Raw genomic sequence first — 115,343 nt, forward strand, 5'->3', positions numbered from 1 at the left:
GAAATTGGAGAGCCAACAAATCTTATGCTTTCTTAACAGGGCGTAACTATACCCAAGATCCGACTCCTCGTAAAACAGGCTTCTTCGCCGATTTTTATCCATTATATGTTAAAGATGGAAACCAATGGGTAGTTTCATCATCAAACTCAAAAAAATGGACTTTTGCTTCAGAAGTTACCCAATATAATCCTTATGGTCAGGAATTAGAAAATAAGGATGCTTTAGATCGTTATTCTTCTGCTTTATATGGCTATAATAATCGTTTACCTGTAGCCGTAGCTTCTAATACGAAGTACAGCGAATTGGCATCGGATGGATTTGAAGATTATGACAGTAATCCTGAATGTGACAAAGCTTCTCATTTTGACTATAAGGCGCAATTAAAACAGAATGATATAAGTGTAACCACAATGCAATCTCATACTGGAAGAAAAAGCTTAAGAGTAGCCCCAAATAAAAAAGCAGTGGTAAAAAAACAAGTAATACTTTGTCCACCTGCAACAACAAATGCTCAATAATTCTAGGGAAGAAATAAAAACTATTTAACAAATAACTGGTTCATAAACGAGTCAATTAATAGAAAAAGTATGTCAAAAAGTTTTAGAATAAAGAAATACTGGGTTATTACTTTTGTTATGATATTCTATTCATCAATAACAATAGCAGGTGATCTAAAAGTCACTCGATATAATGATACTGTTTATAAAAACAAAACAAATAAAGTTGAATCTTTAAGATATCAAAATGATTCCCAATTTGTTTCTAGCATAAAAACTAGAACACAAAATACTGTTTTTATACCTCTTTTTAACGAGTTAAAAGAATCTGAAAATTATACTATAAATAAAAGAGTTCCTAAGACTAATGACACTATACAAACAAGAATATTATCTCCTGCAAACAGTGTTACTAAAGTGGATGACAACAAAGTCGTTTTTGAAAATACAATAACATTAAGAACAACAGGTTCAAACATTCAAACTGTTTGCCTAGGACGGGACATTCAATTTATAAATTACGATCTTACAGGTGCCAACAATAGCCTTTCTTATTCTGGATTTCCAGACGGAGTAAGACCAAGTTTTGTAAGTCAAGGTTCACTTTTCATGGGTGGAAGACCTACAGCTGTCGGTACTTATAATTTTACGATAACTTTGTCAGGTCCAAGTGGGCCTTCGGTTACAGCAACAGGAACTATTACAGTAGTTAATGATGGATGTAACGCACCAACTATTACTTTAACATCAGGCAGTTCAAGTAACCGACAAACTATATGTCTAAATACGCCTATTACGCCTATTACATATTCTGCTAGTGCTACAGCTATATATACAAGACTTCCTCCAGGTGTTACTGGGGTACAATCTGGAAGTAATATAACCATTAGCGGAACACCAACTACAACTGGTTTTTGGGACTATATAGTTGGTGTTTCAACTGCTGGTGGAGGTGCTAGTGCTTCAGGTCTAATTGAAGTTTTACCACGTCAAACTGTCAGTCCAGCTTCTTCTTCACCTAAACTTTGCGTTAATACTTTATTGCCCACAATCACACATACAACTGTAAGTGCTACAGGAATAGGAACACCTTCTGGATTACCTGATGGTATTACTGCTTCTTGGACCTCTAACACTATATATATTAATGGGACTCCAAATACCACAGGGGTTTATAATTATTCTATCCCTTTAACTGGCAGTTGTGGATCTGTATATGCAATAGGAACGATAACTGTGGATCCAGGCAGTTTCGTTAGCGCATCACCCTCTCCACGTACTTTCTGTATTAATAGACCAATGGGTATCTCTCATTCAACATTTGGAATAACCTCTATATCTGGATCTCCTTCGGGATTACCATCTGGAGTAAATGTCCAGTTAACAGCAAATAATCTTAATATAACTGGTACGGCAACTGAAAGCGGTGTTTTTAATTATACTATACCTTTAAATGGAAGCTGCTCAACAATATATGCAACAGGATCAATAATTATAAATCCAGATAGTGCTGTAAGTACTGCATCTAATTCACCAATAGTATGTGTTAATACTAATCTTGGGACTATAACACACTCAACAGTAGGAATTACAAATATAGGAACACCTTCAGGATTACCTTCAGGTGTAAATGCCTCATGGGCATCAAATACAGTAACCATCAGCGGAACACCCTCTGCCACTGGTAATTTTAACTACTCCATTCCTTTAATAGGTGATTGTGGAACGGTTTACGCAACAGGAACAATAACTGTCAATCCAGGCAGCTTCGTTAGTTCGTCAAATTCTTCGAGTACTTTCTGCATTAATAGACCAATGGGCGTTGCACATTCAACATTTGGAATAACCTCTATATCTGGATCTCCTTCGGGACTACCATCTGGAGTAAATGTCCAGTTAACAGCTAATAATCTTAATATAACTGGGATGGCAACTGAAACTGGTGTTTTTAATTACTCTATCCCTTTAAGTGGAAGCTGCTCAACAGTATACGCAACAGGAATTATAATTATCAACCCAGACAGTGCTGTAAGTGCTGCATCTGCTTCCCCAACTGTATATGCCAATACAAATCTTACAGCAATTACTCATTCAACCACAGGAATAACAAACATAGCCGGAACTCCTTCAGGGTTACCTTTAGGAGTAAATGCAGTATGGGCTTCCAATATTGTTACCATAAGCGGAACACCTTCTACAACTGGTACGTTTAACTATACTATACCTTTAGCGGGAGATTGTGGAACTGTATATGCAGTAGGAACAATAAATGTTTTATGTGCCCCAATTACAGGGACAATTAAAGTTTTAAAAAACAGATGATTTATTCGGAAAGATACAGCATAACACAAATAAATATGATAAATATTTTTAAAATAAAGGCAGACTGGATCATCGTCTTCGTGATGGTATTACTATCAGCGGTTTCTTTTGCTCAGGCTGATAGCAAAAAAGCAAATAGTTTTAATAAGACCAAGGCAATAAACTTTCTAAAAGAGAGAGGCTTAACTGGAAAACAGATAGATAATGCGTTAAAATTCGAAGACTCAGTTTATCAAAAACGTTATTCGTTAATGAGAAAAAAACAATCTGAACTATTAGAAAGCTATACCTCTCGTAAAAAAATGACTACTTCCAGTTCAAGTTTTGCCCGAACTGCTTCAGTTATGTTAAATCAAGATGAGGATGTTCCTGTAGAAGAGCGAAATGCATTGATGGATTTGTACAACGCGACTCAAAATGAGGGCCCTTGGAATAATAGCAGTAATTGGAATACAGTTGCACCGGTAAGTACGTGGTGGGGAGTTACTGTAGAAAATAATCATGTTACTTCATTAAGTCTACAATCGAATAATCTAAGTGGTCAAATCCCCTCTAGTTTTGCTAATCTTCCAAATTTGAGAGTTTTATCATTAACTAATAATCAATTAACGGGGGGGCTAACCGCTATAGGCGTAAATCATCCTTATATGGAAGTATTATATTTAAGTAATAATAATTTTATAGAGAATGCCTTACCTAATAGCTTTCAAGATTTACAAAGCTTAAAAGTTCTTAGCTTTTCGAACGCGCAGCTTTCTTCAAATTTAGAGGTGCTTGGTTATTTGCCCAATCTAGAATATCTGGATTTAAATAGTAATAAATTTAAAGGCACACTTTCTCCAATTTTGCAAAATCTAACTTCATTGACCTTCATTAATATGGATGAAAATGAAATTGAAGATATTTCTGTTTTAGGAAGTTTAACTTTATTGAAAGATGTATGGTTTAATAATAATAAAATAAGTATTATACCAACAAGTATAGGTAATCTATCTTCACTAGAATCCCTTGGATTATCGTTTAATAATCTTAGTGGAAATGTGCCCCAGTTTTTAACAGGTTTAGAAAATTTGAGTACACTATCTCTAGGCTATAACAAACTTAATGGTACTTTTCCCGATTTAAGGTTCAACCATGAAGGATTATATGGTCAAGGTTTATCTGTACAAGGAAATAATTTCAGATATATTGATTTTATAGATAATATAAATTATTACAATAATAAAGGTTATTACTTTTTTTCATTTTATCCTCAATTAGAAACAGATACAAGAAAAACGCTAAGCAGACAAGATGGTCAAAGTCTAGAACTAACAATGTTTGAGGATAACCGTTATCTGCCAGAAGATACCTATCAATGGTATAAAGATGATGTTAAAATCAAAGGCGCAACAAACCGCACTTATACAATACCAATATTTGATTCTAATTTACACACTGGAATATATTATTGTCTTTCATTTAACGAAAATTTTGATCCCAACAGTAATGTTTTAAATCGAGCTAAAATTTCTGTAAACAAAAACAATTGTACTGAAGAAACTGGCATGATTACGTTGAATCCCAATGATAAATTAATATTAGATAAAATTTTAAACTTTTCTTTTTCTACGACAAATACAAATTTAAAATATAAATGGAAATTGTTAGATTATGAGAATTATTTGATTGATTCACAAACCGGTCCAGTTTTCACAACAATTGTAAATGATACAAAGAGTAAATTAGAGTTAGAAATAACAAATGCTGATGGCTGTAAAACTACATTTACAAAAGAATTAAAATTTGAAAAAGGTACAGGAATAAATAAGTTACAATATCGTGACGGCTACATTCAGGGAAACATCTTCAATATGTGTCTAGGTGACTCTACTGATCTCTCTTTTGATAGATTTAATTTTGAAAGAAACTTATCATACAAATGGGTGTTGATAAATTCTAATGATGAAGTAATAGAATCAAGCACTAATTTGACTTACTCTCCCACATTAAATTCAATTGGCTGGAACAAGGTAAAATTATTCATTACTGATGACTATGGATATACTACTATTCATAGTGTTAGTATGTATGTTACTGTCTGTAATTCTTGTACAGCTACAAATTTAAAATCAGAAGAAATTAAAGGATCATTTAAGAATCTTGTTAAAAATTTATTGCTTCGTTCCTTAAATGGCGAATCAGATCAGCAGATAACAGGCAGTTCTCCTAGCGATCTTCAACAATTAAAACCATATATTATTAATAGTATTGCAGACAAAATTTATAATTACAAGACAACCAGAAATGATGAAAACGAAATAACAAGCTTAGAATTTGCATTTTCTCCGAACAGAGCATATGATGTTTACATTGCAAGTCATCAATATGGTTATTACTTATATGAAGGAGAAGAAGGGGAAGAACCAGAAACCACTATTGATGATGAAAAAATACGTGTAGATATTAGCCAATATACAGACCCTAACGAGTATTTTCAAACTTGCTGGCTTTGTGAATGCCCGTCAACTGTACCTGAAAGTAAAATAGGATGTCCTGAAGGTTCCGCTGTTAGATATGTTAATTTCTGCCCTGTTGAAATAGACGAAAGTTATTGTATCAATGAACCAATTAATCTCGTTTTTGAAACAACTTCTACGAATGTAAATTATAATTGGTATACCATAAAAGAAGGGACTTCTCAACGTCTTAATGAAGTAACAAATACAACTGGCGAATATTCATATATCCCTTCCGTTCCAGGAAAATATACAGTATTTGCAGAAGCTTATGAATCAACAGAATGTAAGTTTGAGTTTCATAAGGAAATAATAGTCAAATCTTGTGAGCCTGAGATATCTTGTACAAAGGATAATCCAAATACAAATACAATCAAAAGTATTTTTACAACATTAGCAAATAAATTAGTAAACCTTCCAGCTGCAACAATAACTAATGGTTATAAATGTGACGAACTTAAAGCTTTAGCTTTTTATATTAAAGATGAAAATCCAGCGATATATAATTTCGTACATGATACTCAACAGGGTTTTATCGCATTTTCTTTTGGAAACCATAGTGATTATGACGTTAAGATAGCCACTCAAGGTAACCGTATTGTTGAGTTTAACTTGGATAAATATGTCTCTAATGAAATCATGACAATATTAAATACACCTGAATCTACAACCATAGAAAGTTATGTAAACCATATTGATTTTTGCTCTGGATTATATTGTGTTAATCATATTGCTATTGTTTTAGATGAATCAGGTTCAATAAGTTTAACTGAAGCTACTAAAATCAAAAAACAGTTAAAAAGATATATACAACAACAAGCAGATGACAATGATAAGTTACAATCTAATATTTATGTATCGTTAACAGGAATGGCAGACAGTGACAATAATGGTTATACGAGAACTGATAATATTTTACCAACAAGATTAACCAATACTGATCCTTCCGTATTAAAAAAATTCAACAATTGGATTGATAATTATCGAAATCGAAGTGGAAGTGGAATTAGTGCTTCTTCAGATTATTGGAAGACAGCACTAGATATTGCATTAAATTCAGTGATAAAACCGAATGTCGTTATGATGATTACAGATGGTTGTGAAACCAGCAATGTAGAAGCACTAAGAGACCAAACTATGGCTAGATTTAGTAATTCAAAAAGTACTCTATTTACAAATACTGACAAACCTCACTTATATGTGATAGGTATAGCTAATGGATTCTATGTCGACAGCAATACTACAACTAGTTCACTAAATCGTAATGAAGATCCAAATTATGTACAGACTTTAACAGCCTTAACTGACGAATCGAGAGTGGTACCTGTACTAAGAACATCATTAAAATATTTATTGAGTTTTGGTCAAACTGAATATCCTAGAGACAAAATCGATGACTTCCGTTTCGATTTTTATGGATATGAAAACTTTGATTCTCTTGGAACATTAGAGAATGCAGCATTTTTATCAGATAACTTAAAATTAAGCGAATTTTCTTGTGGACTTCCAACTGACAAAAACTACTGTTCAGACTGTCTTTCATTTCAGCCAGAACCTAATAAAGAATATTTGCTAAGTGCATGGGTTAAAGAAGAAACTGGTATTCAGCTAAAAACTTATGAAAATGCTGTTGTTAATGTTGTGTTTTTCAGTAATGTCGACACCAATGATATAAGATATAGGATTGGCAGTGTAAGTTTTGCTCCGAAAGGAGACATTATTGATGGCTGGCAAAGAATTACAAGCAAATTTCTAATTCCTGAAGAAACAAAAACTATAGGGATTGAGCTTGAAAATAAAAGCGACGGAATTCCTGTATATTTTGATGATATCCGAATACATCCTCTAGACGGAAGTATAAAAACGTTTGTTTATGATGCCGAAACCTTTAAGCTGATGTCTGAACTTGATGAAAATAATTATTCTACTTTTTATGAATATGATAATGAAGGAGGTTTAGTTCGAATCAAGAAAGAAACTGCAAAAGGAATCAAAACGATTCAAGAAACCCGTTCAGGTAATTTTATTAATAATAACTAGAAAAAAGTTATGTTTCAGAAAATAATACTGCTAATAAGTTTTTTAGCAATTGCTACTATAGGATACAGCCAAAGAGTAAATGATGTTTTAGAAAAAATGGGGAAACAGTACAGCTCTTCTCAGCCGCTTCAATACAACTCGACTTACTCTTTATACACAAGTGCAGAATCTAAGACAATAGAACAAACCTACAAAGGAATGTTTATTAAAAACTCTGATAATGATGTATATATGAAAATTGATCAGACTGAGATACTAAACTCAAAAACTATCAATTTAAAAATTAGTAATTCAGAAAAAGCAATACAAATTGCCGATCCAATTAAAAATTATTTTGGAAATTTTGATATTAAGCCTCTATTGGATTTATGTAAAATTGAGTCCTTTAAAGATTATAAAACGTATTGGGAGATAACATTAACAGCAAAAAATCTTTCGAACCTTCCCTATTCAAAAATAATAATACAGATATCAAGAAAATATTTTTTACAAAAATCTATTTTTTATTACAACACCTCTGTTAATTTTTCAAAAGATTACCGCAATCCAAAATCGTATTATCCAAGATTAGAAGTCATCAATACCAACTTCAATCGAAAAACGGTCAATGAAAATTTATTTAAGACCAAAAATTATTTTACTGCAACTGGTAAAAGTAAATATACACTGGCAGAAAGATTAAAGAGTTACGAAGTTATTGATCAAAGAAACATTTCCAATAAATAAAATCAGATATATGTCTATAAACAAATATTTAATAGCATTTACATTTATTTTTTCTTCCTTTTTCTCATTTGCACAACAGGAAACGCATGTAGAAAATAAAATAGTTGGAAATCAATTGTTAAGTAAAATGCAAAGTCAGGAAGTCTTATCTATTACTGATCCTAAATTTGCAGATATTAAAAAGCAAGATGTTTTTACATCAGTAAATCCAAATATCTCAATCCATTTTGGGTTTAATGATGATAAAGTTAATACTACAGAATATCAGAAAATTTATTCTTGCAAAATAATTCTGAATGTAAATCCGTATGATAACACAGGACAGGAAATTTCTCTTAAAGATCAAACGGGAAATCCGATATCATCTTACGAAGTTACCTTAGATATTAAACATGATAATATTTCAAAAGGACTTAAGTTTGATGACTATGCGGTATACACAATTCCAGGAGTTCATAAAGCAACTGTAAAAATAAAATCTATTTCGTATTATAATGATAACGGAACCATAACTGTTAACAATTCATCAGCCTATTTACAATTAAAATTCAGTACCGATCGTTATTATAATTTGCAATTAAGCAGCACCGAATCTACCAGCGTACTTCCCTTAGAACATAAATTCATTAAATATAATGGAACTACTGGTACTCAAGTTAATAATGTGAGTGATGGTGCAGATGAAATTCTTATCACATGGAGAAATGATACAAAAGCACCAGCATTAGAGTATGAACTAGAATGGACTTGGATAGATAATTTTGCTGTTAATGGAGCTACACTATCGCCAAATCAAATTCTATTGAGCGATCAGGATTTTAAATTAAACAGTACTAGAATTCAGACCAAAGATACCGTTTATAGAATTCCAATTATATATTCAAAAGGATATATCGTTTACAGAGTCCGACCTGTCGGAAGATTTTTAGACAATATCTCTAAAAATTATTATGGCAACTGGACATCAGGATTTGCTGAATCTCATAAATATCTTAGCGATTGGTCGAACTTTTTGGTTATTGATGAAAACCATGAATTAGGAAAGAAAAATTGGCAGTATCAATCTTCTTTTGCCGAAGACGGAAAAAAGAAAGAAGTAGTCAGCTATTTTGATGGTTCATTACGAAATCGTCAAACAGTCACCAAAATAAACTCTAATAACAAAGCTGTTGTTGGTGAGGTCATTTACGATAATCAAGGTCGTCCCGCTATTGAGGTATTACCAACCCCTGTAGAATCATCAGGTATCCGTTTTTACTCCGATTTAAATAAAAATAGCCAGGGTACTGCAATTTATACTCATAATGATTTTGACTGGGAAAAGGAAAATGAAAAACTTTGTGTTCCATCCCCTATTGAAGGAATGTCGAATACAAGTGGAGCAAGTAAATATTATTCTCCCAACAATCTTACACAGAATAATCATCAGGATTTGGTTCCCGATGCTGCTTTACGTCCTTTTTCACAGATTGAATATACTCCTGACAATACAGGACGTATTAAAAGAAAAGGTGGTGTAGGAAATGATCATCAAATTGGATCTGACCACGAAATGAGATATTTCTATGGTTCTCCAGATCAAGAGCAGCTTAATAGACTATTTGGTTATAAAGTAGGGAATGCTATTCATTATAAAAAAAATATCGTTATTGACCCTAACGGACAAATTAGTGTAAGTTATATTGATCCGCAAGGTCGAACAGTTGCAACAGCACTTGCAGGTGATAAAAGAGGAAATTTAATATCTCTGGAGGATGAATTAGATCAAACTCTACATCAACAACTTAGCAAAAACTTAATTACCAAAAATTATAAATTTGCTTCTGGAAATAATAATATAACTAACGATGGTTTTCGTCTAAATGATGCTGTCGAAGTCGTTAAAAAAGGCAGTATTACCTTTAATTATGATTTTACAAAAACAATAGGAAGCTATAATGACAGCTGCTTAACCAATAAGTACTATCCTTTTGTATATGATTGGTCAATAAGCATGACTGATGATTGTGCAAATGAACTGTTACTTGGAATAAATGGAGCAAAGCTGACCGATCAGATTGGAAAAGCTGATACAAACACTTATGCTCCAACTGCATTAAACAGTATTAAAACATTTGAAGGCAAAACACTTACAAAAGACAGCACTTATGATTTTATAAACGAAGGAAATTATAATCTTACCAAAACACTTCAGGTAAACACAGATGCCTTAAATAAATATGCAGATGATTATATTACTGAATTAAAAAACGGAACGACATGTAAACCAGTTCTTACGGAGTTTGAATCACCTGTTTTAGTTACTGATTGTAATGTTACCTGCAGAAGCTGTGAAGAAGCATTAGTTGTATCTAATCTAGAAGGAGATTCTGTTATAGCAAATTACAAAGCAACTCTGCCAACAGATGAAAGTACGTTAGGAGATATAACTCTTAGAGAATCATTTATAAAGCTGGCAGAAACAAAATATGTTGCAGTAAATCTTCCAGATAGTACTCTTTCAGCTGATGAATTAATAAGATATACTGACCATTATAAAGCAGAATTTAAGGCTTTAATAGAAAACTGTCGCGAATTATGCCAGAAACCAATAAACAGTTGCAGTATTAATGAACAGGTTTTATTGGCAGATGTAAGCCCTAATGGTCAATACGGTTCTGTAGCTGGACTTGAAGAAGCTCCAAACGAAAATGATACTACGCCTGCGACGGAACCAGAAGCTGATGGCGACTCTTTAAGTGTTTTTAGTGAAAACAACCAATTATTATATGGCGGTTACAAAGATGAAACGGAGACGGATCCTGATAATCCTGCTGTAAATGTTCCTGTAAAAGTTGCAAAAGCAAATTGGAGACATCCTGTTGGCGGTTACAAAGATGAAAACGGAGAACCATTTTTTATTACCATCGTAAAAAATGAAGATGAAACGTATTCACCTCCTCTAAGATATTTGGAAAATAACGAGTCTGATCCTACTAAGGATGATCCTACAAGTGATGATAAAAATATACGTTTAGTTGCGCCTGAATATTTAGCAAATGTTTCAGACTTTCTGGCTATTTGGCAGTCAAGCTGGGCCAAAGCATTATTGCCTTATCATCCTGAATATCAATATTACCTTTATAATAAAGCTATTTGTGAAAAAACAGTAAATGGCGAAAATTCTGATGGATTCGACGAAAAATTAAGAAATCTTGAATATCTAAATACGGAAACTGGTCTTGTAGAAAACAATGTCTTTTCTACAACTGATGGAATGATATTTAAAATTTTAAATTCATCAGGAACAGTAGATCCATTTTACAATGGTTTACATAATGCTGAAACAGACCAAGAATACAATTATCGTAAGAATATTATGTTGGAAGGTCTAGGAAGTTATTCTTCAGGTTCTCAAAGCGGTAATTTTGATGGGATGACTTTTAAAAACTCTCAAGGAGTTACTGTTAAAATGAATATGCTGCAAACAGCTTATTATTTTGCTGCTTACTCAAACGGAATAACTCCTGTAACGACTTATCAGAATATTTTAAACAAAAGCAACAATAATTTATTATCAGATATTGCGGCTCTGCCAGACAATTATTTAAAACAAAGAATATGGTCAAATTTTAAGAGTTACTATATAGCTCTTAAAGAAAAAACACGTACTGTTTTCTCTCATATTTATGCCAATAAAAAACAAATGAACAATAGTTGTATTGGTGATGAAAAAAATACAGACTCGTATGTTACTTTATTGAAAAAATACACAGCCAATTATGCTGATGTAACACGTTTAATTAATGAAACTTTAGATGCTGCGCCAATAATCCCTTCTGGTACAGATGGCATACTGCCAATCTGCATTGACGAAACCGCACCATATTACCTCACCAAAGTAAAACGTTTTGTTCCTGCTGACCAAACTTATGACTCTGGGCTAAGTGACACAGAAGCTATGGCAAGTGCAAAAGCTACAGCTGATGCAAACCTATTTTTAGAAACAGGTAAATGTCCGTTAGGCTTAGATATGGAAACTTTCTTAAAAGGTTTAACAGATAATACTATTCAACCCAACGGAGTACTTGTTAATACTCCTGCATCAAGTATGCCTTATTTGACGGAAGGTATATTTAAAGCGCAAATAAATCCTAGTTTTGATATTAATGCCTCAACAGCAGTACCAAGAGTTATAGGGAGAGAAGACAGAAATAATTTAAACATTAGTTTTCATCTTTCAGAGAATGCAACAGATAGTATTGCAACTTCAATAGTATTAAAATTTGTAAGTTTTGATCCTTCTAGTCAAAACAACAGCTATAAAGATGCCTGTGGAAACAGTATTGAGAAACCAAGATGGCAAGACATTACAGGTTTCAAAAACTTCCATTATTTATCTTATGAACCTACTACTAAAACATTTAAATTTAGAATTTTAGCAACGATCGTTCGTAAAGGAACAACTCCTCTCTGTATAACACCTGAAGAGGTAATCATTGAAGGATATACCAAAGCTGCAGTCGGAGAATGTCACTTTTCTGGAGGCAGCGGTGTTGGGGAAGTGATTGCTTTTGAAGATAATCAGTGTAATAAAAAAGACCAATTTAGCAAAGCTTTAAGAGATTTAGTATTGAATCTTCAAAAAACCGGAACCAATAACCTAACTACGACACAAATAATTACAAACAATGACCATATTAAATCTGGGTATTTAAAATCTTATTTTGGAATTACTAGTTCAGATGTTGTAAAATGGAATTATGAAGAAGTATCAAGCGAACGATTTTTCTCTATTACTGTAAACGATATTATCCGCATGAAATTAAGTGGCGGAAGCACGAGTACAAGTATTGGACTTATTAAAGATTTATTTATAGCCGATTTAAAAGCAGATGGCAAAAGCAATATTCTTAGAATCGTTACAAGAAGAAATACTGGTATAATTCACAGAACCGATACAAAATCTTGGAGTATCAGTGCTGGAAAAAACAACGCATTATATTTTGCCTGTTGTGCTCCTTGCGGAGAAGACGATTTTGACGGGGACGGCTATGGAGACAAATGCGGTGATCCAGCCGGAATTACAGCGTGTGAACTTAACGCACAAGACGAACTGAACTACGAGGAAAACTTAAAAAATGCTCTAAATGCAATAATAAGCAATCCTCCTAACGGAAACCAAAGTTCTTTTAATAATATTGCTATACGAAACTTTATTTCTGGTTCAAACCTTATACAACATTTTCAAGCGCTGAGAAACTATCAGAGAATCATAAATCCTAATGCCGTTAACTATGTGGTAGATCTTGCAAATTATTCTGCTTATATAGGTCCAGATATGATTTTATTAAAATTCGCTAATAGCAACTATTCTCATGAAGCAGAAATAAAACTTACTATCCCAAACGCAGATCAAATAAAAATCATAAATTTTATTGATTATATAAATGATACTACAGTTAAAGTAAAATATACCACTGCTACGAATCAAACTTATATAGTTCAAAGTAACGTTAAAGTTACAAATGCTATAGCATTAAACGGTATTCAAATGGGATATGCTTCCAGCTTATGTGAGTTTATGTCTGAAGATTTTAGAGCTAAAGGGTGCACAATAAATCCAAATTTAGAAATAACTTTCGAAAATAACTTTAAGGCTGTATTAAATGACTTTATAGATAAATTAAGAAATAACACTCCTGTTTTTAACACTACTTTTCCAGTTGAAAATGATCCGATAATTAAAAAATTTGTTAACGAATCAAAGTTAATCAATGGATTTCAATATTTGAGAACAACGCTATACCCTACATATTTAGCACCCGTAAAAATGAGTCATTATATCCTTAGAGATATAGGTTATTCTTCATACGAGTTAGCATTTTTGGACGAATCAGGTTTTAGCAATTTTAATAAAGGAAATTCTATTGAATTAAGTACAAATATAAGATCACTAACTCAACATATAAAAAAGTTTGATCTAATTAGTAATTATCAAGTAAGAATAACTTTAGATGATGATCAAACCTTTTTAAGTCCAATAATTCTTTATATCTCAAATGGCAGTTCTCAAAGGAGTAATTCACAAATATGTGATCTTTTAAATAATAATAACTTTGTAAATGAATCTGTACAAACTTCAAATTTTAAAGAAAGTTCAACAACTTTATTGAACAATACTTTACAATTTAGTCAACCAACCTGTAACGATATCTGCGTACCTCCAACAGTTTCTCCAGTAGTCTGCGGTGATAAATGGAATGAATTTAAAACAGGCTTGCAGGCGCAAATGCCTACTTATGAAATTCCAAAAAAATTAAGAGATAATGGAGAATTCTTCTGTGAAGCTAATTATGGATATATCAGTACAGACTATCTTGCTTATCTGGTTAAATTTAATGTAAAAACCATTCAAGATCCATTATTTTTAACAATCGCTGATTTTGGAAGTACGAGATTAAAATATGGTAATGACGAAACACCTAATGTAATTAATGCTTATTACGCTTACATTCAGTCACAGAATCCAAACGTTAATCCAGACGTGAGCGATGAAAATACGGTAGAAGTTAAAAACTGGAAACTTTTTGCAGACGAATATGTTACAGAACATAGTATTTGTTCTCCTGCCACAATGGTTCCTTCATTTAGTTTAGAATTACCTGCTAAAGAAGGTGATAAAACGCCTTGCGAGATTTATAAAGAAGCAATAAACAAAACAAATAGCCAGCAAATTACTGATGCCTTTTATGCAGATAAAAAAGAAGAATTTAAACGAAACTATTTAAATGCTGCATTAGAAGGAATAACAGAAAATTTAACACAAAATGCTTCTGACAAGGAGTATCAATATACTTTATATTATTATGATCAGGCTGGTAACCTAGTACAGACAGTACCACCTGAAGGAGTAAAAAGATTATCACCAGCATCGGACACTGCTATTAATAACATAAGAAAAACAAACTCTGAAAAAGAAGATACTGCAGAAGTAAATGGTGTGCCAGTATCACCGCTGCATACTTTACAGACCCAATATCGTTATAATTCTTTAAACCAGTTAGTTTGGCAGCAAACTCCAGATGGTCATGAAACGACTTTTGCCTACGACTTGTTAGGAAGAATTATTGCAAGTCAAAATGCGAAACAAAAATTACAGTCACAATTTAGCTATACTAGATATGATGCATTAGGAAGAATTACCGAAGCAGGTCAATTACATACAAAAACTGGACTTATTTTAACAATTAACAAAAATGGGCGATTGGTAGATGCTCAAGATAATGATATAGAAGTTGATGCGATAAAGAATAACTACCCTTACAACATTGCAGATGCTTCAGAACAAGTAACCAAAACAATTTATGATAATCCTTTACCAGATACACAAAACTGGTTCACTGCCTACGGTTCCGATAATAGTCATAAACGTGTAACGGGAGTACTTTATTTTGATACATTCAGCAGCTCATCGCCTATATCAGGCTATAATAATGGTATATTTTATGACTATGATGTTCACGGAAATGTAAAAGAACTTGTTCATCATGTGAATAATAGCCAAGGGTTAAACCTAATGAACAGTACTACGAAAAAAGTAGTATATGATTATGACCTTATCAGCGGTAATGTAAATAAAGTAACCTATCAGCCAAACAGTGAAAAGGATCAATTTATACATCGTTATGAATATGACGCTGATAATAGAATTCAACAAGTTTATACAAGTAAAGACAATATTATTTGGGAAAAAGAAGCTAACTATTTGTATTATGACCACGGTCCATTGGCGCGTGTAGAAATTGGAGACAAACAAGTTCAAGGTCTCGACTATATCTATACACTCCAAGGCTGGCTAAAAGGTGTGAATTCAGAAAGAATTGGAACAGCATATGATGCTGGAAAAGATGGCTTAAATGTCGCACAGGATGCGTTTGCTTTTGCATTAAACTATTATACGGGTGATTACAAATCACGCTCTGGTACTAAAGATGCAGACATTTTTAGTTACAGCAGTGATCCAAGTCTTGCCAAGCAAAACACCAGCCTTTACAACGGAAATATTAAGGAAATGATAACTTCATTGGTGGACAATACCGGAACACCATTAGCGACTCAATACAATTATTACAAATATGACCAGCTAAACAGGATTAAGGAGATGACTTCTAAATCAATTGCGGGTCTTACACCTTCTAAAAGTTATGAATCTAGTTATAGTTATGATAGAAACGGAAATTTAAAAACCCTTTTCAATACTGCTCCTTTAGCGGGACATGCTGAGCCGGTAGCTATGGATCAGCTTACGTATCATTACAATGCAGGTACAAACCAATTAAGACGTGTTAACGATGCTGTCGATAAAGGTGTATTTACTAACGGTGCACCTGATGATACTTCATTAGACATAGACAATCAGTATGACAAAAATGCCCCATCTAATACAGATTATGAAAATTATGTATACGACAAAATTGGTCAACTAACTCGTGATAAACAAGAAGGAATCGACATTGAATGGCGTGTAGACGGCAAAGTAAAATCGGTTACCAAAAATAATGGCACTATTATTAGTTTTGAATATGATGGTCTAGGTAATAGAATTGCCAAAATCGTTGCTACACCGTCTAAGACAACCACTACATTTTATCAGAGAGATGCACAAGGAAATGTATTGAGTACTTATGAAATGATTAAAACAGGTAATCAAGTAACCTATGATCTTATCGAACAAGACATTTATGGCAGTAGCCGTCTGGGTATAGAAAAAGGGAGAAAATCTATTAGTGCGGCAACTCTTACAGCTGCTTTGCGTAAAAGTTCTGTAAGCAGTAAACTTCTTGCTAGTGTCGAACCAATGGCGACGACAGCAAGCATTACTTCCGAACCAACACCGCAATTTGGTTTAAATGTAAATTTAACCAATTCAAGCGCTTCATGGATTGAAAAACCTGAAAATAGTATTAATCTATTCACAAATGGAGTTCAAAAAACAGAAAAGATTTTTATTTCTGGTCATTTAAGAATCGATCCTAACGATCCTTCAAATAAGACTGGTCTTATTGCGGCACTACATGGAACCAGCAGAACAGGCAATTCATGGCCTGGTGGCGGATCTTATTCTTATATCAGTTCCGTTTTATTATCTGTTCAAAAAAGCGATAGTGGTTATACACCTGTTGTATCACTTATTAAATACAAAAGAAACCATCATAAATACAAAAAAAAGGGTAATACCCGTTATAGCTTCAGAAGTTATCAAACTACCACAACATATAAAATTATTTCTCCAGATATTCCAGAAAATGAATGGGATATTCGTGCAGAAATAAAACAAAGCAAGGGCGCTACAGATAATTATGATGTAACCATTATATTAAATGGAAACGAGTACCAAACCAACGCAGTTGTTTCGCAACAATATAACGGAGAGGAAATTGATAATAAAAGAAGTGGAGATGAAATACTTAAGACAGTATTGCCGCCTAACTCAATAGGACAAGCAGTTACCTCAAATCATCAAACTAGTCCTGTTACGTATAATGCATTAAAAAGTGAAATATGCGATTTTAGTTATACCGTAAATAATGGTCAGGAACCAGAAGATATACTAACAAATGAATACAGTTTCGACGAGCAGACCGAAACTGGAAATGCACTATCGATAAATGGAGCACCAATGGTTCTAAAAAATCTAAAACGTAGTGCTGGATTTTGCGGGACCAAAGATGGAGACCGTGATGGTGACGGCTGGATTGACAAAATTGACAATTGTCCTAATATATTTAACCCTGGTCAAGAAGATGATGATGGTGACGGAGTTGGAAATGTATGCGATAATTGTAAATATCCAAACCCGCTTCAAATTGATAAAGATCAGGACGGAAGAGGCGACGGAGACAACCCTGGAGATCCTGGATGCGATAATTGCCCAGATAAACCTAACTTTGACCAAATTGATTCTGACGGAGATGGTGTTGGTGATGTATGTGATAATTGCCGATTTAAAGCAAACCCGCTTCAGGAAGATGTAAACCAAAACGGAATTGGAGATATTTGTGAAGGAGTGGCACAAGGAGAAGGCGAAAATGCTGTTCTAGGATCACCACTTACCGCCTATCGTTTTGTTGGTGACAAACAGTACGAATTATCGAACCATTTAGGCAACGTGCTTTCTGTAATTAGTGACAGAATATTACTAAAAACTGGTAATCAAGCTTCAAACGAAGTATTAGATACGTATGATTTTACGGGTTGGACAAGTATAGATGATGGCAATCATAACTGGCTTAAGTCTGGTGCTGCAGTAACTGCCGATGGAAATAAGTTGATCATAACAGCCAATCAGCCGGGTACAAGTGTCGTATACAGCATGATGACGAATCCTGGATCGAAATATACAATAAGTTACGATTTAGATTTAATAGCTTCAACAGGAGTTAGAGTCAGAGCTTCGAACTTTTCAACAACAATTACTCAAATGTCTAATAATACATCTGGAAGACAAACTTTCACATTTGTTGCTCAAGGTTATGTTAGCACTATTGATTGGGCTAGGATTAAAGTTAGAGATGATCAAAATGAAATTTTTAGCTTAGACAACGTAACAATTTCAGCTGAATCTACAGAAAATACCGTTGCTTCTACTACCTTTGTTCCAGACGTTCTTAGCTATTCAGATTACTATCCTTTCGGAATGCTGGTGCCGGACCCTAAAAAACCGAAAAGCGAATATCGTTATGGATTCCAAGGTCAGGAGAAAGATGATGAACTTAAAGGTGAAGGGAATTCTTTGAATTATACCTTTAGGATGCATGATCCTAGGGTTGGTAGGTTCTTTGCGGTGGATCCGTTGACTAAACAATATGCTTATAATTCACCCTATGCTTTTAGTGAAAATAGAGTAATTGATTCTAAGGAAGCTGAAGGGTTAGAAAGAATTCATTATATACTTACTTATTCAGATAATAAACCCAATTTAAAAAGGACAAATACAGAGTATACTCATAGTTATTTCTTATTTTGGGAAAAAAAGTATGAGCCTCAAGCTGCAGTGCATTACAATGGAGAAACATATTACTTTTATCGTAGTAATAATCTAAGTCTGGACATTCAAAAAATTAGGGAGTGGAATGGAGGTAATTATAACATGAATCAATTGACCGATTTTTTAAAGAAAAAAGGAAAGGGTTATTTATCACAAGAATCTTCAGAAAAATCGGAAAAGATACATATTTTTCAAAGTACATCAGAATCACTAGTTTGGGGTTATACTGGTGCTGCGAGATATAAAATGGATGCAAGTTTTTATAGCGCAGGAAATAGAAGGGCACCAATACCAATTGAAGAAGAAATTCCGCATTTAAATAATAATTCTTTAGTAAGTACATCTAGCAAAGCAACAGGAATTTCTAAATTAAATATTGAAAGTACCGATGGATTTTTTATGTTAAATGGCACAAATTCTAAAGGTGAACAAATTGAATTTTATGGTTTTGCAGGCAATTCTCATAAAACAAAAAATCTAAAATTAGAAATTGTGATACCTGGTAGCAACGGCACAACAGGGGATCATACATGGAAGAATACATTTACTAAAGAGTTTTTCAAATGGAAATCCGATCTAGTGCAATATGGTAAAGATAATGGATATGAATCAATTAGAATTACAGGACAACGTGCAGATGATAGTTCTTCTGCAAATCCAGGTCATGATGTAGATTTTACTATTAAAATTAAATAAGAATTGAGTTATGTTAGATAATGAATTAATAAGATATATCAAAAGTAACTATTTAAACTTTTTTAATAAAGAAGAAAGGCTTATCTATAATTCCATTTTAAACTCACAAAAATTATCTAAATTGAGTTTAGAAGCTAAGGAAATATTTAGTCAAAATATTGAAGATTTTAGATGTAACAATTTGCAAAAAGAAGAAGAAAATTTATTTTTTGAAAAAGTGATTTTTAGAATTATCTCTGAGGAGAAAGTTTACATTAACAGGTGTCCATATTGTGGAACATTAGCAAGAACTCCTTATGCTGAAAGAGCTAAATGTGGGCATTCTTGGTATAATCCTAATGTTAAAGATAAGTGATAAGTTTTAATTTGGAAAATGCCAAAAATGTGTAGATACTACGCTTTACGAAAAAGTTGTTTTTCTAAATAATTTAATCATATATGTTTTGCTAATGTCCATTGAACCACCTCTTACAGTCTAAAGCAGACAAAAAAGCCACTTCATTATTGAGTGGCTTTTGAATTTTTATAGAGTTGATACGTCTACAAAAAAAAATGGGATTGTCTTATAAAAATTATCTTAGTCATGCTAATGTGAATATTTTGCTTGTAAACATCCTGTATTAAAAAAAAACATCAACTTTAGAGTTGTTACTTTTTAATAACTTTCCAACTTACTATGTACCTTCTCAATTTCCTTATCCATATAAGCTTGTGCATAATGCACATATCGATTAAACGAAGTACTGGCGTGACTATGACCACTAATTTTACGAACCAAATGTTCTGGCATCCCTAAAATTAATAAAGTCGTAATAGCTGTTCTACGCATCATATGAGAGCTCATTTTATCACAAAAGCGATTTTTTGAAGCATCTGTTTTCTTAGTTATTTTTTGAGTTTTGCCTTGTTTCTCTCTTGAAACTTCAATAGGATTAGTGAAACCAGCGAGTTCACCAATATGCTTTAAACTTTTATTGAAATTAAACAAACTAGTATTTCCAAAAAGTGTGACTTTACTATTATTTGTAGTATAACGCAGAAAAATAGTTATGGCATAAGAAGAAAGTTTAATAAAACTAAACGTTTTTGTTTTCTTAGATTTTAATTTTAGATACCAATCTCCATCTATTTTTTCGAAATTTTTATTGGTTAGCAAAAATATATCTGAGTAGCGTAATCCTGTAGAACATCCAAAAACAAAAATGTCTTTTATCCTTTTGTAACTAGGGATTAAAGTTTCCTCAAATTCGTTATCGTGAATTAAGAATTTGAGTTGTTCTGGTGAAAGAACAAATATCTCAATCTCTTCTTTTCGAACATAAAACAAACGCTGAAAATCGCCTGTATTTAAATCTTTGTCATTTTTTAAATAATTAAAGAAGACACGAATCACCTTAATATTAGCTCCCACATAATTATCATGACATCCTTTTTTATATAAAAATTCTGTAAACTTTTGATAGAATTTTTTCCAGTAGCTTTTTTCAGATAACAACTCGCGTTTGTCTAATTTTGAAGCATCACAAATACGTAACTCAAATTTAGTCTCACTTGAAAACTGGATTAAATTGTTCAGCACATATTTATAGTTTTGAATTGAACCTGGTTTTATTTTTTCTCCATTTTTTTTAAGCCGTTTTCCTGTTTCAGTTTCTTTTATGAATTGTTTGAATAAAGGAACAAGAATACTTGTTTTTTTCATTGGTTATAGTTTAATCAATAAAATTTAAATTAGAGCGGAATGAAACAAATTAAATAAAAAAGAAAACCTTATAGCAATTTGAGGTTTTCTTTTTTATTTAATTTGTTTTATAGATTCTCTTTGCATTCTCAATTGATAATGCTAACGCCATTGCGACAATCAATTTCCAGAATGGCATATAAATAAGTTTCGATGGGGGTAATCACATTTTATGAATATTTATGAATATCATCTTAGGGCTTCCTATCAATCTGGCTTTTCAAATCTTTCCAAAGAAAAGGGCCTATGTAAATAATTTCATTAAAGTTTCCCTTTTCAACTTTTAATCTCCATAAACTTAACTCTTTGAATTTTAATTTATTCAAACAATTATCATCCTTATCTTTTATAGCTTTAGATGTATTAATATAATTTGTTCCAATGTAAAACCATCCGCTAATTATTTCGCAATTATTGTCATGTATTTCTACTCCAACTATCCTACCACTATGTATCCAGATAAGAATAGTTATTAGTATTGTGCATATCAATGATTTATTAAACTTTCTTAGAATAAAAAAATGTATCAACATCCCTAAAGTAATTAAAAATGGATATATTCCATTTAATACAAAATATTTTGCAAAAATATAATTACTTCCTCCCCAAAAGAACTCCTTTATATCTGGTATTAAAAATATTGAATTTATAATCGTCATTATCGAAATTATAATTGCAAAGCTTATTCTTACTTTCATATGGGTTACTATTTTTTTGGAACAGACAACGTAGCTCCTGTTGGCATTTGATTATCTTTAAATTCGGCAGGACTAACAATTACATCACCATTTTCAATAAGTGTAGCTGATGACCCTCCATCAAATGCAATAATATTATCATAACCAAGTTCAATCATAAAATTTCGTATACTATCTAAAGTCATCCCTTCTTCTTTATCTTGTTGTGAAGCAATCATCCACTTTTCTGAAGAAGAGTTAAAACCAAGTACCGTTTTTCCATCATCGATACCATTCAAAGAATCCCAACCTCTTGCATATTTTTGAATTAAATTTCCTTTAGAGTCTTTTATTTCTTTATCCCCATATTGCATTCCACTAACATACACAGGCACTCCGCCTCCAAACCCGAATCCTTTACCAACTGGAGTATTCCCAATGCCAGCCGTCCAACTACCTTTTTCTTTTGTAAAAAATGCTCTATCAGATTTTGAAGGTTTTCCAAAAGAGACCTTACCATTAACATTTACCGTCTGTCCTTCAATAATGTAGTCCGAATGTGGTTTTGGAGAATCAACCCAAGGATAAACACCATAATGATTGTAAAAAGATTTATCAATTAAACCAAAGAAATTTAAGTTAATTGAAAAATTATCTCTATCAGGAGTAGCTGTTTTCTTAAGTGCATCAAGCATAGTCTCATTGGACGCTCTCTTTACAATCTTAAAATTCACATTTTCAAGTACAACAAAGTTAACATTTTTAACGGTAACATGCTCAGCTTCTAACCCCTCCAATTCAACAGCATCAATCACCCTATTTTCACTAAATGCATAAGGACTATTCCAGGAATACTCAGCAGCCAACGGGTCAATCCCAAAGAACCTACCAATCCTAGGATCATGCATCCTAAAGGTATAATTCAACGAATTCCCTTCACCTTTAAGTTCATCATCTTTCTCCTGACCTTGGAATCCATAACGATATTCGCTTTTCGGTTTTTTCGGGTCCGGCACAAGCATTCCGAAAGGATAGTAATCTAATCCGTGCTAAAGTCAGTAAATACAAGAACATCTCAATGTTTTTAGATAGGCAAAAAATGCCCTTTAAAGCATTTATTTAGTATTTCAAAGTTACTAAAAAATTACTCTTTTGATATCAAAATCTAATTATAAGAACTGATAATCGTCACTTGCTGTTTAACAAGACAAAGGAACAGTATTCGAAAACCAATATAATATAATATAATATAATGCAATTAACCGAAAAAATAATTAAATATTTAAATAAAAAAACGCAAATGAGGAAACCCGTAAAAAAAATTAAAAAATTAAAAATACATTTGCTCAGTTGAGATATTGATCACGTTTAAATTAAAGTCGCCCCTTTGAAAACATACAAAATACCACGCTATATTTTACTTTTTTTTGCCATTACATTGGTTTCTTTTTCAGACCCATACATGATAAAACGAATCTCTGATAAAAATTTCAGATATGAATTTTATACTACTGAAAAAAAAGTAAATCCAAAAATAAATAAAACCTACAGCTGGTTTAAAGGCGGTCTTATACACGAGGCACAAGGTGGCATAGGCGGCGATCTTTTAAATGACAAATTCGTAAAAATGTATCATAGCAATCAGCTGGCAGAACAGGGCGAATTTAAAAATGGGCTTCGTGTTGGCTTATGGAAAACCTGGTATCAAAATGGTGTTTTGGCAACTACTCAAATTTGGAGCAAAGGAGAACGCAATGGTAAATTCTTCAGATACAATGAGACCGGTTCACTTTTAGAATACGGCAAATATTCGTCTAATTTAAAATCAGGAAGATGGACCAATGCCGAAAGCAAAGAAATCATCACTTATAAAAAAGGTGTTATCGTAAAAGAAAAACAAATCTTTACAAAATCTGAAAAATACAAAGCCAAACAGGACGAAATCAAGCAAGAAAATGCGGTAAAATCTAAAAAAGAATTAGAGGAAACCAACGATGCCTTAAAATTGGCACAATATAAAGCTCAAAAAGAACAGGAAAAAGAAACTGCAAAAGCTATTACCCAAAAAGAAAGAGAAAAAAAGGCTACGGCTAAAAAAGAAGAACAAAAAGCCAAAAAAGAAGCCAAAGAAAAGTCGGCAAACGAGCCTAAACAAGATTCAAAATTAAAAAGCTTCTTTAAAAATCTTTTTAAAAAGAAAGATAAAAGTCCTAAATAATGGTAAAAGCACACAGTCTTCTTTATTCCATTTATGTTTGCCTGGTTGTATCTATAATTTGTGGTGCTATGCTGTACTTTTCAAATTTATACAATCAGCTCAATCTATATTACAATCTACAGGAAGAGCTTTACATCCAGAATCAATCGGTTTTAAATTTTGCTTTGGGCAATAAAATGGTTATTTCCGAAATTGAAAAAGATGAAAAAAGCGGTATCGAAAGCAGTTACATAACCAAATCATACGGGTTACTGTCTCTCGTTTTATCAAAATCTTTCATTGGCAATGATACTGTTGCAGCGGTGCATTTTACAGGAGCAAAAACAATCGATAAAAATGCCGTTTATCTCTCTAACTTTTCAAAATCGTTAATTTATTCTGGCAGAGTAAAATTAGTTGGAGATAATTTTCTGCCGAATACTTTTATCGAAACTTCTTATATCAACAATGCAGTAAATAATCTTATTATCGAAGGAAAAAATACACTTTCAGAACCAAAGCTTCCTGAACTAAATCCAGCTTTTAAAAAAGTTTTTTCAAGTTTAAAAGCTCAAAAGACAAAACTCTCTGAGGTAGAAAAACCATTAGATTCTATTTATTTCAATTCATTTTTTAATGATACAAAAGAAATTGAGATCAAATCAACTCTTTCAAACATCATTATTAAAGGAAATTTTTTGTTAACCTCTCAAGACTCTATTAGAGTTAGAAAAGGTGCTGTTTTGGAAGATGTAATTTTAATAGCACCCAAAATAACTTTTGAAGAGGGCTTTGAAGGTACCGTACAGGCCTTTGCTTTTAAAGGAATTGAACTCGAGGACAAAGTGACATTAAATTATCCATCAGTAATTTGTGTCTTAAACGAAAGCACTCAAGAAGCAAAAATTAAAATCAAAAAAGAATCCTTTATAAATGGAGCTATTGTTTTGGCAGGTAATTCGGATACCTATATTAATAAAAACAGCATCGAAATAGACGAAAAAAGTGTAATATATGGCGATATATACTGCTCAGGAAAACTAATGCTCAAAAGCAATGTTTATGGATCTGTTTATACCAATCGTTTTTTCTTTAAGACAATGGCATCATCTTATGACAATCTAATAAGTGAAATCGAAATAAATACGGCAAAACGTCCAAATTATTATGTCTCAATACCTTTGTTTAATTCTCAAAATACTGTTTATGGTATTATTAAAAAAGTATTGTAAGCTTTCAGCCAATTCGCTGTTAGAATCGGTTATCGCGTTAACTATTATTTCAATATGTTTATATTTTGCTGTTATGATTTTCGCATCTGTTTATACATCAAAAACTTCGGCGAAATTCTATAGCACTCAAAACAAAGTAAATGAGTTTTTTTATTTATCACAGATAAAAAATGATTCTTTATTGAATGATGAAAATGAAAATTTATTTATAGAAGAAGAATCAATTAACGAGAATCTGAAAAAGATTTTAATACAATATAAAGACAGTACACAATTCAAATTTGAAAAAAGCTTTTATGTTCAGAATCCGTATTAAATATTTTTCAGCACCTGCTTTTTCTATTATAGAAGCAGTTGTGGGAATGGCGATAACGGCTATTATCATGGGCATTTTATTTGTAATATTTTCAATTGTGACTGGAAGAATGTTTGATTTTAAGAATCAAAATCAACTGGTTAATGATCTTAACCGTCTAACATACAGTGTAAACAAAGATATTTTTGAAAAAGAGAAAATGACAACTTCAGAAAATGAAATTTATTTTAATGGTTATGCCGGAGAAAAGGTTACTTATCAATTCTTTGACAATGTTATTCTAAGAAATAGCGAAACATTTGTTGATACATTTCAAATCAAGGTAAAAACGATGATTGTAGATACGGTAAAAAGCAAGTCAGAACAACTTGTCTATCAAAAAATCAAACTAAATATAGAATCAAATGAGAAAGAATTGGATTTGCGATTTTATAAAAGAGTATATCCAAACGAATTATTACAAAAGATTAAAAACTAATGAGTTTCGATTTATCTACATATAAAGCGCCAAAAGCAGAAAAAAAGGATTTCAGAATTGAAACGGGTTCTTTTAAGCTTTCAAAAAAACTTTCTGACAAGAAAAAAGAGATTTTCTACAGAGAGCTGGGAATGCTTTTGCGGTCTGGTGTCGATTTTAAAAAAGCGTTAGAAATTCTAAGTAATCAGTCTGAGAATAAATTCGAAAAGGAACTCATAATTGGCATTAAAGAAAAAGTAATTGAAGGAAAAAGCATCTACGAATCGATGCGCGAAACGGAGCAATTTTCTCCTTACGAATACTACAGCATTCAAATTGGAGAAGAAACCCGAAAACTAGAAGAAGTTTTAGGTGAACTGCAGAAATATTTTAACCGAAAAATTCAAATGAAAAGACAGATTGTTTCGGTAATGACTTACCCGACAATTGTGATGCTGGTTACTATTCTGGTTCTTTATTTTATGCTAAATAAAGTGGTTCCGATGTTTAGTTCTGTTTTTAAACAATTTGGAAGCGAATTGCCTAAAAGCACTCAGATTATCTTAAAAATATCGAATCATTCGGGAATGATATTTTCATTTGTAATAGCTTTTATTGTTGGCTTAACAATCCTTCACTTTTTATTAAAGACAAAAGATAGTTACAGATCGTTAACAACGTCAATGCTTTTAAAAATCCCCTATTTTGGAAATTTAATCCGTAAAATATACATATCACGTTTCTGTCAGGCAATGAATTTATTGATTACATCAAAAACTACTTTGATTAATTCCTTAACCCTTACAGGCAAGATGATTAGCTTCTATCCTATCGAAATTGCAATCCAACAGATCAAGGAAGATATTACACGAGGTGCTTCATTAAACGAAAGTTTAAAAAAGCATTATGTTTTTGAAAATAAAATGGTATCGATGGTTGAAGTTGCAGAACAAGTCAATCAGCTTGAAACCATGTTTGAACGACTTACAGAACAATATAATGAAGAAATTAGTCACCAGACCAAAATGATTGGAGTAATACTTGAACCCATGATAATCATTGTAATTGGTGTCATTGTAGGCGTAATTATGGTTTCTATGTATGCGCCAATGTTCGATTTAAGTAAAATTATAAATAAATAAAACATTAAAAAATCATTTTAGTTAAAAAAATCTCCAGATAAATAAGTTAACAAATAAAAACCTCATCATGTTAAAACGCATTAAAAAATGCCACAAAACTTATAAAAAGATGTACGCGAAAGCTTACTCTTTAACAGAAATCTTAATTGTATTATGCATTATTGGAATATTGCTTTTGATGGTACTTCCAAATCAAACCTCTGTTATTGGTCAGGCAAAAGCTATTGAAGCTCAAGCGATGTTAAACCAAGTTTACGGTTTAGAAAAAAGCTATTTCTACAGACATTCAAAATATTCTGGAAACTTAGAAGAAATTGGTTTTGAACAAGAAAAAACAGTAGACGAAGGCGGTCAGGCAGTTTATAGAATTGAAATTATTGATGCAACTAATGATTCTTTCTCAGCAAGAGCAACAGCTACTTCAGATTTAGATGGCGATGGCAGTTTTAATACTTGGGAAATAGACAGTAAAAAAATATTAACTGAAGTAACCAAAGAATAAATTGAAACTAACCTCGATAATCTTGTTGCTTTGCTTGTTATTGGTTTTTATCCAAGATTGGAAATTTCGCAAAATACATATCGTTTTACCGCTTGTAATTTTCATAATTTCTTTCCTTTTAATTCCGATAAAAAAATACGAGTTAGCTGAAATAGTATGCTACAATACCGTTTTTTTCCTAATCACATTAGGATTCCTTACGCTATATATGAGTTTGAAATCTAAGAAATTCCTAAACCCTTTCCTTCACTATTTTGGATTGGGAGACTTACTATTCTATATAGCTGTCAGCCCTTTGTTTTTATTAAAAAACTACATTTTGTTTTTCATTTTATCTCTTGTTTTTGCTATTGTAATGCAATTTGGACTCACAAAAATCATTAAAGAAAACACAGTTCCGTTGGCAGGATTTTCGTCTTTATTTTTATGTATTGTTTTAATGAAAGACTGTTTTCTAACCTTTCAAAAACTGACCTTATTGTAATGATACAAAATATCGAAATATTTCCAGAAATTCAGCACGTTGTATCAAATGACTTGGCTAATCACTATCGCATTATTCCTAAATCAGTTCATGAAAATACGATAGAGGTTTATGTCGACCATTCCAGCAATAAAGAAGATGCGAAAGAAGAACTAGAGCTTTTTTTAGGAAAAAATATTGTTTTTCATTCTGCAGAATCTGCCGAAATCGAGAAAGCATTGTCTATCTACTACAGAAAAGAACGGGCATTGGCTTCAAACAAATCTTTAAATGTTGACAAAGGCGATTTTCTCGAAAATTTACTAGCTGAAGCCAAGTCTTTAAAATGCAGTGATATACATTTTGAAGTTTATGAAAATTCATCTAGAATTCGTTTCAGAATTGACGGACAATTGATTGAACGTTATAAGATTGAACGGGAAAATTATCTTGAATTGGTCAATAAAGTAAAGATTAAAGCTAAACTGAATATTACCGAAAAAAGGCTTCCTCAAGACGGACGAATCACCAATGAATCTTTTGATATCAGGGTTTCTATTTTACCGACTTTATTTGGCGAAAAAATAGTAATGCGTCTCTTAGGGCAGGATGCTTCAAATATTGATTTGAGTAAGCTAGGCTTGCAAAAGGAAGAACTAGAAAAATATCTGGAGGCGATAAAAAAACCAAACGGAATTATTCTAATAAGCGGCCCAACAGGTTCTGGAAAAACAACTACACTTTATGCAACTTTAAGGCTATTGAATGACAGCAGAAGAAACATCGTTACTGTTGAAGATCCAATTGAATATACGCTTAAAGGAATTAATCAAGTACAGCTTAAAGAAGACATTGGTTTAACATTCGCCTCTGCACTAAAATCGTTTTTGCGTCAGGATCCTGATGTAATCATGCTGGGAGAGATTCGTGATTCTGAAACTGCTCTTATGGCTATCCGAGCTTCTTTAACAGGACATTTGGTTTTGTCAACTATCCACACCAATTCAGCCATTGGAACTATTTCGAGATTGATAGACATGGGTGTTCCCTCGTATTTGATTGCTGAAACTCTAAACTTGTCTGTTGCACAAAGACTGATTCGAAAACTTTGCGACAGCTGCAAAAAAGAAACCATAAGCGATCCTAAAGATTTCCCGCTTAATTTCAAATTTCCTTATGAGATTTCATCCTATTATAAACCCGTAGGATGCAATAAATGCTTTCACACAGGATACAAAGGAAGAACGGCAATCTACGAAATCCTAAATATCGACCATATTATTGCAGAATCTATTAAAAACAACACAATTACAAAATTATACAATAATGATTGCAATTATAAATCACTGCCTGAAAAAGCATTTGAGATTCTAGCATCGGGAGAAACATCTCTAGAAGAAATTTATTCAATTTTAATAAACATATAAATAAATGCTTAAACAGATAGTTTTCGCACTAGCTGCGTTATTTTTTTCAAATTTAATTTTCGCCCAGCAAGATCTTACTGAACTGAGCCGAAAATTCAATGATTTTTCAATACAAAAAAAGGGCTTAAATGAGACCATCAAAATTGATGTTTCAGGGCTTACTCTTCATGACTTTATTGCATCAATAGCAGAAGAGCATCAATTGAATGTCGATGTAGATACAGAATTAAACCAGCCAGTTGTTAACAATTTTTTTGATGTGACAGTAAAAGATGTTTTCCTGCATCTTGCTCAAAAATACGATATAGATGTCTCTTTTATAAGCAATATTATTGTCTTTAAAAAAAGAAAAATTATTGCTATAGTAGAAAAAAAACAGCCGAAAATTATAGATGTAACGTACAATCCGCAAAACGATTTCCTATCAGTAAAACTTGAAAACGACACATTGTCTGCTGTGGCAAAAGCTATTATAGATAAATCTGGAAAGAATTTAATTTTGGCTCAAGATATAAAATCAATTAGAGTTTCATCTTATGTATTAAACCGTCCTTTTGATCAGGTTATCGAAATGATGGCCAAGTCAAATGAATTAAGTGCGGTAAAAGATGACAATGGTATTTACTTTTTACAAAAAGGTACAGCCCAAAATTCAAATGCATTAGCAACTACTGCAAAGCCAAAACAGCCAAAAGCAGGTCTAGGTGTCCCAGGATATTACGAGGTTAACATTAATAAAAATGGTTTTCTGCAAGTTAGCGCCTATGTCGCAGATGCATCTGATTTATTGACTGAAGCTGCCGAAAAGCTTCACATAAACTACTTTTTATACAACAAACCTGAAAACGAAAAAACAACTCTTTCTGCTGATAATATAACTTTTGATGATCTTTTGGTCCATATTTTTAAAGGAAAAAAATATACCTACAAAAAACAGGATAATTTTTATCTGATTGGCGAAGAAGCCACTGAAGGATTAAGAATGACAGAAATGATTCAGCTGGAAAACAGATCAATAGAATCTGTGCTTTCTACCCTGCCAAAGGTTTTTTCTGAAAAATTGGAAATAAAGGAATTTATAGAATTAAACGGTTTAATTGTTTCGGGTTCTAGATCCATACTTGAAGAACTGAAAGTTTACATCAAACAAATTGACAAAGTCGTTCCGATGGTTCAGATTGAAGTTATTATTGTCCAATACAATAAATCATATGATATTCAAACTGGAATGAAAGCAGGTTTAGACAAAATAAACAAGGTCCAGACAAGCGGAACACTTTTTCCTAATTCGGATGTAACAGTAAACGGCTCTTCTGTAAATAGTTTAATTGATGCATTTAATGGTTTTGGGCTTTTCACATTAGGAAAAGTTACCGAATCTTTTTATTTAAATCTTAAATTACTAGAAAATAATTCTGCTTTAAAAATAGAATCGACTCCTAAAATTGCCACTATCAGCGGGCATGAAGCTAAATTATCTATTGGTGAAACAAGCTACTATTTTGAACAGAACAATAGATTGATAAATAACAATATCGGAAATGATATTTTGAATTCTGGAACGTGGAAATCTACAGATGCAAATCTTAGCGTTTCTATAAAACCATACGTTTCTACAGATGAAAATGTTACGCTGACAATTGCAGTAGAAAAAAGTTCTTTCTTAGCCAGAGTTGGTGAAGATGCACCTCCGGGAAAAGCAACTCAAAAATTCGAATCTTTAGTTAGAGTTAAAAACAGCGAAATGATTTTATTGGGAGGGCTTGATGAATTGAAAAAAGAAAATTCCGGGACAGGCACACCTTTACTGTCTAGAATTCCAATTGTAAAATGGTTTTTCAGCAGCAGGAAAAAAGGAAAAAGCGATTCTAAACTTCATATTTTTATTAAACCAACTGTTATTTATTAAAAATGGTTGAAACACTATCTAAATTCATAAAAATAAACGACTTAAATGTTGTTGGCGTAATCAAAAAAGAAGGTTACGAAATTTATAATTTGCTTACTGTAAAAAAGAAAGCAAACAAAATTTCTATTGTATCTGCTCAAATATTTGAAACGTTTGAAAAACTAACAAAAAGTATAGATAAAAAACTACCTATCTTAATTCTTATAGATGGCAAAGGTGTTCTTAACAAAGAAATCAATCTCGAAAATGAAGCAGACTTAAACTGGCAGAAAAATATTGATTTTAACACCATTTATTATACTGACATTAAAGGGACCAATTCCAATTTTATAAGTTTTTGCAGAAAAAATATTGTAGAAGAAAGTATCAATCAATTTCAAAAAAATGGCATTCAGATTATTGATGTTTACATTGGCTCATTTATTGGCGCACTGCTTAATAATATACTGAAAAGAGAAGTTCTACATTCAACCGACTTAAAACTTGATTTTAAAAATCATATTCTTTCTGGATTTTCTAAACAAAATGAAACACCAAATAACGTTAGCTATCAGATTGGCGAAGAAACAATATCAAATATTTTTCTTCCTTTGTATGGCTCTGTGATTCATTTTTTTGTAAAGCCAAAAGGTGTTTCTAAGACTATAAATTCTAGTTTAAATAGTGAAGAGCTCATTTACAAGAAAGCATTTAATTTTCTAGGCATCGGAATGCTTGTTGCTTTTCTTTCTGCTTTATTAGCGAGTTACCTTCTAATTCAGTATTATGGTACTAAAAACTCTGAACTCAACCTTCAGACTGTGTATTCCAATCAATCCTATCAGCTTATACTTGATCTAGAAGCACAAAAAGATAAGAAACTCAATCTGTTAAAAGAATCCGGTGTTCTATCGCCTAAGTTTTACTCGTTTTATAGTTATGAGATTATCCGAAGTATTCCAAACGCTATTTCTTTAACCGAATTAAATATTGCTCCTTTAAAAGAAGAATATAAAGAAAATAAAAAAGCTCTGTTTGAAAACAATACGATAATTATTAAAGGTGAAACCTATCAGGAATCATCATTTAATACTTGGCTTGAAAATTTAAAAAAAATGGGGTGGCTGCAACGTTTTGAGATTGTTAGCTTAAAAAAAGATAAAAAGAACAAATCAATTTTTGAAATAAAAATCGTCCTTAAAAATGTTTGAAAACTATTCTTATAAACAAAAATTTTATGCCCTGACCATAATCTTTTTTATGTTATCGATAACAGCATATAAACGATCTTTTCATACGCTGTTTGAGGTTATTTCGGAATATCAAGCACTTTCAAAAAAAGCTGACGATATCAATAAAAAAGCAAAAAACACTGGAACGCTTAAAAATGACGTTGATTATTTAGACAAAATAATTGGAAAAGAAGGCGTAACAAAAGAAATGGTGCAGCAAGGAATTATTGGTTTCGCAACAACAAATTCTAATGTTTCAATAAACGATTTAAAACCCATTCATGATTATCCAGAAACAGATTATCACATTATAACCAACCAATTGGATGTTACTGGCCATACCAACCAACTATTAGAACTGGCATACAATTTTGAGAAAAAATTCAATTACTCAAGAATGGTCAGCCAAAGCTTTTATACAACAAAAAAAAATAATAAATCTGAAGTTTTACATTTAAAAATGATTTTTCAAAACTATGAAAACACTAAATAAAATTATATTTATCAGTCTTTCACTTTTTATGTTCTCATGTGAAGATATTTTGGAAGAAGACATTAGCAACGATATCTTACAAATTATTTCGCCAACAAAAGACGCTCTTATTGAAAGTAACGTTGTTAATTTTAAGTGGAACAGCTTAAAAGGTGCTGATAAATACCGCGTTCAAGTTTTCGAATCTAACGAGACTTTGGTATTAGACTCTTTAACCACCAAGACAAATTTAACTTTGCCTCTAGAAGCAGGAAGTTATATCTGGCGTGTTCGAGCAGAAAATTATGCGTACCAGTCCACGTATTCTTTTCCGTCAAATTTTGCAACAAATATTCCGGATGATCTAACAAACCAACAAGTGATACTGCTGACTCCAGACAATGACAAATATTTGAATTTTACAAATATCACTTTAAATTGGGAACAGCTCGCCAAAGCCACATCTTATAGCGTAAGAGTTGTAAACTCAGCAACTGGTCAGGAAGTTTATACCCAAACGGATGTAACGGATACTTCTCTAACATTAGGTGCTCCAGCACTCGCTGATGGAAATTATGAATGGAGAGTAAAAGCTAAAAATGCTGATACGGAAACAAAACAATATGGCGCAAAAAGATTCAATATTGACAAAACAGTTCCAAATCAGCCAAAAAATTCAGCGCCGGCTGATAATTCAACCCAAACAGTAAATGCTTCAGTAAATTATACCTGGACGATAGCAACCGACAATGGCACAGTAAAATCTCCTATATCGTATGTAGTCGAAATTGCAAGCGATGTAGATTTTACCAATATAATTAAGACATTGAACAGTAACACAACAACTCTTGCATACACATTTTCGAATACTGGGATTTATTATTGGAGAGTAAGAGCGATAGATCTTGCTGGAAACATAGGAACCAATAGTACAGGGTTTAAGGTTACAGTAAATTAATTATGGCCAAGAAAAAAATTAATATTATTCTAATTCTTGTTGTTCTAGGCTTATGGGGAACCGTAGGCTATAGAACTATTAATCGCTATTTTGGAAATAGCGATATCTATTTAAATGCACAAGCACATAGTAGTGAAATTTCTCTAAAGAAAATTAACAAAGATACTTTTGAATTAAAGGAAATTCGACGTGATCCTTTTTTAAATAAACAATTTAATGAAAAACCAGTATTAACATCTACTGTCTCTTATCACGCTCCAGTAAAAAAAACAGTAATACCAGTCCCTGTTCCAAAAATAAAGTACGATATTCCTTGGCCCCAATTGCAATATTTTGGATATTTAAAATCTAATAACCAAGAATTAGTGTTAATAAAAATTGATTCAAAACTACACAAACTTAAATTGAATGATGAAGCAAATGGCTTGATTGTGAAGAAAATATATAAAGATTCAATTGAGGTATCTTTTAATTCTCAAAACAAAATAATACATATAAAGTAGAGTCATTTTTTTTGAGCTTTTATTACGTTACGGTACAATCTATCTAGAAATCAGAAAAGTCCATTTAACAAAAATGGACTTTTCTAGTTTATTTTTAGGTGTGGTTATAGCTTCATCTGTCAAGCTTTTTCTTCTTTTTATGTAATTCCTTCTCCATTCTTTGAATCTTATGCAATGTTAACTCACTAGAAACATCTTATCTGCCAGTCTTTCCTTTAATCCTGCATCTCACGTCCTATAGAAATCTGTTCTTTAATTGTATATTTCTTATTCTGGCTTGCAGACTATACCCCATTTCTTTTAGTTACCCATTCGTTTTCTTATTTGAATTGACTAGAAGACCTGAATTTCTTTCAATACAAAGAAAATGATCCTTGTATCTATCTACAGTTTCCACTGCCTTTGGAAGCAAACCAATCAATCGGACTTCCTGTTCTATGCCTTTCAGTTAAAATTCAGTTTTCCGACAATGACTTTCTAATGTTCGATTGTTTCAAGGTGAAAGATCAATATACGCAAGACCTATATAACATTGAAAGAATAAAAATATCTCTGAAACTCCAAGGCGAACGTTAGAAAATTTATGTTTCTTTAAAAGCAATAATTCAAGACCTGTTAGCAACTTATTCTGCACACGTGTCTTTTTACCATTAAACACTTAAAAGGATCAAAAGTTAAAAGCTCTTTATCTATTGCTGTTAGGGCAATTTTCTTAAAATTAGTAATGTCTTTCAAAACATACATACGTGCCAATATCGTATTCATCTTTTTCACTAAAACCAGCATCTGATCATTATAAAGCTTAATCCCTGAAGGACCATAGTTTTTAATCCAGTTTTTCTTAAAATAAAATTGATCAGCTTTACGCTATTCAGAGATTCCTGTTTTTCTACAAGATAATATGCATGCTTTCTGACTTCAATTTCTAGTTAGTACAAAAAAAGAAATTTAACGGTTTAGAATCTTCCTGGTTTCCTATTGCATGCTCTGTTTTCTGTTTCCAGCAGTTTACATTCTATTTTTCGCTTCGTGAAGTTTTCTCTGGGCACACCATTAACAATAATCCTGATATAAATATATCTTTCACTGGTGCTTTTTGCGGAACTCTTCAAAAAGAAGATAATTCCAAAACTGTTTTCTAACATAATTCAACAATTTAAAAGTTAATAAAGGTCGAATTAGAACATCTATAAATCAAGTCGTCAACAACATTAACCATTTATAAAACAAAGACTTGAACCGTTTTTTGCGGCAGTTTTTTTAAAGGTAAAAATTGCCCCAAATCTTCCACAAAAATACAAGTGGTTTTAGGCGTTTTTGAAAATATGAAAGGGAATAAAAAAACCCGCATTACTGTAGTGATGCGGGTTTTAAGTATTTTAACCGATTTTTCAAATCGGTTTCAGTGATCCCAGAAGGATTCGAACCTTCGACCTACGCATTAGAAGTGCGTTGCTCTATCCAGCTGAGCTATGGAACCAATATAAAGTTTTTTTAATTGTAAAAACTTTCAAAAATCAGTCGGGGTGGCAGGATTCGAACCTGCGGCCTCCTGCTCCCAAAGCAGGCGCGATAACCGGGCTACGCTACACCCCGAGGCAAAATTTAAGCGGAGAGACAGGGACTCGAACCCTGGCGACGGTTACCCGTCGACAGATTAGCAATCTGCTCCATTACCGCTCTGGCACCTCTCCAAGCTCAAGAAACGTGTTCTGTTTTGCGGTGGCAAAGGTATGACAACATTCCATATCTCACAAGTATTTTTTCGCTTTTTTTGATTTTTTTTTCATCTTTTTTTCAAAAGACTTCACAATCAAACAAATAGAATTAACAAAAATTTCATCTTAAATTAAAAATATGCCCATTCAACACAAAATTTGAATTTATTCAAACTAAACAGTAAATTTGCTAGATAACTATTATAAAACAGAACATGAACAAAAGAGTTGTTATCGTTTCTGCCGTTAGAACACCTATCGGAAGTTTCATGGGAGGGTTATCTACTGTACCCGCACCAAAATTAGGAGCTGCTGCTATAAAAGGAGCGCTTTCAAAAATTAATCTTGACCCCAAACTAGTTGATGAAGTTTTCATGGGGAATGTAATTCAGGCAGGTGTTGGACAAGCTCCGGCACGTCAGGCAGCATTATTTGCTGGTTTGTCTGAAGAAGTTGCTGCTACAACAGTAAACAAAGTCTGTGCATCTGGAATGAAAGCTGTAATGTTCGCTGCCCAAGCAATCGCTTGTGGAGATGCCGAAATTGTAGTAGCCGGAGGAATGGAAAGCATGAGTTTGATTCCACACTATGTGCAAATGCGCGCTGGAAACAAATTTGGTCCAGCTACAATGTTGGACGGAATGCAAAAAGATGGTTTGACAGATGCTTACGATAACAACGCAATGGGAGTTTGCGCTGACTTATGTGCATCTGAATACAAAATCAGCCGTGAAGAACAAGACGCTTTCGCGATTCAGTCTTATGAAAGAAGTGCAAAAGCTTGGGACGCAGGAAAATTTGACAACGAAGTTGTTCCTGTAGAAGTACCGCAAAGACGTGGCGAACCAGTTATTTTCTCAAAAGACGAAGAATACACTAACGTAAAATTAGATAAAATCCCTTCACTAAGTGCTGTTTTCACTAAAGACGGAACTGTTACAGCTGCAAACGCGTCAACAATAAATGACGGAGCTGCCGCTTTGGTTTTAATGTCTGAAGAAAAAGCAAATGCTTTAGGATTAAAACCTTTAGCTTACATAAAAGGTTATGCTGACGCTGCGCAAGAACCAAAATGGTTTACAACAAGTCCGGCAAAAGCGCTACCAAAAGCATTAGATAAAGCTGGAATTTCAATTTCAGATGTTGATTATTTCGAATTCAACGAAGCTTTCTCAGTTGTTGGATTAGCCAATGCAAAAATCTTAAATCTTGATAACGATAAAGTAAACGTAAACGGTGGCGCTGTTTCACTAGGACATCCTCTTGGAGCTTCTGGAGCACGTATCATTGTAACTTTACTAAATGTTTTAGAACAAAACAATGCCAAAACCGGAGCTGCTGCAATCTGCAACGGTGGCGGCGGCGCATCTGCAATTGTTATCGAAAGAGCTTAAAACAATATCAATAAAAATCAGGAGTTATACTATATAATTCCTGATTTTCAACTTATAAATTTCCATACATGTTCGGAATCTGCAATCTTGCCATAGTACCCGTTCGAGCTGAAGCTAGTGACAGAAGTGAAATCGTTACACAGCTTTTGTTTGGCGAACACATCGAAATTTTAGAACGCCATAATCAATGGGCTAAAATTCGGATTCAGTTTGACGACTACGAAGGCTGGATCGATTCTAAACAATATCAGGAAATTACCAAAGAGCAATTTGACCTTTTGAGCAAAGAGTCAATTATTTTAAATGCTGATTTGATTGATTATATCACAGCGCCAAATAATCTTTTACTTCCAATTCCGCTGGGAGCTTCGTTGTCATTTTTGAACAACAGCGAAATAAATGTTTCTAATTTTGATTTTGAAGGAACCAAAACAAGCGGTATCAAACCTAAAAGTGCCTTAATAAAAACTGCCTTTATGTATTTGAATGCTCCCTATTTATGGGGCGGAAAAACACCTTTTGGTATTGACTGTTCTGGTTTTACTCAAATGGTTTACAAATTAAACGGTTATAAAATTCACCGTGACGCTTCTCAGCAGGCATTAGAGGGAGACCCTTTAAGTTTTATCGAAGAATGTGAAGCTGGTGACTTGGCTTTCTTTGATAATGATGAGGGAAACATTACCCACGTTGGAATCATTATGGAAAACAATTATATCATTCACGCAAGTGGGAAAGTTCGAATTGATCGTTTGGACCACACTGGAATTTACAATCCAGAATTAAACAAACACACTCATAAACTTCGTGTAATTAAAAAGATTATCTAAGAACTTTATTGCAATTTAACCAATGAATGAAACAATTTATATAGCACTAATTTCAGCTGGTTCAGCATTATTAGGGGCATTAATCCCCACAATTATTTCCTATCTAAATAATAAAGAACAAAATAAATTTGAGCTTAAACGAGATTTACTGAACAATCAAAAAACAGCATATAAAGAACTCATGATAGCTCTACAAAATGTTATCAGCTATCAAGGTAATGAACAATTCAGAGAATTACAAAATGCTTCAATTATCTTATCTATTTACGGAGATAACTTTTCCTCTAATGCAATGAATGACTATTATACACAACTGGTTAGCGCATCACTTGAAAAAAGACCCCATTTAACAAGTGACGAGCATAAAAGTTTTCAAACAGAAATCATCAATGGTATACGAACAAATTTAGGACTTCAAAAATTTGATTCATTTGAAATAATTGGTTTCAGACCTAATTAATAAACATCTTCAATTTTCATTAACTTTCCTAACCCTCCATCTTATATTGTAAATATTTGCAATAATAAGTTAAGTTTCTAAATTGTAAAAAATTAAAAAAACGTAAATTATTTTGTTCATCTTGTATAGACCATACTGGAATTTACAATCCAGAATTAAACAAACACACTCATAAACTTCGCGTAATCAAGAAAATTATCTAACCTTAAAAAAGCAAAAATGACAAAACTTGAATTATCCAAAACAGGCTTTCAGATTAACAATGTAAACATCGAATTCCCAATTGATATCTCAGTTTTAAAACAGGCTTTAGGAGAATCCAGACACCTTAAAAAAAAATACAATCATGTTTATACTTGGGATGACCTTGGTATTTTGGCTTTTTCTAAAGAAGGAGACAAAATAGAAAGTCTCGGACTTGAGTTAGAACTTCGTGAATATGATTTTTGCGCAAAAAACATCCTTAACGGGGAATTTATTTTTGAAGGACAAGAATTATTTCAATACTACGAAAACAATAAAAATCAACTTGTAAAACTCTTTAAAGGCGACAGAAGCGGGGCTTTTATCCTTAGTGGAGTCAGCGTCTGGTTCGATAAAGAAAAAGGCAAAATTACAGGTATCAGCATTTCTGCAGCTGAGGAAAAAGAAAAGAAAGTCAGCGCACCACTCGATTCAGAATTCAAAAATTTTGAACCCTTATGGAAAGAATGGATTTCTGAAATCAATAAAATTGTTTCTGAAAATAATGATTACTACAATCTTGCTGAAGGAATTTCAGAAGAGGATATAAATAATCATTCAGTAATTGAAGATGAAGTAACAATCCCTCCTGCTCTAGTAAATTTCTACAAAGTTCAGAATGTTGATTATGATGCAGTAACTTCGACTTTTCAGATTTTAATCAATAATTGGCCTTACGAATTAATTCCATTTCAAGACATTGCAGAGGAATGGATTTCGATACAAGATTTACAATTTGACGAAGATGATTTACCAGAACAGGAAATTGACTTCGAAAAAATCAATACAGATAATTACGCCAATCCAAAATGGATTCCGTTTGCTACAGGACGAAACGGAGATTATTTACTTTTTGATACTGATCCCGCTTCAAAAGGAAAATATGGGCAAATCATAGAACTCCAAAACGAATCTTGGTCTAGGGATATCGTTGCAGATTCTCTGGAAGAATTAATTCAAAACGAAATCAATAATCTCAAAACCGGCAAAACCGAACATTTTGATTTTATAGTTGGAAAGGAGAATTAAAGCACGCGGATGAAACAGATTCGCTTTGCGAAAACGCGGATTTATACGGATTTACTTTTTTTTCATTCTCTCGCAGATTTAGCAGATTTAAAAAAATTAAATAATAGAAAAAATTAAATCCGCATAATCTGCCAAATCTGCGAGAGAAAATCAACAAAAAACAAAAAGAAATATCTTTTCAAATCAGCTTCAATCATTTTAAATCTGCGTGAAATAAAAAAATCCTATCTAATCCATTTATCCCGGTAGCTATCGGGAGTGGCAAAAGAAATTAGAGAAAATTCGTGAAATTCGTGGCAAAAACCTAAGCACTCAACCGAATCGTCTTCCTAAATTCAGAAGGACTATACCCTTTCTGTTTTCTAAAGAATTTATTGAAATGACTTTCATCCGTAAAACCAAATTCATACGCAATTTCATTGATTCGTTTATCACTGAATTGAAGTCGATGCTCAATCAATTTCGTTTTATAATTACTGATATACTGTTGCATCGTTTCGCTCGCATGTTTCTTAAAATATCGCCCTAAATACGTATTCGAAATTCCGAAATAATCACTTATAGATTCCGCTTTAATCTTTTCAGGATAATAAATATTGTTCTGAATATATTGCAGAATATCCATCGCTTTAGCTTCCGTATTTATTGTCACTTGTTCAGGAAGATATTTCGCAATATTTCTCGCCACTATAATAATCAGCATATTTACTAATTGCTGAATCAATTCCTGATTGTACACATCTTTATCCTGATGTTCTCGGCAGATCGCTTCAATCATCACTTTCACCAAACATTTATCAGGATCATTTTTCAAGATACAACCTGGCTGATGATTCGCATTTTGGAGAATATATTCCAATCGCTGAATATTTTCATTCTGCAGACTCGAATTTTTCAAATAAATATCATTAAACCTCAAAAAGAAGAATTTTGTTTCGGTTTCGATAGTGAAATTATGACAATCCTCAGGCGTCAATAAAAACAAATGCCCTGGATCATACGTAAAAATATTTTTATTGATGCATTGTGAACCAGTACCTTCCAAAATATAAACCAACTCAAAAAAATTATGACGATCTCCAACATCTGGATATTCACTCAGCGTTTCAAAAGAAACCGTAAAAGGCTCATATAAGTTTTCTTTTTTCATAATTCCATTTTATTTGAAGATGCAAATATACCTAAAAAAGACAAATATATACCAAATACCATTCACAAAAACAGTATAATTTTGCCTCATCAATTTAAAACAGAAAAAATCACAATCATGGAATATAGAAAATTAGGCAACTCAGAACTTCAATTATCAGCAATAACATACGGCGCTTTTGCAATTGGCGGAACCATGTGGGGCGGAACAGAAAAGAAAGATTCAATAGAATCTGTTCAAGCTTCTATAGACCAAGGCGTTACGACAATCGACACCGCTCCTTTTTATGGATTTGGTTTAAGCGAAGAAATGATCGGAGAAGCCATAAAACCTTACGATCGTTCTAAAATTCAATTGCTTACAAAATTCGGTTTGGTTTGGGACGGAAGCAACAACGGAAAAGGCGATTTCTTTTTCGACGCCGACGACAACGGCAAAAAAGTTCCGATTTACAAATACTCATCAAAAGAAAACGTCATTAAAGAAGTTGAAGAAAGCTTAAAACGCCTTCAAACTGATTATATTGATTTACTTCAAATTCACTGGCCAGACTCTACTACTCCAATTTCTGAAACTATGGAAGCGGTAGAAAAACTGATCCAGCAAGGAAAAATCAAAGCTTTTGGAGTAAGTAATTATAATGTTGCACAAATTCAGGAAGCACAAAAAACAGTTCAAATCGCTTCCAACCAAGTGGCATACAGCATGCTAAACCGTTCAATCGAATCTGATTTAATCCCATTTACAGTTGCAGAAAACATCGGAATCATTGCTTACAGTCCGATGGAAAGAGGTCTATTAACCGGAAAATATTTCTTAGACAGTAAACTAAAAGAAAACGATCACAGAAACGGTTATTTCGGAAAATTCGATCAGCAACAAGTAAAAACTTTAATCGAAGAATTGAGTTCATTGGCAAACAACAAATACATTTCGATTTCACAATTGGTTCTTCGCTGGACGACTTTACAAAAAGGAATTGCGATAGTTTTAGCTGGAGCCCGAAATGCCGAACAAGCCATCTCAAACGCCAAAGCAATGGATTTTGATCTTTCAGCTTCAGAATTGGACTTTATCAATCAGGCAATTGCTAAAATAAAATAAATTTTTTAAACACATAGAAACATAGTGTTTCGTTGTCGTCAAAGGCGTTTCACTTGCATTAATGCACATAGTCAGCACAATATTGTCATTCCGAGGAACGAGGAATCTCCACGAGAAGCTCGACAAAGATTGGCAATTGACTACGCTAAGTTACTTACGAAGATTCCTCTTTCGTAATGACAAACTTTGAGAACTATGTGTTAGAAACTAGTTTCTTTCAATTCCCTTTTACAGAAAGAAAAATCTATGTTTCTATGTGTTAAAAAAAATCTCAAACAATTAAAATAATTTGGGTGTGTCCCAAGGGCCGGGCTATCCGTTGCAATCTTTTATGCCGAACCCCGGCACAAAAGGATTTCCACTCCTATCCCTCACACATCCGTTTTCAAAAGAAGTAACAGTTAAAGATGAAAAAGATATTTATAATTAACGGCGGACAGAAATTCGCACATTCAGGAGGAAAATTCAACAAAACCGTTCAGGATTGGACAGTTGAATTTCTTTCTAAAAACAACAATTACGAAATAAAAACAACTCACGTAGAAGAAGAAATCGATCTTCAAAAAGAAGTAGAAAAATTCGTTTGGGCAGATTTAATCATCTATCACACACCTGTTTGGTGGTTTCAAATTCCGAATCTTTTCAAAAAATACATCGACGATGTTTTCACACAAGGACACAACAACGGAATCTACAAAAGCGACGGAAGAAGCCGTGTAAATCCAGACATCAATTACGGAACCGGCGGGCTTTTACACGGGCGCAAATACATGCTGACCACAAGCTGGAATGCACCTGCAACTGCTTTTACACTTCCTGGAGAATTCTTCGAAGAAACTTCTGTAGACGACGGCGTAATGTTTGGTTTCCACAAAATGAACAAATTCACAGGAATGGAACGCATCAACGGATTTCATTTTCATGATGTTGAAAAAGGCGCTACACCAGAAAATATCGTTATCTTTAAGGAGAATTACACGAAACATTTAGAAGAAACCTTTAAAAACTTATAATTATGATTTCAATTACTGCCATTTTAAAAAGCAAACCTGAGAACTTAATTGAAGTTCAAAATATGTTGACGCATCTGGTTACCGAAACTAGAAAAGAAGAAGCTTGTATTCGTTACGATTTACACACTTCTGAAAATGTTTTTATTCTTTGGGAGGAATGGAAAGATCAGGTAGGTTTGGATTTACACAACAGCCAATCGTATCTTCAGGATTTCATCAAAAAAACAGAAACGTTAGTTTCGACTCCAATTCAGGTCTACAAAACCGCTCAGATTTTATAATTAAATGAATTGCCGTTGGTTTTAACCAACGGATTAAAAAATATATACAAAGGCTTTAGCCAAAATCATGCAGATTTGGCTAAAGCCTTTTTGATCTTTCAAACCTAAAACCGTTGGTTAAAACCAACGGCAATTCAAAGTTCATTCAAAAATTAGTGTAAATTAGTGTAATTCGTGGCAAACAAAACTTATTTAATTCCTCCAAAAGCTCCGAAACACATATTTTTATGTAAAATTTCGACTTTAGAAAAACCAACTTTTTTCATCAAATCCAATTGGTAATTCATCGATCTTGGCGAATCTTCTTTTTCGATATAATCCAACACTTTTTGGCGATAATCTGCTCCTCCAATTCCTTCCAAATAATCCCCATAACGTTGCCAGGTATAGTCATTCAATAAATCAGTGTCTTGGGTAATTAAATCCGAAATCATTAAACAGCCTCCGGGTTTCAACAATGTAAACAATTTCGTAAAAATAGTTTCCCAATCTTGATCGTCTCGTAAATGGTGCAAAACCGCCCCAGCCAAAATAAAATCGAAATGATTTTCCGGCAAATCTACTTCACGAATATCTCCTTGCTTCACCTTTACTCTTCCCGACGTTTCTGCCGAAATTCTTTCTAAAGCTTTATCCAACATCGGCAAACTCAAATCAACCAAAGTGCAATTTAAATTTGGCACTTTAGAAAGCATTTTTAAGGTATAGTTTCCTGCGCCACAGCCAATATCCAAAACATTTTCAGCATTCGGAACAATTCTTTTGCAAGCTTCTGTTATTAATTCTAATGAAATTGTCGCATCGATTGTAGCAATTTGCCCCGTTTCTAAATTCGCAAACCGTTCGACATCATTGTCAAAACGTTCTCTGATTTCTTCAATAGTTGATTTTTTCATTGTTTTTTTTAGTTTTTCACGCAGATTTAAAATAGATTAAAGCAGATTTAAAATGATTTACCTTTTATTATTTAAACTTCAAATAAAAAAATCTGCCTAGATCAGCTTAAATCTCCCAAATCTGCGTGAAACTTTTTTCTTTTCTTTAATCTCCCGCAGATCAAGCAGATTGAGCGGATCTTTTTGCTATTATATGATCTGGATATTATTATGATTAAATGATTTATCTAAATTAATAATCTGTTTAAATCTGCGAGAGCTTTATTTTCATATTTCAAAACTATCTCTTTTATAAATACTTTAAAAATACTATTTTTATCAATTAATCATACTTTAAAAGTATCATGGAATTACGTCACTTAAAATATTTTCTGGCTGTAGCTGAAGAACTGAACTTTACCAAAGCCTCAGAAAAACTCTTTATTTCTCAACCTCCACTAAGCCGACAAATAGCCGAATTGGAAGAAGAACTGCAGGCCAAACTTTTCATTAGAAATAATAAAAAAGTAGAATTGACGGAAGCTGGAAAATATTTTAAAGAAGAAGTAACGGCAATTTTCCAGAATCTCGAACGTATTTCTGTCAAAACAAAAAAGATTGCAGAGAATGTTTCAGGCGAATTTAGAATCGCTTACATCAGTTCGATTTATTCGGCTGTTATTTCAGATTTGATAAAACATCTGAAAGCGCAGTTTCCTTATGTTAATTTCAAACTTTTTGAGATTTCAACGACCAAACAAATTGACGCTTTAGAAAAAGGAAAAATCGAAATGGGAATCATACGATCACCTATTCATTCGCCTAAAATAAAATCGCATTTATGGTTTAAAGACGGATTTTCATTGGTTTACAATAAAAAGTCAACTCAGATAAAATCAGAAAATGATATTTTAAAACTAAAAGACGAAACTTTTGTGTTCTTTAATAAAGATTATGCCCCACATTATCATGAAGTTTTATTGGAACTTTGTGCTTTTTATGGCTTTACGCCGAAGATTATTCATGAAGCGAATAATATTAATTCAATCGTACAATTAGTCAAAAACGGATTGGGAATTTCGATTGTTCCTTCAAATATTGCAAAAAACAATCACGATTCTGAGATTGGTTTTATCGAATTGAAAAAAGTAAATCTTTTTACAAATGTCTCATTGATTACTTCAAAAGACGATCATTCTGAGATCACGAAATCTGCTGTTGCGTTTTTGTTGCCACAAAGACGCTAAGGTGCAAAGTTTTTTTATTGATTAATCTCGCAAAGTCGCAGAGGCGCAAAGTTTCTCATTTTTTTGTCATTTCGACGTAAGGAGAAATCACACGTGTGATTCGACACAGATTAGAAGCTACTTTGCGGAATTACTAGTGTGATTTCTCCTTACGTCGAAATGACAAACTGAGCGAAAACATCTGCAGAATCTGCTTAAATCTTATAAAATCTGCGTGAAATTAAAACTTTGCGCCTCTGCGACTTTGCGAGGGATACATTCAGAATGCATTGTGGCCATAACAAAAATTCGTTACAATTTAGTACAGAAATCCACATCATAAAAACAGAAGTTTTAAATACCTTAGCAAACTATAATCCCATTCTCAATAAAAAATCAATAAAATGGCTGAGCAATCTTCAATTCAGTGTCCAAACTGCGGAACTCCTATCGATGTAAATGATGTTTTAAAACATCAGTTGGAAGATAGCATCCGTAAAGAATTCCAACAAAAAGCCAATATCCAAAACCGTGAAATAGAGCTTAAAAACGAGCAATTCGAAAAAGCCAAAGCCGAATTTGAAGCGAAGAAAAAACAGGAAAACGAACTTTTTGCTGAACGTTTGGAGCGCGAAAAAAAGACAGCTGAAAAAGAAATTTCAGAAAAACTAAAAGCCAAACTCGAAGAAGAAAACAAAGATCGTTTGTTATTGATGGAAAAAGAACTCTCTGAAAAGTCTGAAAAAATCAGGGAATTGAATAAAATGGAAGGTGAAATCGCCAAATTACAACGCGAAAAACTGGAAATGAAAGAAGCCATTCAAGCCGAAGCCGAAAAACAATTGAACGTACAATTAGGTTTAGAACGCGAAAAAATCAGAAAACAGGAAGACGATAAAAACGAATTAAAATTTAAAGAACTTCAGAAACAGCTGGAAGAACAAAAAAAGCTGACGGAAGAAATGAAACGCAAGCAAGAACAAGGTTCGATGCAATTGCAAGGCGAAGTAATGGAATTAGCGATTGAAGAATGGCTGGCTAACAACTTCCCTCTTGACAGCATTGATGAAGTTAAAAAAGGCGCTAACGGTGCCGATTGTCTTCAAATTGTAAACACAAGAGAGCACCAAAACTGCGGTTCTATTTATTACGAAAGTAAGAGAACAAAAGCATTTCAACCGTCGTGGATTGAGAAATTCAAAAACGATATCAGAACTAAAAGAGCCAATATTGGAGTTCTGGTAACCGAAGTTATGCCAAACGGAATGGACCGAATGGGAATGCGCGACGGAATCTGGATTTGTACGTATGAAGAATTTAAAGGTTTAAGCGCTGTTTTGCGTCAGTCTTTAATTCAAATTAATCAGGCGGTTCAGGCACAGGAAAACAAAGGCGATAAAATGTCGATGTTGTATGATTTCCTGACGAGCAACGAGTTCCGTTTGCAGATTGAAGGAATTGTAGAAGGTTTTACCCAAATGCAAAGCGACTTAGATTCTGAAAAAAGAGCGATGCAAAGAATCTGGAAACAACGCGAAAAACAAATCGAAAAAGTAGTTCATAACACTTTAGGAATGTACGGTTCGATTCGTGGCATTGCTGGAAATGCAGTTCAGAGTGTGAAAGCTTTGGAATTGGATTTTATTGAAGGAGAAGAAGAATCAGAAAATGAAGAACCTAAAGAATTGTTTGAGTAATAATTTTCTACATTACGTTTCTCATTTCGACTGAAAGGAGACCTGAGCGATAGCGAACTGACGAAGTAAATCGCACAAGAAATTCCGCAAAGAATATCGCCAATCTTTGTCGACAAACTAGTGCGATTTCTCCTTCGTCGAAATGACAAACTAGCTGAAAAACTCCCTCAGATTTTGCAGATAAAGCAGATAAAAAATCTATTTAATCTCTGAAATCTGTGGCAGAAAATAAATCTGCTCAATCTGCCAAATCTGCGGGAGAAATAAAAGAAAAATCAATCAACTTTCTTAAAAACAACCAGTTTAGCAGAAGGATTCGACAAAATCAATTGATTGTTCTCAATAGAATACGTCGTTGTGCTTTGCAAAGCTTTCAAAAACTCACCTTCTTTATTTCCCTGCGGACAAGCCATTAAGGTAGAAACTACTTTAGTAAAGCGTAAAAGATCTTTTTCAAAAAAGATTTGTCCCGTTATCGAATTACATCCGCCATATCCCATAAATTTATTTTCAGCCGAATTAATTTCGATTCTAGGCATTTCTTTTTGAAAATCAGTTGCGAATACTTTGTAACCGTTTAATTCTTCCAAAACCCAAATATCATGCAAACGGTAATCGGTTAGATATTTTCCGCATCCGCTTAATTTCTTAGCTTCTAATTCTGAATTATTCTTGATTTCGACTTTTACGCTATAAGGAGAAATCGCACCCGACATAGAATCCTGACAATCCAATTGCTGAATAGAAACGGTCGCTGTTGTTTTTTCGTTACTCAATTTGTACATCTTGACATTAGCATCCATTGCTTTAATAGGCTCTGTATGCGAGAAAGTTATGTTTTCTTTTCCAGGAATAAGAGATGTGAAGACAATTTGATCATTTCCAATTTTAATTCCCCAAAACGGCTCGTTTCCTGTTCCTTTAAAATAATATTGTAAATCTTCTTCTGTAGAAATTCCTGAATTTGTTCCTGCAGTTTCTTTGCTTGCCGTCGTTTTACAGCCTACCATTAAACATGATAATAACAATATTGAAAGTATATTTTTCATAGGATTTTTTGTTTTTGAAATGCTCTTCTTGAGAAAAACAATATAAAATTCTTATGAATTTACGACAATTTTTTGAAAGGCTTATTTAGAATCTTTTCAAATTTAAGAAAACAACGTCTATTAAAAATCATTAAAAACCCGCACTACGTATAAGTTTAAGACAAAATACGTAGTATACACTACCTGTTTATTACTTAAAAAATAAATATATTACGTATTTTCATAAGTATAAATACTTATATTTGCGTAGTAATACTTAATTAAAGAAATCATGATTAGAGTAATAGTAGTTGGAAACGGCATGGTTGGTTATAAATTTTGCGAAAAGTTTGTTGCAAAATCAGGACAGGAAAAGTATCAGGTTACTGTTTTTGGTGAAGAGCCAAGACGAGCCTATGACAGAGTTCACTTAAGTGAATACTTCGGAGGAAAAACAGCAGATGATTTATCATTATCAACAACCGAATGGTACGAACAAAACAATATTATTCTAAACACATCAGAGCTAATTACAGATATTAATCGTGATGTAAAAACAATCCATACACACTTAGGCAAAACACATACGTACGACTACTTAGTTTTAGCAACTGGTTCTTCGGCTTTTGTACCACCAATTGAAGGTGTAGAAAAAGAAGGTGTTTTTGTGTACAGAACTATCGAAGATCTGGACGCGATTATGGCCTACGCCAAAAAAATAAAACAAAAAGGGGCTACAGAAGCTGCTGTTTTAGGCGGAGGACTATTAGGTTTAGAAGCTGCAAAAGCCGTTAGAGATTTAGGATTGAATCCGCATGTAGTGGAATTTGCGCCACGTTTGATGCCGAGACAATTGGATCAAGGTGCGAGCGATATGCTTCAATCAAAAATAGAAGAATTAAACATTGGAATTCATCTTAACAAAACAACGCAATATATTGACGGAAAGGAAAGTATAACGGGAATGATGTTCGCAAACGACGAATTGTTAAAAGTAGACATGTTGGTTATATCTGCCGGAATTAAACCTCGCGACGAACTGGCAAGAGTTTCAGGTCTTGAAGTTGGTGTACGAGGCGGAATTGTGGTAAACAATCAAATGCGAACATCAGATCCTTCAATATTTGCGATTGGCGAAGCGGCACTTTATAACCAAAACATCTACGGACTTGTTGCTCCAGGTTACGAAATGGCCGATGTTGCTGCTGAGCAAATCTTAAATGGTGATAAAACCATGAGAGAAACCATCGATATGTCAACACAATTGAAATTAATTGGTGTTGAAGTGGCGAGTTTTGGTGATCCTTTTATTGAAAATAATGACGTTACGGCTATTATTTATGAAAATAAATTAAGCGGCGTTTACAAAAGAATCAACGTTACAAAAGATTCTAAAAAATTATTGGGTGGCATTTTAGTCGGAGATTCCAGCGATTACGGTTCACTTTTCCAGATTTACATCAACGAAATGGCATTGCCTAAAAATCCAGAAGATTTGATTTTAGGATCTCGAGATGGTTCTGAAGGTTCTTCAATGGGAAGCGTAATGGATTTGCCAGACACTGCTGTAATTTGTTCTTGTGAAAACGTGACAAAAGGTTCTATCTGTTGTAAAATTTTAGATGAAAGCTGTTCTTCACTTTCAGATATTGTAAAAGCTACAAAAGCCACTTCTGGTTGTGGAGGCTGTAAACCAATGGTTTCTGATTTGGTGAAAGCCACTCAAAAATCTTTAGGAAAAGAAGTAAAAGAGGTTATCTGTGAGCATTTCAGTTATACACGTCAAGAATTGTTTGATTTGGTAAAAATCAATAAATATGAGAATTTCTACAATGTTTTGGATCATCACGGCAAAGGAGACGGATGCGAAGTTTGCAAACCAGTTGTCGCTTCTATTTTCTCTAGTATTTATAATGATACGGCTAATAAACACGTAACAACTCAAGATACAAACGATAGATTTTTGGCCAATATTCAAAGAAACGGAACTTATTCAGTTGTTCCTAGAGTTGCCGGAGGAGAAATCACTGCCGAAAAACTCATTGTAATTGGTGAAGTAGCAAAACAATTCGATTTATATACTAAAATCACAGGAGCACAAAGAGTTGATTTATTTGGAGCACATTTAAGTGATTTACCAAAAATCTGGAAAATCTTAATTGAAAATGGTTTTGAAAGCGGCCACGCTTACGGAAAATCGCTTCGTGCCGTCAAAAGCTGTGTCGGAAATGCATGGTGCCGTTACGGAATGGACGACAGCGCCGGATTTGCTATCGAACTCGAAAACAGATACAAAGGAATTCGTTCTCCGCATAAACTAAAAGGCGGTGTTTCAGCCTGCATTCGCGAATGTGCCGAAGCACGCGGAAAAGATTTCGGGTTAATCGCTGTTGAAGGCGGATGGAATTTATACATCGCTGGAAATGGTGGTGCAAATCCAAAACATGCGGTTTTACTAGCCGAGAAAATCGACAAAGAAACGGTAATTAAATACATGGATCGTTTCTTAATGTATTACATCCGTACTGCTGGTCCGCTAATTAGAACTTCGACTTGGTTAGAAAAACTAGATGGTGGCTTAGAATATTTGAAACAAGTAATCATCGAAGACAGTTTAGGAATCTGCGAAACTTTAGAAGCCGAAATGCAGACAATGGTTAATACTTTCGAATGCGAATGGAAACAAGTTCTGGAAAAACCAAGATTAATGAAGCGTTTCAATCATTTTGTAAACTCAGACGAGAAAGACGATAACATTGCGTTTGTGCCTTTAAGAGATCAAAAAATGCCAAAAGCTTGGTCATAGACGAATTTTTCAAAAGAAATAAAACAAAAAAATTAATCTCGCAAAGACGCAAAGTCGCAAAATTAAATTATACAACTTAAAAAAAAACTTTGCGCCTTCGCGACTTTGCGAGCAATTTCATCAACAAAGCTCCAAAAAAAAGAAAAAAAATCATTAAACGTTTGCTGTCCTTCTTACCCTCTTTTTTACTGCGCCATCATAACTCTCATGATTGTAAAAAGAGGGCTAAGAAACAGGAAATCAAAACTCAATCAAAATGGAAGAAATCTTAAATCAATACGAAACAGTTCACGCAAGCGATGCAACAATTTGGTTCAAAGCGGGTAAAGTAGAAGATTTTCCAACCAACCGAGGCGGATGCATCAAATATAAAAACAAACAAATTGCGATTTTTAATTTTGCACGCAGAAACGAATGGTACGCTTGCCAAAACGCCTGCCCACACAAAATGGAAATGGTGCTTTCAAGAGGAATGACAGGATCTGCCGATGATATCCCTAAAATTGCATGCCCAATGCATAAAAAGACTTTTTCTCTTGTTGATGGTTCGAACTTAAACGGCGAAGAATACAGCATTGCGACTTACCCAGTTAAGATTGTTGAAGACGAAGTTTTTGTGGGGTTTATTGATTAATTTATAGGCCACAGATTACACAGATTAAATGGATTATATTTTTTTGCCACGAATTTCACTAATTCCACTAATTTAATTCTTGTAGATTCACGAAATTCTTGGTGAAAGAAAATAAAGAAAAATCCAAAAAATCCTTTAATCTGTGGCAAGAGAATAAAACAATAATTCGTGTCCATTCGTGAAATTCGTGCCGAAAAAAAACTTTAATTCCGTATCTTTGAATTCTATTACTCAACCAAAAAATGACTACACCTTTCCAAAAAGCAAGTGAATGGATTGATGCCGAAAACGCTCAGGATCCGAACATCGAATTAGACCAAAACACCGAATATCCAAAAGAATTATTGTATTCCAATAGGATGTATGAAAGACTGATGCAGTTTGAACCAAACGCTTCAGAAGAAGTGCAGATTGCCTCAAAAGCACAGCACATCTGTCGTTGGAAAGTCGCTCGTGAATCTTACCCAATGGATCGTGTGGGTTATTTGAAATGGAGAGAAGAACTGAAAAAATTCCACGCTAAAACTACCGCCGAAATTTTGGAAAAAGCTGGATACGACCAGACTTTTATAGATCGCGTTTCCTTTTTAATTGAAAAAAAATTACTTAAAAAAGATGCCGAAACCCAATTATTGGAGGATGTAATCTGTCTCGTATTTTTAGAATATTACTTAGAACCTTTCGTTGAAAAACATGATGATGAAAAGCTAAAAAACATCATTAAAAAAACCTGGGATAAAATGTCAGACAAAGGGCATCAGGAAGCTTTAAAAATCAATTATTCTGAAGAAAATTTAAACCTAATAAAAGCTTCTTTAGGATTGTAAAAAATATGAAAAAAGACAATCAGGAAGCAGAAAAAATCACTTTCAAAAATTTACGTCGTCTGTATTTTTTTGCGCTTCTTACTATTGCCTTAACCATAATTATCAGTCAGTTTTTGGTTCAATACAATCTTAATCAGCAGTTAAGCGATTCTAAAATCATTAATTTTTCTGGAAAACAGAGAATGCTGAGCCAGAAAATTGTCAAAGAAGTATTGATTTTACATTACGTTTCGGATTCGGCTACAGCCAAAAAAACTTCGCACTTAAAAGAGGTTTTAGAGCTTTGGAAGAAAAACCAAAACGCACTCGAAAACGGAAACGACAGCTTGGCTTTCCCAAAAGAAAAATCAGAAACCCTAAATAAACTGTATCTGGAAATCAATCCGATTTTCAATAAAATTGCACAGACAACCGATTCTTTTCTTCTGAATTTACAACAGAAAAAATCAACTTCTGAAAATCAAAAACTGGTTCAGATTATTTTAGAAAACGAAGGAATCTTTCTTTCAAAAATGAATCAGATTGTAACGCAATACGATCTTGAAGCGCACGAAAAAGTAACCGAACAACGCCGAATAGAATACTGGATCTTTGGTTTTACACTTTTGGTTCTGCTCCTAGAATTCTTCTTCATTTTCAAACCAACCAACAAGAAAATCGAAAGGTTAATTGCCCAGCTTTTATCTTCTGAAAAGAAAGCTTTAAAACTGGCATACGACACTGAAATCATTTCTGAAATCAAAGAAAATTCAGTAAAAGAATTAAAATCGCTCAATTATGCGATGGAAAACACTTTGCTGTATTGCCGAATTTCACCAGACGGCTCGATCATTCATATTGGAGAAAAATTCGCCAAACTTTTAAATTATACTAAATTTTCTTCCAATAAAAAATTCTCTGAAGTTTTGACCGAAGACGAAAAAGAACAGGTTAATTTTGACCGATTAATCTTCGAAAAACAAAGAAGCGGTTGGCAAGGCGAAATTAAAATCATTAACAAAGACGAAAAAGAAATCTGGCTCGATTTGTCGATGGTTCCTGTAATGATCAAAAAAGACGAACTCGAACTTTTAATCGTTTGTTTCAACATCACCGAACGTAAAAAAGCACAACGTGAAGTCGAACGTTTGAACCTCGAAAACACTACCGAAAAAATCAATCAACAAAAGATTATCTCGAGTAAAATCGTCGAAAATCAGGAAAACGAACAAAACCGAATCGCCAAAGAAATCCACGACGGAATCGGTCAAATGCTGACTGGTTTAAAATTCAGTTTAGAAAGTATCAATCTTGACGACCGAGAAAAATCGGAACAAAAAATTGAGTATTTAAAGAAGCTTTCTTTAGACATTATAAAAGGTGTCAGAACTGCAACTTTCAACTTAATGCCACCAGAATTAAGCGATCACGGAATCGTCTCTTCTTTGGCAAAACTCACACAAGAACTTTCAAAACTAACCGGAAAAGAAATCCTATTCTACAACAAAACCGATTTTGACCAACGTTTAGATTCCTTAATCGAAATTAATATTTATCGATTAACACAAGAAGCCATCAACAACGCCATAAAATACGCCGAATCTACGCATATAATTGTGCAACTTTCACACAGCGAAACACTTCTAAGCATTATTGTAGATGACAACGGAAAAGGCTTCGACGTCAATTCCGTAGATAAAAAACGTAACAGCGAATCCGGAATGGGACTTTTATTTATGAAGGAACGAATCCAGTACATCAACGGACGCGTTTTCATGAACTCCATTCCAGGCGAAGGAACGAGGATTACGTTCAACATTCCGATTCTTAAATAATGTGGCAATGTGCCAATTTGATAATTAGATAATTACTTTGCAGGAGAAAATTATCTAATTGACACATTTTCTAATTATCTAATTAATCAGGGCGAGCCACCATTAGAAAAAGTGGGCAAGCAAACTTTGTCTATATTCGCCCACTTTTCCTAATGCTGTCGGGCTATCTGCTCCGCCGCGGCGGATTGCTCCTATCCCTCTCGCGAGTTGACGATTTCAAAAGAATATTTTAATTTTATTCAGGTCAAACAAGTAAAAAAATCAATTGCCTCCAGCTTTAGCTGGAGGTCTACAAACAAGTATTAAAAGGCTTTAGCCAAACTTACGTATTTGGCTAAAGCCTTTTGCATCATCTATAAAACCTCCAGCTAAAGCTGGAGGCAATTGAAAACCAAACTTTGACAAAGTTAAACGCAAACCTCACCGCAATCTTGTCATTCTGAGGAACGAAGAATCTTCGCAAGAAACTCTGCAATCTAAATCGACAATCTTTGTGGAGTTACTAACGAAGATCCTTCCTTCGTCAGGATGACAAACTGAACGGTAAAAACTTTGACAAAGTTGAACCTACAAGATTTGGAATTTAAAATTTCCAACATTAGAAATTTTAATGTTAGGATTTAAAATCTAAAAAATTACGTATATTAGCGTCTTCTTTATAGATGAATATACGTAAAAACCGCTTTTAAAAATTAAGTAAATTATGAGTAATATCATTCGTGTAGTACTGGCAGATGACCATGTTTTTGTTAGAGACGGAATCAAATCTTTACTGGAAAACGAAGCAAACATTGAGGTTGTAGGTGAAGCTATTGATGGTGTAGATGCGCTGGAAGTGGTTGCAGATACAAAACCCGATTTACTTATAGTAGATATTCGTATGCCAAACTTAACCGGTATTGAGGTAGTAGAAAAACTTAGAAGCGAAAATAATGGCGTAAAAATCATCATGCTTTCGATGCACGAATCGGAAGAATATGTATTAAAATCAATAAAAGCGGGAGCTGATGGTTACTTACTAAAAGGTTCAAGCAAAGAAGAATTTTTAAAAGCACTTCACACCGTTTCTGCGGGCGGTAAATATTTTAGCGGTGATATATCTTCTATCTTAATCAGCCAGCTTACAAACGGCAGTTCATCATTAGAACCTAAACAAATTTTGGGTGAAGAAATGATGATTACCAAAAGAGAAAAAGAAATACTTACACTTTTATTATCCGGAAAAGGAAACAAAGAAATCGCCGAAGCTTTAGACATCAGCAAGCGAACTGCCGAAGTGCATCGTTTTAACTTGATGAAAAAACTGAAAGTAAAAAACCTAATGGAACTTTCGAACAAAGCGACTGAATATTCTTTAATCTAAAAAAATACGTATTTATACGTAATTATTTTTCAAAAACTGCGTTTTGGCAGGTTTTTACTAAGTTATAGTACTTATTTTTACATAAAAATATAAGTGCTATGAAAAATACAAACTCACTATCGCAATCACATAAAATTTTATTTTTGAACACATTGGCTTTTACAGTGTGTTTTGCCTGCTGGACATTAAATGGTGTTTTAGTGACCTTTCTGGTCGATAACGGAATTTTCCACTGGAGCGTTGTACAGGTCGGATGGCTTTTAGGAATTCCAATCTTAACCGGATCAATTATGCGTCTGCCGATCGGAATCCTGACCGATAAATTTGGAGGCAAATATGTGTATTCACTTTTATTACTATTATGCTCTATTCCGCTATTCCTTCTTCCCTACGCTGACAGTTTTGCTATGTTTGGTTTACTAAGCTTTTTATTTGGAATGGTCGGAACCAGTTTTGCAGTCGGAATTGGTTATACCTCAATTTGGTATCCAAAAGAATGGCAGGGACGCGCTTTAGGAATTTTCGGGATGGGAAATGCGGGTGCCGCTATCACAACATTTTTAGCTCCTTCATTATTAAATCATTTTTCTATCGATGATCCGCAAAATGGGTGGAAAATACTTCCTGTAATTTATGCTGTTTCATTAGTCGTAATCGGAATAGCCTTTTTAATTTTCGCTGAAAATAAAAAAATGGAAAGCAATGGCAAAACAATTTCTCAAATGCTTACGCCATTAAAATCGCAAAGAGTTTGGCGTTTTGGAGCGTATTACTTCTTAGTTTTCGGTTGCTTTGTAGCCTATTCTCAATGGTTGTTGCCAAACTTCATGAACGTTTATCAAACAAGTTTGGTAATGGGCGGATTATTTGCAACGATGTTCAGCTTGCCTTCTGGAGTAATAAGGGCTTTTGGCGGGTATCTATCGGATAAATTCGGAGCTAGAAAAGTAATGTATTGGGTTTTGGGTTCTTCCGTAATTTTAAGCGCTTTACTTTCAATTCCGAAAATGGAAATTACTACTTCGGGTCCAGGAATATTGGCTGCCAAAAAAGGGGTTGTAAATGAAATAAATGGCAAAACCGTAAAAGTAGGCGATAAAGAATATCCAATTGCACAAAAAACAGCTAATACAGCCGAAAACGCTATTTTTCCAACTTCTACAAGCTGGCAGGATGTTGTAGTTGCACACAACCAAAGTGTGGCCAAAAAAGAGCTGATCGCAAAAGGCGTTACTGTTATTAAATTTGATGCCAACATGTGGGTATTCTTGGTTTTAGTAATTCTAATCGGAATTTCATGGGGAATCGGAAAAGCGGCTGTTTACAAACATATTCCAGAATATTTTCCAAATGAAATCGGCGTTGTCGGCGGTATGGTCGGAATGATCGGCGGTTTAGGCGGATTTTTTGGTCCAATTATCTTCGGTTATTTACTGACAGCAACCGGAATCTGGTCAAGTTCATGGATTTTTATACTACTGTTTTCGATAGTTTGTCTTGTTTGGATGCATTACACTATAACACAAACAACTAAGAAAAAAGAAGTTAAAGTAAATAGAATAGAATTAGAACCTGCATATTAAAACCAGATTAAAAAAAATTAGAAATTTAATCTTAACAATAAGGAACAACAGCTTTTTCTTATAAATTTACGCCTGAAAAAATACCACCCATGAAACAAATCAAAGCCATTATCCTATTGCTTCTAGGATCTACCGCGACGATACAGGCGCAGGAACTAGACGCAAATCTACAAATTCGACCGCGTTTTGAATACCGAAACGGCTACAAAACCCTTTTGCCAGAGGGGCAAAAAGGTACATCACAAATCTCGCAGCGTTCTCGTTTAAACTTCAATTACAAGCAAGAAGATTTAATCGTAAAATTAACGCTTCAAAACACCAGAACTTGGGGAGATGTTGCAACAACAGCCACAGCAGATAAAAATGGTGTAGCCATTTTTGAGGCTTGGGCGCAATATAACTTTACCGAAAAATGGAGCGCCAAAATGGGACGTCAAGTACTATCTTATGATAATCAGCGTATTTTAGGTGAGCAAGACTGGGGACAGCAAGCACAAAGCCATGATGCGTTAACCGTATCATTTCATACCGAAACACAGAAATTAGATTTTGGAGGCGCTTATAACTCAACTGCCGAAAATGTACTGCAGACACCTTATAATGTTGCCAATTACAAAGCATTGCAATACGCATGGTACCATAATCAGTTTAGCGAAAGTTTTGGAGCCAGCTTTTTAGTATTAAATACGGGTTATGAATATGCTCCTAATCCAAATCCAGACAACAAGCTGTTAGTCGACTACAAACAAACTTTTGGACCTTATTTAGCTTATAAAACGAGTAAAATAGACACCAATTTTTGGTTGTACGGACAAACTGGAAAAAGCACCGATTTACAAGTTAGTGCCTGGAATGCTGCCGCTAATTTTAATTATAGTATAACTGAAGCTTTTAAAGCTGGTTTGGGTTATGAATTTTTATCTGGAAAACGCACAAATGATGCAAGTACTGTAATCAAATCTTTTAACCCAATCTTCGGAACCAACCACGGATTTAACGGTTATATGGATTATTTTTATGTTGGAAATCACTTAAATAATGTAGGACTGCAAGATGCTTTCATAAAATTAAATTACAATATCAACAAATGGCAGTTTGCGTTAATGCCTCATATATTTTTAGCAGCTGCTGATGTTGTTACGCCGGTAAATGAAAAATTAGATTCGTATTTAGGAACCGAGATTGATGCAACTTTTGCTTACAACTTTAAAAAAGACATCACGGTTACAGGAGGTTATTCGCAGATGTTTGGCTCTAAAACACTGGAATTTATTAAAAATGGAGATGCTGATCATACCAACAATTGGGCTTGGTTAATGATTTCTGTGAATCCAAGAATTTTTAGCTGGAAAAAATAATTTTTCTTTAAAATTAACGTATATATTTTACCCTTTTCTTATTTCGGAAAAGGGTATTTTTTTAGATGAAATAAAAATTTGTTATTTAATTTAATTACTTATATTTGAGCCGATTATGAACCCCCAATTCTATCCTGATGAAACCATTCTTAAAATTATCAATGTTAGCATTTGTTGCTACTCAAACAGGCATTGCCCAAAAATACAATGATGCCTTAATTTCGAACAACTCCGAAATTAATTTTGCTAAAACACAAAAAAGAGGAATCAAGAAAAACAACATTATTTATTATGTTGAAAACGATTTACAAACTATTTCTGCCTACAAAAGAAGTAAACTGAAATGGCAGACTAATGTAATTTCTGTTTGCGGAAAACCAAAATTAGGAGAAGCTCAAATAAGATACGTAGGTTATAATTCTAACAAGCTGCTTATCGTTATGGGAAAACATCACTTTGCAGAAATTGATATAAACAGCGGTCAAACAACGCTTGTTGGTTAAGACTCTGTATGTAATCAACAATTATATATAATTTACTACCCTTTTTCATGTTTTGAGGAAGGGTATTTTTTTGTCATAACTTTAATATCAAAATAATTATATTTGATATTCATTTTAATTGCAAATATGAAGAAAATCGGTTTTCTCATACTCATTACATCATTCATCCTTTTTCCAAGTTGTAAAAGGAAAATTTCTGATTTAGAATTTGAAAAAGAGGTAATGACCGAAATATTTCCAAGCCTAATTGATTCAACTTGTATCGACATCAGGTTATTTACCAACTTTCCGCCTAAATACGGTGAATCAATTTTTGACAAAACAGGACATTATATTGGCGTTGACAGTACAAAGGCAACAAAAGAACAAAAGCAAAAATTATTAGAGTGGAAAATTAATACCGAGAAAATTAAAAGAGATACCTCTAAAATTATAATCGCATTTGATTCCATAATAAAATCCAGCGACGAAGATTTAAAGGAAAAGCTTGAAAAACATTTTAAAAACGTAAAAGCATTTGTTACGAAAGAAAAAGTTCAAAATGAATATATTCTTGACTTTAAAAAAATCAAACTCAATAATAGATTCGAATTAAGAAATATAAATCAATTTCCTAAAGAAAGAGATAGATTTTGGTTAACTAAATACAACTTCAACTTTTCAGGCGTTGTTTTCTTTACTCGTATAGAATTTGATCAAAATAAAAAGGTTGGGGTTTTAGACGCTGGTTTTGTTTGTGGGAGACTTTGTGGACAAGGCTTTAGGATTTATATAAAAAAAATAAATAAAAAATGGATTATTGAAGAAATCGAAGAAACTTGGATTTCATAAATGTCATTTAAACTTAATTTAATCAATGAACAACACTTGGACTCAAAGATGGGACGATCGTTATAAAAGTGAAGAATTTGCATATGGCGAAGCTCCCAATAATTACCTTAAAGAACAAATAGAAAAATTAAATCCTAAAACAATGCTTTTCCCTGCCGAAGGCGAAGGAAGAAATGCTGTTTTTGCAGCAAAATTAGGCTGGGAAGTTTCAGCATTTGACATTAGTGAAGAAGGTAAAAACAAAGCACTTCTTTTAGCCAAAAACAATGATGTTTCAATTGATTATCAAGTTGGAGAATTAGAAACTTTAGATTTCGAAGAAAACCAATTTGATGCGATTGCTTTGATATATGCCCATTTTCCAGCATCAATAAAATCAAAAATTCACCAACAACTTGATAAACTTTTAAAGAAAGACGGCATAATTATTTTTGAAGCTTTCAGCAAAAAGCATTTAGAATACGTAACCAAAAACGAAAAAGTCGGTGGTCCAAAAGATATCGAATCATTATTTTCAATAGAAGAAATAAAAGCAGATTTTCCGAATTATGAAATCATCGAATTAGAAGAAAAAGAAATCGAACTCAACGAAGGTTTATTTCATAACGGCACGGGTTCTGTAATTCGATTTGTGGGGAGAAAAAAATAAATAATTCTTTTTAACACATAGAATCATAGATTTACAATACTCAAAGAAGACATTTCATTAATATCAATTCACATAGCTATGTGTAAAATTGAGATTTTTACAATTATCTAAATTTAGAATTTAAAAACCTATGTTTTTATGTGTTAAAGAAGACGCACTGCAGTGCGTCTCTACAATAAATACATTATAAATGTACATGGCAAAACCTTTGCAACTTTGCCCCTTTGTCACTTTGTCCCTCATCAAAAATACTTATGCTCCATAATCTCAGATCGTAATTCTGAAATTCCTAAAATCCCAACGCGTTTTCCTTCCGTTTTAATAAGCGATTCTTTTTTAAGACTTGATAAAATTCGAATTGCTTGTTCTTCAGTAGTTCCAGCAAAGTCTGCAATTTCCTTTCGCGAAAGCTTAATATCAATCAAACCATTTTTTTGTCCGAATTTGCGGTGAATATAAAGCAGTAAATCAATGACACGTTCGCGGACATTCATGTGTGCAATTTTGCGAATATTGTTTTCGCTTTTATTTAGTTCTTCGGCGTAAAATAACATTAGAGCATAGGTAAATTCTGGAATATGCTGTAGAATTTCAATCATTGTTTCATTACTGAAATTGCATAAAACAGTATCTTCCAATGCATAGGCTCCAATCAAATAACGCTTACTGGTTCCGAATCCCCGGAAACCAATAATATCACCATTTGTAGTTAAGCGGACGATTTGCTCACGACCGTTAATTCCCGTTTTAACCGTTTTGGCTTTTCCTTTACAAATAAAATAAAGTCCCTGTAAAGGCGCACCTTCCGTAATAAATGGATCCGATTTTTTGCAGATAATGTTTTGTTTTTTAGAAATATAAGTTGTCATCTGCTCTAAATGCAGGTGTTTCTTGATAAAACAATTTTCATTGACGCAGGAATAACAAACGGTTTGCTCTTCTTTCATGAGTCCTAAATTTTCAGCGATTAAAAACTAAGTTGTTGTTCCTCATTTATTTTCATCAAAAATAAAAAAATAAATCTAAAAAATACGTATTAATACGTAAAAATACTTATTTTTGCTTAAGTACTTTTTCTAAAGTCAAACCATTAACTAAAGTAGTATCTCTAAATAGAACTCTAATGCAAACTACGAAGATCAAAACTACCTGTTCCTACTGCGGCGTTGGCTGTGGTATAATCGTAACAAACGATTCTAAAAATGGCGTTATGGTAGATGGCGACAATGATCATCCTGTAAACAAAGGAATGTTATGTTCTAAAGGAAGAAATTTGCATTACGTAGTTAATGATACTTCTGACCGAATTCTATATCCCGAAATGCGTGGGAGTAAATCGTATCCGTTGGAACGCGTGAGTTGGGATACGGCACTTGATCGTGCTGCAGCTGTTTTTTCTTCTATTATAAAAAAACATGGACCAGACAGCGTTGGTTTTTATATTTCGGGTCAATGTTTGACTGAAGAATATTACTTAGTAAACAAACTCGTAAAAGGTTTTTTGAAAACCAACAATATCGACACTAACTCCAGACTTTGTATGAGTTCGGCAGTTGTTGGTTACAAAAAGACTTTTGGAGAAGATTCTGTTCCAATTGCTTATGATGATATTGAACTGGCAGACACTTTTTTAATTACAGGTGCAAATCCTGCTTGGTGCCACCCTATTCTCTTTAGACGACTTGAAAAGCATAAAGAGAAAAATCCGAAAACAAAAATAATCTGTATTGATCCGCGTCGCACCGATACTGCCGCTTTCGCTGATTTACATTTGCAGATTATTCCAGGTTCTGATATTATTTTATATCATGCCATTGCCAAACGCATTATCGAGAAAGGTTATGTAGATCATGATTTTGTAAAGAATCATGCTGAAAACTTCAAACAATATAAAGATCTCGTTTTAAGTACTTCCCTCGAAAAAGCGTCTAAACTTTGCGGCATTTCTGTACCAGACATCAAACTCGCCGCCGATATTATCGGAAAAGCAAAAGGATTTATTTCGCTTTGGGCAATGGGACTTAATCAGAGTGCCGTTGGTGTCGATAAAAATACCGCTTTGCTGAATTTGTCTTTATTAACAGGACAAATAGGAAAACCGGGTTCTGGTCCATTTTCATTAACAGGTCAGCCCAACGCTATGGGCGGACGCGAAGTTGGCGGCATGGCAACACTTTTAGCAGCGCACAAGGACATTGCAAATCCTACACATAGAAAAGAAGTTGCGGATTTTTGGGGCGTTGACGAGATTTCAGATAAACCGGGTTTAACGGCAACAGAAATGTTTGAAGCTTTAGAATCGGGAAAAATGAAAGCCGTTTGGATTATCTGCACCAATCCGCTAGTGAGTTTACCCGATTCGAGAAGAGCCGAAAAAGCGCTTCAAAATGCTAAATTCGTAGTTGTTCAGGATATTTCGCATAATGCTGATACCGCTAAATTTGCTGACCTTCTTTTGCCTGCAGCTGGATGGTTAGAAAAAGAAGGAACGATGACCAATTCGGAGCGTCGTATTTCCTATTTGCCAAAAGGAATCAACGCACCAGGCGAAGCACTTCCAGATATTGAAATCTTAATTCGCTTTGCTAAAAAAATGAATTTCAACGGATTCAATTTCAACAGCGCCGAAGAAGTTTACAAAGAGCATTGCGCATTGACCAAAAACACGAATATTGATATTTCGTTCTTAAATTATAACCGTTTAAAAAACGAAGGCACTTTTCAATGGCCTGTTCCAGATTACAATCATCCGGGAACGCCGAGATTATTTACAGACAAAAAATTCTATACACCTTCGGGAAAAGCGATTTTTAACTTACCCGTTTCTATCGAAAATACATCAGTTCCGCCAAATGCCGAATTTCCATTTATTCTAACGACAGGAAGAATCCGCGATCAATGGCATACGATGACGAAAACCGGAAAAGTCTCGAGATTGTTAACCCATATTCCAAGTCCAGTTTTAGAAATAAACCCGATTGATGCTTTTAAAAACGATATTAAAAACGGCGATATTGTGGTTGTTTCAAGCAAAAATGGAGAAGTTCGCGTAAAAGCAAAAGTTACCGATTCTATCAAAGAAAAAGTCCTTTTCCTGCCAATGCATTGGGGAAAACAGCTTGAAAATGATTTAAATAGAACCAATAATTTAACGAATACTGTTGTCGATCCTGTTTCAAAAGAACCTGATTTCAAGTTCACAACCGTTTCGATTAAAAAATATGTAAAACCGTTTCAGAAAATTGCGATTGTTGGCGCTGGAGCAGCTTCGTTCCGATTCATTCAAAACTATCGTGAATTCAATTCAACTGATGAAATTATTGTTTTTTCGAATGAAGTAAATCCGTTTTACAATCGCGTTTTACTTCCAGAATATATGACGGGAGAATTTACTTGGGAACAGCTTTTAAAAGTAAAAGACGGTGAAACTTTCAATAAACTAAAAATTACGATGAAAGCTGGAGTTTCTATTGATAAAATAGATACTAAACTAAAAACGATTACAGACAGTCTAGACGAAATTCATACTTTCGATTCTTTGATTTTAGCAACCGGAAGCCGTCCTTTTGTTCCAGAAAATGCGCAGCTTCATCTTCCTGGGCGTTTTACGGTTAGAAGAAAAGAAGATGCCGATCGTTTAAAAAAACATTTAGACAGCACGAATCTTCCGCCAGAAGAACAACATGTCGTTATTATCGGCGGTGGGTTATTAGGATTAGAATTGGCTGCAGCTTTAAAACATAAAAAAGTAAAAACTACGATTATTCAGCGTGCTTCTCGTTTAATGGAACGTCAATTGGATAGAATTTCAAGCAAATTATTGGCCGAGGAAGTACAGCTTCGTGACATTCAGATTTACTTTGATAATGAAGTCAGCACCGTTTTTGAAACCGATAATCCGAATGAAATTGAAATTGCTTTAAAAAGCGGTAAAATCATTACCGCAAACGCGATCGTGTATACGATTGGAACGATTCCGAATATTGAAATTGCCCGTGAAAGCGGTTTATTGTGCGGTCGTGGCGTGAAAGTAAATCAGTATTTACAAACTTCAAATCCAGATATTTTTGCCATTGGAGAAATAGCTGAATTCGAAAACAAACTTTTCGGAATCACTTCTGCCGCCGAAGAGCAAGCGAATATTTTGGCAAATTTCCTTGCGGGCGATATCAGCAGTTATTACAAAGGTTCTATTTTAATGAATATTCTAAAATTAGAAGACATCAACCTTTGCAGTATTGGCGATTTGACAATTCCAGAAAATGACGATTCGTATGAAGAAATTGTTTTTACCGATTTGAAAAAACGTTATTACAAAAAATGCATCGTAAAAGACGATCTTTTGGTCGGAGCGATTTTAATGGGCGATAAAAACGAATTTGCCGAATTCAAAACGATGATCGAAAGCAAAATCGAATTGTCAGACAAACGAAATACGCTTTTAAGAGGAAGCTCAAACGCAAAACCAGTTTTAGGAAAATTAGTTTGTTCGTGCAGTCAAGTCGGCGCTGGAAACATCGAAGAAACTATTAAAAGCGGTGTGAAAGATTTTACCGAATTGTGCAAAAATACTGGTGCTGGTTTAGGATGCGGAAGTTGTAAAACAGAAGTTAAGGAGATTCTTGCAAAGTGTAGATAGGTTGTTTTGGTTGTTTCAGGTTAAAAGTTCCACAGTTTGTCATTCCGAGGAACGAGGAATCTTCACAAGTAGCTCGACAAAGCTTGGCTAATTTCGTTGCGGAGTTTCTTGCGAAGATTCCTCGTTCCTCGGAATGACAAGATTGCGGCCAAACCTGAAACGTAAAACTTGAAACAAAAAAAAACTGAAACCTGAAACTTGAAACAAAGAAAACCTGAAACAAAATAAACAAAATGGAACTAACAAGATTAATAGTAAAAGGAGGCGTTATTTCGCCGGGAGAATTACGAGAAGTGGTAAATATCGCTTTTGAAGAAGGTTTAGATTCTATTTCCTTTGGTTCCAGACAGGATATTATTTTTCCGCAGGGATTTAAATCTTTGGATAAAACCACTTTAGGAAAACATCATTTTGTTTATCCCGATCAAAAAAGCGGGAACAATATTGTTTCTTCTTATGTTTCGACTGATATTTTTAGAAACACGAATTGGCTTACTGGAAACCGTTTTTTATATGTTTTGGAAGAATTTAAAGAACAGCCAAAACTGAAAGTCAACATAACCGATCCGAAGCAGCAATTGGTTCCTTTGTTTACGGGACATTTGAATTTTATTGCTTCTGAGCATGAAGATTATTGGTATTTGTACATTCGTCTTCCGAAATGGGAGAAAATGGAAGTGTACCCCGTTTTGGTTTACAGTTGGGATTTGGCGAAGATTTATTACGAAATCGAAAAGATTTCTGAAGAAGATTCGCTTAATGTCGAAATGCTTTTTACATTGGTAAGTGAAGCTTTAGATACCAATAACAGGACAATCGACAAACCACTGAATATTCCGTTTTATCCATTTCCCTATTATGAAGGAATGAACAGAATGGGAATTGATCAATATTGGCTTGGTCTATATTGGCGAAATAATTTGTACGACTTGGATTTCCTGAAAGAAATGTGCGATTTGTGTTTTGAATGCAAAATCGGTAAAATCTGCATCACGCCTTGGAAATCCTTCATTATAAAAGGAATTCCGAAAGACCGAAAATTGGAATGGGAAAAATTCTTAGGAAAACGCGGCATCAACGTTCGTCATTCTTTATTAGAATTAAACTGGCATTTACCCGTTGCAATGGAATGGGCTTTGAATTTGAAAACATTTCTTGTTCGTACGCTCGACCAATTCGACATTAGTACTTATGGACTAAATTTCGGCATTTCAGAATACAATCGTGAAGGACATTATTTTACTTCAATTGTGATTGAAAAAAACGAACTTCCGTCGGCTCTAGAATCGATTAAAATCAGAGATACTTACAATGTTTTGTTTGCTAAGAATTTCGACCCAAATACGAGAGAATATTTAGTGCACTCTCAAGATATTGATAAACTGGAACTTCCGACAATTTTGATTGAATTAAGCCGAAAATATTTTGAAGAACTCGGAAATTCAGTTTCGGAAACAACAGAAAACAAACAGAAAAAAGAAAAGCCGCAACTAGATATTTACCAATGTCAGGAATGTTTAACGCTTTACAATTCTGAATACGGAGACGAGACACAAGGCATTCCTAAAGGTATTTTATTTGAAAATCTTCCTGAAACTTATTGCTGTTCTCTTTGCGAAGCTCCAAAAAGTAATTTCAGGATTCTGGAAGCTGTTGAACAATAAAATTTTCTACGAAAAGCTTAACATTTCCGTATTTAAATATTACGTATATTTAGCTTAACATAGAATTAATGTTTTAAAAACATACTTTTTTCTAGGCATTAGTTCTCAATTCTAATCTATTTTACTCAATAAAAATATAGTTATGATAAAAAGAACAACCAGAAATACAGCAGTTACTAATACTGACACAACCGCAGAAACGCCGACTGAAACTGTGGTAGAAAACACAACAGAAACGCAGCCAGAAGTAAAAACAACAGTAAGAAGAACGACCAAAACTGCCGCAAAAACTCCAGCTGCCACGGTTAAACCTGCAGCAAAAACTCCTGTACGTGCTGCCACTAAAGGAGCACCTAGAGCTACAGTTAAAAAAGCGGCTGCAACAACCGAAAAAACGGAACCAATCGTTTCTGAAATTGTAGAAATTCAAACTGAGGACAATAATAAAAAAACTGTTGAAGAAGTCAGCGGAGAACTTGATCTTTCTCTTTTAAAGCCAAATAAAGCAAAATCGAAAGACAAAGACAAAGAGAAGCTTAAAGCCAAAAAAGAAAAGGAAAAGAAGAGAGAAAAAGTAATAAAAGCTGTTATCAAAAAATTAGAAAAAGCTAAAAAAGCAAAACTAAAAGCGGCGGAAAAGAAAAAAGCAAAAGCTAAAAAGTCAAAAGAGAAAGCAAAAGCTAAAAAAGCTGCTCAAAAGAAAGCTATAGCTTTGAAAAAGGCTAAAGCAAAGGCTAAAAAGAAAAAATAATTCTAGAAAAAGGTTTGGCTTTGAAAAAAGTTGAACCTTTTTTATTTCATCGCACGATTTGTCATTTCGACCGAAGGGAGAAATCACACCAGTAATTCCACATGCAAAATCGCCAATCTTTGTCAAGCTTCGTTTGTGATTTCTCCCTTCGGTCGAAATGACAAACGGTACGTGAACTTTGACAAAGTTTTCTCGAAACCATTACCCCCCAATCGCAATCATACTGCGGTTATCAAAATGCAAAGCAGGATCATCCATTTCAGAAATACTCACCATTCCGGCGCGTACTTTTTTCTTGTTTTTTAGAGAATGAGAAATCAATTCTTCAATTGATCCTCCATTTCTAAAGGCAGTCAGCAAATCGGTTTCTGAATTGGAGAAAAGGCAGTTTTTAATTTTTCCATTTGCCGTCAAGCGGATTCTGTTGCAAGAATCACAAAACGGATTTGTAATCGAACTAATGATTCCGAAATCGCCCTGAAAACCTTTTATTTTATAATTTCTGGAAGTGAAGTTTTTTTCGTCTTCTAATTTTTGAATTTCCTCTGATGAAAAAGCAGTTGAAACCTGAGAAAGAATTTCGTTTTGCGAAACCATTTTGCTTCTATCCCACTCGTTTCCGGCAAAAGGCATAAATTCGATAAAACGAATTGAAATTGGCAGAAATTGAGTCAGTTTTACAAAATCGATGATTTCGTTTTCATTAAAACCTTTCATCAAAACAACATTCACTTTTACTTTAAAATCACTATTTAGAAGTAAATGCAAATTATCAATCACCTTTTCAAACTGATTTCTCAGCGTTATTGAATGAAATTTAGAAGAAACCAAAGTATCTAAACTCAAATTGATTTTGTTGACGTTAAATTGCTTTAAGACATCAATATGACGGTCTATTAAGATTCCGTTTGTGGTTATAGAAAGCGAAACTTCTAGATCTGACAATTTAGATACAATTTCAGGAAAATCTTTTCTTAATAGAGGCTCTCCTCCTGTTAATCTAATTTTATCAACACCGTTTTTTACGAAAGTCTGGGCAATTGCAAAAATCTCATCGGCCGTCATTAAATCGGCTTTAGGGGACAAGGCAATTCCGTCGGCAGGCATGCAGTACGTACAACGCAGATTGCATTTCTCCAACAGCGAAATACGCAAATAATTGTGTTTTCGCCCAAAATCATCCGTTAAAACCGTGTTAGAAGTTGTCATGATTTTTACCTTTTAAAATATGAAAAACGTGCAAGAGATGTGGAAAAACGGCATCCATAGATTCTCTCGCTCCGTTTGTTGAACCTGGCAAAGCCAAAACTATTGTTTTACCTAAAGTTCCTGCAACTGTTCTCGACAACATTGCGTATGGCATTCTTTGCTGTCCGTAATTTCGAATTGCTTCTTCAACCCCTGGAATTCGGCTTTCTAATAAGGGTTCCAAAGCTTCTGGCGTTACGTCTCTCGGTGATAAACCTGTTCCGCCCGTGAAAATAACTAGCTGATTTTCTTTAGCGAAAGCTTTTGTTTTTTCCTGAATGATATCCAATTCGTCTGGAATAATTTCATAATGTGACGTTTCGACGCCGCAATTATCTAATTTTTCTACAATAACTTTTCCCGAACGATCTTCTTTTTCGCCGGCAAAAATAGAATCAGAACACACAAAAACGGCCGCTTTAATTGTATTTGAAAATTTATTTTTAAAAGACGATTTCCCGCCTTCTTTATTAATCAGTTTTATAGTCGAAATTTCGATTTCTTTATCGATTGGTTTCAACATATCATACATCGTTAAAGCAACAATTGACGCACCGTGCATGGCTTCGACCTCAACTCCCGTTTTGTAAACGGTTTTTACTTTGAAAATAATATGAATTTCTAAACCTTCAATTTTATAATTCACAGAAGTAAATTCAATGGGAAGCGGGTGACAATCTGGAATCGATAAATGCGTATTTTTTACCGCAAATAAGCCAGCGGTTTTTGCCATTTCCAAAACATTTCCTTTTGGCACAAGATTTTCCTCAACAGCTTCAATTGTTTCGGGTCTGCTGACTTTCACAACTGCGGTTGCTGTTGCTTCTCTTAATGTGCTTATTTTATGCGTAATATCTACCATTTTAGGTGTTTTGTTTCCAAGTGAATGTATCGTTTTCAAACAATTCTTTACCAAAAATCGGCACATCGGTTTTAATCCAGTTTACGATTGCTTCCGTCGCTTCGTAAACTTGTTTTCTTCTTTCGGCAGAAACAAAGACAAACAAACAGATTTCGCCTGCTTTTACAACGCCTAAACTGTGGTAAATGTGCATGCAGGTTAAATTGAATTTAGCGAAAGCTTTTTCACGAATCGTATACAAAGCTTCATTCGCCATGTCTTTATAAGCCGAATAATCGATTGCTACGACGGTATTGTCGTGAATGACATCGGCACGAACTTGTCCCAGAAAAATATTATGCGCTCCAATTGTGTGTTTCGATTGATGTTTGGCAATGGACTCCGCAATAAATTCGGGAGAAATTGGTCCTTCTACAAATACATTTTTACTCATTTTTTTTATTTTTTTTTCGCCACAGATTAAAACGATTATTTGGATTTTTTCTTTTGCCACTAATTACACTAATTTCCACTAATTTAAATACTTAAAAAATAATTCGTGCACATTCGTGTAATTCGTGGCAAACATTTACGGAGAAAAAATCCTTATAATCTGTATAATCTGTGGCTATATTTTTTTTCTGTCACAGATTGAAAGGATTATCTGAATTTTTTCTTTTTCCACTAATTACACTAATTTCCACTAATTTAAATACTTAAAAATTAATTCGTGTAGATTCGTTAATTCGTGGCAAACATTTACGTAGAAAAAATCCTTATAATCTGTGTAATCTGTGGCTATGTTTTTTTTCTGCCACAGATTGAAAGGATTATCTGGATTTTTTCTTTTGCCACGAATTACACTAGTTTTCACTAATTGAAATATAAAAAATAATTCGTGCACATTCGTGTAATTCGTGGCAAAAAAAACGCAATATTGTCATTTCGACAAAGGAGAAATCTTCGCAAGAAACTCCACAATCTTTGTCAAGCTACTAATGAATATTCTTTGTTCCTCAGAATGACAAACTAGACAAACATCTTTTTAATCTATAGCTATATCTTTTCTTCTTTTAATATTTGTTTCATTGCCAAAGCACCGCCAGCTATACTTTTTACATTTTGAAATCGGTGTTTCTGAAGCAATTCGGCTGCTATTTTGCTTCTGATTCCAGACTGGCAGAAAACGTAAATAGTTTGTTTTTTATTCAGTTTTTTAATTTCGTTTTCTAAATTCATTAACGGAATTTGTATTTGATTTTTTAACCTGATTTTTGGCGATTCGTCTCTATTTCGAACATCCAAAAACAAAACCTCATCATTATTAATTTCTTCAAAAATCGATTCAAAGTTTATTTCCTGAATCTGGTTTTCTTCTGAATTATATTTTCTCTCAAAATCTTCTTTTGTTATTTCAAGATTGGAGCTTTTTTCAAAATCATATTGCTGTTGTTCATTCTTTAGAATATTATAAACCAGTATTTTTCCGCTCAAAACTTCTCCAATTCCGATAATCATTTTGATAACTTCATTGGCTTGAAACATACCTATAATTCCAACTGTAATTCCAATTACGCCAGCATCTTCACAATTTAATGCGTTGGTATTTTCATCAGGATACAAACATCTGTACGTTGGTCCATTTTTAAAATTAAAGACCGAAACTTGTCCCTGAAATCTAAAAATCGATCCGTAAACCATTGGTTTATTGGTAACCAAACAAGCATCATTTATTACATATTTTATCGAAATATTATCTGTTGCGTCAACAATAATATCATATTTTTCGAATAACGAAACGGCGTTTTTTCCCGATAATTTTTCAGCAAAAGCGCTAACTTTTATTTCTGGATTTAATTCCGAAATCATCCATTTAGCTTCTTCCGCTTTCGATTTTCCAACGGCCGAAGTTTTATAAATAACCTGACGATGCAGATTTGAAACCTCAACAACATCATCATCCACAATTCCGATTTCACCAATTCCAGCCGACGCTAAATAAGGTAAAATGGACGCGCCCAACCCGCCCGCGCCAATTACCAAAACTTTGGCTTTGGATAATTTCTGCTGGCCTTCCACTCCTATTTCGGGAAGAATTGTTTGTCGGTTGTATCTTGTTGATTCTTTCATCAATATTCCTTTCGGCATAATTATTTTAACACATAGAAACATAGTTTTTCCAACTTTAAAAAAGGCGTTTCACTAATTTTAAATGCACATAGTTTACTATGTGTGAAAACTTGTTTCTTCTCCTCTCTTTTTTCAACACAAAAAACTATGTTTCTATGTGTTAAAATATTTTCATTTCAAATTATCCTCCTGCAAATGGCGGCAACAAAGCAACAATATCACTGGTTTGTAAGTTATAATCTACTGTTTTCGAAACTATTTTTTGATTTACTGCAACGCTGAAAGTCAAAGATTCGAATTCATATTTTTCGTTTAAATCACTCAAAAGTTTTTGCAATGATAATTCTTCCGAAAAAGATAGTTTTTCGAACTCACATTTTGTTTTTTCAGCTACAGCTCCAAAATATTTTATCTCAATCATTTTTATAAATTTAAATTTTGAAAAATGAATTCATCATCAAAATGTTCCTGAAAATATTCCGTTAATTTTGATGTATTTTTCACCACTTCGCCAATCACAATAATTGCGGGCGAAGAAATATTTTTTTCGGATACCAATTTAGTAATTGTACTTATAGTTCCGATTACTTTTTGCTCTGTTTTTTTTGTTCCGTTTTGAATAATCGCAATCGGTAAATCATCATTCCTGTTTTCCTGATAGATTGAAATGATTTCGCCAAGTTTATGCATTCCCATCAAAATCACCACAGTCGCATTCGATTTTGAAGCCAAATGTACATCTTTTGACAATTTATGATCGGATGTTGTTCCCGTAATTACCCAAAAACTCTCGGCAATCTGGCGCTGTGTTAAACTAATTCCCGCAGAAGCAGGAACGCCTAAAGCAGATGAAATTCCTGGAACTACGGCAGTCTCCAAACCAAATTTTACAGCATAATCAATTTCTTCGCTTCCTCTTCCGAAAATAAAAGAATCGCCGCCTTTTAAACGCACAACATGACCATAACGATTCGCCATCGAAACGATCAATTCGTTAATCTGATCCTGCGTGTAAGCGTGACATCCCAAACGTTTTCCAACAAAAACAATCTCTGCATTTGATGCATATTCCAGTAATTCTTCGTTTACCAAGGCATCGTACAAAACGACATCGGCACTTTCTAAAGCTTTTACAGCTTTTAATGTAATCAATTCAACGTCGCCTGGACCTGCTCCTACAATCGTCAATTTTGGTGTTTTAAAATTTCGCATAGTCTTTAAATTGAGTTGATATTCAGGTCATTTAATTCATCAGCCGAATTAATATTGGTTAAAGGATAGTTTTCACTTTCTTCTATATTGATAATCTGATGCGGCAGTTTCGCTAGTAAATCCATCACTCGTAATTCACTCGAATCAATCGCTTCTTTGATAACTGGAACTATATTTTTTGAATAAATCCCGATTAATGGATGTGTTTTACTCTCAGAAGCAAAAACTGTAATTGCAGCTTGTTTGGTATGTTTAGAAATTAATTCTTGCAATAATTGGGTTGAAATTAACGGAATATCACAGCTTAAAATCAAATTAAATTCGGTTTCAGAATGTGATAACGCGGTGTAAATTCCACCAAGCGGACCTTTATCTTCGACTAAATCTGGGATTTTTTCATATTCCAGATAATCATATTCTTTTGATCCTGTAATCAACTTTATTTGATCTGTAATCGGAAGAATTGCTTTTATGATATGTTCAATGAATGGTTTTTCCTGAAACAAAACCAATCCTTTTTCTGACTGCATTCTAGTGCTTTTTCCTCCGCAAAGAATAAATACTGTTAGTGTTTTCATGATATTTTTGTTTCAAGTTTTCTTTTGTCTATTCTTGCCACAGATTTCACAGATTAAAAAGATTTCCTTACATCCTTTATGTTGATTTGTTTGCCACGAATTACACTAATTTTCATGAATTATTCTTTTAAAAATATCTAATTGAAATTTGTGTAATTCGTGTAATTTGTGGCAAAAAAAATCATTTTAATCTGTGAAATCTGTGGCAAAAAAACATATTCTCATTTCATCCTTAAGGAAAAATCAATTTAATACTTGCCATTAAAATCACTGTTCCTAAAACCATTTTTAATGTTCTGTTCGAAAAAGAACCGCTTCCGTAAAAGCCTCCTAATACTCCTCCTACAACCGCAATCGGAACTAAATAAAAACTTTCCATCGGGATTGCTTTTCCTCCTAAAAAGAATCCCAACATTCCAGCAGTCGAATTCACAAAAATGAATAAACTCGAAATTGCCGCTGATTCTTTCACATTCGCCCATCCTAAAAATAATAGAATCGGACTTAAAATAATTCCCCCGCCAATTCCTAACATTCCAGATAATAATCCGATGATAAAACCAATTGCCAGAGCAAACGGAAGATTTATTTTTACTTCTTCTTTTTCTTTAAAATTAAAAACTCCAAATAATCGCAATGCGGCGAAAACCAATACAACCCCGAGAATTATTTTATAAATCGTATTATCTAACGTTATAAAACCTCCAATAAAAGCCGCTGGAATCGAAGCAATTGCAAACGGATAAAATAGCTTTGGTTTGAAATAATTATTTCGATAATAAAACAAAAACGAAATACTCGAAACAAACAAATTCAATAATAAAGCCGACGGTTTCATAATCGAAATCGGAAACGCAAAAATGCTCATCAAAGCCAAATATCCTGACGCCCCGCCGTGTCCTACGCTTGAATATAAAAAAGCAATTATGATTAGGGCAAAACTGAATAGGATTATATTTTCTGAGCTTAATAGGTTCATTTTTTTTGTTTGTTTTTTTGTTTCAGGTTTCAAGTTTTGAGCAATTTTGTCATTTCTACGAAGGACAAATCTCCTCGAGAAACTCTAAAAAGATTAGCGATTTTGTTTGTCGAGCTACTTGCGAAGATCCTTCCTTCGTCAGGATGACAAACTATGCGCACAATTCAATCTATTGCAGCTATATGTTTTTATTTATACAGTGCTCACCATGATCCACCTCAAAATCTATTTATTTAATCTTTATTCTATTCTCTTTATTCTATTGTCTATTCTCTATTTTCTAAAAAAACTTAATCAATCGGCAATAAAAATACCTCTTGACCTTCTTTATAGTTTTCAACATTTTCCGGCACAATTAATAAACTGTTGGCGACGGCGAATGTATTGAGCATTGCAGAACTTTGTCCGTTTAAAACTGTTACGTTTGTTTCGTCGTACTTTGCTTTTAAAAACAAGGTTTTTCCTGTCTCGTTTTTAATGTCTGAATTTAATTTTCGAACTAATTTTGGTTTATGAATTGCTGCAAAACCCATTCTGTTTTTAACTGCCGGCGCAACATAAATATAAAAATTAGTCAGTGACGATGCTGGATTGCCTGGCAAAGCAAATACTAAAGTTTCATTTTTAGAACCAAAGAACATTGGCTTTCCAGGTCGCTGATTGATTTTATAGAAAAGCTCTTTTACGTCGTTTTGCAATAATGCTTCTTTTACAAAATCATAATCTCCAACAGAAATTCCACCCGAAATCAGCACAATATCATTCTTTTTTAAAATCTCTTTTAAAGCTTTTTTTGTTGCTTTTAAATTGTCTTTTACTCGAAACACTTTCGTTTTTTTGATTCCTATTGTCTGCAATGCAGCTTCAAGCATTATAGAATTACTTTCGAAAATTTTTCCTTTTTTTAGTTTTTGACCAGGTTCAACCAATTCATTTCCTGTCACTAGAATGGCTGCTTTTGGCTTTTTATAAACTGTAACTTCTGTGATTCCCAGACAAGCTAAAAATCCAATTGCAGCGGGAGTTATCAGAGTATTGGCTTCAAAAACAATATCATCTTTTGCAATTTGTTCTCCTATCGGACGCACATTTGACGATTTCTCTGGCATTGTGGCAATCAAAATTGAATCTTTATTTGCCATTACGTGTTCCTGCATTACTACAGTATCCGCATCGTCTGGAACATAAGCACCTGTAAAAATTCGAATTGCCTCTGTTGCTTCTAATTTTATATTTGAATGATCGCCCGCCTGAGAAACTCCTACAATATCATACTGATGTCTGATAGTGTGTTTAAAAGCATATCCATCCATTGCTGATTGACGAAATGGAGGCATATTGATTGGAGACACTATTTTTTCTGCTAAAACATAATTTAAAGCTTTGCTCACTGCAAGTCTTTTTGTTGGCATTTTAGTGCTGTTCGCTTCAATAATTTTTATGGCTTCTTCTACTTTGATCATTCGTTTTATTTAAAAACTAAGTATTAATACTTAATACAAATATAAGTATTTATTATTAGGTTGGTTAAAAAATTCTATTTTATTTAAGTGCTTATAAAATTACTCTAATTTATTCACAATCAAATTAGAATTACTATTTCAATTTGATGAATATGAATAAAGTAATCCTTTATAAAGGCAATAATAGTTCTTTAAAAGATATAAAAAGCCAAATTACAACTTTTATTTTATCAAAAAATACGTATAAATACTACAATTTTGGCCTTCAATTAAAATTTATTTTAACATTTAACAAAATTCCAAATTCTTTGTTAAACCTTTTAAAATAAAGGCATAGAGCAAAAAAACTATTCGAAATAAAATCAGTAAAGCAGAATTTTTCAAAAAAAATGCTCTAAACTTTTGGTTTTTATTATATTAAAATTAACTTTGTCCTATAGAGTTAGTAGAGTTTAAATATTATTTCAAACCATAAAAGACTAAATTTTGAAAACAACAGAAAACATCTCGTTTTACATTCTTTCTAAAAAGAACACCTATAACACTTTTTGTTATATGTGCAGCTGTTGTTAATACTCTGCTTTTACCTATTCGTTTTTGATTAAAATTGAAAAACGAATTCCAAAAAAAAATATCACCAAAAATAATTACTGATAGTGCCAAAAATCTTTCTGATGCATGTGTTTGCGTTGGTTAGTTTTTTGAAATCGTATATAATTTAAAAATTAAATAACTAACAACTAAAAAAAACTAAAATGAAAATAATGCAAACCTGCTGTTGTAAATAAAAAAAGCCATTTCTGCGGCAACAGAAATGGCGAGGCTTAAAGAACATTTATCACTAAATCAAGAACACATTTAGAGTGCTGTATAAACAGTGCTCAGGGCGTCTTGTTAATTACTTAAAACCAACACAAAGAAATGAAAAAAAAGTTAAACATATACATATTGCTGTTTTTACTCTTTACAACAGCAGGAATACAAGCCCAAAATACTACACCGCTTATTCAATCTAAACTCGACGGAACCGTTGTTGATGCTATTACAAATGAACCTATTATTGGTGCATCTGTAACTATTAAGGGAACAACTCACGGAGTTGTAACTGATACTGAGGGAAAATTTTATTTTCAGACAGGACAAAAATTTCCTTATACATTAATCGTAAGTTATATCGGTTATAAAAAAACAGAAATAATTGTTGAAAAAAATCCAGTAATCATCAATCTAAAAGAAGAACGTCAGGAACTTGATGAATTGGTGGTTGTGGGTTACGGAACTCAAAAAAGAAAAGACATTACAGGTTCTGTAGCTTCTGTTCCAAAAGCGAATTTATCTCAGGTAACTTCTTCAGCAGATAATCTTTTAAGAGGCGCTGTTGCCGGTGTGGTAGTTACACAAAGTTCGGGTCGTCCAGGTGCTTCTTCGAGCGTTCGTATTCGAGGCGGAAACTCGATTACTGCAGGAAATGAACCGCTTTATGTTGTTGACGGAATTTTAATTTACAATGATAACGCCAACAGTTCTGCAGGAGTTACCTATGCAGGTGCAAGCGTAAATGTTTTGTCTACTATAAATCCTGCTGATATTGAATCTATTGAAGTTTTAAAAGATGCTTCAGCTACTGCAATCTATGGTTCTCGAGGTGCAAATGGTGTCGTAATTATTACCACTAAAAAAGGAACAAAAGGACAAGACAACATTTCTTATCAAGGTTATTTCGGATTTCAGAATATTTCGAAAAAACTAAAATTAATGAATGCCAGCGAATGGGCAAGTTTAAGAAACGATGTTCAGGCAAGTATTGGTCAGGCACCTTCTTTTACTGAAGCACAAATTGAAGCTTTTAAAACTTCAGGAAATTACGATTGGCAGTCGGCTGCGTTTAGAACTGCGGCACCTGTTCAAAGTCATAATTTGTCTTTTTCCGGCGGTGATGAAAGATCTAGATATTCTGTTTCTGCAGGTTATTTTGATCAGGAAGGAATTGTTTTGGGATCTGATTTTAAACGTATTTCGCTGCGTGCCAATTACGAAAGAAATTATTCTCAGAATTTCAAATTTGGTGTTAATGCCAATTACACTTATTCTCTTGCCAATGGAATAGGAACGGCTGGAAGCGGCAGAACTCCGAACCCAATTGTTGCAGCAGTTTTAACAGCACCTGTAGTTCCCATAAAAAATGCTGACGGAAGTTACAATGTCACCAATAATATATATGCAACTTCTGTAAATGGTTATGTTCCGAATCCGATTAACGATTTAGAAAACACCACTAACGAAACCAATTTAAATAGAATTCTAACCAGTTTATTTGGTGAATATAAAATCACTAAAAAACTAACGGCAAAAGTTGCGGTAAGTGGTGACGTTTTAAATACAAAACAAAATTATTACGCGCCCTCTACTACCACTACAGGAGCTGGAACTAAAGGTTTAGCTTCGGTTGGAGATCGTTTAGTAGGTTCTGTTTTGAATGAAAACACCTTAAACTATAACACCAATTTTGGAGAAAATCATAAGTTTTCTGCTTTGGGAGGTTATACACTTCAATATACAAAAGGTGAAGTGGTTAATGCTGGAGCTCAAACTTTTGTAAATGATGCGAATACTTATAACGCGCTTCAGGATGGAGTTGCTGTAAAACCATATAGTGATGCGTACGAAAGTGTTTTAAAATCATGGCTGGCGAGAGTAAATTATTCTTATAAAGGAAAATACAACTTTACTCTTTCTGGGCGTGCCGACGGTTCTTCTAGATTTGGTGCTGAGTCACTTTGGGGTTACTTTCCTTCTGCTGGTTTTTCTTGGAATATTACCGATGAAGAATTTGCAAATAACATTAAAGGCGTAACGGAAGCTAAACTGAGAATTACGGCGGGAACAACTGGAAACCAAGAAATTGGAAATTATCTTTCTCTTGCCTCTATGGGTTCTGTAAATTATTCTTTTGGAGGTACATTATATACAGGTATCGCTCCTACCCGCTTAGCAAATCCAGATTTGAAATGGGAAAAAACAACTCAATACAATGTTGGTTTGGATTTATCCTTACTAGATCGAAAAATCAATTTTGTTTTTGATGTCTATTACAAAAAAACAAACGATTTATTAATCAGCGTTCCGGTTCCATTGAGTTCTGGTTATGCAACGGTTCTTCAAAATATTGGAGGAGTTGAAAATAAAGGTTTTGAGGTTGGTTTAACAACTGAAAACGTTAAAACAAAAAACTTCGCGTGGAATTCGAATATCGTATTTTCTTTAAACAAAAATAAAGTTACCGAAATTGGAAATGGTGTCGATCAATTTTTTCCTGTAGTTCCAAACGGTTCTTTATTACAACAACAGCCTGTAATTGTAAAAGTAGGTCTTCCTTTAGGAACTTTCTGGGGATATCGAACAAACGGAATTTTTCAAACTCAGGAAGAAGTTAATACACAGCCAAAAATCAACAGTTTAGCCAATACTAAAGTTGGAGACAGAAGATATGTTGATACAAACGGAGATGGCGTAATTACCGCTTTAGATAAAGGAAACTTAGGAACTTCTCAGCCAAAATTTGTTGGAAGTTTCAGTAATACAGTTTCATATGGTGATTTCGATTTGAATTTCTCTTTTCAAGGATCTTATGGCGCTAAAATCTTCAATGCTTTAAATCAGCAATTAGAAATCTCAACGCTTGGAACAAACGCTGCATCAACTTTAAATGACCGTTGGACACCAACAAATCCGAGCAACGAAATTCCGAGAGCGACAAGTTCTCCTCTAGGAATTGTTTCTGAAAGATATGTAGAAGATGCCTCTTTCTTACGATTGAAATTAATCACTTTAGGTTATACTTTACCTAAAAGCGTTTCAAAAAAATTGGGAACAAAGAGCGTAAAGGTTTATATCTCAGCAGAAAACTTAATCACATGGACAAAATATACTGGATATGATCCAGAAGTAAGTTCATACGAACAAAACAACTTATATCCGGGAATTGATTTTGGTTCTTATCCAAACTCAAAAACATTCATCTCGGGCTTGAACGTAACTTTCTAAGTAAAAAAAATATAAAATGAAAAAGATCATTATAACATTCCTTTTAAGTGCCGGTTTATTAGTATCGTGCACGGCCCTTGAGGTAACACCAGACTCATTTGTAACAGAAGATAATTATTTTATCACTCAAGATGATGCCGTAGCAAGTGTTACAGCGGTTTATGCTTCGCTAAGCTTAGATCCAGGCGAACAGAGTTTGTTTGGAAGAAACTTATATTTCTTAACTGATATGGCTTCTGATTATGCTGCAGCGGGAGTTTCTGCAACCAATCCGCAAGTGAGAGCGTTGAGCAGTTTGACTCATGACGCAACTTCCGATCGTGTTCAGGTTGCTTGGAGACAAATTTATGCGGGAATCAACAGAGCCAATGTTTCTATTGATAATATTCCGAAAGTTTCGGGTTCTGAAGTTGTAAAAACAAGATTAATCAATGAAGCGAAATTCATTAGAGGATTGCTTTATTTTCAGGCGGTTCGTCTTTGGGGCGGTGTTCCGATTGTTTTGCACGAGGCAACATCTATCAATTTAGGAGATTTAAAAACAAATCGTGCTACAGTCGATGAAGTTTATACTCAAATCATTAAAGATTTAACTGATGCTGAAGCTTTGCCAAAAACGTATACTGCAGCAGATGCGGGACGCGCGACTTCTGGAGCAGCTAAAGCCATTTTAGCTAAAGTTTATATCACAAGAAAAGACTGGCCTAATACCATTGCAAAAGCTAGAGAAGTGATTGACGGAGGTTACGGATATGCTTTGTTTGAAGATTTTCAGGACATTTTTACTAAAACTAAAAAGAACGGAAAAGAGCATATTTTCTCTGTTCAGTTTGAGCCAAATCAAGCAGGAAACGGTTCTAGCGGAAGCACTTTTCAAGCGACATCTTTTACAGGATTTACAGCTACAGAACCAGCAGATATTATCTCAGACGTTGCTTTGTTTTATGATATTTATGCCGCAGGAGATAAAAGAAGAGATGTAAGTTATGCAAAGCAATTACTGAATCCGACAACGGGGACACTTTATACTTTTCCGAAACCAATTTTCAAAAAATACCTTGATTTGAGCAATTTGGCAACTCCTGCAAATGTAGCGATCAATTTTCCTGTAATTCGATATGCCGACATTCTTCTGTCTTTAGCGGAAGCGATAAACGAACAAGGCGGACCAACTGCTGAAGCTTACGAATTAATCAATCAGGTACGAAGAAGAGCTTTTGGAAAAGCAATTACAACTCCTGATGCTACAGTAGATTTAATCGGTTTAAACCAAGTCACTTTTAGAGCCGCAATTCAGGAAGAACGCAAAAAAGAATTTGTACAGGAAGGACAGCGTTGGTTTGATTTGGTTCGCTGGGGAACTTTGGTTACCGAAGTAAAAAAAGTAACGGCTAAAAACTCTGTTTCAGAACGAAATAATTTGTATCCGATTCCGCAGAGCGAAAGAAATATTAATCCTGATGGGTTACCGCAAAATCCTGGATATTAATGTGCGATGAAATTTAAACACATAGAAACATAGGTTTTTTTTATTGATAAAAAAGAGTTTAAAAGAGAAACTCGTTTCTCAAAACATAGATGTGTAATTAAATACATTTTTGTCATTTCGACTGAAAGGAGAAATCACACTCGTAATCATAAAGATTGTAGAATAATATTGCGGAGTTTCTTGTGTGATTTGCTTCGCCTGTTCGCTATCGCTCGGGTCTCGTTCCTCGAAATGACAAATAGAGACGAAAACAATCTTTTGAAAATGAATATCCTAGCCCCGATAGAAGTGAAAATCCTTTTGTGGCGGGGTTCGCCACAAAAGATTGTAACGGATAGCGGGATTAGCTCCTAAAAAAAACAGACTATTATTTAAAACCATATAACTAAAAAACTATAAAAAATGAAAAATTTTAAAAATAGCATTTCAATCAAAAGCTCTAAGAAAGGGCTTTTGATTACTGCTGTCCTAATTGCCCAATTAGGATTTGCACAGGAAAAACAAGAGTTTAAAGGCACAATCGGAAAAACTTTAGCCGATTCTAAAGAATATTGGCCAGAGCCTGTAACAGCTCCAAAAGGTGCTCCGAATGTGGTTTGGATTTTATTAGATGATGTAGGATTTGGAGCTACAAGCACTTTTGGAGGTTTAATCAATACGCCGACTTTCGATAATCTAGCGAGTAACGGACTTCGTTACACTAACTTTCACACAACAGCTATTTGTGCTCCTACCCGCGCGGCTTTATTGACTGGAAGAAATTCTGGAAGAGTTCACGTAAGCGGATTTTCTCACACAATATTATCGGCCGGTTTCCCAGGTTGGGACGGTCGAATTCCGTCTGATAAAGGAACTATTGCAGAGATTCTTCGTGAGAATGGCTACAACACTTTTGCAGTTGGAAAATACGGCGTTACGCCAGACGAAGATGCTACAGATGCAGGGCCATTTGATCGTTGGCCAACTGGAAAAGGTTTCGATCATTTCTACGGATTCCTTGGTTCGCAGACCGATCAATACAATCCTGATTTGGTTGAAGATCAAGTTCATATTAAACCAGACGGACGCCATTTGAATGAATTGATTACCGATAAAGCCATCAGCTATATTCAGAAACAACAAAAAGCGGCACCTGGAAAACCTTTCTTCTTGTATTATGCACCGGGAGCAGTTCACGCACCTCATCAAGTTGCTGAAAAATGGGTTGAACCTTATAAAGGAAAATTCGACGAAGGCTGGGATGTTTACCGCGAAAAAGTATTGGCAAACCAAAAGAAATTAGGAATCTTTCCTCAAAATGCAGGACTGCCAGATCGTAACGCTTTAATTACGGAATGGAAAAAACTAACTCCAGACCAGAAAAAAGTATACGCAAGATTCATGGAAGTTTATGCTGGTTTCTTAACATATACCGATTATGAAATAGGAAGAGTAGTAAATTATTTAAAAGAAAGCGGACAACTTGATAATACTTTAATCTTTGTTGCTATTGGAGACAACGGAGCAAGTAAAGAAGGAACGTTGCAAGGAACAATTAGTCAGAGCTTATTTTCTCAAGGAAAAACTGATGAAGAAAACTTCCAAAGTAACTTAAACAACATTGGCGAAATCGGAACTGCAAAAGGTTTAAACACCAATTATCCGTTGGGATGGGCGCAGGCAACGAATGCTCCGTTTAAAAACTGGAAACAAGATGCACATTCTGAAGGAGGAACTCGTAATCCGTTGATTGTTTTTTATCCAAACGGAATTAAAGATAAAGGCGGTATCAGAAATCAGTACAGCCACGTAACCGATCTTTTACCTACAACTTTAGACATTGTTGGAATTAAAGCTCCAGAATCTATTAAAGGTATTAAGCAGGATATTATTCAGGGTTCAACTTTCAAAACTTCTTTAGAGAATCCAAAAGCAGAATCGTTGCACAAAGTGCAGTATTACTACATTTTTGGAAATAGAGCCATTTATAAAGACGGATGGAAAGCGTCTGCAGCGCATTTACCAGATTCTTTCGCAGTTAAAAAATCTATAGGAAACAACGAAAAACCTGCCCCAAGTAACTTCGATACTGATGTTTGGGAATTATATAATCTAAACGAAGATTTTAACGAACGTAATAATCTTGCGAAAAAATATCCTGAAAAATTGGCTGAGCTTCAAAAACTATTTGACGAACAAGCCAAAGAAAATAATGTTTACCCATTAATTGACTGGCAGGATGTTTACAACAGAAGAATTCACAACACTGGAGCTGACAAAGGCAAAACTGTTTCGGATTTAATCAAACAAGCTACGAAACCTGCTGGAAGTTCTAATTAATACAAATTGCCAACCTGCAAGGTTTCCAAAAACCTTGTAGGTTTCAATTCACAACAACTAAAAAACATACCTACAAGGTTTTGAAAACCTTGCAGGAGATAAAACGAACAATTATGAAACGAGTAGATTATGAAATCATAGGAAAAAAGATTGTCGTTGGGATAATCTTGTTTTTAGTACCGCTGGCCATTTTAGCCGGAGGATTAACCATTATTAATCAATTTTTAAAATAAGAAATCATGGCAATAGTTCAAAAAGAAAAGTTAGTACGAGACTTAAGCATAAGTTTCTTCATTTACGCGCTGCCAGTATTGGCAATATACCTTTATTTCCAACTTGGAGGCACTTCTGTGAGCGAATCTCACTTAACAGTTCCTTCATTTTTACAATTTCTTCAGCCAGCTTTTGCAAATATCAGGTCTTGGGGATTAATCGTATTTATGATCGTTTTAGGAATTATCGAATTTGCAGCAGGTTTATACGATGATGAATGGACGGGAGAAGAACGCAAAATTGATATTGTTTCTTTCTTGGCACCAAAATTACTTTTACCGCCTGTAATTGCTTTTTTCAGCTTAACAGCTTTGCCTTATTTAATTCCGAATCTGGCAAATTCATTATCATGGGTGCCGTTTTGGGGAGGTTTTTTCCTAATCGCAATTGCCGATGATTTGACGCAGTATTGGTACCACAGACTGCATCATCAAGTTCCGTTTTTATGGCGTTTTCACAGAACACATCATTCTGCACCTTATATGGGAATGGCGATGGCTTCTAGACAAAACTTTATTTATACCGTTTTCTTCTCTCAAATTTATTTAACGGCAACTTTAACGTATTTAGGTTTAGGATTACCTGCTTTGTTTGTTTTGGTAATTAAAAGTTTCATCACTTTAGGAGCGCATTCCAGCATTGCTTGGGATAAACCGTTTTATAAATACAAAGTATTACATCCAATCGCGTGGGTTTTAGAACGATTGATTTCTACTCCTGCAACGCATCATGCACACCACGCAGATACAAGCGGAGACGGTGTTGGACACTTTAAAGGAAACTTCGGAAACATGTTTTTTATCTGGGATATGATCTTCGGAACGGGATTGATCACCCGTAAATTTCCAGAGTCTTACGGAACAAAATCATACAAACAAGAAGAATGGTATGCACAATTTTTATGGCCGATATTCAAGTCTAAAAAAGAAGGAAGTTCTCTTGCTGAAGGTGTATTGTCGTTTCCGCTAAAAACCAAACCTGTAGAAAATGTAATAGAAACCAATGAGCAAACTCCGGTTTTAGAGCAGGTTTAGCATTCGAAAAACATGAAAAACGTAAAGTTTAAATTCCGTTTAACAGCAATTGTATATCTAATTACAATTGCTGTTTTTTCTCAGGGACAAAGCGCTAATGTACTGCTGGATGCTTTTTATTCTAAAATTAAAAGTCAAAAAAATCCACAGATCATTGACGCCAGAGGTTCAGACGAATTTGCACTAAATCACATTAAGGGTGCTGTAAATTTCAATCTTAAATCAGAAGATTTTGAAAAACAAGTTACCGCTTTAAATCCTGCGAAACCAGTATTTATTTACTCTATTGCGGCTTACAGAAGCGGTCTTTTGGCAACCGAACTTGCCAAAAGAAATTTTTCGGAAATATATATTTTAGAAGGCGGTATTGCCAGCTGGATTGGCGGTGGCAAACCTTTTTACAGTAATTTAAAAAGTAAATTATCATTAGCCGAATACAAAAAAATCCTTTCTGAAAATCAATATGTTTTGGTAGATATTGGTTCTAAATACTGCGCCACCTGTAAAACAGTGAAGCCCATTTTAGAATCGCTCCGCACCAAATATGGAGAAAAACTGAAAATCATTGAAATTGAATTAGAAGAAAGTCCGCAGGTAATTGCAGATTTAAAAAATGTTAAGGTCTTCCCTACTTTAATCTTTTATCAAAATGGCAAAATCATTTTTAAGAAAGATGGTTTGGGTGATTTAAAAAATGATGTTGATACGGCGCTAGCTTCTAGATGATACACTTAACTCATAAAAAAACTAACCAAAACCATTATGGCAACCTATAAAAAAATAACCAAAATTGTTGTTTCCATTTTAATAGTGCTTCTCCTTCTGGCCACTTTTTTATTCTGGCCAATTAATACTGACGATACTTTAATTAAAGAAGATGCAAAACTTGCCGAAGGAAAAAAAGAATTTCTTTTGCAGAAAGATACTTCTAAAACTTCAACGAAACAGCCAAATATTATCATTCTGCTTGCTGACGATTTAGGAAAATATGATATTTCGCTCTACGGCGGAAAAGATACACCTACACCGCAAATTGATTCTTTAGCCGCTTCTGGCGTTACTTTTACAGACGGTTATGTTTCTTCTTCTATTTGTTCGCCTTCCAGAGCAGGTTTAATTACGGGAAGATATCAAGAACGTTTTGGGCACGAATTTCAACCGGGCGATCGTTATCCGAAAAACAACTTAGAATATTACGCTTTTAAATACCTGATTAATACTGACAATTGGCGTCTTAATCCAAAAATTACTTATCCAAGCGATGCTTCTATCGCAACGCAGGGATTACCGCAATCTGAAATTACTTTTGCTGATTTGGCTAAACGAAAAGGCTACAACACTGCCATTATCGGAAAGTGGCATTTGGGACATAACAAAGGATTTTTTCCGTTAGATCGTGGTTTCGATTATCATTATGGGTTTTATCAAGCATTTTCACTTTTTGCTCCAGAAGATGATAATCCGGATATCATCAACCATCATCATAAAGATTTTACCGATAAGGTAATCTGGGGAAAAGGCCGTGTCGGAATCGGAAAAATTCGTCGCGATACTACCGTTATTGACGAAAAAGAATACCTAACCGAAAAATTCGCAGATGAAGCCGAAGCATTCATCGATAAAAATAAAAACAAACCCTTTTTATTATATGTTCCTTTTAATGCACCGCATACGCCATTTCAGGTTCGTAAAAAATATTACGATCGTTTTCCGAATGTAAAAGATGAAAATAAACGCGTTTATTTTGCCATGATCAGCGCTTTAGATAATGCAATTGGAAGAATTCGTGAGAAAGTAAAAAAAGAAGGTCTTGAAGAAAACACTTTAATCATTTTTGCAAGTGACAATGGCGGTGCCGATTACACTTTTGCAACCACAAACGCACCATTAAAAGGCGGCAAATTTTCTCATTTTGAAGGCGGTATAAATGTTCCTTTTGCACTTTCGTGGAAGGGAAAAATAAAACCGCATACCGTTTATAAAACGCCTGTAAGTTCTCTGGATATTTTCACGACAATTGCTTCGGCTATTCATTCTGATCTTCCAAAAGACCGAGTGTATGACGGAGTTGATTTGATTTCGACTGTAAATGAAAACAAAATAGCTCATAAAGATCTTTATTGGCGTTCTGGAGATGCAAAAGCAATTCGCAGCGGTGATTGGAAATTGATTATCAGTGGAAAAACACACGAAAAGTGGCTTTATGATTTATCGAAAGACAAGTCGGAAACAACTGATCTTGCAGTGAAAAATCCGCAAAAAGTAAAAGAATTAGAAAGTGCTTTACAAAACTGGGAAAAAGGTCTTGTAAAACCTTTATGGCCAAATCTTATGCATTATGAATTTGATTTTGGCAAACAAAAGTATTTTGTTGATTTGTAATATATCAAAACCTGGCAGATTTTAAATCTGTCGGGTTTAATTGTTCAAATTCATATCGAAAATCCAAACCTATATGAAATCACTACTATTTATGCATAAAAAAATCCATTAACAGCATATTTTACAAACAAAATTTGTTAAAACGATATATTAATCATAAATTAGTAATCCTAAAAGTTAAATTAAATACAATTCTACACTTCTTTTTCTAAGAAAACGACCAATTTTTTCTACAAAAGTTACAATAAACACAAAAAATGCTTAAATTGTTATTTTTATTGTTAAATAATCATTAATTATTAACATTATTTTAAGATATTTGAGATATCTAATTTAATCGAAAGAAAAATGAAAATCAACTTCAAGCATTTTTTGTGGCTTTTATCAGTGCTGTTTATGCAAATAGCTGCCGCGCAAGACGGATCAATTTCTGGAAAAGTAACGGATAAAAAAGGAATGCCTATTCCAGGAGTAAATATTGTTTTAAAGGGAACAAAAATTAGTACACAAACTGATTTTGATGGTCAGTTTAAAATTGATGCCTCAAAAGGTCAAACATTAGTTGTAAGCTACGTAAGCTATAGCACAGTAGAAGTTCCGGCCTCAAATGGTATGAAAATCGAATTAACTGAAACTCAAAATGAGCTTGAAGCCGTTTTGGTTGTAGGTTATGGAACGCAGTCTAAGAAAAACCTAACTGATAATATCGCACGAGTTACAGCAAAAGATATTCAGCAGATTCCGGTTTCGAATATGCAGAACGCTCTAGTTGGAAAACTTGCCGGAGTTCAGGTTACTCAGACCAATGGTAAAGTTGAGGGAGGAATCAATATTAGAGTTCGTGGTGCGGCGAGTATCAGCGCAGGAACACAGCCTTTGTATGTATTAGACGGAATTCCGCTTATCAATGATGATGAATCTAGCAATGGAGCACCAACGAATCCGCTTTTGACATTAAGCACAAACGAAATCGAATCTATCGATGTTTTAAAAGATGCTTCTTCTGCTGCTATTTATGGAGCAAGAGGAGCAAATGGAGTTGTTTTAATCACGACTAAAAAAGGAAAAGAAGGTAAGGGAACTTTTTCGATTAACCTTTCTCAAGGTGTCAGCGAAGCGACTCACAAAAAGAAATGGCTTAATGCAAAACAATATGTTTCTCTTTTGCAGGAAGCTGGACGAAATGTAGATGATTTAGAATCTGTTGAAGACGAATTAGAATTTTTATCACAGGGAACCGATTGGAGAAACGGTGAAATTGATACGAATTGGCAGGATATTGCTTTAAAAACAGGTTATACAACCGATGCTGATTTCTCACTTTCTGGAGGCGACAGCAAAACCAAATATTTCTTTTCTGGAGCTTATAACAATACTGTCGGAATTGTAGACAGCAACAGTTTAGAAAGACTTACGGGTAGAACCAATGTATCTCACAAAGTTTCAGACCGCTTTACTGCTGGAATGAATCTTGGTTTTTCTAGATCTGTAATTGATCGTGTGCAGGATGACAACTCCTTCTCTACTCCGATGCAGTCTGTTGCTCAGGCACCGATTTCACAAGCACGATTAGCAGACGGAACAGCAAATCCAAATACAGAATATTCCAATTATCTTTTAGCAAAAGACAATACTTTCTGGAAAACTATTATGCGCAGACTTACGGGTAAAATTTATGCAGAGTTAAAGCTTTTTAACTCTTTAAAATTCAACTCTGACTTTTCTTATGATTTCTTAAGCCAGACCGAAGATTACTGGCAAGGTAAAAACGCTCCTTTTATGGCGACTGACGGAGCTGTATTTGCAACTTCTGTAAACACAGAAAATTATGTTTGGAGTAATTATTTTACTTACGATCATACATTTGCAGAAAAACACAGTTTGAATATCGTGGCTGGTATGGAGTTTAATAAATACAACAGAAGATATCAAGATGTTAACAGTATTTATTTCCCAAATGATGATTTCCAGACTGTTGACGGTGGTGCCGAAGTAAATGAAGGACACGGAAGCCAGACCGATTATGCGTTTGTATCGCAGTTTGGCCGTTTAAATTATTCATATCAAGGAAAATATCTTTTCAAAGCCAGTGTGCGCCGTGATGGTTCTTCTCGTTTTGGAAAAAATGAAAAATTTGGAGTTTTCCCTGCATTTTCTGCTGGTTGGGTAGTTTCTCAGGAAGAGTTCTTAAAAGATAATCCTGTTCTTTCTTATTTAAAACTAAAAGGAAGCTGGGGAGAATTAGGAAATGCCGAAATTGGAAACTTTGCTTCACGCCAATTATACCGTCCAAATCCTTATAACTTAAAATCGGGACTTACTTTTGATCAGGCAGGAAATGATAATCTTACTTGGGAAAAATCTACTCAAACCGATTTTGGAGTTGAACTTGGCTTTTTAAACAAAATCAGCCTTGAGGCCGATTACTATCAAAAAGATACTGATGGATTATTGTTTGAAGTACCGCTTCCGATCAGTTCTGGTGCGCAGTTCATCAATAAAAATATCGGCGAAATCAGAAGCAGCGGTTTCGAATTTACTTTGAACACCAAAAACATTGACACAGAAAACTTTAAATGGAATACAAGTTTCAACATCACAACAAATAATTCTAAAGTAAGATCACTGCCAAATAATGGTGCTGATATTATCACAACTTACACAATTAACAGAGTGGGCGAAAATATTTCTTCTTTCTATTTGGTTGAATATGCTGGAGTTGATCCTGAAAACGGAGATGCTTTGTTTGTAAAAAACACCGTAAATGCAGATGGAACTCTTGATAAGTCTACAACAAACGATTACAGTGAAGCAAAAAGAATCATTGCAGGAAATCCGTTTCCGACTTTGATGTCAGGTTTAACCAATACGATTTTCTACAAAGGAATCGATTTTACTTTTACATTTCAAGGAGAATGGGGCGCGAGTATTTATAATTCTGCTGGAGGCTATATGTCATCTGCAGCAGATTATTTTGACAATCAAACCGCAGATCAGCTTAACCGCTGGCAGAATCCTGGCGATATTACTGATGTACCGCAAGCAAGATTTGGAGGATCTAACGGGACACAAGATTCGTCACGTTACCTTGACAAAGCCGATTTTGTACGTTTAAGAAACCTTACTATTGGATATACTTTACCAAAACAAACTGTATCTGATATGGGCATGAGCAGTTTGAGGGTTTATTTAACTTCTGTAAACCTACTTACATTCACAAACTACAAAGGTACCGATCCTGAAGCTCGACGAGATGATACAGGAATTGGAGAAGATTTTTACTCTGCACCGCCAGCAAGAACAATAGCATTAGGAGTAAATATTAATTTTTAAAAAAGGATATGATGAAAGCAAATAAATTAATCTTACTTATAATTTCTGCAGTATTTTTTACAAGCTGTGAAAATGAATTAGACTTAGAACCTAAACAAAGAGAAGATGCAGAGGTAACTTTGAGCACAGAAGCCGGAGTAACCAATGTCTTGACTGGAACATATGCCTTGGCAGCGAATGGTAACGCTTATGGCGGAAGAATTCTGCTTTATGCCGATTTATTAGGTGTAACGGGCGAACTTAACACTACCGATTTAAGATGGAGAGGATCTTTTGGTGAACTTCGCCAAATGTACCTTAAAACCATGTATTCTGATAACGTAATTATCGAAGGAACGTATTCAAGATGTTATTCGATGATTAACGCGGCCAATACGGTTATTGAAAACATCGACAAAGTAAAAGATCCAGACAGACAAGATGTTATGATCGGTGAGGCTAATTTTTTAAGATCACTTGCTTATTTTGATTTGGTTCGTTTTTTCGCTAAACCTTATGTTGCGGGTCAAACCAACAGCCAGCTTGGAGTTGTAATCAGACCAAATGCTATTTATGATTTTAGTGTTGATCTTTCTAAAGAAAGAAGCACGGTAGAAGAAGTGTACAAAGTGATTATTGATGGCTTAAAACTGGCATATACCAACCTCCCTGAAGAAAACAGTTTTTATGCTGATAAATATGCTGCACAGGCGCTTTTGGCAAGAGTTTATCTGCAGCAGGGAAATTATGCTTTAGCAAGAGACGCAGCCGATGATGTAATCGAAAACAGCGGTCATGGACTCTCTGCTAATTACGCTGCAGCTTTTAATCACGACACCGATCAAACCGAAGATGTTTTTGCAATTCAAATCACAAAACAAACTGGTTTAAATGACGCAGTGACTTTTTATGCTTCTGAAGACAACGGAGGACGCGGCGGTGATTTCACACTAAGAGATGCCTATTTAAATAAATTTAGTTCAACAGATACAAGAGGAACTTTTTATTATGAAAATCCGGCAAACGGCAGAATTTTAACCTCAAAATTTACAGATCAGTTTGCTAACGTAGGGATTATTCGTCTTGCCGAACTTTATTTAATAAGAGCCGAAGCTAATTTTAGACTCGGTACAGCAATTGGAGACACACCTCTTAATGATATTAATACAATTAGAGAGCGTGCTAACGCAGGAGATCTTGCAGCGCTTACATTAGATGATATTTTACTGGAACGTGAACTTGAATTAGGAATGGAAGGATTTTTAATTCACGATATCAAAAGAACACAGCGTTCTATCGACATCAGCGTAGATGGCGACGGATCTGATTTATTGCCTTTTGATGATGATACATTAGTATTCCCAATTCCGCTTAAAGAAACGGATGCCAACAAAAAAATCACGCAAAATCCGGGCTACGGATCCTAAACTAAATAATAACCAAAGCAAAAAACCATCCAATTACGGATGGTTTTTTTATTTTCAAAGAAAGACAAAGCCTTTGTGACTCAGTCCCTCAGAACCTTTGAATCTGTTAAACAAACTCCTTCAAAGATTTCTCAATAATTTCTAAACATTCTTGAATTTGAGATTCCGTCATAACCAAAGGCGGTGCCAGACGAATTTTGTTCCCGTGCGTTGGTTTAGCCAATAATCCGTTGTCTCTAAATTTAAGGCAGATTTCCCAAGCCAGATTCGAATCTTCATCTGTATTGATTACAATAGCATTTAAAAGACCTTTACCTCTCACAAGCGTAATCAAGTCATTTTTTGCTGCAATATCATTCAAACCTTTTCTTAAAATAACACCAAGACGTTCAGCATTTTCTGCCAATTTTTCGTCTTTAACTACTTCCAATGCTGCAATTGCAACCGCCGCCGCAACCGGATTACCGCCAAAAGTAGAACCATGTTGTCCCGGCTTAATAACGTTCATAATTTCGTCATTACACAAAACTGCCGAAACCGGATAAACGCCGCCAGAAATAGCTTTTCCTAAAATTAAAATATCCGGCTGTACATTTTCATGGTGCACTGCCAATAATTTTCCTGTACGCGCAATTCCTGTCTGAACTTCATCAGCAATAAACAAAACATTATGCTTTTCGCAAAGTGCTTTCGCTTTCGCTAAATAACCTTCAGAAGGCACATAAACTCCAGCTTCACCTTGAATTGGCTCAACTAAAAATCCAGCGATATTTTTTGATGAATTCAAAGCATTTTCCAACGCTTCTAAATTGTCATATTCAATTTTGATAAAACCATCTGTAAAAGGTCCGAAGTTTTTACGTGCTGTTTCGTCATTTGAAAACGAAATAATTGTCGTTGTTCTTCCATGGAAGTTATTCTCACATACAATTACCTGCGCTTGATTTTCTGGAATTCCTTTTACTTCATACGCCCATTTTCTACAAACTTTCAATGCTGTTTCTACTGCTTCAGCACCGGTATTCATTGGCAGAACCTTATCAAAACCAAAATATTTGGTCACGTATTCTTCGTAATTTCCAAGTTTATCGTTATAAAATGCTCTGGAAGTCAAAGTCAGTTTTTGCGCTTGATCTACCATTGCCTGAACAATTTTAGGATGACAATGTCCTTGATTTACGGCTGAATAAGCAGATAAAAAATCAAAATATTTTTTGCCGTCAACATCCCAAACGTATACGCCTTCTCCACGTTCTAAAACCACAGGAAGCGGATGGTAATTATGAGCGCCGTATTTATTCTCTTTTTCAATCAAAATTTCTGATTTTGACGAAAGTGCTTTTTCAGTATCAATCATATTGTTTTGTTTTAGAACGACAAAAGTAGTAAATTTTATTTATTTAAAAGACAAAAACAACACTATTGACTTTAAAAAACATTATTTAAAGTCAAAAATAACTATTTATACAGCTTTAAAAATCAATTTTAAATTTGATCCAAAAATTTTTTTCGCTCTTTAAATTAAAAAAAATAGTTACTTTTATGAATCTTAAAAAGTTTCACCTCGATTAAAATATGGATAATTTAGACGAATTTGATATCAACATTCTTAAAGAATTAGAAAAAGACGGCCGAATGGCATTTTCTGCAATAGCTGCCAATTTGAAAATATCAAATACTATGGTGCATCAGCGAATCAACAGATTGGTCGAACAAGGCGTTATCAGCGGTATCAAGCCAATTGTTCAGGAAAAGAAAATTGGTTACGACTGGGCGTCATTTACCGGCATCACATTAAACAAAGATTCTGATTCTGACCGAATTATTGAAGAATTAAAAAACATTCCCGAAATCACAGAATGTTATTATGTTACGGGATCTTTTACGCTTTATATCAAAATTGTGGCGAAGAATCACGAACACATGCGAAGTATTCTTTACGAAAAAATCGATAACATTCCCGGAATAGCCAAAACCGATTCGATTATAGAATTGGGCTGCGCCTTTAAACGAAATATCATTTTATAAAAAAGAAAATATGCGTTTATCTCTACTGACTTTCTTGTTTTTACTTTTTTGTAAATCAGTATTGATTGCGCAGATTTCGGTTCCAAGTCCTTTGAAAAGTGATTTTGAAGGGACTTTTTCTCTTTTGGCTTCAGATTCGCTGCAAGGACGAAAAGCTAATGACCGAGGCGGGAGTTTAGCAGCTTCTTTTGTATCATCAAAAATGCAATCTTACAAGCTTAAACCTTACAACCAACTCGAAGACTATTTTCAAGTATTTGAAATTCGAGAACATTCCGTAAAAAAAACGGCTTTAGAAATCAAAAAAAGAAATCATAGAACGATTTCTCTTTCTTCAGAAAAAGATTTTGAAGTTATTCCAACTAGGCACTCTCTTCAAAAAAAACAAGCTGAAGCAGTTTTTGTTTCTTATGGTTTGGATGTATCCAAAGAAAACTATAATGATTATAAAACACTCGATGTTAACAACAAGATTGTCATCGTTTTAAGCGGATTTCCGAGCGATCAAGACAGTACTTCTATAGTTTATAAAAAATTTAAAAGCCTATTTCCAGAGGAAAATGATTTAGAAGAAACCAAAATAAAAACAGCCATTAATAAAGGCGCGAGTGCTTTAATTATTATTGAAAATAAAGAAAATTTCAAACCCAAAAAGAATAGCGAAAATGAAGTTTTTCATTCTTTAGAAAATACCACTTCCACCTCGATTCCCGTTTTTAGAATTGGCAAAACAACGGCAGAAAATCTTTTTCCGGAAATTCGATTAAAAGACAACCTCACTTCTCTTCCATTAAAAAAAGTAAAAATCAATTTTTCGACAGAAGTACAATCTGAAAATTTTTATGTTGCAAATGTTTTAGGATATATTTCTGGAAAAGACACTACAAAAACGATTATTGTTGGTGCACATTACGATCATTTAGGAATTAAAAATGATTCGATTTATAATGGCGCAGACGACAATGCTTCTGGAACTTCGGGTTTACTGGCTTTGGCAAAAAAATGGTCGGAATCTAGTATAAAACCTGATTATAACATTCTTTTTGCCGCTTGGACCGCCGAAGAAATGGGACTTTTAGGAAGCGAATATTTTGTTTCCACTCTAAATCCTGAAAAACAAAAGATTCTTTTGGCAATCAATATGGATATGATTTCCAGAAGTGCACCCGAAGATAAAACCCATCGCATTTTAAGTGTCGGAACTCAAAAAACAGATTCCGATTTGCGAAAAATTATTAGCGATGCCAACAGCCAGCTTTCCAAACCTTTTACTCTGGATTTATGGGAAACAGACGGACATTCGGGCAGTGATTATGCTTCTTTTACTGCCAAAGGAATTCCTATTCTAACTTTTTTCAGCGGTTATCATGAAGATTATCATACACCAGGCGATACTTTTTCTAAAGTTGATTTAGACAAAACACAAGACATTTTATTTTTAGTGAACAACGCACTTTTACAATTTATCAAAAACCAAAACGCTGCAAAACCATGAACAAGCCATTTCTATTTAAGGACAAATTCAGGCACTTTCTGTTTTTCTTATTTTTCTTGATTTCAATCGTGACAAATGCGCAGACTCCAAAAGGTAAACTTTTTATTATTGGCGGCGGCGATCGTTCTGATGAATTGATGAAAAAAGCATTAAGTACAGCAGAATTACAACCCAAAGATTTTATTGCTGTACTGCCCATGTCAAGCGAAGAGCCAGACAGTTCGTTTATTTTCTTTAAAAATCAAATGGTAAAATTGACAAAAAATCCGATTGTCATGCTAAATTTCAATAAAGAAACTGCGCAGAATAAAACACTGACGGACTCACTTCAAAAAGCAAAATTAATCTTCATAAGTGGCGGTGATCAAAGTCGTTTTATGTCGGTTGTGCACAATACTCCAATAAAAACAGCGATTGTAAAAGCTTACGAAAACGGAAGCACTATTTCTGGAACGAGTGCCGGCGCGGCGGTGATGTCTGAAAAAATGATAACTGGAAATCAAAAACTGGAAAAAGAATATTCGGGTACTTTTGATAATATCCGTCATGCTAATTTGGAAACTACGGAAGGTCTTGGTTTACTAAAAACAGCCGTTATCGATCAGCACTTCCTGAAAAGAAACCGCTACAACAGACTGCTTTCTGCTTTGGTTGAATTTCCAAATTTAACTGGAATCGGAATTGACGAAAGCACTGCTATTATTGTTCGAAATAATGAAGTTGAAGTAACGGGAGAAAGTGAAGTTATTGTAGTTCGAAATCCAAAAGGAATTCAAAAACACGCAAAAAACAATCTTATTTCTATGGAAAAACTTGAAATGAGTATTTATATATCAGGACAAAAATTTAAAATTAAATAATGAAAAATACCAATTGCAGCAAAGCTTTTTTAACTACAGCCATTTTATTTATCGGCTTGATTATTAATGCTCAAAAATTAGCTCCAAAAGAAATTACGCGTTTAGAAAAACAAGCCAAAGAAGTAACTATCATTAGAGACAATTGGGGAATTCCACACATTTACGGAAAAACAGATGCCGATGCTGTTTTCGGATTATTGTATGCCCAATGCGAAGATGATTTTCCGCGTATTGAGTTGAATTATATAGAAAAACTTGGGCGTCTTTCTGAAATAAAAGGACAATCTGTTTTGTATAACGATCTCGAGATTCGTCTTTTAATTGATGTTGAAGAAGCCAAAACTGATTATAAAAAAGCACCGCAATGGCTTCAAAAATTACTAAACAGCTACGCCGACGCTATCAATTTTTACCTTTACAAACATCCAGAAGTAAAACCTGCACTGCTTACTCATTTTGAACCGTGGTTTCCTTTGTTATGGACAGACGGAAGCATTGGCGCCATCAGCACCGCAGATTTGTCAACAGGAGAATTAAAGGCTTTTTATTCTGGAAATAAAGACAAAGTAGCTTACGTTGAAAGAGAAAAATATGTTCAAACGGGTTCTAACGGATTTGCTTTTGCTCCTTCTAAAACGGCTAGCGGTAATTCAATTTTATACATTAACCCACATACCACTTTTTATTTCAGACCAGAAGTTCAAGTTACCAGCGAAGAAGGTTTAAATGCTTACGGCGCTGTAACTTGGGGACAGTTTTTTATCTATCAAGGTTTTAATGAAAACTGCGGTTGGATGCATACCTCGTCAAATGTAGATGTTGCCGATATGTACGCAGAGAAAATCACTTCTAAAAAAGGAAAGTATTATTATGAATTCGATAAAAAATTATTTCCTGTAAAAGAGAAAGAAATAACAATTAACTATTTGAATGACGGAAAATTAACGGCGAAAAAATTCAAAACTTATTTCACCAATAACGGTCCGATCATGGCAGAAAGAGAAGGAAAATGGATCAGTTTAAAATCGATGAACCGATCGATGACGAGTTTAATTCAAAGCTGGGTGAGAACTAAATCAAAATCTTTTGAAGAATATCAAAAAGCAATGGATTTGAAAGCCAATACATCTAACAATACCGTTTATGCAGATAACAAAGGAAATATCGCGTATTGGCATGGTAATTTTATTCCGATTCGCGACAAGTCTTTAAATTGGTCTAAAGTAATTGACGGTTCAATTTCGGGAACGCAATGGAAAGGACTTCATGAGGTAAAAGAAACGGTACATTTATACAATCCAACAAACGGATGGCTTCAAAACTGCAATTCTACCCCTTTTACTGTCGCTGGTGAAAACAGTCCTAAAAAAACAGATTATCGTCCGTACATGGCTCCAGACGGTGAAAATTTTAGAGGTATAAATGCTGTGCGTATTTTTAGCAATAACGAAAAATACAGTTTGGATGATGTGATCAAAAAAGGATACGATTCTAAATTGTCTATTTTCGAAATCTTGATTCCGAGTTTAGAAAATGTCTTTAATAAAATCCCTAAAGAAAGTCCTGATTATTCGAAAACTGCTGAAGCGGTTTCATTATTAAAAAATTGGAATTATTATGCTAATGAAAATTCGGTTGCAACGACTTTAGCAGTAGAATGGGCTTATAAATTAGACCCGATTATTCAAAAAGCATATATTGATGAAGGAGAAACCGATCAGGTTGAAAACACAAAGAATTTTGCAAAAAATGCTGTTGCTTCGCAAATGATTCCGCAATTACAAGCTGTTTTAAAAGAACTGGAAACCAAATTTGGAACATGGAAAGTAGCTTGGGGCGAAATAAACCGTTTTCAGCGTTCAAGCGGCGATATTAATTTGAAATATGAAGATGCAAAACCTAGTTTACCAGTTGGTTACGGTCCAGGATCTTGGGGAAGTCTGCCTTCTTTTAAAAGCAGTTACCAAAACAATTCTAAGAAAAGATACGGTTATAATGGAAACAGTTTTGTGTGTGCGGTAGAATTCGGTCAAAAAATTAAAGCAAAATCTTTATTAGCTGGCGGTAACAGCGGTGATGTCAATTCCAAACACTTTGACGATCAGGCTGAAATGTACCGAAAAGGCCAATTTAAAGAGGTTTTATTCTACAAAGAAGATGTACTGAAAAATGCTGAAAAGACTTATCATCCGGGTGAATAAGCTGTGAAATGAAAACCTGTAATACAAACCTCGCAATAAATAACCTGCGAGGTTTTTTTGTACCATTTTATTTCTGATATTTGTTTAAAATTGTAAAAATCATGAAAAACTCCATTCTATTTTTATTCGCTACAGTATTGTTTTCCAACACTATAAACGCACAGTTGAAAGCTGTAAAATATGCTGACGGCGAACAGCAGTTAAACGGTTTATTTATTAAATCGGCTAAAAAAAGCAGTCAGAATCCAGGTATTTTGTTATTGCCGGCATGGCTTGGAATTGATAAAGCGTCTAAGGAAATTGCAGAAAACTTATCAAAATTAGGTTATAATGTTTTCATCGCTGATATCTACGGCGAGGGGAATTATCCAAAAAATACCTCAGAAGCTGGCAAACAAGCGGGATACTACAAAAAGAACTTTGAAGCATATCAAAAACGCATCAACGCTGCTTTACAAGAATTAATAAAATCAGGTGCCAACGCCGATAATATTGTTGCAATTGGTTATTGTTTTGGAGGAACGGGTGTTCTAGAAGCTGCAAGAGGACAGTTAAATGTAAAAGGCGTCGCTTCTTTTCATGGCGGTTTAGGAAAAGATGCAAGCCGTGCTGCGACACCAATTACTACAAAGGTTTTAATCTGTCACGGAGCTGATGATCCGTTTGTTTCTAAAGAAGAAATTACAGCTTTTCAACAAGAAATGCGTGATACAAAAGCAGATTGGCAAATGATTTATTATGCTAATTCGGTTCACTCTTTTACCAATCCAGAAGCTGGAAATGATAATTCTAAAGGCGCGGCTTATAATCCTGTTGCTGCCAAAAGATCTTTTGATCATTTACTGTTGTTTCTGAATGAAGTTTTGAAAAAATAAACCTCTTGTAACTAACCAAAACCAAAAAACCCAAACAAACCAATGTCACATAATAAAATCAGAGAAGACAAAACCTGTTTAAACTGCAGACATGTGGTCGAACAGAAGTTCTGCCCTAACTGCGGTCAGGAAAACAGCGATACTCGAAAGACATTTCATCATTTATTTGTACACTTTTTTGAAGATTTAACGCATTATGAAAATGCATTTTGGAAAACAATCATAAATCTGCTTCTTAAGCCTGCTACTTTAACAAAAGAATATTTGTCAGGCAAGCGTTTATCGTATCTTGCTCCCGTTCGACTGTATATTTTCATCAGTTTTATTACGTTTTTATTAATTGCGATATTTCCGAGTAAAGTCTCCGATCAAATTAACGACAACGGAAAAGAAATCAGTGAAAACATAATTAAAAACAGCAAAAACAAAGAATTTAAAAAAGAAGCCGATAAGTATTTCAAAATGAAATCGATGAAAGAAATCGATTCTATTCAGAAATATGGTCCTGAAGACAAGAAACTTAATGCATTTTCGTACTGGGTTTATGAAAAAGCGGTACATGTAACAGAGAAAAACACTAAAAAGGAAATTATCGAAAAATTCATCGAATCCTTTTTTCATAATCTTCCTAAAATTCTATTTATAATAATGCCGTTTTTTGCTTTCTTCCTGTGGCTTTTTCACAACAAAAAGCGTTGGTATTATTTTGATCACGGCATTTTCACGCTGCATTATTTTTCGTTTTTACTCTTGATCTTCCTGATTATGTTTGTTGTAGATCGTTTAATTGGACTTTTTGGAGAAGACAGCCCGCTGAGCTTTATTTCTACTTTGGTCAGCATCGTGGGAACTATCTGGATGTGTTATTATTTTTATCCTGCACATCATCGCTTTTATGGCGAATCACGAATTGTATCATTTGTTAAAAGCGTAACATTATTCATTATAAATTCACTTTTTATTCTATTTTTACTAACCTTTTACGTTCTTTACACATTTATTAACTTACACTAACTACAGCAAATGAAAAAATTGCTTATTTTATTATTGATTGCTTCTGCCTATTCCTGTAAAACATCACAGGCAACGGCATCAAAAGACAATTCGGATCCAACAAAATATGTAAATCTTATTACTCAAAAAGATTTAAAGAAAATGCTTTATGTAATTGCTTCTGATGAAATGGAAGGCCGTGAAACAGGCTCAAAAGGACAAAAGAAAGCAGGTGTTTATATGATTGAACAATATCAAAAAAATGGTATTTCGTTTCCAAAAGGAGCTTCAGATTATTATCAGCGCATTCCAGCTTCTTATTTAAACGCAAGACGCAACCAAAACCTTCAGGATTCTGAAAATATCTGGGCATTTATTGAAGGTTCTGAAAAACCAGAAGAAATCCTGGTAATTTCTGCACACTATGATCATGTCGGAATCAAAGACGGTGAAGTTTACAACGGAGCTGACGATGACGGTTCTGGAACTGTAGCGGTTATGGAAATAGCCAAAGCTTTTGCTAAAGCTAAAAAACAAGGCCACGGACCAAAACGTTCTATTTTATTTCTTCACGTAACTGGCGAAGAACACGGCTTACACGGATCTCGTTTTTACTCTGAAAACCCGTTATTCCCAATTGCAAACACAATTACGGATATCAATATCGATATGATCGGACGTCGTGATGTAGAACACGCTAAAACGAACAATTATGTGTATGTTATTGGTGCGGACAGATTATCATCGCAATTGCACGATGCTGTGGTAGCACAAAACGAAAAATACATCAAAATGGATTTGGATTTCAAATTCAACGATCCAAAAGATCCTAATCATTTCTACGAGCGTTCTGACCACTATAATTTTGCTAAACACGGTATTCCGTCAATCTTTTTCTTCAATGGAGTTCATGAAGATTATCACGGAAAAGATGATACGCCAGAAAAAATTGAATACGACGCTTTAACAAAAAGAGCACAGCTTGCCTTTGTACTTGCATGGGATTTAGCAAATAGAGAGACTAGACCGGTAGTGGATAAGAAGTAAAGTTTTTTAAAGCTTCTGAGTTTCTGAGATGCTAAGCTTCTAAGTTTTCTCTTAAGCTTGTTAAAATAAAAAAGGATGAGTAAAACTCATCCTTTTTTATTTTATATTTTGATTTTCTCAAAGCTAAAAAAACTTAGCAGCTTAGCATCTTAGAAACTTAGCAACTTCCTCCTCTAGTCATTCATCGAAATCAAAAACTCTTCGTTGTTTCTGGTTTTTTTGAATCTATCGTTTACGAAATCCATTGATTCTACTGGGTTCATGTCTGATAGATATTTACGCATGATCCACATTCTTTGTAATGTTTTTTCGTCTAATAAAAGATCGTCACGACGTGTACTTGAAGACGTAAGATCGATTGCAGGAAAAATACGTTTATTGGCTATCTTACGATCTAATTGAAGTTCCATGTTACCTGTTCCTTTAAACTCTTCGAAGATCACCTCGTCCATTTTAGAACCTGTTTCTGTCAATGCAGTTGCGATGATACTTAACGAACCTCCGTTCTCTACATTTCTAGCCGCTCCAAAGAAACGTTTTGGTTTTTGTAATGCATTGGCATCAACACCACCACTTAATACTTTTCCTGACGCTGGCTGTACGGTATTGTAAGCTCTTGCTAAACGTGTTATAGAATCTAGTAAAATAACAACATCGTGCCCGCATTCTACTAAACGTTTTGATTTTTCAAGAACGATATTGGCAATTTTTACGTGTTCTTGAGGCTCTCTGTCAAATGTTGACGCGATAACCTCACCGCGAACACTTCGTTGCATATCCGTAACCTCTTCTGGACGTTCGTCGATCAAAAGAACGATCAAATAAACTTCTGGATGATTTGCTGCAATTGCGTTAGCAATGTCTTTTAAGAGCATTGTTTTACCCGTTTTTGGCTGCGCAACGATCATACCACGCTGTCCTTTACCAATTGGTGAAAACAAATCTATAATTCGGGTTGAAATAGAACTGCCTTTTTCGGCTAATTTGAATTTTTCTGAAGGAAAAACTGGTGTCAAGTGTTCGAAAGAAACTCTATCGCGAACAACCTGCGGATCGTGTCCATTAATTTTTAATACACGAACAAGAGGGAAAAACTTCTCGCCTTCTTTTGGAGGACGAACCACTCCTTTTACAGTATCTCCTGTTTTTAGACCAAATAATCTAATTTGTGAAGTCGATAAATAAATATCATCTGGAGAAGCTAAATAATTATAATCTGATGAACGTAAGAATCCGTAACCGTCCGGCATCATTTCAAGAACACCTTCACTTTCGATAATTCCGTCAAATTCAAAATCTGAATCTCTGAAATTGCTGTTATTCTTTTTATTTTTATGATTAGGGTTTTGATTCTGGTTGTTGTGATTTCCGTTACCATTCCCGTTTTGATTTTGATTCTGATTCGGGTTTTGATTTTGGTTTTTGTTCTGGTTCGGATTAATCTTTTTTGCTGCAGGAGCTTGTTTTTCGATTTCTGCCTCTGGAGTTGCTGAGACTGTACTTTCTGCAGTTGTATTTTCTGTTGGTGTATTTTCTGCTGCTATATTTTCAGTTACCTCATTTTCAGTAACGATAGTATCTTTTGCTGCTTCTTTTTCCTTTTTAAGAGCTACTTTCTTTTCGTAAGCAGATTTACTAAATTTTACAATTTTAGGCTCTTTTTTCTCTGCTGTTTTGTTTGATTTAATTTCTTCTGGCGCAACTGCTTCAGTTTCCTTTACAACTTCTGGCGATTTGTTCTCTGAGACAGTTTCCTCTACTTGATCAAATTCTATAACTGGTGCATTTTTTGCATTTGCCGTTTTTTTAACCGGTGCTATTCTTGCACGTTTTGGTTTTTCATCTGTAACTTCTTTAACAGTTTCGGCTTTTGGAGCTTCTGGAGCGGCAAGAGATGTTTCTTGGTGAGCTAAAATCTGACTAATTAAAGTCTCTTTTTTGACACCATTAATCTTTATTGTTTTAGCTAACTTAGCTATTTCTTGAAGCTCAGCAAGCTTCATTTCTTTTAATGCAGAAATATCAAACATGAATATTCTATGAATTTAATTATTTTAAAGGAAAAACTGTAAAAAGAATAGGTAGATAATTTTTTTGAACTAACCGCAGTATGAAGTGCTTACGGTATTATGATGCAATAATACGAATAAAATTTAATCATACAATAGTATTTTAAAAAAAGAAAATATATTTTTGTAAAACAATTTTAGATTATGTTACAAAGAATTCAGACTGTATATTTAATTCTTGCCTTTGCCGCAACAGGTATCCTAATGCTGTTTATACCGCTTTGGACAACCGCTGACGGAAAGCCTTTCTTTTTTATGCAGGATCAGCTTTATACTATTTTATTAGGTTTGACAACAATGCTTAGTATTATCAGTATTATTTCATTCAAAAAAAGACAAAACCAGTTTGTGTTAAACAGACTAAATATAATATTAAACTTAATTTTATTAGGATTATTTGTATATCGATCACTAAATTTATCTGGAGAGACTCAGGTCTCTGAGAAAGGTATTGGGATGTTTCTTCCGATTGTTGCTATCGTGTTATTAGTTTTAGCTAATAAGGCCATCAAAAAGGACGAAGATCTTGTAAAATCTGTAGACCGTTTGAGATAAACCTATAAACTTAATTTATTTGTGCGAAGAAAACCTGAATTTTTATTCAGGTTTTTTTTGTTTCCCACATTAAACAAAAGACTCGAAAAACCTTACAAAAACAACATTTGTAAGATATTTTTTTCGTAAATTTGGCTTCGCTTTTTAAAACTCATTATGGCAACCAAAATTAAGATCCATCTTGCAGATGATCATCAGGTTCTTCTTGATGGTTTGTCCAATCTATTGCAGACGGTTCCTAATTTTGAAATTGCTGGAACTTCAACAGATGGCTCAACGGTTTATCAAGACGTTCTAGAAAACAATGCTTCTATATTGGTTCTTGATATCAGTATGCCTGGTAAAGACGGAATTGCTGTTTTAAAGGAATTTAAAGAAAAAGAATCGCCCTGCAAAATCATCATCTTATCTAGTTATGATGATTTAAAAATCATTAGAGAAGTAATGAAACTGGGAGCAAAAGGTTATCTTACTAAAAAATGTGCAGGAGAAAATATCATTGAAGCTATTGAAGTTGTTAATGATAACCAAGAATATTTTTCGGATGCTGTCCAGCAGAAAATTTTCGATTCTTTTAGAGAAAAAGATCCAAAAATAAATCAAAATACACATACCGAAAATCAATTTTTAAGTCCGCGTGAAATTGAAATAATAAAACTTATCGCTTTAGAATACAGCGGTACAGAAATTAGCGAGAAGCTTTATATAAGCGCTCATACGGTAGAAACACACCGAAAAAACATCATGAAAAAACTGAATATTAAAAGCTCGATCGGTTTGGTTAAATATGCTTTAAAAAATAACCTTATCAATCCTTAAATCAGTTTCAAATGACTGCTTTTAGAATACTTCTCTACTTTCTTTTTCTGATTACTCTAAACAGCAATCCAGCTTTTAGTCAGACGCCATCTGAACAAAATAGTGTTTCAGCAGTTAAAAAAAACAATACTCCAGAGTTTCGAAAATCAGAACAACTTCGCAATAAAAAAGTAGTCAGCCTTTCTATCGTTTTAATTGTGATCCTATTTTTTCTGTTTTACTTTTTTTATCAGAATAACAAACTAAAACAGAAGATAAAACGAAAAGATATTAAGCAGAAAATATTACTTGACGTTATTAATTCCGGTATTGATTCTCAGGAAATTGAACGAAAAAAAATAGCCTCTTTTTTACACGACAACATTAATTCTCTTTTGTCATCGGCGGGACTTCATTTGAACGTTTTTACTACACAAAATCAAATAGAATCTGATGAAATAAAGAAGGCAAAAACAATTTTAACTGAAGCACACGATTTACTTCGGGATATGTCTCATGATTTGGTTCCGACTCTTTTGGTGCGTTTCGGATTGATTTATGCTTTAGAAGATTTATGCGAAAAGAATTCTAATTCTACCATTTCTTTTGAATTTTCAAGTTCGGTTTCGACTGATAAAAGATATTCTGAAAAATTTGAAATGAAAATTTATTTCATTGTTTCTGAACTCTTTAACAACATTATAAAACACAGTGAAGCTCAAAAAGCACAAATTATCCTTAAAGAAAAAAACAATCAGCTGGTTATCCATATTCACGACGACGGAATCGGTTTTAAAACCCAAAAACTAAAAGATGCCGAAGGTTTTGGACTAAATAGAATTAGAGCCCGAATTAAAAAATACAAAGGAAATTTATCTATTATTTCTAATGCCGGCAAAGGCACATCGATTAAAATTCTGATTCCAATTCCACATTAATTACTTCTCTCCTATTTCGATGATTTCCAAATCTTTGATTTTATCATCGTCAATTACAAATCGTAACATTGTTCTCACTTTATGAAAACCGCTTTTTCCGGCTGCTCCGGGATTCATGTGCAAAAGATTGTTCTTTTTATCAAACATTACTTTTAAAATATGCGAATGTCCGCAAATAAAAATCTTAGGTGGATTCTTTGCTAATTCTTCTCGAACAGCTGGATTGTATTTTCCTGGATAACCTCCGATATGTGTGATCCAAACTGATACATTCTCACAAGAAAATCGATTATGAAGCGGGAATTCCATTCTTGCTTTTGCGTCGTCAATATTTCCGTATACCGCTCTTAAAGGTTTTAATTTCTTTATAGTGTCTGTAACAATGAGATCACCAATGTCACCGGCGTGCCAGACTTCATCTGCCTGTGCAACATATTTTAAAATGGTATCATCAATATGGCTGTGCGTATCAGAAAGGAGAAGGATTTTTTTCATTTCTTTAAAGGGACAAAGGTTCAGAGTGGCAAAGGTACAAAGGTTTTTCTCTACTTACCAAACTGTGAAGTTATAGGAAAACAAAGATTTTCTCAAGAAAAATCTTTATTATTAAAATTTCTTATTTGACAATCTCTCGTCACAAGATACTGCTGTGTATGTATCTCACAATTTAAAACACAACAAAAGACCTTTGTATCTTTGTCTCTTTGCAGCTTTGTGCCTAAAGTCAAAAAACCTTTGTACCTTTGCCACTCTGAACCTTTGAACCTCAAAAGTGAGATATTTTATTCAATTTGCTTATAACGGAACACATTTTCATGGCTGGCAGATACAGCCAAATGCATCTTCTGTACAAGAAACTTTAAACAAAGCTTTTTCTGTTTTATTAAATGAACCAATCAGTATTATGGGTGCTGGGCGAACCGATACGGGTGTTCACGCGACAGAAATGTTTGGCCATTTTGATACTGAAAAGAATTTAGACGTTCCGGTTTTGGTGCATAAATTGAATTCTTATCTTCCAAAAGACATTGCAATTTTTGACATTATTTTGGTTCAAGATGATGCACATTGCCGATTTGACGCAAAAAAGCGAACGTATGAATACCATATTAATACTTTTAAAAATCCTTTTTTGGAGAATTTGAGCTGGTATATGAGTCAGAAATTGGATTTGGATTTGATGAATGAAGCCGCACAAATTTTGTTTAAGCATACTGATTTTCAATGTTTCTCTAAATCAAATACAGATGTTAATACCTATGACTGTACAATTTTTGAGGCATATTGGAAACAGGAAAACGACAAATTGATTTTTACGATTTCGGCTAATCGATTTTTAAGAAATATGGTTCGGGCAATTGTAGGCACGTTGATCAATATTGGTTTAAAGAAAATTACTTTGACTGATTTTGAAGATATCATTGCCAGCAAAAACAGAGAAAAAGCTGGATTTTCGGTTCCGGCACATGGTTTATATTTAACAAAAGTTAATTACGATTACATCATAAAATAGCCCTGATTGAAGTGAAAAGCTTTTTTGAAAAAAATTATGTTTTTGTGTTTTTATAAAGCGACCGGAGGAAGCTCTTATAAAAACAATACAAAAACCAATTTTAAAAAAAAACTTGTAACGGAAAGCAGGAAGAAGCTCCTAAAAAATAAATGAAAGCAAAAGCATTTGATACTGGTTTATTTAAACGAATTTTAAAATATACGAAGCCCTATAAATGGCGTTACTATGGCGTAATTATTTTTGCCATTTCGCTGTCTATTTTTGCGGCGCTTCGTCCTTACTTATTAAAACAAACTGTTGACGGATATATTAAGACGCACGATCAGTATGGTTTGTTGATGTACATTATTTTAATGGGCGTGGTTTTACTGCTGGAGGTTTTTTCGCAATTTTACTTTGTTTATTGGGCGAACTGGCTTGGGCAGGATATTGTAAAAGATATTCGCACGAAACTTTTTGAGCACATTTTGAGTTTTAGAATGAAGTATTTTGATTTGGTTCCGGTTGGACAGCTGGTTACTCGAGCTGTTTCGGATATTGAATCAATTGCTCGTATTTTCAGCCAGGGATTGTTTATGATTATAAGCGATTTGATGAAAATGCTGGTGGTGCTCCTTTTTATGTTTTATATGAACTGGAAACTGACTTGGATTGTGGTTATTGCAATGCCAATTCTGGTTTATGTGACTCGAATTTTTCAGCGCAAAATGCAGGTTGCTTTTGAGGAAGTAAGAACGCAGATTGCCAACATGAACTCTTTTGTTCAGGAGCGTGTCACGGGAATGAAAATCGTACAGCTTTTTAACCGCGAAAAAATCGAAGCCGAAAATTTTAAAGACATTAACAATAAACATCGAGTAGCGTGGATTAAAACGATTTTGTACAACTCGATTTTCTTTCCGATTGCCGATATTATTTCGTCTATTACTTTAGGTCTGGTTGTCGTTTATGGCGGATTCAGAATTTTGAATGGCGATCACTTTACGACTTTTGGAGATTTGTTTTCGTACACGATGTTCATCGGAATGCTTTTTAATCCGTTACGACAAATTGCTGATAAGTTTAATGAAATGCAGTTGGGAATGATTGCAGCCAATCGTGTTTTTGATATTATCGACACGCAAGATCATATTCAAGATACAGGAACTCTTGAAGCACCTGTTTTTAAAGGAAGTATCGAATTTAAGGACGTCCGTTTTAGTTATATTCCAGAAGAAGAAGTAATAAAAGGAATTGATTTATCCGTTTCGGCTGGGCAGACGATTGCGATTGTGGGTTCTACCGGTGCTGGAAAATCTACTATTATTAATCTCTTGAATCGCTTTTACGAAATTAACAGTGGTACGATTTGTATTGACGGCGAAAATATTGAAGATTATACTTTGGCTTCGCTTAGAAAACAAATCGCTGTTGTACTTCAAGATGTGTTTTTGTTTGCCGATACAATTTATAATAACATCACTTTGCATAATCCAGAAATTACAAGAGATCGAGTAATCGATGCGGCAAAGAAAATCGGTGTTCATGATTTTATTATGAATCTGCCGGATAATTATGATTTTGATGTAAAAGAACGCGGTGTGATGCTGTCGTCTGGACAAAGACAGCTGATTGCCTTTTTACGTTCTTATGTAAGTAATCCGAGTATTTTGATTTTAGATGAAGCGACTTCGTCTATTGACACGTATTCTGAAGAAATGATTCAGCGTGCGACCGAAACGATTACAAAAGGAAGAACTTCTATTATTATTGCACACCGATTGGCTACGATTGTAAATGCCGATAAAATTGTGGTAATGGACAAAGGTTTGATTGTGGAACAAGGAACGCATCAGGAATTATTGCATAAAACTGATGGTTATTATAAAAACTTATACGACTCGCAATTTGCTGTTGCCAATTAAGTTGTAAATACAAATACTATTCTTTGAAATTTAGATTAAAAAAAATAACTTCTAGAAAAGCCTTTATAATTTATGTAGCGGTTTCTATTCTTATTACGGTTTCTTCTGTTTACATTTTGAGTAATTTGATTACCGATTTGACAGAAAAGGCAAATGATGAAATATCGGAGCGTAATTTTTTGAAAAAACAGGAATTTTTATCACAGGAGTTTTCTAAACAACTAGAACATGAAAACCGAGTAAAACATGTTTTAAAAATCAGCAAGAAAGAAGATCTAACGGCGAACTTACAAATTTTGTCTTCGGTCCAGAGTATTAATTTTCTGGTTGTAGACAATTGGTTTCAAATCAATGATAATAAAATTCAGTTTGGAAATGATTCTATTTCTGATGGCGTAAAAAAAGAAGTAACAGATTTTATTCTAAAAAATAAAAATTCTGATCATTTCAGCGCCGTTATACCACAGGGAAAAGAATGGGTTTGGCGAATTTATTTTAAACTCAATTCTAAAAACACGACAGTACGTTATGGTTATGATATCAACTTAAAAAAACTTCGTGATTATTTTTCTAATATAGATAAGTCTAAATCGGCAACCAATTATGCTTTTATTTTTGATAAATCGGGAACATGTATTTATCATCCGGATTCTACATTTATAGGCAAAAATATTTACAAAGTCTCTTCTACCCGATCTATTGATACTATTTTTACTAAAAAACAGGATTACGTAAAAAGAGTAACTATTTCTGAGTTTTTAAAATTGGATGTTATTCGATTTACTAAAAGATTAGATTTAAAAAATTCACAGTGGTTTGTATGCGTCAATTTTCCAAAATTTTCTATGGATGAAAATGTAGCATCAATCAAAAAATATTCGACTTGGATCTATTCGATAACAACTGTAATGCTTTTGCTAATTTTCTATTTATTCTCTTATGCTAATAGACGCGCATATCGAGAAAAAGGAATTGCAATTAAGGAGAAAAACAGGCTTTTGGTTGAAAACGAAAAAATCATCAAAGAAAAAGCGTTGATTCAGCTGCAGCAATTAAAGGAGCAGATGAATCCGCACTTTTTATTTAATTCGCTCAATTCACTTTATATGCTAATTGGAAGTGACATTAAAGTGGCGCAAAAATTTACGCTGAATTTATCTCGCATATACAGATATTTAATTGATCCGCCAGAAGAGAATATTGTTTCTCTAAAGGACGAATTATTATTTATCGAAAAATACATTTTTTTACAACAGACCCGTTTTAAAGAAGAGCTTTTCTTTTCAATAGAAATAGAAGACGAAGCTGCTTTGGAGAAACATATTCCGTATTTAGCTTTTCAGACTGTTGTTGAAAATGCTATAAAGCATAATGCTGCAACACAAGAAAATCCGTTAACTACGAAAATTCTGATTCAAACAAATCAAGTAATTATCAGTAATAATTTACAAAAGAAATTGACTGCTGAACCGAGCACAAAATTTGGTTTAAATTACCTGAAAAGCATCTATAAATACTACTCAAAAACCGATTTTAAAACCTCAGAAAAAGACGGCAATTTTGTCTGTATTCTTCCATTAATATCCACTCACTCCTAAAAAAAAGCCATTCACTCCTTTTTGTTTTTTTACTACGTTAAAACAAAATAGTTTCGGTCAAAAATTAACCTAAACTTAACATCTGATGAAGGAAAAGGCATTCCTGCATAGCTTTATAACATTTTGCTTATTTATTTTATTATTAGTTCCTGTTACCGCTCATTCTCAAAAGAAAAAGAAGGACAAAAAAGACTCAACTGAAATCTCTAAAGATTCTACTGATTCTAAAAAAGGAAAAAAATACGATGACCTTGTAAAAAAAGGAACAGTAAAAAAAGGACTTTTTAATATTATTCAAGTTAAAACAGATGTTTATTTTGAAATTCAGGACAGCTTATTTAAAAGAGAATTTTTAGTTGTCAATAAATTATCTCAGGTTCCTTTCCAACTTAATGACGCTGGTTTAAATAAAGGAATGAATTATGAAAACAAAGTCATTAGTTTTTATAAAGATACCATCGCAAAAAAAGTCTGGGTAAAATCGTATGTTCCTAAAGTTTCTTCACCAAAAGAAGATGCGATTACAGAATCTGTAAAAAATAATTTCGCCGAATCTATTATTGAAGTTTTTGATATTGAAACTAAAAATAATGATTCGACAGCTGTTGTTATTAAAGTAAATAAGATTTTTGACGGAAAACAAAAAAGCTTCAATGATGTTTTGAGCAACATTGGTCTTGGTGGTTCTGTAAAATCTGAGCATTCTTATATAGAGGGATTAAAATCTTTCCCTAAAAACATTGTAATAAAATCACAGCTGACAACTTCATTCAGCGAAGGCGGACAGTCTTTACCAATAACACTTGGTGTGACAAGTAATATTATTTTGTTGGATAAAACTCCAATGAAACCACGTTTTTCTGACAACCGAATTGGATTCTTTACCGAAAAGCATTGGTATTATACCGATACACAGCAAGCAGTACTTGAAAAAGAACTGATTACACGCTGGCGTTTAGAACCAAAAAAGGAAGATGAAGAGCGTTATTTGAAAGGTGAATTAGTGCAGCCGAAAAAACCAATCGTTTATTACATCGATCCATCGACTCCAAAACAATGGAGAAAATATATCATAGAAGGGGTACACGATTGGCAGGTTGCTTTTGAAAAAGCTGGTTTTAAAAATGCAATTATTGCAAAAGAACCAACAGAACAAGATTTGGATTTTGATGTCGATGATGTGCGTTATTCAGTTATCACTTATGCTGCATCTCAAAAATCAAACGCCATGGGCCCTTCGGTTGTTGATCCAAGAAGCGGTGAAATTATTGAGTCAGATATTATCTGGTGGCATAACGTGATGACTTCACTACAGAGCTGGATGCGTATTCAGACTGGTCCGATTGACCCAAAAGCAAGAGGTAATGTATTCAGTGATGAACATATGGGAGAAGCAATTCGTTTTGTTTCATCTCACGAAGTGGGTCATACTTTTGGTCTTAAACATAATATGGGTTCTTCTTTTGCTTATGATGTTGAGTCTTTAAGATCTAAAGAGTTTACAGCAAAAATGGGCGGAACAGCGCCATCTATTATGGATTATGCACGTTATAACTATGTAGCGCAGCCAGAAGACAATGTTACAGTTATTACTCCAAAAATTGGAGAATATGATAAATATGCTATTGAATGGGGTTACAGATGGTATTCGCCTGACGAAAACGAAACAACAAAACTAAACGCCTTAATTACAAAACATCAAAATGACCCCATTTACTTTTACGGCGAACAACAGGCAAATATAATTGACCCGCGTTCCCAGTCTGAAGATTTAGGAAATGATGCTGTTAAGGCAAGCGAATATGGTTTAAAAAATCTTAAGCGCGTTGTTGACAATATTATAAACTGGACTTATGACAAAGATCAATCATATTATGAGACTGGTAAATTATACATGGGAACTATTGGTCAATGGAATATGTACAATTTTCATGTAATGAATAATATTGGTGGTGTTTACTTAAATCCTACTGTTCATGGAGATAATAAAAAAAGTTACGTTCCAGTTGCCGCTTCAATGCAAAAAAGAGCAGCAGATTATTTAGTAAAAAATGTAATCTCAATGCCTAAATGGTTGTTTTTTAATGACATTTTAGACAAAACCAATCCACTTAAAGATTCTCCAATTGGACCTTATGAATATACTGCTTATACACTTTCGAGAGACATACAGTACGATGTTTTGTATAAGTTATTGAGTGATGATCGTCTGCTGAGAATGACAGAAAACGAATTATACCAGGGGAATAAAACCACTGAGAAGGTTTTTACCGTAAATGATTTGTTTTTAAAAATACATCAAAGTGTATTTGCAGGAACACTTCAAAACAAATCGCTATCGATCATGGAACGTACGACGCAGAAGAATTATGTGGATGTTTTGATTGTTTCTATAAACAAATTATTTGAAAAAACAGACGTTAAAAAAGCAATTGATATACAAGAAACATTACAAATGCCTCATTTATGTTCTTTAGATGATGCTCACATGGCAAGAAATATTAATAACACTTCCTTAAAAAGAGTTGCAGAAGTGACTTCTGACAAAAAAGGAGAATTATATAAAGTGCTTCAATTATTAAAAATGAAGAAAAGCACAGGTGATCAATCCACCAAAAATCATTACCTCGATTTGATACAACGAATCGAAAAAGCTTTGAATAATACAACCTTTTAAATACCCAATTCCAAAAACATGAAAAAAATTTTACATGCCTTACTGCTGTTCCTGGCCATCGCAGGATACTCGCAGGAAACCCGAACCATTACGGGGATTATTTTAGATGAAGCTGACCAGCAGCCAATTCCTGGTGCTTCTATTTTTATCGAGAACAATTCGATCTCAAACAAAACTTCTCACGCCGGAATTATTCAGAGTGAAAGTATTGGAACGACGACAGATTTCGACGGTAAATTCCAATTAAAGATAGGTACAAAAGTTACTTCTTTGAGGGTTACTTTTATGGGGTACAAATCGTATACACTTGAATTAGATGGTCAAAAGAACTATACTATCAACTTAAAATCTGAAACTGCAAAACTTCAAGAAGTTGTAGTAACAGGTTACCAAAAAATTGAGAAAAGAAAACTTACTGCTGCGGTTTCCAAAATCGACATGGCAGCAATTCAGCAGACAGGGGTTTCGAGCATTGACCAATTATTAGTTGGACAAATTGCCGGAGTTGCTGTAAGTACTCCATCTGGAGCACCTGGAGCGCCTGCAAAAATTAGAATCAGGGGTACAGCTTCTCTT

The 115,343-nt window shown here is 34.0% G+C and carries 82 protein-coding genes, 3 tRNA genes and 1 pseudogene (2 of these 86 running past the window's edge); 63 read left to right on the forward strand and 23 right to left on the reverse strand.

Translation table 11 applies throughout. The features are described from left to right. The 6 genes from ACFSC2_RS06195 to ACFSC2_RS06220 form a co-directional block, all read left to right on the forward strand. Positions 1 to 518: the 3' portion of a hypothetical protein gene (locus ACFSC2_RS06195; protein WP_379816542.1), read on the forward strand. 5,119 nt of this gene lie to the left of the window's left edge; the window shows 518 of its 5,637 coding nt (coding positions 5,120–5,637); the start codon falls outside the window, past its left edge; the stop codon is at positions 516 to 518. Between the two features lie 396 nt (positions 519 to 914). Beyond that, positions 915 to 2,819 carry a hypothetical protein gene (locus ACFSC2_RS06200; RefSeq protein WP_379816543.1) on the forward strand — a complete coding sequence of 635 codons (1,905 nt, stop codon included), beginning with the start codon at positions 915 to 917 and terminating at the stop codon, positions 2,817 to 2,819. Positions 2,820 to 2,854: 35 nt separating this feature from the next. Then, positions 2,855 to 7,357 (forward strand): leucine-rich repeat domain-containing protein, encoded by a 4,503-nt coding sequence (locus ACFSC2_RS06205; RefSeq protein ID WP_379816544.1) that lies wholly within the window; start codon positions 2,855 to 2,857, stop codon positions 7,355 to 7,357. Between the two features lie 9 nt (positions 7,358 to 7,366). Further along, entirely contained in the window at positions 7,367 to 8,083 is a 717-nt protein-coding gene (locus tag ACFSC2_RS06210) for a LolA3 family protein (protein WP_379816545.1), read from the forward strand. A 10-nt stretch (positions 8,084 to 8,093) separates the two neighbouring features. Beyond that, complete coding sequence (locus tag ACFSC2_RS06215) at positions 8,094 to 19,808, forward strand: DUF6443 domain-containing protein (RefSeq protein ID WP_379818593.1); 11,715 nt, start codon at positions 8,094 to 8,096, stop codon at positions 19,806 to 19,808. Between the two features lie 10 nt (positions 19,809 to 19,818). After that, a complete protein-coding gene (locus ACFSC2_RS06220; protein ID WP_379817712.1) occupies positions 19,819 to 20,163 on the forward strand; it encodes a hypothetical protein in 345 nt (114 codons plus the stop codon). A 300-nt stretch (positions 20,164 to 20,463) separates the two neighbouring features. Here the strand turns inward: ACFSC2_RS06220 and ACFSC2_RS06225 are convergent, their stop codons facing one another. The 4 genes and pseudogenes from ACFSC2_RS06225 to ACFSC2_RS06240 all read right to left on the reverse strand — a co-directional run. Further along, on the reverse strand, positions 20,464 to 21,510 hold the full coding sequence (locus ACFSC2_RS06225; RefSeq protein ID WP_379817710.1) for a tyrosine-type recombinase/integrase: 1,047 nt from the start codon (positions 21,508 to 21,510) through the stop codon (positions 20,464 to 20,466). Positions 21,511 to 21,743: 233 nt separating this feature from the next. Continuing rightward, positions 21,744 to 22,247, reverse strand: a complete 504-nt coding sequence (locus tag ACFSC2_RS06230; protein ID WP_379817708.1) for a hypothetical protein — start codon at positions 22,245 to 22,247, stop codon at positions 21,744 to 21,746. An 8-nt stretch (positions 22,248 to 22,255) separates the two neighbouring features. Continuing rightward, the gene (locus tag ACFSC2_RS06235; protein WP_379818611.1) at positions 22,256 to 22,921 is read right to left on the reverse strand and encodes a phosphodiester glycosidase family protein; all 666 of its coding nucleotides are present in this window, start codon (positions 22,919 to 22,921) and stop codon (positions 22,256 to 22,258) included. A 105-nt stretch (positions 22,922 to 23,026) separates the two neighbouring features. Continuing rightward, positions 23,027 to 23,251 (reverse strand): annotated as a pseudogene (locus tag ACFSC2_RS06240) (RHS repeat-associated core domain-containing protein); the annotation flags it as partial. 362 nt (positions 23,252 to 23,613) lie between these two features. On the opposite strand from ACFSC2_RS06240, the gene ACFSC2_RS06245 reads away from it, so the two are divergent. From ACFSC2_RS06245 to ACFSC2_RS06300, 12 genes are all read left to right on the forward strand, one after another. Further along, complete coding sequence (locus tag ACFSC2_RS06245) at positions 23,614 to 24,444, forward strand: toxin-antitoxin system YwqK family antitoxin (protein WP_379818595.1); 831 nt, start codon at positions 23,614 to 23,616, stop codon at positions 24,442 to 24,444. 68 nt (positions 24,445 to 24,512) lie between these two features. Beyond that, positions 24,513 to 25,655, forward strand: coding sequence for a hypothetical protein (locus ACFSC2_RS06250; protein WP_379817178.1), 1,143 nt, complete (start codon positions 24,513 to 24,515; stop codon positions 25,653 to 25,655). Next, positions 25,630 to 25,971 (forward strand): hypothetical protein, encoded by a 342-nt coding sequence (locus ACFSC2_RS06255; protein ID WP_379817177.1) that lies wholly within the window; start codon positions 25,630 to 25,632, stop codon positions 25,969 to 25,971. The genes ACFSC2_RS06250 and ACFSC2_RS06255 overlap by 26 nt, the downstream gene beginning before the upstream one ends. Beyond that, complete coding sequence (locus ACFSC2_RS06260; RefSeq protein WP_379817176.1) at positions 25,937 to 26,449, forward strand: PulJ/GspJ family protein; 513 nt, start codon at positions 25,937 to 25,939, stop codon at positions 26,447 to 26,449. Before ACFSC2_RS06255 ends, ACFSC2_RS06260 begins: the two co-directional genes overlap by 35 nt. Further along, positions 26,449 to 27,570 (forward strand): type II secretion system F family protein, encoded by a 1,122-nt coding sequence (locus tag ACFSC2_RS06265; protein WP_379817175.1) that lies wholly within the window; start codon positions 26,449 to 26,451, stop codon positions 27,568 to 27,570. Before ACFSC2_RS06260 ends, ACFSC2_RS06265 begins: the two co-directional genes overlap by 1 nt. A gap of 67 nt (positions 27,571 to 27,637) precedes the next feature. Then, positions 27,638 to 28,072: a type IV pilin protein gene (locus ACFSC2_RS06270; protein WP_379817174.1), complete on the forward strand. Its 435-nt coding sequence runs from the start codon at positions 27,638 to 27,640 to the stop codon at positions 28,070 to 28,072. 483 nt (positions 28,073 to 28,555) lie between these two features. Further along, the gene (locus ACFSC2_RS06275; RefSeq protein ID WP_379817173.1) at positions 28,556 to 29,962 is read left to right on the forward strand and encodes a GspE/PulE family protein; all 1,407 of its coding nucleotides are present in this window, start codon (positions 28,556 to 28,558) and stop codon (positions 29,960 to 29,962) included. Positions 29,963 to 29,966: 4 nt separating this feature from the next. Continuing rightward, complete coding sequence (locus ACFSC2_RS06280; protein WP_379817172.1) at positions 29,967 to 31,871, forward strand: type II secretion system protein GspD; 1,905 nt, start codon at positions 29,967 to 29,969, stop codon at positions 31,869 to 31,871. Between the two features lie 2 nt (positions 31,872 to 31,873). After that, positions 31,874 to 33,061, forward strand: a complete 1,188-nt coding sequence (locus ACFSC2_RS06285) for a hypothetical protein (RefSeq protein WP_379817171.1) — start codon at positions 31,874 to 31,876, stop codon at positions 33,059 to 33,061. A 49-nt stretch (positions 33,062 to 33,110) separates the two neighbouring features. Next, entirely contained in the window at positions 33,111 to 33,575 is a 465-nt protein-coding gene (locus ACFSC2_RS06290; RefSeq protein WP_379817170.1) for a hypothetical protein, read from the forward strand. Next, positions 33,559 to 34,512, forward strand: coding sequence for a hypothetical protein (locus tag ACFSC2_RS06295; RefSeq protein ID WP_379817169.1), 954 nt, complete (start codon positions 33,559 to 33,561; stop codon positions 34,510 to 34,512). Before ACFSC2_RS06290 ends, ACFSC2_RS06295 begins: the two co-directional genes overlap by 17 nt. Positions 34,513 to 34,514: 2 nt before the next feature. Next, positions 34,515 to 35,015 carry a hypothetical protein gene (locus ACFSC2_RS06300; RefSeq protein ID WP_379817168.1) on the forward strand — a complete coding sequence of 167 codons (501 nt, stop codon included), beginning with the start codon at positions 34,515 to 34,517 and terminating at the stop codon, positions 35,013 to 35,015. A gap of 1,406 nt (positions 35,016 to 36,421) precedes the next feature. On the opposite strand, the gene ACFSC2_RS06305 is transcribed toward ACFSC2_RS06300, so the two are convergent. The 3 genes from ACFSC2_RS06305 to ACFSC2_RS06315 all read right to left on the reverse strand — a co-directional run bounded on the left by ACFSC2_RS06305 (position 36,422) and on the right by ACFSC2_RS06315 (position 36,709). Then, positions 36,422 to 36,495: transfer RNA gene (locus tag ACFSC2_RS06305), tRNA-Arg, on the reverse strand. Between the two features lie 41 nt (positions 36,496 to 36,536). Further along, a tRNA-Pro gene (locus ACFSC2_RS06310) sits at positions 36,537 to 36,611 on the reverse strand. 14 nt (positions 36,612 to 36,625) lie between these two features. Then, a tRNA-Ser gene (locus ACFSC2_RS06315) sits at positions 36,626 to 36,709 on the reverse strand. Positions 36,710 to 36,948: 239 nt separating this feature from the next. Here ACFSC2_RS06315 and ACFSC2_RS06320 point away from each other — a divergent pair. The 4 genes from ACFSC2_RS06320 to ACFSC2_RS06335 all read left to right on the forward strand — a co-directional run bounded on the left by ACFSC2_RS06320 (position 36,949) and on the right by ACFSC2_RS06335 (position 40,689). Further along, positions 36,949 to 38,127 carry an acetyl-CoA C-acyltransferase gene (locus tag ACFSC2_RS06320; RefSeq protein ID WP_379817167.1) on the forward strand — a complete coding sequence of 393 codons (1,179 nt, stop codon included), beginning with the start codon at positions 36,949 to 36,951 and terminating at the stop codon, positions 38,125 to 38,127. Between the two features lie 68 nt (positions 38,128 to 38,195). Then, complete coding sequence (locus tag ACFSC2_RS06325) at positions 38,196 to 38,957, forward strand: C40 family peptidase (protein ID WP_379817166.1); 762 nt, start codon at positions 38,196 to 38,198, stop codon at positions 38,955 to 38,957. A gap of 22 nt (positions 38,958 to 38,979) precedes the next feature. Then, on the forward strand, positions 38,980 to 39,417 hold the full coding sequence (locus tag ACFSC2_RS06330; protein WP_379817165.1) for a hypothetical protein: 438 nt from the start codon (positions 38,980 to 38,982) through the stop codon (positions 39,415 to 39,417). Positions 39,418 to 39,636: 219 nt separating this feature from the next. Next, positions 39,637 to 40,689 carry an SMI1/KNR4 family protein gene (locus ACFSC2_RS06335; RefSeq protein WP_379817164.1) on the forward strand — a complete coding sequence of 351 codons (1,053 nt, stop codon included), beginning with the start codon at positions 39,637 to 39,639 and terminating at the stop codon, positions 40,687 to 40,689. Positions 40,690 to 40,993: 304 nt separating this feature from the next. On the opposite strand, the gene ACFSC2_RS06340 is transcribed toward ACFSC2_RS06335, so the two are convergent. Beyond that, a complete protein-coding gene (locus tag ACFSC2_RS06340; protein WP_379817163.1) occupies positions 40,994 to 41,839 on the reverse strand; it encodes an AraC family transcriptional regulator in 846 nt (281 codons plus the stop codon). A 117-nt stretch (positions 41,840 to 41,956) separates the two neighbouring features. On the opposite strand from ACFSC2_RS06340, the gene ACFSC2_RS06345 reads away from it, so the two are divergent. From ACFSC2_RS06345 to ACFSC2_RS06355, 3 genes are all read left to right on the forward strand, one after another. After that, positions 41,957 to 42,943, forward strand: coding sequence for an aldo/keto reductase (locus ACFSC2_RS06345; protein ID WP_379817162.1), 987 nt, complete (start codon positions 41,957 to 41,959; stop codon positions 42,941 to 42,943). Between the two features lie 407 nt (positions 42,944 to 43,350). After that, positions 43,351 to 43,956 carry an NAD(P)H-dependent oxidoreductase gene (locus ACFSC2_RS06350; protein ID WP_379817161.1) on the forward strand — a complete coding sequence of 202 codons (606 nt, stop codon included), beginning with the start codon at positions 43,351 to 43,353 and terminating at the stop codon, positions 43,954 to 43,956. A gap of 2 nt (positions 43,957 to 43,958) precedes the next feature. After that, on the forward strand, positions 43,959 to 44,237 hold the full coding sequence (locus tag ACFSC2_RS06355; protein WP_379817160.1) for a putative quinol monooxygenase: 279 nt from the start codon (positions 43,959 to 43,961) through the stop codon (positions 44,235 to 44,237). Positions 44,238 to 44,425: 188 nt separating this feature from the next. Here the strand turns inward: ACFSC2_RS06355 and ACFSC2_RS06360 are convergent, their stop codons facing one another. Then, positions 44,426 to 45,133 (reverse strand): class I SAM-dependent methyltransferase, encoded by a 708-nt coding sequence (locus tag ACFSC2_RS06360; protein WP_379817159.1) that lies wholly within the window; start codon positions 45,131 to 45,133, stop codon positions 44,426 to 44,428. A gap of 344 nt (positions 45,134 to 45,477) precedes the next feature. Between ACFSC2_RS06360 and ACFSC2_RS06365 the strand changes: the two genes are divergently transcribed. Further along, entirely contained in the window at positions 45,478 to 46,359 is an 882-nt protein-coding gene (locus ACFSC2_RS06365) for a LysR family transcriptional regulator (protein WP_379817158.1), read from the forward strand. A gap of 383 nt (positions 46,360 to 46,742) precedes the next feature. Beyond that, positions 46,743 to 48,035 (forward strand): DUF2130 domain-containing protein, encoded by a 1,293-nt coding sequence (locus tag ACFSC2_RS06370; RefSeq protein WP_379817157.1) that lies wholly within the window; start codon positions 46,743 to 46,745, stop codon positions 48,033 to 48,035. A gap of 275 nt (positions 48,036 to 48,310) precedes the next feature. On the opposite strand, the gene ACFSC2_RS06375 is transcribed toward ACFSC2_RS06370, so the two are convergent. Then, entirely contained in the window at positions 48,311 to 49,084 is a 774-nt protein-coding gene (locus ACFSC2_RS06375; protein WP_379817156.1) for an META domain-containing protein, read from the reverse strand. Between the two features lie 271 nt (positions 49,085 to 49,355). On the opposite strand from ACFSC2_RS06375, the gene nirB reads away from it, so the two are divergent. The 10 genes from nirB (at position 49,356) to ACFSC2_RS06425 (ending at position 61,431) form a co-directional block, all read left to right on the forward strand. Further along, positions 49,356 to 51,869 (forward strand): nitrite reductase large subunit NirB, encoded by a 2,514-nt coding sequence (nirB, locus tag ACFSC2_RS06380; RefSeq protein ID WP_379817155.1) that lies wholly within the window; start codon positions 49,356 to 49,358, stop codon positions 51,867 to 51,869. A 256-nt stretch (positions 51,870 to 52,125) separates the two neighbouring features. Next, positions 52,126 to 52,503, forward strand: a complete 378-nt coding sequence (nirD, locus tag ACFSC2_RS06385; RefSeq protein ID WP_379817154.1) for a nitrite reductase small subunit NirD — start codon at positions 52,126 to 52,128, stop codon at positions 52,501 to 52,503. Positions 52,504 to 52,745: 242 nt separating this feature from the next. Next, positions 52,746 to 53,330 carry a DUF4202 domain-containing protein gene (locus ACFSC2_RS06390; RefSeq protein WP_379817153.1) on the forward strand — a complete coding sequence of 195 codons (585 nt, stop codon included), beginning with the start codon at positions 52,746 to 52,748 and terminating at the stop codon, positions 53,328 to 53,330. A 5-nt stretch (positions 53,331 to 53,335) separates the two neighbouring features. Then, positions 53,336 to 55,144 (forward strand): PAS domain-containing sensor histidine kinase, encoded by a 1,809-nt coding sequence (locus tag ACFSC2_RS06395; RefSeq protein WP_379817152.1) that lies wholly within the window; start codon positions 53,336 to 53,338, stop codon positions 55,142 to 55,144. A 703-nt stretch (positions 55,145 to 55,847) separates the two neighbouring features. Continuing rightward, complete coding sequence (locus tag ACFSC2_RS06400) at positions 55,848 to 56,507, forward strand: response regulator (RefSeq protein ID WP_379817151.1); 660 nt, start codon at positions 55,848 to 55,850, stop codon at positions 56,505 to 56,507. A 98-nt stretch (positions 56,508 to 56,605) separates the two neighbouring features. Beyond that, entirely contained in the window at positions 56,606 to 58,090 is a 1,485-nt protein-coding gene (locus ACFSC2_RS06405) for an MFS transporter (protein WP_379817150.1), read from the forward strand. 89 nt (positions 58,091 to 58,179) lie between these two features. Continuing rightward, entirely contained in the window at positions 58,180 to 59,448 is a 1,269-nt protein-coding gene (locus ACFSC2_RS06410) for an alginate export family protein (protein WP_379817148.1), read from the forward strand. A 137-nt stretch (positions 59,449 to 59,585) separates the two neighbouring features. Further along, positions 59,586 to 59,951 (forward strand): hypothetical protein, encoded by a 366-nt coding sequence (locus ACFSC2_RS06415; protein ID WP_379817147.1) that lies wholly within the window; start codon positions 59,586 to 59,588, stop codon positions 59,949 to 59,951. Between the two features lie 126 nt (positions 59,952 to 60,077). Next, positions 60,078 to 60,782 carry a hypothetical protein gene (locus ACFSC2_RS06420; protein WP_379817146.1) on the forward strand — a complete coding sequence of 235 codons (705 nt, stop codon included), beginning with the start codon at positions 60,078 to 60,080 and terminating at the stop codon, positions 60,780 to 60,782. Between the two features lie 25 nt (positions 60,783 to 60,807). Further along, positions 60,808 to 61,431, forward strand: coding sequence for a class I SAM-dependent methyltransferase (locus ACFSC2_RS06425; protein ID WP_379817145.1), 624 nt, complete (start codon positions 60,808 to 60,810; stop codon positions 61,429 to 61,431). Between the two features lie 242 nt (positions 61,432 to 61,673). Here the strand turns inward: ACFSC2_RS06425 and ACFSC2_RS06430 are convergent, their stop codons facing one another. Then, positions 61,674 to 62,378 (reverse strand): Crp/Fnr family transcriptional regulator, encoded by a 705-nt coding sequence (locus ACFSC2_RS06430; RefSeq protein WP_379817144.1) that lies wholly within the window; start codon positions 62,376 to 62,378, stop codon positions 61,674 to 61,676. 176 nt (positions 62,379 to 62,554) lie between these two features. Here ACFSC2_RS06430 and ACFSC2_RS06435 point away from each other — a divergent pair, with 176 nt between their 5' ends. The 3 genes from ACFSC2_RS06435 (at position 62,555) to ACFSC2_RS06445 (ending at position 68,485) form a co-directional block, all read left to right on the forward strand. Continuing rightward, complete coding sequence (locus tag ACFSC2_RS06435; protein WP_379817143.1) at positions 62,555 to 66,070, forward strand: molybdopterin-dependent oxidoreductase; 3,516 nt, start codon at positions 62,555 to 62,557, stop codon at positions 66,068 to 66,070. 233 nt (positions 66,071 to 66,303) lie between these two features. Further along, positions 66,304 to 67,734, forward strand: a complete 1,431-nt coding sequence (locus ACFSC2_RS06440) for a rubredoxin (RefSeq protein ID WP_379817142.1) — start codon at positions 66,304 to 66,306, stop codon at positions 67,732 to 67,734. 142 nt (positions 67,735 to 67,876) lie between these two features. Continuing rightward, positions 67,877 to 68,485: a hypothetical protein gene (locus ACFSC2_RS06445; RefSeq protein WP_379817141.1), complete on the forward strand. Its 609-nt coding sequence runs from the start codon at positions 67,877 to 67,879 to the stop codon at positions 68,483 to 68,485. Between the two features lie 201 nt (positions 68,486 to 68,686). Here ACFSC2_RS06445 and moaA read toward each other — a convergent pair whose 3' ends face one another. The 9 genes from moaA to ACFSC2_RS06490 all read right to left on the reverse strand — a co-directional run bounded on the left by moaA (position 68,687) and on the right by ACFSC2_RS06490 (position 76,936). Then, a complete protein-coding gene (gene moaA / locus ACFSC2_RS06450; RefSeq protein ID WP_379817140.1) occupies positions 68,687 to 69,694 on the reverse strand; it encodes a GTP 3',8-cyclase MoaA in 1,008 nt (335 codons plus the stop codon). Next, on the reverse strand, positions 69,681 to 70,595 hold the full coding sequence (moaCB, locus tag ACFSC2_RS06455) for a bifunctional molybdenum cofactor biosynthesis protein MoaC/MoaB (RefSeq protein ID WP_379817139.1): 915 nt from the start codon (positions 70,593 to 70,595) through the stop codon (positions 69,681 to 69,683). The genes moaA and moaCB overlap by 14 nt, the downstream gene beginning before the upstream one ends. A 1-nt stretch (position 70,596) precedes the next feature. Next, positions 70,597 to 71,028 carry a molybdenum cofactor biosynthesis protein MoaE gene (locus ACFSC2_RS06460; RefSeq protein WP_379817138.1) on the reverse strand — a complete coding sequence of 144 codons (432 nt, stop codon included), beginning with the start codon at positions 71,026 to 71,028 and terminating at the stop codon, positions 70,597 to 70,599. A gap of 602 nt (positions 71,029 to 71,630) precedes the next feature. Then, positions 71,631 to 72,722 carry a molybdopterin-synthase adenylyltransferase MoeB gene (gene moeB, locus ACFSC2_RS06465; protein WP_379817137.1) on the reverse strand — a complete coding sequence of 364 codons (1,092 nt, stop codon included), beginning with the start codon at positions 72,720 to 72,722 and terminating at the stop codon, positions 71,631 to 71,633. A 163-nt stretch (positions 72,723 to 72,885) separates the two neighbouring features. Continuing rightward, positions 72,886 to 73,125: a MoaD/ThiS family protein gene (locus tag ACFSC2_RS06470; protein ID WP_379817136.1), complete on the reverse strand. Its 240-nt coding sequence runs from the start codon at positions 73,123 to 73,125 to the stop codon at positions 72,886 to 72,888. 2 nt (positions 73,126 to 73,127) lie between these two features. Beyond that, positions 73,128 to 73,916 (reverse strand): uroporphyrinogen-III C-methyltransferase, encoded by a 789-nt coding sequence (gene cobA, locus ACFSC2_RS06475; RefSeq protein ID WP_379817135.1) that lies wholly within the window; start codon positions 73,914 to 73,916, stop codon positions 73,128 to 73,130. Between the two features lie 5 nt (positions 73,917 to 73,921). Continuing rightward, complete coding sequence (locus ACFSC2_RS06480) at positions 73,922 to 74,494, reverse strand: molybdenum cofactor guanylyltransferase (protein ID WP_379817134.1); 573 nt, start codon at positions 74,492 to 74,494, stop codon at positions 73,922 to 73,924. 232 nt (positions 74,495 to 74,726) lie between these two features. Then, positions 74,727 to 75,473: a sulfite exporter TauE/SafE family protein gene (locus ACFSC2_RS06485; protein ID WP_379817133.1), complete on the reverse strand. Its 747-nt coding sequence runs from the start codon at positions 75,471 to 75,473 to the stop codon at positions 74,727 to 74,729. A gap of 290 nt (positions 75,474 to 75,763) precedes the next feature. Then, positions 75,764 to 76,936, reverse strand: coding sequence for a molybdopterin molybdotransferase MoeA (locus ACFSC2_RS06490; RefSeq protein WP_379817132.1), 1,173 nt, complete (start codon positions 76,934 to 76,936; stop codon positions 75,764 to 75,766). Between the two features lie 921 nt (positions 76,937 to 77,857). On the opposite strand from ACFSC2_RS06490, the gene ACFSC2_RS06495 reads away from it, so the two are divergent. The 8 genes from ACFSC2_RS06495 (at position 77,858) to ACFSC2_RS06530 (ending at position 93,216) form a co-directional block, all read left to right on the forward strand. Continuing rightward, a complete protein-coding gene (locus tag ACFSC2_RS06495; protein ID WP_379817131.1) occupies positions 77,858 to 80,980 on the forward strand; it encodes a SusC/RagA family TonB-linked outer membrane protein in 3,123 nt (1,040 codons plus the stop codon). A gap of 16 nt (positions 80,981 to 80,996) precedes the next feature. Further along, positions 80,997 to 82,469, forward strand: a complete 1,473-nt coding sequence (locus tag ACFSC2_RS06500; protein ID WP_379817130.1) for a RagB/SusD family nutrient uptake outer membrane protein — start codon at positions 80,997 to 80,999, stop codon at positions 82,467 to 82,469. A gap of 402 nt (positions 82,470 to 82,871) precedes the next feature. Beyond that, positions 82,872 to 84,788, forward strand: a complete 1,917-nt coding sequence (locus ACFSC2_RS06505; RefSeq protein ID WP_379817129.1) for an arylsulfatase — start codon at positions 82,872 to 82,874, stop codon at positions 84,786 to 84,788. Positions 84,789 to 85,027: 239 nt separating this feature from the next. Then, complete coding sequence (locus tag ACFSC2_RS06510; protein ID WP_379817128.1) at positions 85,028 to 86,095, forward strand: sterol desaturase family protein; 1,068 nt, start codon at positions 85,028 to 85,030, stop codon at positions 86,093 to 86,095. 12 nt (positions 86,096 to 86,107) lie between these two features. After that, on the forward strand, positions 86,108 to 86,821 hold the full coding sequence (locus ACFSC2_RS06515; protein ID WP_379817127.1) for a thioredoxin domain-containing protein: 714 nt from the start codon (positions 86,108 to 86,110) through the stop codon (positions 86,819 to 86,821). 36 nt (positions 86,822 to 86,857) lie between these two features. Then, positions 86,858 to 88,477, forward strand: coding sequence for a sulfatase-like hydrolase/transferase (locus ACFSC2_RS06520; RefSeq protein ID WP_379817126.1), 1,620 nt, complete (start codon positions 86,858 to 86,860; stop codon positions 88,475 to 88,477). 396 nt (positions 88,478 to 88,873) lie between these two features. Beyond that, the gene (locus ACFSC2_RS06525) at positions 88,874 to 91,810 is read left to right on the forward strand and encodes a SusC/RagA family TonB-linked outer membrane protein (protein WP_379817125.1); all 2,937 of its coding nucleotides are present in this window, start codon (positions 88,874 to 88,876) and stop codon (positions 91,808 to 91,810) included. 11 nt (positions 91,811 to 91,821) lie between these two features. After that, complete coding sequence (locus tag ACFSC2_RS06530) at positions 91,822 to 93,216, forward strand: RagB/SusD family nutrient uptake outer membrane protein (protein WP_379817124.1); 1,395 nt, start codon at positions 91,822 to 91,824, stop codon at positions 93,214 to 93,216. Between the two features lie 106 nt (positions 93,217 to 93,322). Here ACFSC2_RS06530 and rocD read toward each other — a convergent pair whose 3' ends face one another. Further along, on the reverse strand, positions 93,323 to 94,573 hold the full coding sequence (gene rocD, locus ACFSC2_RS06535) for an ornithine--oxo-acid transaminase (RefSeq protein WP_379817123.1): 1,251 nt from the start codon (positions 94,571 to 94,573) through the stop codon (positions 93,323 to 93,325). A 218-nt stretch (positions 94,574 to 94,791) separates the two neighbouring features. On the opposite strand from rocD, the gene ACFSC2_RS06540 reads away from it, so the two are divergent. The 7 genes from ACFSC2_RS06540 to ACFSC2_RS06570 all read left to right on the forward strand — a co-directional run bounded on the left by ACFSC2_RS06540 (position 94,792) and on the right by ACFSC2_RS06570 (position 102,715). Further along, positions 94,792 to 95,244 (forward strand): Lrp/AsnC family transcriptional regulator, encoded by a 453-nt coding sequence (locus ACFSC2_RS06540; RefSeq protein WP_379817122.1) that lies wholly within the window; start codon positions 94,792 to 94,794, stop codon positions 95,242 to 95,244. 10 nt (positions 95,245 to 95,254) lie between these two features. Next, complete coding sequence (locus tag ACFSC2_RS06545; protein WP_379817121.1) at positions 95,255 to 96,739, forward strand: M20/M25/M40 family metallo-hydrolase; 1,485 nt, start codon at positions 95,255 to 95,257, stop codon at positions 96,737 to 96,739. After that, on the forward strand, positions 96,736 to 97,599 hold the full coding sequence (locus ACFSC2_RS06550; protein WP_379817120.1) for a cyanophycinase: 864 nt from the start codon (positions 96,736 to 96,738) through the stop codon (positions 97,597 to 97,599). Before ACFSC2_RS06545 ends, ACFSC2_RS06550 begins: the two co-directional genes overlap by 4 nt. Continuing rightward, a complete protein-coding gene (locus tag ACFSC2_RS06555) occupies positions 97,599 to 99,800 on the forward strand; it encodes a penicillin acylase family protein (protein WP_379817119.1) in 2,202 nt (733 codons plus the stop codon). The genes ACFSC2_RS06550 and ACFSC2_RS06555 overlap by 1 nt, the downstream gene beginning before the upstream one ends. Before the next feature lie 101 nt (positions 99,801 to 99,901). Then, complete coding sequence (locus ACFSC2_RS06560) at positions 99,902 to 100,675, forward strand: dienelactone hydrolase family protein (protein ID WP_379817118.1); 774 nt, start codon at positions 99,902 to 99,904, stop codon at positions 100,673 to 100,675. A gap of 42 nt (positions 100,676 to 100,717) precedes the next feature. Then, positions 100,718 to 101,689, forward strand: a complete 972-nt coding sequence (locus tag ACFSC2_RS06565; RefSeq protein ID WP_379817117.1) for a DUF3667 domain-containing protein — start codon at positions 100,718 to 100,720, stop codon at positions 101,687 to 101,689. 9 nt (positions 101,690 to 101,698) lie between these two features. Continuing rightward, positions 101,699 to 102,715 carry a M28 family peptidase gene (locus tag ACFSC2_RS06570; RefSeq protein WP_379817116.1) on the forward strand — a complete coding sequence of 339 codons (1,017 nt, stop codon included), beginning with the start codon at positions 101,699 to 101,701 and terminating at the stop codon, positions 102,713 to 102,715. A gap of 173 nt (positions 102,716 to 102,888) precedes the next feature. On the opposite strand, the gene rho is transcribed toward ACFSC2_RS06570, so the two are convergent. Further along, the gene (rho, locus tag ACFSC2_RS06575; protein ID WP_379817115.1) at positions 102,889 to 104,745 is read right to left on the reverse strand and encodes a transcription termination factor Rho; all 1,857 of its coding nucleotides are present in this window, start codon (positions 104,743 to 104,745) and stop codon (positions 102,889 to 102,891) included. 183 nt (positions 104,746 to 104,928) lie between these two features. Between rho and ACFSC2_RS06580 the strand changes: the two genes are divergently transcribed. The 3 genes from ACFSC2_RS06580 to ACFSC2_RS06590 all read left to right on the forward strand — a co-directional run bounded on the left by ACFSC2_RS06580 (position 104,929) and on the right by ACFSC2_RS06590 (position 107,075). Further along, positions 104,929 to 105,339, forward strand: coding sequence for a DUF4293 domain-containing protein (locus tag ACFSC2_RS06580; RefSeq protein WP_379817114.1), 411 nt, complete (start codon positions 104,929 to 104,931; stop codon positions 105,337 to 105,339). A gap of 156 nt (positions 105,340 to 105,495) precedes the next feature. After that, on the forward strand, positions 105,496 to 106,158 hold the full coding sequence (locus tag ACFSC2_RS06585) for a response regulator (RefSeq protein WP_379817113.1): 663 nt from the start codon (positions 105,496 to 105,498) through the stop codon (positions 106,156 to 106,158). A gap of 11 nt (positions 106,159 to 106,169) precedes the next feature. Continuing rightward, positions 106,170 to 107,075, forward strand: a complete 906-nt coding sequence (locus ACFSC2_RS06590) for a sensor histidine kinase (protein ID WP_379817112.1) — start codon at positions 106,170 to 106,172, stop codon at positions 107,073 to 107,075. On the opposite strand, the gene ACFSC2_RS06595 is transcribed toward ACFSC2_RS06590, so the two are convergent. Further along, positions 107,076 to 107,570 (reverse strand): metallophosphoesterase family protein, encoded by a 495-nt coding sequence (locus ACFSC2_RS06595; protein WP_379817111.1) that lies wholly within the window; start codon positions 107,568 to 107,570, stop codon positions 107,076 to 107,078. It abuts the gene before it with no gap. A 277-nt stretch (positions 107,571 to 107,847) separates the two neighbouring features. Here ACFSC2_RS06595 and truA point away from each other — a divergent pair, with 277 nt between their 5' ends. From truA to ACFSC2_RS06620, 5 genes are all read left to right on the forward strand, one after another. After that, positions 107,848 to 108,588: a tRNA pseudouridine(38-40) synthase TruA gene (gene truA, locus ACFSC2_RS06600; protein WP_379817110.1), complete on the forward strand. Its 741-nt coding sequence runs from the start codon at positions 107,848 to 107,850 to the stop codon at positions 108,586 to 108,588. 149 nt (positions 108,589 to 108,737) lie between these two features. Further along, positions 108,738 to 110,492: an ABC transporter ATP-binding protein gene (locus tag ACFSC2_RS06605; RefSeq protein ID WP_379817109.1), complete on the forward strand. Its 1,755-nt coding sequence runs from the start codon at positions 108,738 to 108,740 to the stop codon at positions 110,490 to 110,492. Positions 110,493 to 110,515: 23 nt separating this feature from the next. Next, positions 110,516 to 112,090 (forward strand): sensor histidine kinase, encoded by a 1,575-nt coding sequence (locus ACFSC2_RS06610; protein WP_379817108.1) that lies wholly within the window; start codon positions 110,516 to 110,518, stop codon positions 112,088 to 112,090. An 85-nt stretch (positions 112,091 to 112,175) separates the two neighbouring features. Next, positions 112,176 to 114,767 carry a zinc-dependent metalloprotease gene (locus tag ACFSC2_RS06615; RefSeq protein ID WP_379817107.1) on the forward strand — a complete coding sequence of 864 codons (2,592 nt, stop codon included), beginning with the start codon at positions 112,176 to 112,178 and terminating at the stop codon, positions 114,765 to 114,767. Between the two features lie 18 nt (positions 114,768 to 114,785). Further along, positions 114,786 to 115,343, forward strand: the 5' end (the start) of a protein-coding gene (locus tag ACFSC2_RS06620) for a SusC/RagA family TonB-linked outer membrane protein (protein WP_379817106.1). It continues 2,787 nt past the right edge of the window; 558 of the gene's 3,345 nt are visible here — the first part of the coding sequence; its start codon is at positions 114,786 to 114,788; the stop codon falls past the right edge of the window.

It is taken from the genome of Flavobacterium artemisiae (genome assembly GCF_042678225.1).
GTDB lineage: Bacteria > Bacteroidota > Bacteroidia > Flavobacteriales > Flavobacteriaceae > Flavobacterium > Flavobacterium artemisiae.

What these genes read in the sequence shown, in the direction of transcription:
- ACFSC2_RS06400 (WP_379817151.1), top strand. Translation starts at nt 55,848, where the DNA reads ATGAGTAATATCATTCGTGTAGTACTGGCAGATGACCATGTTTTTGTT.
- ACFSC2_RS06440 (WP_379817142.1), top strand. Translation starts at nt 66,304, where the DNA reads ATGGAACTAACAAGATTAATAGTAAAAGGAGGCGTTATTTCGCCGGGA.
- ACFSC2_RS06530 (WP_379817124.1), top strand. Translation starts at nt 91,822, where the DNA reads ATGAAAGCAAATAAATTAATCTTACTTATAATTTCTGCAGTATTTTTT.
- ACFSC2_RS06605 (WP_379817109.1), top strand. Translation starts at nt 108,738, where the DNA reads ATGAAAGCAAAAGCATTTGATACTGGTTTATTTAAACGAATTTTAAAA.
- ACFSC2_RS06590 (WP_379817112.1), top strand. Translation starts at nt 106,170, where the DNA reads ATGACTGCTTTTAGAATACTTCTCTACTTTCTTTTTCTGATTACTCTA.
- ACFSC2_RS06540 (WP_379817122.1), top strand. Translation starts at nt 94,792, where the DNA reads ATGGATAATTTAGACGAATTTGATATCAACATTCTTAAAGAATTAGAA.
- ACFSC2_RS06615 (WP_379817107.1), top strand. Translation starts at nt 112,176, where the DNA reads ATGAAGGAAAAGGCATTCCTGCATAGCTTTATAACATTTTGCTTATTT.
- ACFSC2_RS06420 (WP_379817146.1), top strand. Translation starts at nt 60,078, where the DNA reads ATGAAGAAAATCGGTTTTCTCATACTCATTACATCATTCATCCTTTTT.
- ACFSC2_RS06545 (WP_379817121.1), top strand. Translation starts at nt 95,255, where the DNA reads ATGCGTTTATCTCTACTGACTTTCTTGTTTTTACTTTTTTGTAAATCA.
- ACFSC2_RS06360 (WP_379817159.1), bottom strand. Translation starts at nt 45,133, where the DNA reads ATGAAAAAATCAACTATTGAAGAAATCAGAGAACGTTTTGACAATGAT.
- moaA (WP_379817140.1), bottom strand. Translation starts at nt 69,694, where the DNA reads ATGACAACTTCTAACACGGTTTTAACGGATGATTTTGGGCGAAAACAC.
- ACFSC2_RS06300 (WP_379817168.1), top strand. Translation starts at nt 34,515, where the DNA reads ATGGCCAAGAAAAAAATTAATATTATTCTAATTCTTGTTGTTCTAGGC.
- rocD (WP_379817123.1), bottom strand. Translation starts at nt 94,573, where the DNA reads ATGATTGATACTGAAAAAGCACTTTCGTCAAAATCAGAAATTTTGATT.
- ACFSC2_RS06570 (WP_379817116.1), top strand. Translation starts at nt 101,699, where the DNA reads ATGAAAAAATTGCTTATTTTATTATTGATTGCTTCTGCCTATTCCTGT.
- cobA (WP_379817135.1), bottom strand. Translation starts at nt 73,916, where the DNA reads ATGCGAAATTTTAAAACACCAAAATTGACGATTGTAGGAGCAGGTCCA.
- ACFSC2_RS06595 (WP_379817111.1), bottom strand. Translation starts at nt 107,570, where the DNA reads ATGAAAAAAATCCTTCTCCTTTCTGATACGCACAGCCATATTGATGAT.
- ACFSC2_RS06560 (WP_379817118.1), top strand. Translation starts at nt 99,902, where the DNA reads ATGAAAAACTCCATTCTATTTTTATTCGCTACAGTATTGTTTTCCAAC.
- ACFSC2_RS06390 (WP_379817153.1), top strand. Translation starts at nt 52,746, where the DNA reads ATGACTACACCTTTCCAAAAAGCAAGTGAATGGATTGATGCCGAAAAC.
- ACFSC2_RS06220 (WP_379817712.1), top strand. Translation starts at nt 19,819, where the DNA reads ATGTTAGATAATGAATTAATAAGATATATCAAAAGTAACTATTTAAAC.
- ACFSC2_RS06410 (WP_379817148.1), top strand. Translation starts at nt 58,180, where the DNA reads ATGAAACAAATCAAAGCCATTATCCTATTGCTTCTAGGATCTACCGCG.
- ACFSC2_RS06235 (WP_379818611.1), bottom strand. Translation starts at nt 22,921, where the DNA reads ATGCTTGATGCACTTAAGAAAACAGCTACTCCTGATAGAGATAATTTT.
- ACFSC2_RS06415 (WP_379817147.1), top strand. Translation starts at nt 59,586, where the DNA reads ATGAAACCATTCTTAAAATTATCAATGTTAGCATTTGTTGCTACTCAA.
- nirB (WP_379817155.1), top strand. Translation starts at nt 49,356, where the DNA reads ATGATTAGAGTAATAGTAGTTGGAAACGGCATGGTTGGTTATAAATTT.
- ACFSC2_RS06405 (WP_379817150.1), top strand. Translation starts at nt 56,606, where the DNA reads ATGAAAAATACAAACTCACTATCGCAATCACATAAAATTTTATTTTTG.
- ACFSC2_RS06350 (WP_379817161.1), top strand. Translation starts at nt 43,351, where the DNA reads ATGAAAAAGATATTTATAATTAACGGCGGACAGAAATTCGCACATTCA.
- ACFSC2_RS06505 (WP_379817129.1), top strand. Translation starts at nt 82,872, where the DNA reads ATGAAAAATTTTAAAAATAGCATTTCAATCAAAAGCTCTAAGAAAGGG.
- ACFSC2_RS06275 (WP_379817173.1), top strand. Translation starts at nt 28,556, where the DNA reads ATGATACAAAATATCGAAATATTTCCAGAAATTCAGCACGTTGTATCA.
- ACFSC2_RS06295 (WP_379817169.1), top strand. Translation starts at nt 33,559, where the DNA reads ATGAAAACACTAAATAAAATTATATTTATCAGTCTTTCACTTTTTATG.
- ACFSC2_RS06215 (WP_379818593.1), top strand. Translation starts at nt 8,094, where the DNA reads ATGTCTATAAACAAATATTTAATAGCATTTACATTTATTTTTTCTTCC.
- ACFSC2_RS06525 (WP_379817125.1), top strand. Translation starts at nt 88,874, where the DNA reads ATGCAAATAGCTGCCGCGCAAGACGGATCAATTTCTGGAAAAGTAACG.
- ACFSC2_RS06335 (WP_379817164.1), top strand. Translation starts at nt 39,637, where the DNA reads ATGACAAAACTTGAATTATCCAAAACAGGCTTTCAGATTAACAATGTA.
- ACFSC2_RS06495 (WP_379817131.1), top strand. Translation starts at nt 77,858, where the DNA reads ATGAAAAAAAAGTTAAACATATACATATTGCTGTTTTTACTCTTTACA.
- moeB (WP_379817137.1), bottom strand. Translation starts at nt 72,722, where the DNA reads ATGCCGAAAGGAATATTGATGAAAGAATCAACAAGATACAACCGACAA.
- ACFSC2_RS06255 (WP_379817177.1), top strand. Translation starts at nt 25,630, where the DNA reads ATGGTATTATTAAAAAAGTATTGTAAGCTTTCAGCCAATTCGCTGTTA.
- ACFSC2_RS06445 (WP_379817141.1), top strand. Translation starts at nt 67,877, where the DNA reads ATGATAAAAAGAACAACCAGAAATACAGCAGTTACTAATACTGACACA.
- ACFSC2_RS06320 (WP_379817167.1), top strand. Translation starts at nt 36,949, where the DNA reads ATGAACAAAAGAGTTGTTATCGTTTCTGCCGTTAGAACACCTATCGGA.
- ACFSC2_RS06210 (WP_379816545.1), top strand. Translation starts at nt 7,367, where the DNA reads ATGTTTCAGAAAATAATACTGCTAATAAGTTTTTTAGCAATTGCTACT.
- rho (WP_379817115.1), bottom strand. Translation starts at nt 104,745, where the DNA reads ATGTTTGATATTTCTGCATTAAAAGAAATGAAGCTTGCTGAGCTTCAA.
- ACFSC2_RS06340 (WP_379817163.1), bottom strand. Translation starts at nt 41,839, where the DNA reads ATGAAAAAAGAAAACTTATATGAGCCTTTTACGGTTTCTTTTGAAACG.
- ACFSC2_RS06430 (WP_379817144.1), bottom strand. Translation starts at nt 62,378, where the DNA reads ATGAAAGAAGAGCAAACCGTTTGTTATTCCTGCGTCAATGAAAATTGT.
- ACFSC2_RS06515 (WP_379817127.1), top strand. Translation starts at nt 86,108, where the DNA reads ATGAAAAACGTAAAGTTTAAATTCCGTTTAACAGCAATTGTATATCTA.
- ACFSC2_RS06290 (WP_379817170.1), top strand. Translation starts at nt 33,111, where the DNA reads ATGTTATCGATAACAGCATATAAACGATCTTTTCATACGCTGTTTGAG.
- ACFSC2_RS06510 (WP_379817128.1), top strand. Translation starts at nt 85,028, where the DNA reads ATGGCAATAGTTCAAAAAGAAAAGTTAGTACGAGACTTAAGCATAAGT.
- ACFSC2_RS06355 (WP_379817160.1), top strand. Translation starts at nt 43,959, where the DNA reads ATGATTTCAATTACTGCCATTTTAAAAAGCAAACCTGAGAACTTAATT.
- ACFSC2_RS06485 (WP_379817133.1), bottom strand. Translation starts at nt 75,473, where the DNA reads ATGAACCTATTAAGCTCAGAAAATATAATCCTATTCAGTTTTGCCCTA.
- ACFSC2_RS06345 (WP_379817162.1), top strand. Translation starts at nt 41,957, where the DNA reads ATGGAATATAGAAAATTAGGCAACTCAGAACTTCAATTATCAGCAATA.
- ACFSC2_RS06580 (WP_379817114.1), top strand. Translation starts at nt 104,929, where the DNA reads ATGTTACAAAGAATTCAGACTGTATATTTAATTCTTGCCTTTGCCGCA.
- ACFSC2_RS06565 (WP_379817117.1), top strand. Translation starts at nt 100,718, where the DNA reads ATGTCACATAATAAAATCAGAGAAGACAAAACCTGTTTAAACTGCAGA.
- ACFSC2_RS06460 (WP_379817138.1), bottom strand. Translation starts at nt 71,028, where the DNA reads ATGAGTAAAAATGTATTTGTAGAAGGACCAATTTCTCCCGAATTTATT.
- ACFSC2_RS06265 (WP_379817175.1), top strand. Translation starts at nt 26,449, where the DNA reads ATGAGTTTCGATTTATCTACATATAAAGCGCCAAAAGCAGAAAAAAAG.
- ACFSC2_RS06395 (WP_379817152.1), top strand. Translation starts at nt 53,336, where the DNA reads ATGAAAAAAGACAATCAGGAAGCAGAAAAAATCACTTTCAAAAATTTA.
- ACFSC2_RS06325 (WP_379817166.1), top strand. Translation starts at nt 38,196, where the DNA reads ATGTTCGGAATCTGCAATCTTGCCATAGTACCCGTTCGAGCTGAAGCT.
- ACFSC2_RS06435 (WP_379817143.1), top strand. Translation starts at nt 62,555, where the DNA reads ATGCAAACTACGAAGATCAAAACTACCTGTTCCTACTGCGGCGTTGGC.
- ACFSC2_RS06480 (WP_379817134.1), bottom strand. Translation starts at nt 74,494, where the DNA reads ATGAAAACACTAACAGTATTTATTCTTTGCGGAGGAAAAAGCACTAGA.
- ACFSC2_RS06370 (WP_379817157.1), top strand. Translation starts at nt 46,743, where the DNA reads ATGGCTGAGCAATCTTCAATTCAGTGTCCAAACTGCGGAACTCCTATC.
- ACFSC2_RS06280 (WP_379817172.1), top strand. Translation starts at nt 29,967, where the DNA reads ATGCTTAAACAGATAGTTTTCGCACTAGCTGCGTTATTTTTTTCAAAT.
- ACFSC2_RS06250 (WP_379817178.1), top strand. Translation starts at nt 24,513, where the DNA reads ATGCTGTACTTTTCAAATTTATACAATCAGCTCAATCTATATTACAAT.
- ACFSC2_RS06225 (WP_379817710.1), bottom strand. Translation starts at nt 21,510, where the DNA reads ATGAAAAAAACAAGTATTCTTGTTCCTTTATTCAAACAATTCATAAAA.
- ACFSC2_RS06490 (WP_379817132.1), bottom strand. Translation starts at nt 76,936, where the DNA reads ATGATCAAAGTAGAAGAAGCCATAAAAATTATTGAAGCGAACAGCACT.
- ACFSC2_RS06365 (WP_379817158.1), top strand. Translation starts at nt 45,478, where the DNA reads ATGGAATTACGTCACTTAAAATATTTTCTGGCTGTAGCTGAAGAACTG.
- ACFSC2_RS06230 (WP_379817708.1), bottom strand. Translation starts at nt 22,247, where the DNA reads ATGAAAGTAAGAATAAGCTTTGCAATTATAATTTCGATAATGACGATT.
- ACFSC2_RS06205 (WP_379816544.1), top strand. Translation starts at nt 2,855, where the DNA reads ATGATAAATATTTTTAAAATAAAGGCAGACTGGATCATCGTCTTCGTG.
- moaCB (WP_379817139.1), bottom strand. Translation starts at nt 70,595, where the DNA reads ATGGTAGATATTACGCATAAAATAAGCACATTAAGAGAAGCAACAGCA.
- ACFSC2_RS06470 (WP_379817136.1), bottom strand. Translation starts at nt 73,125, where the DNA reads ATGATTGAGATAAAATATTTTGGAGCTGTAGCTGAAAAAACAAAATGT.
- ACFSC2_RS06585 (WP_379817113.1), top strand. Translation starts at nt 105,496, where the DNA reads ATGGCAACCAAAATTAAGATCCATCTTGCAGATGATCATCAGGTTCTT.
- ACFSC2_RS06550 (WP_379817120.1), top strand. Translation starts at nt 96,736, where the DNA reads ATGAACAAGCCATTTCTATTTAAGGACAAATTCAGGCACTTTCTGTTT.
- ACFSC2_RS06285 (WP_379817171.1), top strand. Translation starts at nt 31,874, where the DNA reads ATGGTTGAAACACTATCTAAATTCATAAAAATAAACGACTTAAATGTT.
- nirD (WP_379817154.1), top strand. Translation starts at nt 52,126, where the DNA reads ATGGAAGAAATCTTAAATCAATACGAAACAGTTCACGCAAGCGATGCA.
- ACFSC2_RS06270 (WP_379817174.1), top strand. Translation starts at nt 27,638, where the DNA reads ATGTTAAAACGCATTAAAAAATGCCACAAAACTTATAAAAAGATGTAC.
- ACFSC2_RS06555 (WP_379817119.1), top strand. Translation starts at nt 97,599, where the DNA reads ATGAAAAATACCAATTGCAGCAAAGCTTTTTTAACTACAGCCATTTTA.
- ACFSC2_RS06520 (WP_379817126.1), top strand. Translation starts at nt 86,858, where the DNA reads ATGGCAACCTATAAAAAAATAACCAAAATTGTTGTTTCCATTTTAATA.
- ACFSC2_RS06330 (WP_379817165.1), top strand. Translation starts at nt 38,980, where the DNA reads ATGAATGAAACAATTTATATAGCACTAATTTCAGCTGGTTCAGCATTA.
- ACFSC2_RS06500 (WP_379817130.1), top strand. Translation starts at nt 80,997, where the DNA reads ATGAAAAAGATCATTATAACATTCCTTTTAAGTGCCGGTTTATTAGTA.
- ACFSC2_RS06375 (WP_379817156.1), bottom strand. Translation starts at nt 49,084, where the DNA reads ATGAAAAATATACTTTCAATATTGTTATTATCATGTTTAATGGTAGGC.
- ACFSC2_RS06425 (WP_379817145.1), top strand. Translation starts at nt 60,808, where the DNA reads ATGAACAACACTTGGACTCAAAGATGGGACGATCGTTATAAAAGTGAA.